At 62.9% G+C, this 112,725-nt stretch carries 105 protein-coding genes, 2 tRNA genes and 5 pseudogenes; 72 read left to right on the top strand and 40 right to left on the bottom strand.

From position 1 onward, the window contains the following. On the top strand, window positions 1-363 hold a 363-nt coding region (locus tag ABIC03_RS37715), incomplete at its 5' end, for a hypothetical protein (protein WP_354065803.1). Here ABIC03_RS37715 and ABIC03_RS37720 read toward each other — a convergent pair. From ABIC03_RS37720 to ABIC03_RS37730, 3 genes are all read right to left on the bottom strand, one after another. After that, the gene (locus ABIC03_RS37720) at window positions 290-1,939 is read right to left on the bottom strand and encodes a hypothetical protein (protein ID WP_354065805.1); all 1,650 of its coding nucleotides are present in this window, start codon (window positions 1,937-1,939) and stop codon (window positions 290-292) included. The genes ABIC03_RS37715 and ABIC03_RS37720 overlap by 74 nt on opposite strands. A 376-nt stretch (window positions 1,940-2,315) precedes the next feature. Continuing rightward, window positions 2,316-2,669, bottom strand: coding sequence for a MarR family winged helix-turn-helix transcriptional regulator (locus tag ABIC03_RS37725; RefSeq protein WP_354065807.1), 354 nt, complete (start codon window positions 2,667-2,669; stop codon window positions 2,316-2,318). A gap of 268 nt (window positions 2,670-2,937) precedes the next feature. After that, window positions 2,938-3,219 carry a LexA family protein gene (locus ABIC03_RS37730; protein WP_126262178.1) on the bottom strand — a complete coding sequence of 94 codons (282 nt, stop codon included), beginning with the start codon at window positions 3,217-3,219 and terminating at the stop codon, window positions 2,938-2,940. 38 nt (window positions 3,220-3,257) lie between these two features. Between ABIC03_RS37730 and ABIC03_RS37735 the strand changes: the two are divergent. The 3 genes and pseudogenes from ABIC03_RS37735 to ABIC03_RS37745 all read left to right on the top strand — a co-directional run. Continuing rightward, window positions 3,258-3,974 (top strand): annotated as a pseudogene (locus ABIC03_RS37735) (IS630 family transposase); the annotation flags it as partial. Next, window positions 3,961-5,271 (top strand): annotated as a pseudogene (locus tag ABIC03_RS37740) (FHIPEP family type III secretion protein); the annotation flags it as partial. The pseudogenes ABIC03_RS37735 and ABIC03_RS37740, both read left to right, overlap by 14 nt. Before the next feature lie 119 nt (window positions 5,272-5,390). Beyond that, complete coding sequence (locus ABIC03_RS37745; RefSeq protein WP_354065810.1) at window positions 5,391-5,906, top strand: tetratricopeptide repeat protein; 516 nt, start codon at window positions 5,391-5,393, stop codon at window positions 5,904-5,906. Between the two features lie 8 nt (window positions 5,907-5,914). Here the strand turns inward: ABIC03_RS37745 and ABIC03_RS37750 are convergent. Then, a pseudogene (locus ABIC03_RS37750) lies at window positions 5,915-6,151 on the bottom strand (LuxR C-terminal-related transcriptional regulator); the annotation flags it as partial. 294 nt (window positions 6,152-6,445) lie between these two features. Then, on the bottom strand, window positions 6,446-6,736 hold the full coding sequence (locus tag ABIC03_RS37755; RefSeq protein WP_354065812.1) for an autoinducer binding domain-containing protein: 291 nt from the start codon (window positions 6,734-6,736) through the stop codon (window positions 6,446-6,448). Between the two features lie 564 nt (window positions 6,737-7,300). On the opposite strand from ABIC03_RS37755, the gene ABIC03_RS37760 reads away from it, so the two are divergent. After that, on the top strand, window positions 7,301-8,155 hold the full coding sequence (locus tag ABIC03_RS37760; protein ID WP_354065814.1) for a host specificity protein: 855 nt from the start codon (window positions 7,301-7,303) through the stop codon (window positions 8,153-8,155). A 1,008-nt stretch (window positions 8,156-9,163) separates the two neighbouring features. On the opposite strand, the gene ABIC03_RS37765 is transcribed toward ABIC03_RS37760, so the two are convergent. From ABIC03_RS37765 to ABIC03_RS37790, 6 genes and pseudogenes are all read right to left on the bottom strand, one after another. Further along, entirely contained in the window at window positions 9,164-10,036 is an 873-nt protein-coding gene (locus ABIC03_RS37765; RefSeq protein ID WP_474423504.1) for a CHAT domain-containing protein, read from the bottom strand. After that, window positions 10,011-10,469, bottom strand: a complete 459-nt coding sequence (locus tag ABIC03_RS39365) for a hypothetical protein (RefSeq protein ID WP_474425453.1) — start codon at window positions 10,467-10,469, stop codon at window positions 10,011-10,013. The genes ABIC03_RS37765 and ABIC03_RS39365 overlap by 26 nt, the downstream gene beginning before the upstream one ends. A 139-nt stretch (window positions 10,470-10,608) precedes the next feature. Then, window positions 10,609-10,854, bottom strand: a pseudogene (tnpB, locus tag ABIC03_RS37775) (IS66 family insertion sequence element accessory protein TnpB); the annotation flags it as partial. Continuing rightward, window positions 10,851-11,273, bottom strand: coding sequence for an IS66-like element accessory protein TnpA (tnpA, locus tag ABIC03_RS37780; RefSeq protein WP_283017573.1), 423 nt, complete (start codon window positions 11,271-11,273; stop codon window positions 10,851-10,853). The gene tnpA and the pseudogene tnpB, both read right to left, overlap by 4 nt. Window positions 11,274-11,533: 260 nt before the next feature. After that, complete coding sequence (locus ABIC03_RS37785; RefSeq protein WP_354065819.1) at window positions 11,534-15,106, bottom strand: Ulp1 family isopeptidase; 3,573 nt, start codon at window positions 15,104-15,106, stop codon at window positions 11,534-11,536. 270 nt (window positions 15,107-15,376) lie between these two features. After that, window positions 15,377-17,650 carry a T3SS effector XopP-like protein gene (locus ABIC03_RS37790; RefSeq protein ID WP_354065821.1) on the bottom strand — a complete coding sequence of 758 codons (2,274 nt, stop codon included), beginning with the start codon at window positions 17,648-17,650 and terminating at the stop codon, window positions 15,377-15,379. Between the two features lie 430 nt (window positions 17,651-18,080). On the opposite strand from ABIC03_RS37790, the gene ABIC03_RS37795 reads away from it, so the two are divergent. Both ABIC03_RS37795 and ABIC03_RS39370 read left to right on the top strand, forming a co-directional pair. Then, complete coding sequence (locus ABIC03_RS37795; RefSeq protein ID WP_283017570.1) at window positions 18,081-18,521, top strand: hypothetical protein; 441 nt, start codon at window positions 18,081-18,083, stop codon at window positions 18,519-18,521. Between the two features lie 254 nt (window positions 18,522-18,775). Further along, window positions 18,776-19,087 (top strand): hypothetical protein, encoded by a 312-nt coding sequence (locus ABIC03_RS39370; RefSeq protein ID WP_502917361.1) that lies wholly within the window; start codon window positions 18,776-18,778, stop codon window positions 19,085-19,087. Here ABIC03_RS39370 and ABIC03_RS37800 read toward each other — a convergent pair. Together ABIC03_RS37800 and ABIC03_RS37805 are read right to left on the bottom strand one after the other, a co-directional pair. After that, on the bottom strand, window positions 19,025-19,486 hold the full coding sequence (locus ABIC03_RS37800) for a hypothetical protein (protein WP_354065824.1): 462 nt from the start codon (window positions 19,484-19,486) through the stop codon (window positions 19,025-19,027). The two genes, ABIC03_RS39370 and ABIC03_RS37800, sit on opposite strands and share 63 nt — an antisense overlap. 745 nt (window positions 19,487-20,231) lie before the next feature. Beyond that, window positions 20,232-20,305: transfer RNA gene (locus ABIC03_RS37805), tRNA-Arg, on the bottom strand. Window positions 20,306-20,826: 521 nt separating this feature from the next. Here ABIC03_RS37805 and ABIC03_RS37810 point away from each other — a divergent pair. Next, window positions 20,827-21,279: a YbgC/FadM family acyl-CoA thioesterase gene (locus tag ABIC03_RS37810; protein ID WP_354065826.1), complete on the top strand. Its 453-nt coding sequence runs from the start codon at window positions 20,827-20,829 to the stop codon at window positions 21,277-21,279. 108 nt (window positions 21,280-21,387) lie between these two features. Here ABIC03_RS37810 and ABIC03_RS37815 read toward each other — a convergent pair whose 3' ends face one another. The 4 genes from ABIC03_RS37815 to ABIC03_RS37830 are packed head-to-tail and all read right to left on the bottom strand — an operon-like array spanning window position 21,388 to window position 25,129. Next, window positions 21,388-22,020: a PIN domain-containing protein gene (locus tag ABIC03_RS37815; protein WP_354065828.1), complete on the bottom strand. Its 633-nt coding sequence runs from the start codon at window positions 22,018-22,020 to the stop codon at window positions 21,388-21,390. Continuing rightward, window positions 21,995-23,185: a helix-turn-helix domain-containing protein gene (locus ABIC03_RS37820; RefSeq protein ID WP_354065830.1), complete on the bottom strand. Its 1,191-nt coding sequence runs from the start codon at window positions 23,183-23,185 to the stop codon at window positions 21,995-21,997. The genes ABIC03_RS37815 and ABIC03_RS37820 overlap by 26 nt, the downstream gene beginning before the upstream one ends. After that, window positions 23,178-24,557 carry a 7-cyano-7-deazaguanine synthase gene (locus ABIC03_RS37825; RefSeq protein ID WP_354065832.1) on the bottom strand — a complete coding sequence of 460 codons (1,380 nt, stop codon included), beginning with the start codon at window positions 24,555-24,557 and terminating at the stop codon, window positions 23,178-23,180. The genes ABIC03_RS37820 and ABIC03_RS37825 overlap by 8 nt, the downstream gene beginning before the upstream one ends. Then, the gene (locus tag ABIC03_RS37830) at window positions 24,554-25,129 is read right to left on the bottom strand and encodes a hypothetical protein (protein WP_354065834.1); all 576 of its coding nucleotides are present in this window, start codon (window positions 25,127-25,129) and stop codon (window positions 24,554-24,556) included. The genes ABIC03_RS37825 and ABIC03_RS37830 overlap by 4 nt, the downstream gene beginning before the upstream one ends. 291 nt (window positions 25,130-25,420) lie before the next feature. Here ABIC03_RS37830 and ABIC03_RS37835 point away from each other — a divergent pair, with 291 nt between their 5' ends. The 6 genes from ABIC03_RS37835 (at window position 25,421) to ABIC03_RS37860 (ending at window position 30,509) form a co-directional block, all read left to right on the top strand. Next, a complete protein-coding gene (locus tag ABIC03_RS37835) occupies window positions 25,421-26,233 on the top strand; it encodes a type IV toxin-antitoxin system AbiEi family antitoxin domain-containing protein (RefSeq protein ID WP_354065836.1) in 813 nt (270 codons plus the stop codon). A 71-nt stretch (window positions 26,234-26,304) separates the two neighbouring features. Further along, a complete protein-coding gene (locus tag ABIC03_RS37840; RefSeq protein ID WP_354065838.1) occupies window positions 26,305-27,096 on the top strand; it encodes a nucleotidyl transferase AbiEii/AbiGii toxin family protein in 792 nt (263 codons plus the stop codon). Window positions 27,097-27,258: 162 nt separating this feature from the next. Beyond that, complete coding sequence (locus ABIC03_RS37845; RefSeq protein ID WP_354065840.1) at window positions 27,259-27,474, top strand: hypothetical protein; 216 nt, start codon at window positions 27,259-27,261, stop codon at window positions 27,472-27,474. Between the two features lie 94 nt (window positions 27,475-27,568). Continuing rightward, window positions 27,569-29,077: a caspase family protein gene (locus ABIC03_RS37850; RefSeq protein WP_354065842.1), complete on the top strand. Its 1,509-nt coding sequence runs from the start codon at window positions 27,569-27,571 to the stop codon at window positions 29,075-29,077. 110 nt (window positions 29,078-29,187) lie between these two features. Further along, complete coding sequence (locus tag ABIC03_RS37855; RefSeq protein ID WP_354065844.1) at window positions 29,188-30,057, top strand: hypothetical protein; 870 nt, start codon at window positions 29,188-29,190, stop codon at window positions 30,055-30,057. After that, entirely contained in the window at window positions 30,054-30,509 is a 456-nt protein-coding gene (locus ABIC03_RS37860) for a hypothetical protein (RefSeq protein WP_354065846.1), read from the top strand. The genes ABIC03_RS37855 and ABIC03_RS37860 overlap by 4 nt, the downstream gene beginning before the upstream one ends. 36 nt (window positions 30,510-30,545) lie before the next feature. Here ABIC03_RS37860 and ABIC03_RS37865 read toward each other — a convergent pair whose 3' ends face one another. The 6 genes from ABIC03_RS37865 to ABIC03_RS37890 form a co-directional block, all read right to left on the bottom strand. Further along, window positions 30,546-33,299: an ATP-binding protein gene (locus ABIC03_RS37865; RefSeq protein WP_354065848.1), complete on the bottom strand. Its 2,754-nt coding sequence runs from the start codon at window positions 33,297-33,299 to the stop codon at window positions 30,546-30,548. Between the two features lie 123 nt (window positions 33,300-33,422). Then, window positions 33,423-34,169 carry a hypothetical protein gene (locus tag ABIC03_RS37870; protein WP_354065850.1) on the bottom strand — a complete coding sequence of 249 codons (747 nt, stop codon included), beginning with the start codon at window positions 34,167-34,169 and terminating at the stop codon, window positions 33,423-33,425. 39 nt (window positions 34,170-34,208) lie between these two features. Then, window positions 34,209-35,234 carry an eCIS core domain-containing protein gene (locus ABIC03_RS37875; RefSeq protein WP_354065852.1) on the bottom strand — a complete coding sequence of 342 codons (1,026 nt, stop codon included), beginning with the start codon at window positions 35,232-35,234 and terminating at the stop codon, window positions 34,209-34,211. 77 nt (window positions 35,235-35,311) lie between these two features. Then, window positions 35,312-35,782, bottom strand: a complete 471-nt coding sequence (locus tag ABIC03_RS37880; protein ID WP_354065854.1) for a MobA/MobL family protein — start codon at window positions 35,780-35,782, stop codon at window positions 35,312-35,314. A gap of 361 nt (window positions 35,783-36,143) precedes the next feature. Beyond that, entirely contained in the window at window positions 36,144-36,449 is a 306-nt protein-coding gene (locus tag ABIC03_RS37885) for a hypothetical protein (RefSeq protein WP_354065856.1), read from the bottom strand. Window positions 36,450-36,491: 42 nt separating this feature from the next. Then, window positions 36,492-36,568: transfer RNA gene (locus ABIC03_RS37890), tRNA-Arg, on the bottom strand. On the opposite strand from ABIC03_RS37890, the gene ABIC03_RS37895 reads away from it, so the two are divergent. After that, window positions 36,559-37,011 (top strand): YbgC/FadM family acyl-CoA thioesterase, encoded by a 453-nt coding sequence (locus ABIC03_RS37895; RefSeq protein ID WP_354065965.1) that lies wholly within the window; start codon window positions 36,559-36,561, stop codon window positions 37,009-37,011. The two genes, ABIC03_RS37890 and ABIC03_RS37895, sit on opposite strands and share 10 nt — an antisense overlap. A 77-nt stretch (window positions 37,012-37,088) precedes the next feature. Beyond that, window positions 37,089-37,556, top strand: a complete 468-nt coding sequence (locus tag ABIC03_RS37900; RefSeq protein ID WP_354065858.1) for a nuclear transport factor 2 family protein — start codon at window positions 37,089-37,091, stop codon at window positions 37,554-37,556. A gap of 124 nt (window positions 37,557-37,680) precedes the next feature. Here the strand turns inward: ABIC03_RS37900 and ABIC03_RS37905 are convergent, their stop codons facing one another. Together ABIC03_RS37905 and ABIC03_RS37910 are read right to left on the bottom strand one after the other, a co-directional pair. Next, a complete protein-coding gene (locus ABIC03_RS37905) occupies window positions 37,681-38,400 on the bottom strand; it encodes a type 1 glutamine amidotransferase (protein ID WP_275169650.1) in 720 nt (239 codons plus the stop codon). A 17-nt stretch (window positions 38,401-38,417) separates the two neighbouring features. Continuing rightward, complete coding sequence (locus tag ABIC03_RS37910; RefSeq protein ID WP_275169649.1) at window positions 38,418-39,350, bottom strand: LysR family transcriptional regulator; 933 nt, start codon at window positions 39,348-39,350, stop codon at window positions 38,418-38,420. Window positions 39,351-39,501: 151 nt separating this feature from the next. Between ABIC03_RS37910 and ABIC03_RS37915 the strand changes: the two genes are divergently transcribed. The 9 genes from ABIC03_RS37915 to ABIC03_RS37955 are packed head-to-tail and all read left to right on the top strand — an operon-like array spanning window position 39,502 to window position 48,270. Continuing rightward, window positions 39,502-40,458, top strand: a complete 957-nt coding sequence (locus ABIC03_RS37915) for an N-carbamoyl-D-amino-acid hydrolase (RefSeq protein ID WP_007596405.1) — start codon at window positions 39,502-39,504, stop codon at window positions 40,456-40,458. Window positions 40,459-40,493: 35 nt separating this feature from the next. Beyond that, window positions 40,494-41,318 (top strand): ABC transporter substrate-binding protein, encoded by an 825-nt coding sequence (locus ABIC03_RS37920; protein WP_354065861.1) that lies wholly within the window; start codon window positions 40,494-40,496, stop codon window positions 41,316-41,318. Next, complete coding sequence (locus ABIC03_RS37925) at window positions 41,315-42,172, top strand: amino acid ABC transporter permease (protein WP_354065863.1); 858 nt, start codon at window positions 41,315-41,317, stop codon at window positions 42,170-42,172. Before ABIC03_RS37920 ends, ABIC03_RS37925 begins: the two co-directional genes overlap by 4 nt. Beyond that, the gene (locus ABIC03_RS37930; protein ID WP_354065865.1) at window positions 42,169-42,933 is read left to right on the top strand and encodes an amino acid ABC transporter ATP-binding protein; all 765 of its coding nucleotides are present in this window, start codon (window positions 42,169-42,171) and stop codon (window positions 42,931-42,933) included. The genes ABIC03_RS37925 and ABIC03_RS37930 overlap by 4 nt, the downstream gene beginning before the upstream one ends. Window positions 42,934-42,948: 15 nt before the next feature. Next, window positions 42,949-43,764 (top strand): ABC transporter substrate-binding protein, encoded by an 816-nt coding sequence (locus ABIC03_RS37935; protein WP_026232589.1) that lies wholly within the window; start codon window positions 42,949-42,951, stop codon window positions 43,762-43,764. After that, the gene (locus tag ABIC03_RS37940) at window positions 43,751-44,635 is read left to right on the top strand and encodes a polysaccharide deacetylase family protein (RefSeq protein ID WP_354065866.1); all 885 of its coding nucleotides are present in this window, start codon (window positions 43,751-43,753) and stop codon (window positions 44,633-44,635) included. The genes ABIC03_RS37935 and ABIC03_RS37940 overlap by 14 nt, the downstream gene beginning before the upstream one ends. 8 nt (window positions 44,636-44,643) lie before the next feature. Then, window positions 44,644-45,294 (top strand): aspartate/glutamate racemase family protein, encoded by a 651-nt coding sequence (locus tag ABIC03_RS37945; protein ID WP_354065868.1) that lies wholly within the window; start codon window positions 44,644-44,646, stop codon window positions 45,292-45,294. Window positions 45,295-45,316: 22 nt separating this feature from the next. Beyond that, window positions 45,317-46,900, top strand: coding sequence for an ABC transporter substrate-binding protein (locus tag ABIC03_RS37950; protein WP_354065870.1), 1,584 nt, complete (start codon window positions 45,317-45,319; stop codon window positions 46,898-46,900). Beyond that, a complete protein-coding gene (locus ABIC03_RS37955; protein WP_354065872.1) occupies window positions 46,897-48,270 on the top strand; it encodes an amidohydrolase family protein in 1,374 nt (457 codons plus the stop codon). Before ABIC03_RS37950 ends, ABIC03_RS37955 begins: the two co-directional genes overlap by 4 nt. On the opposite strand, the gene ABIC03_RS37960 is transcribed toward ABIC03_RS37955, so the two are convergent. After that, on the bottom strand, window positions 48,260-49,174 hold the full coding sequence (locus ABIC03_RS37960; RefSeq protein WP_275169640.1) for a LysR substrate-binding domain-containing protein: 915 nt from the start codon (window positions 49,172-49,174) through the stop codon (window positions 48,260-48,262). The two genes, ABIC03_RS37955 and ABIC03_RS37960, sit on opposite strands and share 11 nt — an antisense overlap. 272 nt (window positions 49,175-49,446) lie before the next feature. Between ABIC03_RS37960 and ABIC03_RS37965 the strand changes: the two genes are divergently transcribed. Genes ABIC03_RS37965 through ABIC03_RS38005 form a run of 9 tightly spaced genes read left to right on the top strand, consistent with a single transcriptional unit; the run spans window position 49,447 to window position 57,572 of the window. Further along, window positions 49,447-50,481, top strand: coding sequence for an ABC transporter substrate-binding protein (locus ABIC03_RS37965; protein WP_354065874.1), 1,035 nt, complete (start codon window positions 49,447-49,449; stop codon window positions 50,479-50,481). Between the two features lie 23 nt (window positions 50,482-50,504). Then, complete coding sequence (locus ABIC03_RS37970; protein WP_354065876.1) at window positions 50,505-51,539, top strand: ABC transporter ATP-binding protein; 1,035 nt, start codon at window positions 50,505-50,507, stop codon at window positions 51,537-51,539. Continuing rightward, the gene (locus tag ABIC03_RS37975; protein ID WP_354065878.1) at window positions 51,536-52,411 is read left to right on the top strand and encodes an ABC transporter permease; all 876 of its coding nucleotides are present in this window, start codon (window positions 51,536-51,538) and stop codon (window positions 52,409-52,411) included. The genes ABIC03_RS37970 and ABIC03_RS37975 overlap by 4 nt, the downstream gene beginning before the upstream one ends. Further along, window positions 52,408-53,214 (top strand): ABC transporter permease, encoded by an 807-nt coding sequence (locus tag ABIC03_RS37980; RefSeq protein ID WP_354065880.1) that lies wholly within the window; start codon window positions 52,408-52,410, stop codon window positions 53,212-53,214. The genes ABIC03_RS37975 and ABIC03_RS37980 overlap by 4 nt, the downstream gene beginning before the upstream one ends. Window positions 53,215-53,223: 9 nt before the next feature. Then, a complete protein-coding gene (locus ABIC03_RS37985) occupies window positions 53,224-54,360 on the top strand; it encodes an NAD(P)/FAD-dependent oxidoreductase (protein WP_354065882.1) in 1,137 nt (378 codons plus the stop codon). Between the two features lie 19 nt (window positions 54,361-54,379). Then, entirely contained in the window at window positions 54,380-54,676 is a 297-nt protein-coding gene (locus tag ABIC03_RS37990; RefSeq protein ID WP_354065884.1) for a (2Fe-2S)-binding protein, read from the top strand. Further along, entirely contained in the window at window positions 54,673-56,091 is a 1,419-nt protein-coding gene (locus tag ABIC03_RS37995; protein WP_354065886.1) for an FAD/NAD(P)-dependent oxidoreductase, read from the top strand. Before ABIC03_RS37990 ends, ABIC03_RS37995 begins: the two co-directional genes overlap by 4 nt. Further along, on the top strand, window positions 56,088-57,209 hold the full coding sequence (locus tag ABIC03_RS38000; protein WP_354065888.1) for an NAD(P)/FAD-dependent oxidoreductase: 1,122 nt from the start codon (window positions 56,088-56,090) through the stop codon (window positions 57,207-57,209). The genes ABIC03_RS37995 and ABIC03_RS38000 overlap by 4 nt, the downstream gene beginning before the upstream one ends. Window positions 57,210-57,224: 15 nt before the next feature. Next, window positions 57,225-57,572 (top strand): RidA family protein, encoded by a 348-nt coding sequence (locus ABIC03_RS38005; RefSeq protein ID WP_354065890.1) that lies wholly within the window; start codon window positions 57,225-57,227, stop codon window positions 57,570-57,572. 264 nt (window positions 57,573-57,836) lie between these two features. Here ABIC03_RS38005 and ABIC03_RS38010 read toward each other — a convergent pair whose 3' ends face one another. Further along, window positions 57,837-59,171, bottom strand: a complete 1,335-nt coding sequence (locus tag ABIC03_RS38010) for a dicarboxylate/amino acid:cation symporter (RefSeq protein WP_354065892.1) — start codon at window positions 59,169-59,171, stop codon at window positions 57,837-57,839. A 125-nt stretch (window positions 59,172-59,296) separates the two neighbouring features. Here ABIC03_RS38010 and ABIC03_RS38015 point away from each other — a divergent pair, with 125 nt between their 5' ends. The 11 genes from ABIC03_RS38015 (at window position 59,297) to ABIC03_RS38065 (ending at window position 72,596) form a co-directional block, all read left to right on the top strand. Continuing rightward, window positions 59,297-60,616, top strand: a complete 1,320-nt coding sequence (locus tag ABIC03_RS38015; protein ID WP_354065894.1) for a solute carrier family 23 protein — start codon at window positions 59,297-59,299, stop codon at window positions 60,614-60,616. Window positions 60,617-60,688: 72 nt separating this feature from the next. After that, a complete protein-coding gene (locus ABIC03_RS38020; protein WP_354065896.1) occupies window positions 60,689-61,525 on the top strand; it encodes an SDR family oxidoreductase in 837 nt (278 codons plus the stop codon). Window positions 61,526-61,577: 52 nt separating this feature from the next. After that, window positions 61,578-62,384, top strand: a complete 807-nt coding sequence (locus ABIC03_RS38025) for an NAD-dependent protein deacetylase (protein ID WP_354065898.1) — start codon at window positions 61,578-61,580, stop codon at window positions 62,382-62,384. 140 nt (window positions 62,385-62,524) lie between these two features. Next, window positions 62,525-64,609, top strand: coding sequence for a hydantoinase/oxoprolinase family protein (locus tag ABIC03_RS38030; RefSeq protein ID WP_354065900.1), 2,085 nt, complete (start codon window positions 62,525-62,527; stop codon window positions 64,607-64,609). Between the two features lie 2 nt (window positions 64,610-64,611). Continuing rightward, on the top strand, window positions 64,612-66,270 hold the full coding sequence (locus ABIC03_RS38035; RefSeq protein ID WP_354065902.1) for a hydantoinase B/oxoprolinase family protein: 1,659 nt from the start codon (window positions 64,612-64,614) through the stop codon (window positions 66,268-66,270). A gap of 39 nt (window positions 66,271-66,309) precedes the next feature. Further along, on the top strand, window positions 66,310-67,308 hold the full coding sequence (locus tag ABIC03_RS38040; RefSeq protein ID WP_354065904.1) for a TRAP transporter substrate-binding protein: 999 nt from the start codon (window positions 66,310-66,312) through the stop codon (window positions 67,306-67,308). A 9-nt stretch (window positions 67,309-67,317) separates the two neighbouring features. Continuing rightward, window positions 67,318-67,911 carry a TRAP transporter small permease subunit gene (locus ABIC03_RS38045; RefSeq protein WP_354065906.1) on the top strand — a complete coding sequence of 198 codons (594 nt, stop codon included), beginning with the start codon at window positions 67,318-67,320 and terminating at the stop codon, window positions 67,909-67,911. Between the two features lie 34 nt (window positions 67,912-67,945). After that, window positions 67,946-69,250: a TRAP transporter large permease gene (locus ABIC03_RS38050; protein WP_354065908.1), complete on the top strand. Its 1,305-nt coding sequence runs from the start codon at window positions 67,946-67,948 to the stop codon at window positions 69,248-69,250. Between the two features lie 356 nt (window positions 69,251-69,606). Next, the gene (locus tag ABIC03_RS38055) at window positions 69,607-71,325 is read left to right on the top strand and encodes a pyrroloquinoline quinone-dependent dehydrogenase (RefSeq protein WP_354065910.1); all 1,719 of its coding nucleotides are present in this window, start codon (window positions 69,607-69,609) and stop codon (window positions 71,323-71,325) included. Between the two features lie 118 nt (window positions 71,326-71,443). Next, window positions 71,444-71,794, top strand: a complete 351-nt coding sequence (locus ABIC03_RS38060) for a c-type cytochrome (protein ID WP_354065912.1) — start codon at window positions 71,444-71,446, stop codon at window positions 71,792-71,794. Between the two features lie 34 nt (window positions 71,795-71,828). Beyond that, window positions 71,829-72,596: a substrate-binding periplasmic protein gene (locus tag ABIC03_RS38065; RefSeq protein WP_354065914.1), complete on the top strand. Its 768-nt coding sequence runs from the start codon at window positions 71,829-71,831 to the stop codon at window positions 72,594-72,596. A gap of 85 nt (window positions 72,597-72,681) precedes the next feature. Here the strand turns inward: ABIC03_RS38065 and ABIC03_RS38070 are convergent, their stop codons facing one another. Further along, complete coding sequence (locus tag ABIC03_RS38070) at window positions 72,682-73,326, bottom strand: glutathione binding-like protein (protein WP_354065916.1); 645 nt, start codon at window positions 73,324-73,326, stop codon at window positions 72,682-72,684. A 116-nt stretch (window positions 73,327-73,442) separates the two neighbouring features. Here ABIC03_RS38070 and ABIC03_RS38075 point away from each other — a divergent pair, with 116 nt between their 5' ends. Next, window positions 73,443-74,087 carry a TetR/AcrR family transcriptional regulator gene (locus ABIC03_RS38075; RefSeq protein WP_354065918.1) on the top strand — a complete coding sequence of 215 codons (645 nt, stop codon included), beginning with the start codon at window positions 73,443-73,445 and terminating at the stop codon, window positions 74,085-74,087. 40 nt (window positions 74,088-74,127) lie between these two features. On the opposite strand, the gene ABIC03_RS38080 is transcribed toward ABIC03_RS38075, so the two are convergent. Beyond that, the gene (locus ABIC03_RS38080) at window positions 74,128-76,095 is read right to left on the bottom strand and encodes a methyl-accepting chemotaxis protein (protein ID WP_354065920.1); all 1,968 of its coding nucleotides are present in this window, start codon (window positions 76,093-76,095) and stop codon (window positions 74,128-74,130) included. Between the two features lie 118 nt (window positions 76,096-76,213). Continuing rightward, complete coding sequence (locus tag ABIC03_RS38085) at window positions 76,214-77,179, bottom strand: 2-hydroxyacid dehydrogenase (RefSeq protein ID WP_354065922.1); 966 nt, start codon at window positions 77,177-77,179, stop codon at window positions 76,214-76,216. A 143-nt stretch (window positions 77,180-77,322) separates the two neighbouring features. Between ABIC03_RS38085 and ABIC03_RS38090 the strand changes: the two genes are divergently transcribed. From ABIC03_RS38090 to ABIC03_RS38105, 4 genes are all read left to right on the top strand, one after another. After that, window positions 77,323-77,691, top strand: a complete 369-nt coding sequence (locus ABIC03_RS38090; RefSeq protein ID WP_275169615.1) for a YciI family protein — start codon at window positions 77,323-77,325, stop codon at window positions 77,689-77,691. Continuing rightward, window positions 77,688-78,998 (top strand): RNA polymerase sigma factor, encoded by a 1,311-nt coding sequence (locus tag ABIC03_RS38095; protein WP_354065924.1) that lies wholly within the window; start codon window positions 77,688-77,690, stop codon window positions 78,996-78,998. Before ABIC03_RS38090 ends, ABIC03_RS38095 begins: the two co-directional genes overlap by 4 nt. 99 nt (window positions 78,999-79,097) lie before the next feature. After that, the gene (locus tag ABIC03_RS38100; RefSeq protein ID WP_354065926.1) at window positions 79,098-79,634 is read left to right on the top strand and encodes an SRPBCC family protein; all 537 of its coding nucleotides are present in this window, start codon (window positions 79,098-79,100) and stop codon (window positions 79,632-79,634) included. Window positions 79,635-79,672: 38 nt separating this feature from the next. Continuing rightward, entirely contained in the window at window positions 79,673-80,086 is a 414-nt protein-coding gene (locus tag ABIC03_RS38105) for a VOC family protein (protein WP_354065928.1), read from the top strand. Window positions 80,087-80,193: 107 nt separating this feature from the next. On the opposite strand, the pseudogene ABIC03_RS38110 reads toward ABIC03_RS38105, so the two are convergent. The 4 genes and pseudogenes from ABIC03_RS38110 to ABIC03_RS38125 all read right to left on the bottom strand — a co-directional run bounded on the left by ABIC03_RS38110 (window position 80,194) and on the right by ABIC03_RS38125 (window position 84,167). After that, window positions 80,194-80,546, bottom strand: a pseudogene (locus ABIC03_RS38110) (hypothetical protein). Between the two features lie 529 nt (window positions 80,547-81,075). Then, window positions 81,076-81,513, bottom strand: a complete 438-nt coding sequence (locus tag ABIC03_RS38115) for a hypothetical protein (RefSeq protein ID WP_275169610.1) — start codon at window positions 81,511-81,513, stop codon at window positions 81,076-81,078. An 82-nt stretch (window positions 81,514-81,595) separates the two neighbouring features. Then, a complete protein-coding gene (locus ABIC03_RS38120) occupies window positions 81,596-82,384 on the bottom strand; it encodes an SDR family NAD(P)-dependent oxidoreductase (protein ID WP_275169609.1) in 789 nt (262 codons plus the stop codon). 118 nt (window positions 82,385-82,502) lie between these two features. Then, complete coding sequence (locus tag ABIC03_RS38125) at window positions 82,503-84,167, bottom strand: methyl-accepting chemotaxis protein (protein WP_275169608.1); 1,665 nt, start codon at window positions 84,165-84,167, stop codon at window positions 82,503-82,505. Window positions 84,168-84,481: 314 nt separating this feature from the next. Here ABIC03_RS38125 and ABIC03_RS38130 point away from each other — a divergent pair, with 314 nt between their 5' ends. The 5 genes from ABIC03_RS38130 (at window position 84,482) to ABIC03_RS38150 (ending at window position 87,267) form a co-directional block, all read left to right on the top strand. Then, window positions 84,482-84,844: a nuclear transport factor 2 family protein gene (locus ABIC03_RS38130; RefSeq protein ID WP_354065931.1), complete on the top strand. Its 363-nt coding sequence runs from the start codon at window positions 84,482-84,484 to the stop codon at window positions 84,842-84,844. A gap of 100 nt (window positions 84,845-84,944) precedes the next feature. Beyond that, window positions 84,945-85,352: a YciI family protein gene (locus tag ABIC03_RS38135; protein WP_354065933.1), complete on the top strand. Its 408-nt coding sequence runs from the start codon at window positions 84,945-84,947 to the stop codon at window positions 85,350-85,352. Between the two features lie 66 nt (window positions 85,353-85,418). Beyond that, window positions 85,419-85,784: a YciI family protein gene (locus tag ABIC03_RS38140; protein WP_354065935.1), complete on the top strand. Its 366-nt coding sequence runs from the start codon at window positions 85,419-85,421 to the stop codon at window positions 85,782-85,784. A 136-nt stretch (window positions 85,785-85,920) separates the two neighbouring features. Then, the gene (locus ABIC03_RS38145) at window positions 85,921-86,661 is read left to right on the top strand and encodes a TetR/AcrR family transcriptional regulator (RefSeq protein WP_063994768.1); all 741 of its coding nucleotides are present in this window, start codon (window positions 85,921-85,923) and stop codon (window positions 86,659-86,661) included. 120 nt (window positions 86,662-86,781) lie between these two features. Next, window positions 86,782-87,267, top strand: coding sequence for a DUF2852 domain-containing protein (locus tag ABIC03_RS38150; RefSeq protein ID WP_007596323.1), 486 nt, complete (start codon window positions 86,782-86,784; stop codon window positions 87,265-87,267). Between the two features lie 189 nt (window positions 87,268-87,456). Here ABIC03_RS38150 and ABIC03_RS38155 read toward each other — a convergent pair whose 3' ends face one another. Then, window positions 87,457-88,620 (bottom strand): acyl-CoA desaturase, encoded by a 1,164-nt coding sequence (locus ABIC03_RS38155; protein ID WP_354065938.1) that lies wholly within the window; start codon window positions 88,618-88,620, stop codon window positions 87,457-87,459. Window positions 88,621-88,933: 313 nt separating this feature from the next. Between ABIC03_RS38155 and ABIC03_RS38160 the strand changes: the two genes are divergently transcribed. After that, the gene (locus ABIC03_RS38160) at window positions 88,934-89,779 is read left to right on the top strand and encodes a serine acetyltransferase domain-containing protein (protein WP_354065940.1); all 846 of its coding nucleotides are present in this window, start codon (window positions 88,934-88,936) and stop codon (window positions 89,777-89,779) included. On the opposite strand, the gene ABIC03_RS38165 is transcribed toward ABIC03_RS38160, so the two are convergent. Then, complete coding sequence (locus ABIC03_RS38165) at window positions 89,736-90,254, bottom strand: DUF2231 domain-containing protein (protein ID WP_354065942.1); 519 nt, start codon at window positions 90,252-90,254, stop codon at window positions 89,736-89,738. The two genes, ABIC03_RS38160 and ABIC03_RS38165, sit on opposite strands and share 44 nt — an antisense overlap. Window positions 90,255-90,669: 415 nt before the next feature. Here ABIC03_RS38165 and tolQ point away from each other — a divergent pair, with 415 nt between their 5' ends. The 12 genes from tolQ (at window position 90,670) to ABIC03_RS38225 (ending at window position 105,272) form a co-directional block, all read left to right on the top strand. Continuing rightward, window positions 90,670-91,386, top strand: coding sequence for a protein TolQ (tolQ, locus tag ABIC03_RS38170; protein WP_007596319.1), 717 nt, complete (start codon window positions 90,670-90,672; stop codon window positions 91,384-91,386). Window positions 91,387-91,429: 43 nt separating this feature from the next. Next, window positions 91,430-91,879 (top strand): protein TolR, encoded by a 450-nt coding sequence (gene tolR, locus ABIC03_RS38175; RefSeq protein ID WP_018453789.1) that lies wholly within the window; start codon window positions 91,430-91,432, stop codon window positions 91,877-91,879. Window positions 91,880-91,882: 3 nt separating this feature from the next. Beyond that, window positions 91,883-92,842: a cell envelope integrity protein TolA gene (gene tolA / locus ABIC03_RS38180; protein WP_354065944.1), complete on the top strand. Its 960-nt coding sequence runs from the start codon at window positions 91,883-91,885 to the stop codon at window positions 92,840-92,842. A 41-nt stretch (window positions 92,843-92,883) separates the two neighbouring features. Continuing rightward, window positions 92,884-94,227 carry a Tol-Pal system beta propeller repeat protein TolB gene (gene tolB / locus ABIC03_RS38185; protein ID WP_275169703.1) on the top strand — a complete coding sequence of 448 codons (1,344 nt, stop codon included), beginning with the start codon at window positions 92,884-92,886 and terminating at the stop codon, window positions 94,225-94,227. Between the two features lie 243 nt (window positions 94,228-94,470). Next, window positions 94,471-96,801: a putative bifunctional diguanylate cyclase/phosphodiesterase gene (locus tag ABIC03_RS38190; RefSeq protein WP_354065946.1), complete on the top strand. Its 2,331-nt coding sequence runs from the start codon at window positions 94,471-94,473 to the stop codon at window positions 96,799-96,801. 161 nt (window positions 96,802-96,962) lie between these two features. Further along, on the top strand, window positions 96,963-97,727 hold the full coding sequence (locus ABIC03_RS38195) for an N-acyl amino acid synthase FeeM domain-containing protein (protein WP_275169598.1): 765 nt from the start codon (window positions 96,963-96,965) through the stop codon (window positions 97,725-97,727). A 271-nt stretch (window positions 97,728-97,998) separates the two neighbouring features. Beyond that, on the top strand, window positions 97,999-98,487 hold the full coding sequence (gene pal, locus ABIC03_RS38200; RefSeq protein WP_026232595.1) for a peptidoglycan-associated lipoprotein Pal: 489 nt from the start codon (window positions 97,999-98,001) through the stop codon (window positions 98,485-98,487). 187 nt (window positions 98,488-98,674) lie between these two features. Continuing rightward, a complete protein-coding gene (ybgF, locus tag ABIC03_RS38205; protein WP_354065948.1) occupies window positions 98,675-99,730 on the top strand; it encodes a tol-pal system protein YbgF in 1,056 nt (351 codons plus the stop codon). A 76-nt stretch (window positions 99,731-99,806) separates the two neighbouring features. Then, the gene (gene tilS / locus ABIC03_RS38210; protein WP_354065951.1) at window positions 99,807-100,859 is read left to right on the top strand and encodes a tRNA lysidine(34) synthetase TilS; all 1,053 of its coding nucleotides are present in this window, start codon (window positions 99,807-99,809) and stop codon (window positions 100,857-100,859) included. Between the two features lie 267 nt (window positions 100,860-101,126). Then, on the top strand, window positions 101,127-103,049 hold the full coding sequence (ftsH, locus tag ABIC03_RS38215) for an ATP-dependent zinc metalloprotease FtsH (protein WP_007596301.1): 1,923 nt from the start codon (window positions 101,127-101,129) through the stop codon (window positions 103,047-103,049). A gap of 203 nt (window positions 103,050-103,252) precedes the next feature. Beyond that, window positions 103,253-104,467 carry an ABC transporter substrate-binding protein gene (locus ABIC03_RS38220; RefSeq protein ID WP_354065953.1) on the top strand — a complete coding sequence of 405 codons (1,215 nt, stop codon included), beginning with the start codon at window positions 103,253-103,255 and terminating at the stop codon, window positions 104,465-104,467. Window positions 104,468-104,711: 244 nt separating this feature from the next. Next, a complete protein-coding gene (locus ABIC03_RS38225) occupies window positions 104,712-105,272 on the top strand; it encodes an Imm21 family immunity protein (RefSeq protein ID WP_354065955.1) in 561 nt (186 codons plus the stop codon). A gap of 85 nt (window positions 105,273-105,357) precedes the next feature. On the opposite strand, the gene ABIC03_RS38230 is transcribed toward ABIC03_RS38225, so the two are convergent. Beyond that, window positions 105,358-106,839, bottom strand: coding sequence for a hypothetical protein (locus ABIC03_RS38230; RefSeq protein ID WP_354065957.1), 1,482 nt, complete (start codon window positions 106,837-106,839; stop codon window positions 105,358-105,360). Between the two features lie 296 nt (window positions 106,840-107,135). Here ABIC03_RS38230 and ABIC03_RS38235 point away from each other — a divergent pair, with 296 nt between their 5' ends. Then, window positions 107,136-107,300: a Flp family type IVb pilin gene (locus ABIC03_RS38235; protein WP_106941974.1), complete on the top strand. Its 165-nt coding sequence runs from the start codon at window positions 107,136-107,138 to the stop codon at window positions 107,298-107,300. Between the two features lie 233 nt (window positions 107,301-107,533). Here the strand turns inward: ABIC03_RS38235 and ABIC03_RS38240 are convergent, their stop codons facing one another. After that, window positions 107,534-108,517 (bottom strand): phosphatase PAP2 family protein, encoded by a 984-nt coding sequence (locus ABIC03_RS38240; RefSeq protein WP_275169594.1) that lies wholly within the window; start codon window positions 108,515-108,517, stop codon window positions 107,534-107,536. A 270-nt stretch (window positions 108,518-108,787) separates the two neighbouring features. Here ABIC03_RS38240 and ABIC03_RS38245 point away from each other — a divergent pair, with 270 nt between their 5' ends. Next, window positions 108,788-109,468 (top strand): TetR/AcrR family transcriptional regulator, encoded by a 681-nt coding sequence (locus ABIC03_RS38245; protein WP_275169593.1) that lies wholly within the window; start codon window positions 108,788-108,790, stop codon window positions 109,466-109,468. A 151-nt stretch (window positions 109,469-109,619) separates the two neighbouring features. Here ABIC03_RS38245 and pyk read toward each other — a convergent pair whose 3' ends face one another. Beyond that, window positions 109,620-111,056 carry a pyruvate kinase gene (gene pyk / locus ABIC03_RS38250; protein ID WP_354065960.1) on the bottom strand — a complete coding sequence of 479 codons (1,437 nt, stop codon included), beginning with the start codon at window positions 111,054-111,056 and terminating at the stop codon, window positions 109,620-109,622. Further along, window positions 111,053-111,646 carry a DUF1036 domain-containing protein gene (locus ABIC03_RS38255; protein WP_354065962.1) on the bottom strand — a complete coding sequence of 198 codons (594 nt, stop codon included), beginning with the start codon at window positions 111,644-111,646 and terminating at the stop codon, window positions 111,053-111,055. Before ABIC03_RS38255 ends, pyk begins: the two co-directional genes overlap by 4 nt. Before the next feature lie 177 nt (window positions 111,647-111,823). On the opposite strand from ABIC03_RS38255, the gene ABIC03_RS38260 reads away from it, so the two are divergent. Beyond that, window positions 111,824-112,126, top strand: a complete 303-nt coding sequence (locus ABIC03_RS38260; protein WP_007596287.1) for a DUF1244 domain-containing protein — start codon at window positions 111,824-111,826, stop codon at window positions 112,124-112,126. Between the two features lie 206 nt (window positions 112,127-112,332). Further along, a complete protein-coding gene (locus tag ABIC03_RS38265) occupies window positions 112,333-112,605 on the top strand; it encodes a DUF2312 domain-containing protein (protein ID WP_007596286.1) in 273 nt (90 codons plus the stop codon). The last annotated feature ends 120 nt before the right edge of the window (window positions 112,606-112,725 follow it).

Raw genomic sequence — 112,725 nt, forward strand, 5'->3', positions numbered from 1 at the left:
AACGATAAGGGCGCGGTGCACGCGGCTATCACGCAACCATGGTCCAATGGCCAAGTGGAAGCTCAGATCACCAAGCTCAAGCTGGTCAAACGGCAAATGTACGGGCGCGCTAAGCTCGATCTCCTTCAGGCTAGGCTGATTGGCGCCATAAAAACAATCACGATCATCGAATATGCGTCAGAGCCCCGATTGGATGCCGATCACCCCGAAAACGGGGTCCTTATTCCATGCCGAAACACAATCGAGCGCCGCTTTCATACGTCCTTTTTGCCGTACGGCAATCCGGTGTTCATGCTGGACGCAGAAAAACCTGATCCTCGTGGCCTGCCGGCCCTAATGTGGCCGCGTAGTTCACGCCGTTGAGAGGAAACTTTGTCTCCGGCTGAGACGCACTCGGCAGCAGGTTATGCAAGCGCATTCCTTGCATGAAGTCTTCCGACGCCCATTGGGCGCCGTGCTGGAAGTCCAGGGGGAGGTACATTGATAGATTCGGCGGCGGACCCGGCTCGCAAGCCGACTGATCTGCCGGGCCTGAACTAGATGCCACTCCCAACGGCGCGGGTTCATCAGCATTCAGTAGCCGCCAAAGCTCCTTCGGAGAGAACTGCTCAAGATTTAGAGCGAAGTACTCTGGACCGGCGGGGACTGGCGACGGGATGGATCGATCATCCAGCATTCGCTGAAGCTCGCCTGGAGAGAACTGCTCTGGATTGAAAGTAAACTCTTCTGGATCGACGGAGAGCGACTGGGCAGCGTGATCGTCCTGTCGTCCGCGAAGCTCGTCATGCAAGTCCCGCTCCAGTCGCTCAAGCTCCGCTGAAGGGACGGAGACTGGGGACGGGATGGATTGATCATTCAGATGATCCAGCACTCGCCGAAGCTCCTCCGGAGCAATCTGCTGTGGATAGAACGCGACGTGCTCTTGGACGAAAGCCGACGGGGCGGATTGATTATCCCGCCGTCCCTGAAGCTCCTCTCGTCGAGTGTCAGCTTCCTGCGACCCGCTGTGCTGCGCAGCGGTGGCGCCGACGCGCCTCCGCTCCATCACTACCGCCTCTTCGGGATTGATGAGGGCCACGTTCAAGGCGTGAAGATTCAGCTTGGCGCGGCGTATGATCGGCGCGGCTCCTGACCGCAAGGTCCGGAGATGGCCTAATGCCCTAATGAGGAGCCTCGGATCACCTTTTCCGATGTACTCGTGCACGTCACTGCCATTCAGCGAATTACTGTCGAGCCGAGCAACAATGCTCGGTTTCTTTTTTGCGAAGAGCCAGCGGCTAAAGCCAACAAGAGAACTTACATACCGCTCGGCAGTGACTTTGGCGCTCCCGTCCTTGATGAGGGCCTCCCCAAGCCCGAAAATCGCGGTAGCATCCTCGGAATAAAGAGGCCGCCTGTCGTGCCCTATCACAACCCCCGTCGACTGAGCCGGCTGCAGCGCCGAGGCTGGCGGCATTGCTCCACCACCTTCTGAATTGGCGATCTCGCTCAGCTGCCGCTCAACGGCAACGCCTTGCGGATTGTTTGTGGTCCTCGGCTTCTTCGCTGCTCTCAACGCAGCTGTATCACGCTCATCGTTGATCAGGACCTCCTCGCTTGGCAGGATGTTGCTCCTGGCAATTTCACCCATCAGCCCGTTGGGGGACTGCTGGCGGTCGCTAGACACATTGGGACGGAGGCCACCGCGCGGCCCCCGATCGGGCATCGCGGCACCGGCTGGGCGCGCCTGGTGCAATTGCTGCTCAAAGGCCGCTTGGCCGACGTCGCTCGCTTCAGGCTCGTGCGAGACGGGAGGCTCTACCTGCGGCCAACCTCTAACATTGAATGAGTCAAAATTGTGCGGGTCCATCGCAGCCTCACGCTTACAAATCACCTGAGCAACCTTACTCGGGCAAGCTTTCGAAAACCTGACGATGCCGTCGCTCGTGAAGTACTGCATCGCCACATCCGCAAAAAACGAGACTGCCCCGCGGCTCTCAATCGTCAATCATGGTGTCGAAGGATAGCCACAGCTTGCACGACGTCGAGGCCATTCTCCTGTGCCGCCGCTATCCGGCTAAGTCCGTGAAAAGCTTGGCCGGCGCACCAGGGCTCGAACCTAGGACCCGCTGATTAAGAGTTATTGCCACTCCTTTTCAGCCCAGTCTTAGCCAAAGATTCCAGAACTCGCATTCAAGCAACTTAATGATCCAAAGTGCCTCCCTTCTAACGTCGGCCCCTCCCTCGGGCTGACACTGCGCCGGTGTCCAGTTCGGCTTTCAGGCGAGCTCTCTCCAGCCGCTTCCTGAGCGCTGCAAGCCGGCTCGACAGTCTCGTCAACCCCTCAATGCCAAGCTCACTACGAATTGATCCAGTTCCTCCTGTTGTGCAGCGATGTTCGCGAGACGCTTACGAGCTTTGTCCGTTAGCGACAGCTGGACGACCCGAGCATCTCTGACACTGGGCTTGCGCCGCACAAATCCGACTTTCTCCAGGACCTTCGAATTTAGCGTGATGAAGGATGGGTCGACCTTCATCAGTTTTGCGACCACGCCGGCCGGAGCACCCCCATCCTTGTCTAAGTCCGTCACCGCCATCAAGATCGCCAATTGTGTTCCACTAATGCCGAGTGACTCGGCTCGGACGTGAAGGAAATCCTCCAGACAGACGTTGAGGGATCTGATCTCCAACGTTAATCGCCGCACGAGCCCCTGACTCTCAGCAGAGCCATTTCCCCCTTGTGTTGCTTGCTTAGCCAAATGCGGTGCCGCCGAATGTTAGGACCCTACCCAAAGCTAGTCGGCGCTAACAAGGGCCACGAAGCAGACAATTTGTTGGGCGGATCCTGTTCAAGCGTTACGCGGTCAGACTATCGGAGAATGCCTAGAAGTGGTCCGAAGCATGTCACTCCCAACGAGATCCTCGGTCTACACGTCGGCGGCTACTGCTAGTGGTTCATCACAGTGATTTCGACGTTTTGATACCGAGCCATTCGAGGATCGGCAAGCTTTCCGGCGGCACGAGGATTTCGATGCTTCTAGGGACGCCAGGTTGACGTCGGATGAAGCCGTTTCGTTCGAGGGTGACGATCATCTGGTGAACCGAAGGCGGGCTGACGCGGAAGTGGCGCTGGATGTCGGCTTCGGCGGGTGGACGTCCGAACATGTGGGCGTAGGTATGAATGAAAGCCAGGTAATAACCCTGCTTCTCGGTGAAGCGCGCGCCTGATTTTTGACTCATCGTTGGATTCGTCCCGGCCTCCGACAAGGAGGCAAAGCATGAATGTACGTTATCGGGTCGAATTGAGCCAAGCCGAGCGCGACGAACTGACGGCGATGCTCGGCGGCGGCAAAGCACGCCGCCCGCAAGCTTAAGCGGGCGCAGATTTTGCTGGCGGCCAATGGAGGCTGCCGCGACGAGGAGATTGCCCGGACCGTGAGTGTCAGCCTCTCCACCGTCGGCCGGACCAAGCGCCGCTTCGTGGAAGGCAATCTGGAGCGGGCCTTGAGCGAGGAGCCGCGTCCGGGCGCTGAGCGCAAGCTGACCGGCAAGGAGGAAGCCCTGCTGGTGGCGACCGCATGCGCCAAGCCGCCCGCCGGCTGCAAACGCTGGACGCTGACGCTGTTGGCCGACGCGATGGTCAAGCTCACCGATCACAACAGCCTGTCGGGCGAGACCGTGCGTCGCCGGCTGACCGAGAATGACCTCAAGCCGTGGCGCAGGGACATGTGGTGCATTCCCATGTCGACGGCGAATACGTTGCCCGCATGGAGAACGTGCTCGACCTCTACGCCGAGACGCAGAATCCCGCCCGGCCGCTGGTCTGCTTCGACGAGACTCCCATCCAGCTGATCGGCGAGGTGCGCCAGCCGGTCCCGGCCCAACCGGGACAGCGCGAGCGCTACGATTACGAGTATCGCCGCAACGGCACCGCCAATCTCTTCGTCACCTTCGATCCACATCGGGGCTGGCGCAACGTCAAGGTCACCGTCCAAGCTCAAACTCGGTGCCGATATCGTCAACCAACTTACAGCGAGCACACAAGCACTATGGCTGGCCGCCTGCGTGTTGCTTGTGATGGGACTCGTGCCCGGTTTCCCCCTGCCTCCATTTGTTATCCTGGCCGCATTCTTTGCCGGCGCGAGCTATTTTAAGGTTGGTGCGCAAAGCGGGAAGATCGCCGCCAACACGGACGCCGGTGTCAACGCTTCGAGCCCTGATCCAACACAAGCCGACAAGCAAACCGTCCCTGCGGAGGCACTTCCGATCACGCTATTCCTCGCACCCAATCTGACACATGCAATCGACAAAGGGGAGCTCGAGCAATGCATCGGACGCGTTTCGGCGCTGGTCTCAGCCGATCTTGGCATCACCATTCCACGCATCCCCGCCCAACTCGATCAGCGCTTATCCGAGTCGCAATTTAGGGTGGATGTCGAGGGAGTCCCAGTTGAAGCGGATTTCGTTGACCCGGCGCAGCTCATGCTTAACGATGACGTGGCGAACATTGAATTGAGCGGTATCCCGTTTCGGCAGGAGCCGGACACAAACCGGATCTGGATCGAACAAGAGCATGCGCCGGCTCTCAAAGCCGCCGGAATAGGGTATCATAGTCTGAGCGAAGTCGTCGGCTTGCGCGTCCATTCGACATTGACACGGTACGCAAAGCGCTTGCTAGGCATTCAGGAGACGCGTCAATTGCTCAACCGGATGGAGCAGGAGTACGCTGATCTGGTGAAGGAGGTGCTGCGCACGACGCCGGTTCCCCGGATCGCCGACGTCCTGCGCCGCTTACTGGACGAGGGCATCCCCATTCGCAACACGCGCCTGGTGCTGGAGACGCTGGCCGAATGGAGCGAACGCGAGAAAAGTGTCGTGCTGCTCACCGAATATGTTCGCTCCGGTCTGAGGCGGCAGATCTGCCATCGCTATGCCAATGCCCACCGTGTGGTGGCCGCCTTTATCATCGAGCGTGAAACTGAGGAGATCGTGCGTGGTGCGCTGCGTGATACCGCTGTCGGCCCCTACCTCGTTTTAGAGGATTGGCAAACCGAGAGGCTGCTTTCGCAATTCCGTCAGATCCATTCAAGCATCGCATCGGATCAGAGCCGGCCGGTCATTCTGGGTTCGGATATCCGGCGTTTCGTCCGCGGTTTTCTCACCCGCAACGGTATTGATCTCCCCGTTCTGTCCTACCAGGATCTCGCCTCCGATTTCACGATCCAGCCGGTTGGATCCGTCAAGCTCACGGCAGCCAAGGAGAACGGTTTGTCAGCGGAGCCGCGTGGTTAGTCGCCGCATCGGGTTTATGAAGCACAGCAGTTGATCGTGTGATGGACGTTATGATGCAACAACAAATCGGGCGGCAGCTGTGTCCCTTTGGTCCAGGCTCATGCTCCAGGCTTCTCGCAGTGCTCGCCATTCTGCTGGTCGGCGGTTGCGCTAGCTGGGATCAGTCGGGTCTTCGAGTTGGGGAGGCGCCGCGACCAGAGTTGCTAGCTAACAAGGATGTCGATCCTGCCGTGCGCGAGCGCATTGCGCACACACTACTCCGGGATGCCGACGAGGACACCCTGCGCGCTGCTTTGACGCAACAGCCTGGCAACGTTGATGCGGCGATTCCTCTGGTGCGGGCCTTACTGACGCAAAAGCACCCGGATGAGGCGCTTCAGCTACTGGACAGCGTCTTGCTTGCAGCGCCTGGCGATCTGCGTGCACTGAACGCGAAAGGCGCAGTCCTCGACAGCGAGGGACGTCACCGTGAGGCACAAGCGCTATATCAACGAGCCCTTGCAACGGAGCCAGACAATGAGATGTTGCGCAAGAATCTGAACCTTTCGCTGGCACTTGATGGCAAGGCCGAGAGCGGAAACGCCAGCTTGCAAGCGCCGTCCGACGTGGCGCATGCGTTGATGCACTCGAAATAGCCTGGCTCTCACCGAGGCGCATGTTCGCGCGTCGCGCGCCCCCGGCCATAGGCGCTCGTCTGGCGATGCCTGTCGCCATGCAGCGCGTGGCAATGCTCGAGATGGCTCAGTTTCTCGGACCGGAGGCGGATCGGCTCGACAGCGCAGTGGATACTGCTGTTCGTCCCAAGCTTTCGCATTGCGTTCTTGGGGTGAAAGTTGACGGTATTCTCGCTTACTTTCAGTATGACTCCGATTTCCCAAGATGGTTTTCCGTCTTACCCGCCGGAGGCAGTCCTGCTTCGCTTGGATAGGGCAATTTGCACATCGCATCTGCGTCCGATGAAGGCGTGATCTCTGCAAACGCAAGATGAACCTGCCAAGCCAGTGCGTGGAAATGACCGAGACGATGCTGAGGGTCGGCATCGTCGAACCGGGACGCAAGCGATACGACAGATAGCCGCCCGAATGGCCGAACAATGGTACGCTTACGCCATGCTTCAGGCCGGCCTCTCTGGCTTCGTTCAACACGGCGGTTCGCCGGGTTGCAATTGATACTGCTAGGCGAGTTGATCCCACGGAAACGGTGCCGATAGCATCGTCGTCCGCCGAACCACGGGATCGATGGCATTGTACCCGAATTCAGAATAGCGCTCGCACCAATCGGAAGGAAAGTTCACGATCATCCACGCTGGCAGATACTCTGGCAGCCGAGTCGGCTCCGCGTAGGTCAGTGCCCCGTTAGCGACTTGACTGAAGCCCTGTTCGCTCGAACAGATCACAGGCAGATCGAACAACGCCTTCGGAGATCGCGTTTGCTTTGCACATTCGAAGAAGCTGTAGAAGTCCATTTCGCGCCTCGCGCCGCCGACTTAGGCAGGCCGGTGCTGAGTGGTTTGACTGAACCTATCGCGGAGAGAGTTCAGTGCCACTTTAGGCCTCCTCTCGCTTGCAAGGTCGTTGGCCGAACGCGACAATCATAGTGGCTTGTCACCGCTGCATGTTGATTTGCGTCGGATCGGATCCTTGCTTGATGGCCGCCGACTTTTCAGGCCGGCCGGATTAACTGACGTCAGCGACGTCTCGCCCGGTTCCGGAGATGAACGCCGCGCCGTACCGCTCGGCAATCGGCATCAGGATTTCGTCTGCGTGCTCTTCTCGAGCCATAGCAGCAGCGCAAGGGCTCGGTGCCCTCGCGTGACGTTGGTATCACGGGCATATCGTCCAGATCGAAGGCTGCGCTGGCCAGATAACCGCTCCATGTGCCCAGCCTGGATCAGATCGAGATCGGGGCTGCACTCTTGCACATTTCTCTACGTCAGCTTGTGGTCAGCTGACTCGCTTAAGCTGCCACCGAATCTTGAGGAGACCCATATTAGTTATGGCGCAGCTATGTCGATATGAGAGCGGATCGCATGTATAGCAGAATCACCGGATCATCCAACCAATCTACAACTGCCAGCGAAGCCTATGAATCGGGACAGCTAGCAGATGACCCGACGTTCGCGGGAGCGGTCGCAGAGACGGCTGCTTCGTCGTCGACGACACGACCCTATTCTCTTACCTCTAACCCTCCTATCGTTGAGATGGACAGGGGTACGTACGAGCAAGAACTGAGGAATTTCTACGGCGATGATGTCAAGCACATAGCCGAAAATCCCCAAGAGTACTCGGATTTCGTGTCCTCAAAAGCCGAGCGCAGCGCAATGCTCGCTAGAGGCGGCGCGAGCGAAGCAGACACGCCGGGTTCGCGGTACTTCAGCTACCGGTTGGGCGACAAGAGTGTCGGGCTCCTAAGAATGGATCCAGGATTCCGCATCAAAGGGAGAGACTGGCAGGAAGAACACTTTTCCGAGCGAAAAAACATCTCATCGGTTGTGGCTCTGCGAGTAACACATCCCCTCGTTGAGAATGCCGGCGATGTTCTGCTCGAACATCAACTTCGGCTCGACGGCAAGAAGCCGTTGATCATGTCGCGTCCTGCTAACGATGAGCTGAAGCCCCGTCTGGAGCAGATGGGCTTTGTTGACGTGGGTGGAAACGAGTTTGTGCTTGATCCCAAACGGCATCGCGATAAGTGGACGCTGAATGGCAACGGTGAATGGCAGCGGGCGGACAGGCCTCAACTGTATCTCCAAGCTGAGAGCGAGGATCCCCTTGAAGGAAGTAGCGACGAAAGCGAACAGTTTGTCGAGACAGATTCGTCCGGCGATGACCTTTCTTGGTACTTAGAGCGGGCGCTCACTTTTCCCGGAGGACGCGACGACTGAGAAGCTCAACCGGAAGGCCACGAAAGCAAAATCGTGTCTCGCCTCGCGCATGCCGGGCGCGAAGGGCATAGAGAAGTGGGAGCGCACTGAAAGCGCGCTCCTCGCCGAAGCGCCTTTTCGCATATGCCGGAAGGAAGCGCTTTGATGATCTGCTCCGATATTCGGAGATAAGTATCTGCATAGCGGCCGGATGAATGGCGCGTGCTGGTTGCGTCCCATTTGATCTCGTCCGCGACGGCCTCTGACAAAATAGAGCTTGATAGCGCTTCTGGGGGCAACAACCGGGCCGGCGGCGGCCGAGCTTAGTTTAGAACGCTGCCCATCCTTTCGTAGTCTGTGGGAGACAATCAGAAGTAGATCTGGCGTGCATCCGTCGGTGATGCTGGGAGAACCGGTCGTCGCGGCGGTCGCGCCCGCGACGCCCGCCGCTTCCGCTGCGACGCCGTCCTATGTGGGTGCCAGGTCTTCACTGACGCTTCGCTGAAGGGGTACTGGCTCCATCGGCGCGACGGACCGCGAGGCTGGACGCGATCGTCCATCACTTTGGTCTGGCGCTCGGCGGACGACCGGCGGCAGGCTCCCCAAAACGGCGGATGCTGCTGGTGAGTGAGGATACGCTCCCGCGCGTGTTCCGACACCGTAGCCGTCGGCCAGCTGACCTCTCAGGGTTATCGGCATTGATGACTGGGCTTGGCGGCGCAATCACCGACACCCAGCATCATCTGCAATCTGGAAAAGCGCAGGGTAGTCAGCCCGCGACCACCCCAGCCTGGCTCGCTGCTCATCCCACCATCGCAATACTCCTGTCTGAGGGGGATGGGCTCCAACACCCACATCCTCTCAGCCAGGAGGCGATCTACGCTACCTTGCCCCTCACGCCGCGGCAGCGGCTTCGTTCAATCCCTCCCGATTCAATCAATCGATGAACCGCTCTAGCGATTGCCGGCGCTACCGACGAACCCTTCAAACGCTCTCGAGCGAGCTGGACGCTCGATCGCTGGCGACGCTTTAATGTCCGACCGCGCCATTCATCGCCAGAGGAGCTCCATTTCCGATGAAGACAAAAGCGGCCCAATAGTAGGGATGCCGAGTAGCGGGATTTGCGATCATTGCTTCCTGCGCTTCTGCTCCGGCGAGAACCAGCGCGCGACGAAGCCCGTAAACCCCCTCGCCTTGCTGCACTTCGCCTAACCCGGTCTCGCAAGCCGAGAGTACTACCAGCTGCGTACCGCGCAAATCGAGCAGCGCGGCTTCCGCCGCGGTGAGGATCCCGTCATTGCTCGGGCCGGAGCGCCGAGCGTTCGCTCCGGCCAAAGCCAGTCCCGAACGCAGCAGCGGGCTTTCGCCAGTTGGCAACAACGTCGCCTCGCCGCCGACGATCGTGGCGGGCGGAAAAGCAGTGATCGCGCTCCGGTCGTTTAAGAAAAACCCGTGAGTGGCTACGTGCAGAATGCGCGGCGAGTGTAGCGACTTGAGCTTTTCTTCGGTAGCGTCAACTCCGGTTAGTATCGCGTTCGGATCAAGATCGAGAAGCTTTTGCAGCTCTCTGGCTTCGTCGGCCGTACCCGGAAGCGGCGTAAATACGAGACCGCTGCGGTCCAGATCGATCGAGCGGTACGAGCCAATATCAGACGGCTTGTCGCGCATAGATCCCAGCCTGACGGTAAAACGGCTATGGTCGCCGAACTTGGAGACGATCACGTGCGCAATGGCCGCTTCGGTCGGCAGCCCACCAGGCACGACATGCTCCGGCGCGTGTGCCTGCACGACAGCGCCCGAGCAGCGACGGCAGACGTATTTCGGGCGGCGCGTGACCAACACCCGCCATTGCGCCGGGATCACGTCGAGGCGTTTGCTAATGTCCTCGCCGGTCTTCGTCATGGCGCCGCAGCCGCACGGACAGAGCGTGCTCGCAGGCTCGATGATCCGCTTCACCCGAGGCAATGAGCAGGCAAGCAACCCCGATTGCGATGACGGTCTTGATCCGATCCGGCGCGCGATCGGCCCCTGATGATCGCCGCCGCCTTCTCCTGCGCCGCATCCAGGACGCCTTGCGCGATCTCCACGTCTTCGAGCGGCAAATGATATTGATCTGGCCGCAGCTTCTCGGACTTCGCGCGAACTTCTCCCGGCGTAGTTCGCCGAGAATGACCTCCAACCGACGCCGTGCTTCTTCCGACGTCGCCAACGCCGCCTGATGCTCGCTCAACGCCGCTTGGGTTTGCGCCAAAAGCGCCTTCAGGCGTTCGTTCTCGTCGCGCAGCGTCGCGGTGCTCATGCGCAATGTCGAGCGCATCTCCGCCGCCGGCACCATGCGTAACTCGGCTCCGAGTCATTCTGCCGCAATTATCCAGCAGCCTGTGGACGCCGCGCTTCCTCCGGGCGGACCAACCTCCAATCCAGGCCTTCGAACAACGCCGCGAACATCGCCGGCGATTCCGCATCACGCCGTCCGCAATCTTTGGCCATACGAACTTGCAGCCCTCGAGGCGTTTGTGCACCAGCACCAGGCCCGTTCCATCCCAGACCAGAATCTTGATCCGCTCCGCCCGTTTGGACCGGAACACGAAGGCCGCGCCGCTGAACGGGTCGAGACCAAGCATCTCCTGCACCTTCGCAGCAAGCCCATCGTGGCCACAGCGGAAGTCGACAGGCCGCGTTGCGATATAAATCTTCAGCTCGGCGCCGGGGGCGATCATCGTGACGCCCGCACCGCGCGGATCACCCGAGATAGCTGCTCCCCATCTATCGCCGCGTCCGTCCGTACCACGACGTCGCCGATCGTAATTTCCAGCTTGGCCGCCAGAACGTGAGGCTCCTCTGCCGGCTCCTCCACCACCAGCGGCGCGAAGCTCGCTCCCGGATATTCCCGCGGAGCCAATTCGCCGCGCTGTCGAAGGCGCCGCCGCCAATCGTAAACCTGCCAGCGCGTTGCCCCGTGCTTGCGCGCCACCTCCGACACCTGAGCGCCGGGCAGCAGACTCCCGGCGGCGATCCGCGCCCTTTCAGCCTCCGAACGCACACGACGCCGAGACGGTCCTTCAAGCACTTCAAGCCGGCTGACCGCCCCGACCGACGAGCCGTCCAAATGGACGTCTTTTTTGCCGTCCAATCCCATCCAAAACCTCCGTCCAAGCCGGAGGCCTTCTTCGCACATTTAATCTAACCTTGAAGCCAGGGTACCGGCTTCGCGCTTACCTCCAAACCGCTCGTCAGCTACCAGATCAATCGACAACTCTCTGGTGGAATCTTCCTCCACTGTTGATACGCGCCTTCGGGGCGCACCCCAGTTTCCCGCATAGCTCAGGTCACCGCACACAGTCCGACTGGTGTCGGGCGAGAGCCGCTCCAGCCAACTCTATCCGCACCAAGCCGACATCAGCCCCTGAGACGGTTTTGCAGTGCCTGCCGATCGACGACCAACCGGTCCAGGTGGACTGTCTGCCCTCCTTGCGCCAATCGCCTAACCAGCTCACGCGTACCGTCCACCACGAAGACGCCGCAATCATAACGGTTCTGCTGCTGGGCCATGCGGGCTGGCTCCAGGCGCAGGCGCAGCCTACCTGCGAGATGTTCTGCATGCTTTTTGTTGAGTCCCCCGTAGGAATCGTAGTGATAGGCGACCGGCCGGTCCCGGTCGCTGCGATCAACGAACAGCAGCGACCAATGGTTGCCGCGGCTCTTATGATTTTCAGGATCGGCATTAATCACGGGCAGGAACAGGAAGTCGGCTGTATCATTACCATTATCATCATAGATGATGCGCTGGAATTCGGTTAGCAGGACGCCATCGTGGCCAGAGCGCAGATAATTTAGGACTATGAGGGGATTCACGAACCGCGTCCGGGCGGCGAGATTTGGATGGTACCTCTGCAAGTCCTGCTCCTGGAGCCGGTAATCCCTGTCGATATGCTGGTCGCCCAGCCATTCCGTGTCATCGAGCACCAGCCCGCGGCCGTGAGACGACACTGTCGGATCTAAAGCCCTGATCTGAGCATTAGCGGAGGTGCTCGGAAACGGCCGTACAGAATTAGCATCGTCGCGTGATTCGGACGGCGTGGGCGCAGTCAGATCAACCAATGGAAAACCGCGGTAGGTGTCTGAGCCAGCCCTGGCAGCGGGCGCCGGCGCAAAGTGAGCATCGTCGCGCAATTCGGACGGCGTGGGCGCATCCAGATGCACCAATGACTCAAGACCGCCGTAGATGTCTGACGGAGCCCTGCCGGTTGATGGTGAGGCCGGTTCTTGCATCTGCCGCCGCGCCAGCTCCTCGCGCAACCGCGCCAAAGCTTCATCATCCGAGAAGGCTAGCGCCGGAGAAAGCCTTTGCGGCGAGCCGGGCTGTCGAGCGCCCTGGTGATGCCCCGATACTGGCCCGGCAAACAGCGGCGGAAAGTCAGGCGCCGGGGCCCAAGCATTGTTACGCAACTCGAATGGTGAGGGCGGATTCGGATTAACCGCTGCCTCAAGACCGGCGTAGGTGTCTGAGCGAGCCCTGGCAGGATGCGCCGGCGCAAAGTGAGCATCGTCGCGCAACTCGGACGGCGTCGGCGCATTCAGATCAACAAATGGCTCAAGACCAGCGTAGGTGTCTGAACGAGCCCTGGCAGGATGCGCCGGCGCAAAATGAGCATCGTCGCGCAACTCGGACGGCGTCGGCGCATTCAGATCAACAGATGGCTCAAGCCTGCCCTTAGTATGTGACGGGGGCCTGGATGGTGATGCTGGTTCTTGCAGCTGTTCACCCAACCAAACCCAAGCTCCCGCGCTTGGGCTTGCCGGCGTTGAGGGAAGATCCTGCGCCGAGCCGGGATGCCGATCGCCCTGCGCGGCCGGCGAGCTCGGCTGCTCAGGGCCTGGCAGCCCCAGCTCTCGGTTCGCCTCGATGAGTTTTAAGTAGCTGCGAAGATGCGACAAATCGGGACCGTGTATTCTGCCTGCAGTCCGTTGGAACGCTAGCACATCGTTGTCGAACGTTAACTGCTCCTGGCTAGAGCCGTTAAGTCGCCCGATGATGCTCCCTTTGCGATTCCCTTTAAGCCACGCACTCAGTGCGCGAAGACGTGTCGCCCGCTTTTGCGCAGACCCCTTATCCTTCGCAGTTTTAAGATTTTTCAGAGCTTGGCTCAGCGCGCCCTCGATGAGGGGCGCATCTTCTGGATGAGGAACCAGGCGACGTGGGGCCCCGAGGACGCGGGGTTCGGGAGCTTCGGCTTCTTCACCCCCACGCAAGAGCCGCCGGAGAACATTCAGAGCCGATGTAATGCGGTTCTGGGGGTCACGGCCCAAGCTCCGGTACGCCGCAATTTCCTCATCCAGCGGTGCGCCTTTTAGCAGCCGAGATGCTACAGGCCCCCTAATACTTGCGTTGACCCAGCGAACAAATGTCCCAAGTCCGGAAACACTGTTCTTGATGGCGCCTGGGGTGAGCTTGCGCCGCTCGGCGTCTAAACGAAACCTCGCCAAGAGCTCCGCGTCTTCGCCCGGGAGCTGCTCGCCGATCAGCTCGTCCGGCGACGGCATCAGAGCCTGCATCTGCGATGGTGACGCCGCCAGTTGATGGGATGGCGTCTGCATCAGCTGCCGCTCAACGGCGACGCCCTGCGGATTGCTTAGCGTCTTCTGCCTCTTCGCTGATCTCAACTCCCCTATATCATGCTCATCGTTGACGAGAACCTGCTCGCCTGGCCCGAGCGGGTTCCTGTGACGTTTATCCGTCAGTTCGTCGTCATGGTGGCGCCAGTTCAGGGACTCTGCAGGATGCAATGCCAGGCCATGCGGCGGTGGAACCCCATGGTCGTCGCGGGGCAAGTTCAAGTCACGAAAAGACCCTCCGGCATCCGCTGCTTGTTGATGGTGCGCGATTGTCTCGAGAGGCGGCGAGCAGCTGGGTCCGTCCATCGTCTCCAAAAGCAGATCCTGCTGGTTCGCAGGCAGAGTCTCCGGCCAGCTGATAGCTCTGTTCGACCCGCTGTGCTGCGCAGTCGCGGCCCGGGTCCGCCTCGGCTCGGCGCGAACCGCGTCTTCGAGATCAGGAACGGGGCGAATATGACGCCGGAGTTCGATCGCTCTATCACCCGCCGGCGACCTCAGGAGATGAGCCAGTGCGGCCCCGGCTTTTCTGCGGCCACGGGGGTCCGCCTCCTTATACTGGCTGACATCATCATCCAGCGAGCCGTCGCCAAGTCGAGCAGCAATGCCGGGCTTATCGCTTTCACGGAGGTAATCACTGAAATCGATAAGAAGAGTTGCATAGCCCCTGACGGTGTTGGCGGTGCCTGACGCTGCATCTTCCTTGTACCTCTTGATGAGATCCGCATCTTGGGGATGGGGATTCAGCTCAACCCGGCTTGCAATCGGCGCGATGCCGCCCGGCGATTGGGAGGCTCGAAGATGATCCAGTGGCGTAGCGATGGCCTGCCCCTCCTGCTTGCCGAACTCCTGGGCATCCTTGTCCAGCGACTCTTCGGAAAGCCGGGCAGCAATGCCCGGCTTTCCGTTCTTTACGAGCCAATGTCCCAATCCGAGAAGACAACGTACATTGCGCCTGACGGTGCGATCGGAGGCCCCAGCCTTGAGGAGTGCCGGCCCGAGCCCCTCAATAAGAGACGCATCTTCGGAATAAACAGGATCCATGCTGCTACCTGCGAAAACCAAATTTGCATGGCCGAGCGGCAGCGCCGACGCATTCAGCATCGTTCCACCACCTTCACCGTGCGGAGCCGGCGTATATGGTTGCCCGCTCGCCCGCATGATGGGCCGCGCCTCAGATCGCGATGCATCCGCTTGATGGGCGCGGGCCTGCATGAGCACGGGAGAGGACGGGACAGCGAGCTCGCTCAGCTGCCGCTGAAAGGCCGCCGCCTCTGCCGACGAGTCGGCCGGAGGGGTGTCTTGCGCGTCCACGCTATCCGTTTGTTGACGCACGCGATTCATTGAGACGAAGTTCATCTGTACTCACTTTCGAAGATGAAGGCCAGGAGCGCTGATCGCATGTGCCTGGACTTGAGCCGACACATCGCCGGCATTTGACGGTTCAGCTGCTTAAGCGAAAGGAAGTCGCGGTCACGACGCTCCCGATCGAATTTCAATCGGACCCGTTGTCGATCTGTTCGAGGGAGCCCGCGCCGGCTTCGAGCTCATCGAGGATTTCCTCTCGGTGATAACGGTCTGCTTGATGGTGTCACCACAGCGACGCTCTGGCGCGGGACACCCAGGTAACTACATCCCGAGGCGCGCGAACTGCATCGACGCGTGCTCCGCCTCGGGAAGGGGATACCACGGCTGGCCGCCAGCTGCGGCGCTCAACAAGGACCGACAGAACGCCGGCGTGAGCTTGCCGCGGTGGATCACGACGCTCTCGTGCCCCGCGGCGGCCCGAGCGCTCTGCCAGTGCTGATTGTAGCCGCGCTGTGCATTGGACTTCACATGGCAAGCTGTGAATTCGGCGTCGCTCAGCATTGCCAATTGCCAAGCATGTACCGGCCGCTTGGTATGGATGTGCACCCACATCGGGCTTGGCATCGCACCTCTGCGCAGCGCCGTCGGCTGCAGCGCCGTCGGCTGCAGCTTGATCTCGAACAGCGTCCCTGGCTCGCCCTTCAAGGCGCGCGGTGGGTCCACAGACGCCAGTTCCCCGGCCGCCCGCAACTGTTCAAGGTACTTCTGCGACGGAAACGCGTAGGTCTTCATGCAATCCATCGTGATCGCTGCCTTTCGCGCGTTCAAAGAATTTGCCTGTCCCTGCACCTCGGACAACATCGCCTTGAGCCGGATTATTTTTTTGTGCACTACGGGCACTTGCGCAGGCGTGAGTAGGCCACCTCGGCGAGGCTCCTCCAGCGCGGCTACACAGGCCTCAATCTCGGCGGCCCGCGTCTGCAGGCGTTTAACGACGAGGCCCACGACGTGGCCGGCGTCGTCGGGCTTCATCTGGCGCGCTTGCGAGACGGCGCTTTGCTGAGCCGGCAGATTGAACTGCAGCAGTTCGTCCAATCGATTGAGCAACCCTGTCAGTGCTTCCCTGGACGGCGGAGCCTGCCACATCTCAAGGTGCTCGGTCGCCGATGATGACGCCCTCGCGCGTGCCTCCTCCTCCGCGCTCGCGAGTTTCTTGGTACCAAGATCCGAGAGTACGATAACCTTACCTGTCGGGGCCGTGGCAGCGTCCGGTCTGGGGAGCTGCGACTCGGGCAGGCGGGCCGTCGAACTCCCCTCGCCTGCGACTGGTGCGCGCTTGCCTTTCCCCTCCCTGCGCGCAGCCCGGCCGTCAGCCACTACGCCGATATTTTCGGGTGTCCCAGCCCGGGCCGGCGGTTCAATCGTCGCTGGTATCTTTGGCTGCAATGCCAATAGTCGCGTGACTTCGTGCGCGGTGTCCCATGCACCTTCCGCGATCTGGCCCAACAGTTCCAATGGAAGGTCGGCATCCGTTCCGGCGTCCCTTAGCCTGGTAACGATGCCGTGCACCCCTGAGGCAAATTCCGAAAGCCGTTCCATGACTCCTTCCAGAACGGTGCAGTGGTCTGCGTCGAGCGCCGCTCCCTCCAGAACGGCGTCGGAAGTCGAGTTGAATGCCGGATAAAAATCCGCGACAAAGGTCCCAAGCAGTCGCACCCGCCCGTCCTCACCCATGAGGGCGTCGCTCACGGCTGGGCCGAACGTGGAAGCCTTCGACTCGATCAAGAGTCGCGCGAGAGCGATGCGCGATTCCAGGTACACGCACTTCGTATTAAGTGCCCAGCCGGTATGCTGGCGTAGCGCGGCCTCTTCCTCCTCCCGCATCTTGGACGCGGTGCTTGGCAAGTTGGCGGTGGCCGTATAGACGGACTGCATTCGCTCCGAGCGCAATACCTTCTTTCCCCACCAATCCAAGCAGGCTTCGTAATGCTTCGCCACGCTGGATACCGCCCGGCCCAGCTGGCCGGGCGGAGCGCCGGCATCTCGCATCCGGTCGAGCACGGCTGCTGCTTTGATCCTGTTCGCCTCCAGGTCGTTGACAATCCAGGTGGCCACGATGTTGCATTCGTCTCCCGCAGCGATCGTTTCGTCGCGGACTTGGCGAGCCCGACCGTCGGAAAGAAGCCTGCGCGCCATGTCCGGGGGGAGGCTCGCGTAATAGTCCAGAACTTCCGAGCCTGCCTTGACGACTTGATCGATCAGCTCTTGCGCCTCCGACCGGTTCCGGAGTTGTGTGGCTGCATTTCGAGAACTATCAAGATCCTCAAGCAGGCTGTGCATTTTTTGCTTCGCTGCTTTGATTCCGTCGCCACTTGAGGAAATCGGGACTGCTACCGCCGAAGCTGGTGGCAAGCTCACGAGCGGCGCCGTTCTATCTCGAGGCCCGGAGTGCATCCGCTCAACGACGGAGTCGAAAGATTGCCTGCCTTCCCCGGGGGCGGGGCCGGGCTCCGGGCCCGAACTGCTCAATCCCCATGGGCTGTCGGCTCCTGCAGGCCCAACGTGCGATTTGCCAGGTCGACCAATGCCCGTCATATTCCACCTCCAATCACGTCGAGAATGCGCATCCTGTCCGGATAGACAGGCTGGCTGACGAGTAGCTGACGAAGGATTTTCCCGGATGCATAGGAAAACCCGGATCACCGTGGGTTGCAATTCTGGTGGATTGTGGTGAGGCAAAAATGCCCGGCGAATATCGAGTGGCGGACCTTCGGCTGCCGCACGTCCTGCTCTCCGGGAAGGAGATGCGAATCCGAAGAGCTTATCCAGCGGTGATGCACCAATCCTGACCAGACGCAGAACGTGGGTCAAAGCAACATTTTCGTGCTCCCCGTCCGAATTCGAGCAGAACCGATGTTGCGCAGCTCCTTTCGAAAGTACGAGCCGAGGATCTCGCGCACAGCGCGGGTTACGTGACCCATTATTTTGCCTATCGAAAGCGGGCTGCTCAGCTGAGGAGGTGACGATGTTTTCACCTCACGGGAGATTGCTCTCGCCGCAGGTCTTTCGGCGAGGAATTACGGTTTCCTTGTCGACGAAAAGGTGGCACCGCCCGCGCTCGAACCGGCGGCCGATGGACGGTCCGGAAAGCAAACTCTACCACGCCGAGGCGTTGGCCCAGACGGCGCTGGTCGGCGCGCTGCACGCGGCCGGGTTCGAATTGCTGGTCTCCGCTCGGGTCAAGGATCGCACTAATCGTGAACTGAATCAGCGCGGAAAGTCAGAGTTGATATTGGCATGGATGCCTCTCCAAGGCGCCAGCTCGAGGTCTGCGGTTTTGGGACGCAGCAGTGTGAGTTGGCTCGCCTCGAACTTGATGCGCACGCGCACCGCTGGGCACAATTCGTCATTGAACATCGCCCATCGCAGCACAATGGGCGGCGCCTGTTCGTCCCTGCCGACGTAAGGCGGTCTCGAGAGATTGCGATTGCATCCCATACGACGTTGAAACGTTCGGTCGCGCAGATCACTGGGATGAATGGTGCCCCGATGTTCTGCATGCGCCTTCTGATCTCGATTGATCGCCCTTCCAGTTCTTGCCGTCGCCTTATCCCATTTCCCTATGAACTCTTGGGAAATACTCTCGAAATTGGCGAGTGAGATAGCTTATAGTCGTGTGATGCGGGTACGAAGGGGGCCTTTTCGGTGCACGATAGTTCGGTGGAAAGAGCCAGATGGCTCCGCGATTTGCTACGCTTTCTGCCTTTGCGTAGCCAATTCGTGCTCTCGGGCAATACCCGCGACCTTCAGATGCACGAGATCGTTCCGGGCGAGGTGACCGCAGCGCCCCTATCCAGGGTCTTGCCGGACGTTTTAAAGTCAGCTGGTTATGCGCAGATCGCATGGTTCGATCTTCTGAACGGATTTCGGGAGATCGAGCCGGCGGACGGAAGCTACCTCACGCGCGGGTTAGAGCTGTCGCCGCAGAAAGCTGATGGTATTCATGACGGTCAGCACCGAATATGGGAATAGCCGCAGCGTATAGTGTCCGCAGCCGAAGCGGATCCACGCGGGGGTCAGCCCGTGCGTCGACAGCCTGTCCACGTAGCGGCGGGTCGATTGCGGAATAAACACCGCGTCGCGCCGGCCCGATATGATCAATGCGTGATTGAGCCGTCGGCTGAGCCGTTGTGCGTAGGTCGCCGGGTTGATGACCGCCCACGCGGCCTGTACCTCCTCAAATGCAAAGCGTCGTTCGAGGCTCGACCTCACGTGGGCGGTGGCCGAGCCGGTCCAGACCACCTCGGCGAAATCATCAGCCATCAGAATTAGGACAGCGGCGGACACGCGGGAGTCCAGCGCTGCGACGATTGAGTTCGATGGCTGCGCCCGCGTGGCGCAACAAGGCGGAAAGATCGTCAGGTCGCCCATCGGCCTCGAGTAGATCGAAGCCGACCGAAGGGGCGGCCGAAAACTTGGTTGCGGCCACTTCAGCCGCGGCGGCGTGCTCGACTCCATCCACGTATCGTCGCCAGGAAATCACTCGCACCATTCCGGATGAGTCTCCGCGCCGCTTCGAACGGCGTAGCGAGTCGGCCGCGATTGTCGAGGGCTACTCATCAAGCGGGGTGCCGCGGAGCGAAATCCCAGATTTTCGCTCGCTCCACGCCGGGCTACGCCTGCGACCCATAGATCGCGGCGCGAGATCAGCGCTGTGCACCCCTCAAGTATACGCGCTCGGTTCGGCGCGTTACGCGTGCTTCCGGCAGGCGTGCTCCTGACGCTCCACGACGGGAGCATTCTCGTTCCGCCGCCCGATTTCGCTAATCCCGCCGAAACCCTGACGCCGGCGGTCCGGCCCCGGTCGGGAAGTTCGATCCGGCCGAGCGGGACGCGCGCTGTGTGGCCTTCGCCTTCGGAGGGCAACGATGCCAGTCGTGATCATTCCCTCGATCGGCCAGAAGTACGAGGCGAAGATCACGCTCGATCACCGCCTAAGTGTGCTCAACGATGAACGAGCGTGAGGACGGGCCGCGAGTGGGATTGTTGTGCACCAGGATTATTGAGCTGTGTAGCTTCCGATCTTTCATCCAATCGGTTACGTACTCGAATGACGCAGACCTGGAGTTTCAGTCCAGGCACGCTTATCCAGCTGCAAAACAAAATAAGAAAAAACTGGCGCGCCCGACACGATTCGAACGTGTGACCTTTGCCTTCGGAGGGCAACGGTCGTCCCACGCGGCCAGCCGCGAAATATTCTTTCGGCCAATCGCAGGTCCGCGAGTGAAGCACCTTTCCTGAGGCGGCCAGTCAAAAGTCGTTTGCGTGATAGTCGGCCAAAAGTCCGGCTCCGCCCCGCGAGTTAGGCTGCCCTTCAATAGGAAAACTGGACCCCTGCGATGGCGGTGCAGCCGACCTCCGCCAACTATGTCCAAGCGCTCACGCCACCATACTAAGGACAAACAGCGGTTCATCGTGTGTGGTTGCGTATGATTCCCTCCCTGGGCACCAACGCTGCCACCGATACTTTGCCCGGGTCGGACCGCGATCAGTGCGGCAGGGCGCACGCGAACCTCGAAGCGGATCGGATCGTCTGCCTTGGACACGCGGCGCGACGACGATGCTGCCGATGGGCTCAGGCAGCTTCACACGGAAAGGGCGCTGGAATTGTCGGCTGCAGGAATCGAGCCTAAGGCTTTTGGCACTTGCCCAGAAAAGCGACTCTGTGCAAGACAATTGGTTCTTGGAACCGCAATGACGGGAATCGCATTTTGACAGCCGCTCTCGACGGTGAAATTCGCGATGGGCGCCATCAGATGCAGGTCCGCGTCTATTTTGAAGATACGGACTCCGGCCAAATTGTTTATCACGCGAACTTTTTGCGTTTCATGGAACGCGGCAGAACGAATTACTTACGCCTTCTCGGGACCAATCAGCACGCGCTGCTCCAAGAAGCGCGGAACGATGCGCCCGGTTTCGCCTTCGTTGTACGTTCGATGACAATCGAATTTCTAAAGCCGGCGGTCTTGGACGACGTGCTTGACGTGGTTACGCTCCCGCAAGAGGTGAGAGGCGCGTCAGTTACCTTGCTGCAGGAATGCAGGCGCGCAGACGATCTCCTAGTCACGGCGCGTGTCCGCGTAGCGTTTATCTCAGGTGGAAAAGGGCAGCGCATCCCGAAGGCGCTGCGGCTTGCGATGGAAGGGCATAGAATCACACCTTAGCCGTCCAGCGACCCAATGAAAGCAACCCGCTAGGCTTCTGTTGCGACATCGTCAAACCAGTGTTCGCTGTTCACCTTAGATTTGGGACCTTCGCGCTGTCGGCAGAATTTACAGCGGCGGCCCGAGAGTGCTCGTCGAAAATCGCTCTCGATACCCAGGGAGGCAAGTGCAATCGCGTGAACGCTCCATCCCTATAAGCGCGATAACGCCTTCCACTCTTTCTAATGGAATTCGCATGCGCCCGTCGCGAAGAGCGAGATACATCGCTTCGATGACAGGTTGGTCGCCGAGGACCGCGATGGCCGTTGGATGACGTAAGATGTCTAACGACCAGCCTGGATTTCGCGTTTTCAATAGCGAGCTGGCGTGGTTTCGTCCGCGCCGTTCATCGATAACCGGCAGGAAAAATCGTGCTGCCGCGATGGCGATCGTTGCAGCTTCGCCGTCGTCAAGGGAGGGCGAGGTAGACGTGAGTTCATGAAAAATATCGTACTCGGCGTCGGTCATAGTGGCGAGCGTCACGATTCCACCCGTCACGAGGTCATGCAGAAAGCGGTGCTCGCCGTTCTGCCGGCTCGTCTCGTGCTCCAGCTCTCCAGCCACGATCTCGGACACGACGACATCGTTGGGAATGGACGCGAGGATGCGCTCGCCATATTTGCAAGCGTGAAGGTTGATCAGAACACTCGTGTCGAGAATCAGCGGATCCGCGATATCAATCAGGGAGCTTGAGCAACTCATCCGTGTCTCTTTCCTCAAGCTCGATCTGGTCGATAACGCCGCGAAGCTCCACTCGGCCCACCTTCAGCAGCTCCGCCAATTGTCCTTCCGACATGAGCTCGCGCTTCCAGGCGGCATGCGCCATCAGGCTCAGGCGGTGGGAGATGGGTCGGTCCGCGTCGCTCTTTACGGGATCGCGGTGATCGGCCATTTCGCCGAGGACCTCTCGGACATTGTCATCGGTGATGCCGCCGTTGTTTTCGAACCATGCCCAAGTGCCTTTCTTGGCAAGGCCCAATTCCTCGAGCCGCAGCCCGCAGGCTTGGCGCGAGATATTATATTGCTGGGCGAGGAGAATGATCAGGCGCCGGGTCGTTTTGCCGGTGATCTCCTTCAGTTGGCGGAAGCTTTCCGAGAAGCTCGCGGCGGGCGTCAGGAATGCACGGCCAAAGACGTTGGCATAGCGTTCATCGCGTGAGAGGAACTTCTCATCGTCTTCGAGCACTTCGGGAATCTGACGGGTACCATAGAAGTGGCCGACCTCATGCGCCGCGGACTGGATGCGCCGCGGCAATGGGTGGTTGGCGTTTAGAAGTATGCAGGCGCCGACGCTTTCATCGTAGGTGAAGAGGCCAGCAACCTTTGAACTGGATGAGAGACGACGCTGATACAATCGGATGCCAAGACCCAGTTCGATGACCGAGAAGATGTCGGCAATCGGACCCGGACCGAGACCCAGCCAGTCGCGCAATTCCTTGGCATGCTTTTCTGCGAGGGCCGCAACGTCACCCTCGTTTATACCGTGTTCCGGGGGGTAATTTCGACGTCGCTGGATGCCGAGGATATTCTCCATTTCAACGTCCGCTTTAATGAGGTCGTTGAATAGCTGAACGGCTTCAGTGGTGTGCGCGTCCTCCGTCTCCCGCAACTTGCGGAACCGAGGCATCAGATCGGTGTGCACTGCCTCGCGGCGGAGGAGGGCGTTGACCGATATGCCGTAGTGGCGCGCGAGCGTCTGGATTTCCTGGATGCGCACACGGCGCACGCCCTTCTCGATGGATACAAGGGTGGGGCGGGACATGCCGATGACCTGGGCCGCGTCATCCTGGCGGACGTCTGCGTTCTCCCGTGCTATCCGCAGGCGGCGTCCTATTTCCTGTGCGCTCAGCTCATTCAAATCAGCCATTGCGCCCTCCATCCATCCAGCTTTTCAAAAAGCTATGATCTCCTTGCGCGGACAAAAATGCCCGCCATTCCTCGGCATGAGTTACCAACATCGTCCTCAGTTTCTTCAGAGTGTCCTCGTAGTTTTCCGCTATCGCAGCTGAGATTTGCGAGGCGTGAACGCGAATGTTCTCGTCAGGCAAGCCGCTCATGTCCGCGAGATGCTGCAGGTGGCGCACACCGACGCTTCCGTATTCGACCATGATGTCCCGATCAGCCTTTTGGGGTATGACCGACAAAGCATCGGCCGCGTTAGAAGCGGCAAGGTCGGACACGATATACGTATCAGGCGCCTCGTTAACGCCAGCGGCATGCAGGCTGAGGCGTCTCAGCAAGCAAGCCGCGCACAGGCCACACTGCTTCCTACCGCCTACATTGACGACCCGGCGCGTTTGCCAACAGGAATGGGTACTCGTCAGATGCTGTTCGGACTTTCCGATCATGTCCAGAAACGCGCGCAACGTCTGACCTTTCGTCGACCAGAGGCGTGGCTGCTCAAACCGCACTCGGTAGCCCAGCACTGCCTTGATGAAGCGCTCCATCTTCCGAAAGAACGTCGGATGGTTGCGATAGTCGGCGTAGATGTTGTGCAGCGGGAGAAGTACCGGACCAAGCGCGCCCTGGCCGCTCTCCGGAACAATGACGCGCGTCACTTTTGAGAGCTGTGCAGCAATCGCCGTCACCGCCGCAAACTGAAATCCCCGCGAGCGGAAGCTGCTTTCGTTCCCGCGATATCCCTTCACCTTGAAGGGAATCTGCGTGAAATAACTATCCCCGTTTTTGCGCCGCTGGCGATTGCCCGCGACCCGGATACACAATGCCTCAGCTTCGCTCCCGCTCAGAGCGGAGACGGCACGCGAATCCAAGCCATCGCTGTAAGCGACGGCGAAGGTCTTGGCCTTGCCAAAGTCCAACGGCATCTGCCGCGTGCCGATCGGCGAGAGGTTCTTTGCCTGGACAAAGGTCAATCGCCATGCGTCGCCGGTCAGGTGGTTCAAGACGCCGTGCAGGGCCTTCAGAACCTCCGGCTTCTGCCAGGCCTTAAGGTCGATGACTGGGATCGCCACATCGAAGGTTCGGCGCCAGCCCAACGGACGCTTCCAACGCCGGTCAGCGAACTCGATGGCGGCGCAGAGAACAAGCATATCGTAGTGCAGCGGCTCGAAGCCCTTTACGTCAAAGCTATCCAGAACCGCCGGATTAAAGCAAATGTGACGGCCGACCTCCGCGATCACAGCACCCTTCGGGAGGGTGCAGCGGCCGCGCTTCTGTCCCTTCTCGATAACGATCAAGCGCTTGTCTTGCATCGGTGAGTATTTCGGATTGGCGCTCACTCTTCGGGCCCCTCATCTACGCCGGCTTTCTTCTCAGCCGCCTGCCTGAACGCGCGCTTGTTGCCGGTGGCCAAGGCGTCGCAGAGTTCGCTGGGCTTGATTGCAGCGAACGTCTCGCGGTTCCGCTCGATTCCCTTCTGGTAATCTTCGCGGCTCATGTCGCCGAGCTCGCGGGCACGAATGCATTCTTCGTCGAGCCGGTTTTTGGTGGTGCCGATCCATTCTTTTGTCGTGCTGTCGAGCGCCTGATCGAGCGCCTTCTCGGGAGGGAGTTGATCCCGGAGATTCGCAATCAGATGTCTTTGCAGGGTATCCGCCAGTGGCGACGTTGGATGAGTCTCGAAAATCGTTTCGACCGCCGTGACCGGGTCTAAGTCCATTTGGGGGCGGTCGGCATGAGCTTTGAGTTCATCGAAAAGGGGACTGAACGTCTTCATGTCCACGTCACCGATCATGCTGTGGCACGCCTGCGTCGTTCGCTCCTCACGGCTCGTGGCGTCGCTGACCAGGTCTTGGCCATAGCGCTTCCAGCTGCTTGGCAACTCCGCATTTCTGAATGGTCCATCGCTCATGGCCGCCTCCCCTGTCGGCAAAATAGTAAAAAAAACTGACAAAGTCAATATTTAGCATAAATTATCTGACATTGGAGATCCATCTAAGGAAACCGCTTAATTCGTCTGACGCGGTCCTTTCGCGGGGCGGTTTGTTCTAGAAGTGCGCCGAAAAGGGTAATTTTTAGCCCATACGGCGCGTTTTCGCGATCAAAGGGACGGCCCATCGGCCCTTTTGCTCAGGAATATTGTTGACAAATCTGCGTCAGATTGGCTATTTATTACCCACCTTGGCGCAGAATCGAAGACTTAATGCAACCCCGCCGGCACAAAACGGCCAGCTTCCTGTCGGCTCATCCGGTCTTCACCCGGGCTGAGTTCGCGGCGGCCTTCGGCCATCCGGCGAGCGCGGCCAATGTCACCAGCCTGCTTAGACATCACCTGCGCGCTGGCAACATCAAGCGGGTCAGTCGCGAGGTATTTGCCGCAGTGCCGGCCCACATGGCGGCGGAGCAGATGGTGATCGACCGCTTCGCCGCGGCGAGCAAGCTGCGTCCCGATGGGGTCCTGGGATTTCACTCAGCCCTTGAGCTGCACGGCATAGCCTATTCCGAGTTCAACGAGGTTCAGCTTATCAGCGCCGGACGGACCGAACGCGTGGACCTGCCATTTGGTGCTTGCCGCTTCGTCACGCCGGCGAAGGCGTTGGCGGCGACAGGCAAGGCCAACTACCTGACCGCGACTATGGACCGGCAGGGAGTGACGGTCCGTGTGACGGCGGTCGAACGCACGGTCGTCGATGTCCTGCATCGGCCAGAACTCGCGGGCGGCGGCGAGGAAGTTCTGAAGTCGCTGGATCTGGTGCGCTATCTCGATCCGGCGAAGGTCGCCGACTATGTCGAGCTGCTGGATAATAGGTCGCTCGCCTCGGTTTCCGGCTGGTGGCTCGAGAAGCGGCGCGCCGCGCTCGGCGTCTCCGACGATGTCCTGGCGCGCCTGCGAACACGGCTTCCACGATCAAAGCATTATGCGCTGGGTGCGGAACCCGGTCATGCGGTGCTCGTCGAGCCATGGCGCGTGCTTCTCCCAGCGCAGGCGGTCGACGCCGCCTTTGAAGGCGTTTGATGGTCGCGTCGCGAGAAACGCTTCAGGACATAGCGGCCGAGCGGCAGCTCCAGCCCGCGACGCTGGAGCGTGTGATCCGGCTGATCGACATTCTCGATGCCTTCGGCGCCGACACGCTGATCGGGCCGCGCGTCGCCTTGAAGGGCGGCACGGCACTCAACATCTTTCATTCCGATCTGGACCGCCTCTCTGTCGATATCGACGTCAACTATGTCGGCGCGGTCGACAAGGAACAGATGGATGCCGACCGCCCGGGATTGGAAGACCGGATCGAGCGCTTGATGGAATCGAAAGGGTACGTCGCGCGGCGTGAGCCGTCCGAGCACGCTGGCGGCAAATGGATTTATCGCTACGCCTCTGCGCTGGGCGGCGCGGGGACCATCGAGATCGATATCAATTATCTCTACCGCGGCCCGCTCTACGGCGTGGATCGCATGCCATCGGTGGCAATCGGATCCTACCAGGCCACGAATGTTCCGGTCCTCGATATCCACGAGATCGTCGCCGGCAAGATGGTCGCGCTGATCACGCGGCGCACCGCGCGCGATCTGTTCGACGCCCACCGGATCATCGCCATGCCGTCTCTCGACTGGGCGAAGATCAAGGCGGCCACCTTGATGATCGGTGCGAGCGCCAAGAGCTTCGACTGGCGCATAGCCTCGCCCGAGGCGATCGGATGCGAGGTCGGCGACATTACCGGCAAGCTGACCATGTGCCTGCAGGACCGGTATTTCGACAACTTTGGCGGCCCAGCAGCTTGGATCGAGAGCGTCACGACCGAATGCCGGGAGAAGCTCGCGCCGCTGTTTAAGTTCACAGCGGGGGAGGGCGCATTTTTGGATGCCGTGCTGGACCGGGGGTGAGATCGCCGCGTCTTCTCTAGAGGTGCCAGCAAACGTGCGCGCCTCGATAGAAGCCAGTCCGGCCCTGCGGTGGAAAGCGCAGAATGTCAAAGCTTGGAAATCCGGCGACAAGTTGCTGGCGCCACGTACAAGACGAGCAGCGCGGCCACGTGGAGAGACTAAGTGAATACTGAAGCGGATACCTGTCGAAAATTCGTTTTTCCGCGCCTGCAAACGGCGGGTTGGGAAGGCGCGCCCCACGTTATCAACGAACAACGGACCTTCACCGATGACCTCGATCGCGCGGCGACTGCTGTTCGTGCTTCTTCTTGGAGCGGGAAGGCCATGATTTGGACGCCGTCCGATCCGCCGCCCGTCGGCTCGAGTGTGATTTTTTAGAGGAGGATGCGTGATGGCGCGCAAACCGCGGCGCAAGCAGGGTGGAATTGTCGACGCCAACGATGGGACAGCGCCGCGGTTCTCGCGCGTCGTCGTGGTGATCGTCGCACTTGAGAACTATCGAAAGCCGTCGAATGGCGATGCGCTGCCGTCAGTCGCGTTTGCTCATGCCGACGCGGACGGAATCCGCGACGCGGTGCTGGAGATTTTCAAGCACTTGCCGGCAGGCGATGTCGAGATCGAGGTCATGAAGGACACCGACGCGAGCTTGATCGCGGTCAAGGACCATCTAGCCTACAAGATCCGCACTCTCGACGACGATGCGCTGTTCATTTTTTATTATGCGGGCCACGGCTTCCACGGCGCGGGCGGCAATCGATTGAGCACCTATGACAGCAATCGGGTCAACATCGGCGACACGACGCTGTCGATGCGCGATGCGTTGCTGGAACCGCTGCAAGACAGCGCGTGCAAGCAGGCGCTTATCTTCGTCGACGCCTGCGCAGAGGATTTCCGGAGCGTCGTGCAGTCGCGCGACATCATCGGCAACCTCGATGCGGGCGAAGTCCGGGAGTTCCTTGATAGTGGATGGTATCTCGGCACTTTCCTGTCTTGTTCGCCGGGCGAGAAATCCTATCCGTCGCGCAGGCTGGGTCACGGTATCTGGACGCATTTCCTGTTGGAAGCGCTGCACGGTCGAGCCAAGGACGCACTCACGCGCGATCGCTGGCTGACGGGCGAGGGGCTGCAGAACTATCTGCGCCAGGAAGTGCCTCGGTACATCACCCGCGAAATGTCCATTCCGGGCTCGCAGACGCCGCAGGCGATCCTTTCGTCGTCGAACAGCTTCCGCATCCATTATGTGCCGCGCCCGCCTGCCGTACAGGCCGACGCCGCGCTTGCTGGCATCCGGCTTCGCAATAATGGCGAGTTTCTCGAGGGAACGGAAACGGGCGCGATCCGGAGCCTCAACGGCTTCCAGCGCGGATATCACAAGGTGCCGGACCGGCTTTCCGACTCGGCGGGCGGATGGTGCAATCGCCTTCTGGCCGACACCGTGGCGGAAGAGCTGCAGACGCTCTATCAGCAGACGCGCGAAGTGCTCGGCCTGAAGCGCAAAGACCTCCGGAAGGAGGAGGACACACTCGACGCGCCAGCGTTCCGCTACATTGTCGAGACAGGACAGAATCCGGAGGAGCCGAGCGAATATTACATCACGCGGCGGCTTGAGCTGCGGCAGGGATGGCCGGCGCATCGCGAAGCGCTTGAGCAACTTTTCAACGACGAGTTCCAGCAACTCGTCGTGGAGTTCGAAAGCATGGAGGACTCGTTCGACGATCTCGTCGACCGGCTCGAGGAGATCCGCGACGAAGGGGGCGGCGAGGTCGACGATGACGATCGCCATCAACGGGTGTCCTACAGCCGTGATGGCGCCACCTTCACCTTCGATCTGGCAAAAAGACGCCTAGAAATTCGGTTTGGACGGGTGAGCGCATTGCAGCTCGTCGATGCCGCTCAGCGCTTCCAATTGGGAACGTGTCGCTCGAGTCCGATGCTTGCAACGCCGTCCGGCCGTCGTCCTGCGAATGTCGAGGAGGACTGAGTCTTACCGGCGGCAGATCAAGCGCGTCACGCTTGGTCCCTTACGTCGCCGAACGTCGGGCACTGGGTTGGGCCGTGTGGAGCCGAGCGTCACCGAGCATCGGGGAATTTATGGAAGTCTATTGCAACGGCACCGCGCGCATCCGGCACAAGGATACTGGCGTCGTCTACGACATCGAGAGCGATGAGCTCGAGTGGGATGCGGTCGGCGGTGGTGAACGGCAGATGGGGCCCGAAATCCACTATGAAGCTGTTTTGCAGCATCCGCGGCTAGGCCAGCTGACCTGGGGTCTCTGGGAATATCCAGTCGGCATCGAGAACTATAGCGATACTCAAGTGGGCGGACACGAGGTCGTCGAGGATTTCGATTACGGCCTCAAACATGAGCCGCCTGAACCCGACGAGTGGCTTGACTATGATGTTCCGGCAAATCCGTTCACGATCTTCATGGACTCCTATCGTCAGACCGGCGACCTCCTTGCGGACCACGGCAAGGAAGATGGCCGTCACCTCGTCAACCGTTTGATGTTCTCGCACCAAGTAACAGCGCTGGAGGCCTACCTCGGAGATACGCTTTTGAACGCGGTGGCTGGTGACGCGGAAGCGATGCAACGGCTGATCGATGGCGATGATGAGCTCGCCAAGGAGAAATTCACGCTCGCCGAAATTCGCAAGGAGTCGAACCTGGTTGAGCGCAAGGTTCGTGAGCGTCTGCGGGGGATTCTATACCACAACCTCGCCAAGGTGGACGTTCTCTACAATATCGCGCTTGGCGTCCGCATCCTGAACCTGACGCCGAACAAGGCGGAGCTGTTCACGGCGGTCAAGCTGCGCCATGACTGCGTCCACCGGAACGGATTCGACAAGGACGGAAATGAGCTGACCCTGTTCACGAAGGCGTTTGTCAGCGAGACGGCGGACTTGGTCCGTGGCTTCGTCGAGAGCATCGAAAATGCTTTGCGCGCACGGAGTTCGTCGTGACGCAGGACCTCACTCCGCAGGAGGCAATGAAGCGCCTTGAGCAGCACTTTGGTTCTCGCGAAGGAATGCTCACCCACACACTAACAATGCTGTCGACGTCAGGTCAGCCAACCGACGTTACATTCTACCGGCGGAAGCCCATTTTGGACGTTCGCGTCAGCACAAAGCTTGGAGCGGCTCGACTCTACGGGCTCGAAAGTCGGCTTCCGCGGCTGTTGAAGCGCATCGAATTCTCGAATGGCACTGTCGTTGGTCTCGACGAGATATGGACTGTAAATCCGATGCCAATGGAGGGCTTCTCGCCGGAAGAATTGGCCGCTGTCGATCTTACGCAAGGCGAGGAGCGCATGGGACCTGGCGGGGAGACTCTCCGGAAGATGATCCGCAAGACCTACCACTGCAAGAGCCGCAGGGAGGTCGATCACTTCTTGCGCCGATGGATCGCGTCCTAGCCGCGCCAGACCTGTGGCGTATCCCTGTAAGCATCCTCATTTTCGGCTTGTTGGCTCGCCGAGCTGAGGCGGCATCTGCCACTGTGGTGGCGGAGGATACAGCTTCAAATGAGCGATAAGTGCGCGTTGGTTCTGCAGCTCCGTTTGGCCACGCGGATCAAGGCCACTCTCATACGGCAGTAAGCGAGCCATCTCGGACTCGGCTTCGTCAAACGCCCCGCAGTAGGCAAGGACGACAGCATATTGGCTGCGCACCGGAATGACGCGACCCGCCAGTTTCAAAACCATTATTGTAGGCATTAGGTTTCGCTCGATGACGTCACGCGCGCCGATATAGTCGCTTCTACCGATGTAGTCGTCGACGAGCTCCTGTCCGACCCTGACGAATGAATCCAGGGATTGCGCCATTGAATAGAACTTTAATGCATGAATGTGGGCCAGTCCCGGATGGTTTCCGGTTGCCTTGATCGCCTTTGCTTGGAGATCAAGAGAGTCGGCGAGGTGCTTGAGGTCGTCCGTGTGTCTGTTTCCGCCTTTCAAAAGTGGGAAAATCTTGTCCGGGTTTTTTCCCATTACGTCGCCCAACGTAAGCCCCAGCAAGTCATAGTATTCGACGATCAGGTCGAGCGTGGCAGTTACGCACTCCTCCATCATTTCGAGCTCGAACAGCGCATGGGCGTAGTTATATTTTGCGACTCGAAGGTGCTGCGGCGTCTGCGGCAGCACGCTGCTCAACTCGCTCATCGTCTTCTTGACCGTGGCAACGTCCTTGGCGCGAGCGGCGAAGACCATCCGCTTCATACCCACCGCAAGACGTTCCGAGAGCCCCAGATCGTGCCCGCGCACAAGCTCATCCATTCGATCGAGTTTGCCTTGAATGTCGGCCTCGTCACCGTCCTTGAAGTGAGCGAAAATCAGACCGTCCAGCGCCCAGAATCGATCCTCTGCGGAGATTTCCTCCGACGTAGCGGCCCGGGTCAGATAGTCCGAAATCTCGTCCATGTAACCCAGCTCATGAAAGATCTCGTCAGTCGCCATCTCGACAAGCGGCTTCACGTTTCCAAGCGCCACGAACATCCGAAGCAACAAGAATACCCGCGGGCGGTCGTGGTCTTTGGGAAGCGCGACCATGAGAAGGTCGCGGATCGCTGCTTGCGCTTTCTTCAGCACTTCGGCGCCGCCTTCATCAAGGTGGGCGCGGCCGAGCGGCCGCATAGCGTCATGGACTTTGAAGCGGTCGACACCGAAAATTTGGATCGCCCCACTCAGGCGCAATCGTCGAAACGCCGCGGCAGCAGCGGGCGGTTCCAGTCCGAACGTTAGCTTCAACACACCGCTGGCTTCGGGTTGGGTGAGAGGAACATCGCTGAGACTCAGAGCGGCGACAGCACGCCGCTCATTGTCGCTAAAGCTTTCGAACACATCAGCCAGGATTAGCTCCTGAGCTGTCTCAACTACGTGCGTGCGTTCTTCGAGGGCGGCGCAGAGCCGGGCGACTTCACCATCGTAGTTCTCGGCCGCGATCTTCAACGCGTTTTGGGTATACAGTGGCAGGCCACCTGTGAGCTTCAATAGTCGCTCGTAACTCGAGTAGTCGCCTCGGCATCCGAGCGACGATCCTTCGGCTGCAGCAGTTTCGTTGGTCCAGCCGAGAAGTGGCTCGGCGTGCACAGCGAGCGCGGCCTCGAGGCGGGCGACCGAAGCGCTCGGTTGCGCCAACAGAACGAAATGAAGAAGCGGGGATGCTTTGATGAGCGACACTAGATCGGTGGCTGGTACACGGTGCGCGTTATCTAAAACGATCGTCGCCGTGAGATTACTTTCTGTAAGGTGACGGCCGATCGCGAAGAGGATCTCAGTTCCGGTCGCGCCCGGCAAAAGGATTTCTCCAAGTTTCCCGCTGCTGGAGCCGAAAAGGCGGGCGGCGAGCTGTCGGGCGATTGTGCTAGCCAATGCAGGTCCCGAAATGTCCGCGACGTCGTAGTATGCGAGCCTATCGCTGGTATGCAGAGCCGTTTGAGAGACCCATGAGGTTTTGCCGGCGCCGGAAAAGCCGATAACCAGCCGCACGTGCTGGACCGTTACCAGCGGCGGCTCCTTGTCCTGGGGCCGGTATCGAATCGGCGGCGCCGGGAAGTCCTGCAGCTGAATGACCAACTGCTCGAAGAGCGTTGGAAGGTCCTCGACCGCGAAGGTGTGATTGGCGTTTGGTTCGACGCCCGCTGCGGCCGTCATGATCCGGCCAGCGAGCTTCCAGACGAGCGTCTCCGGAGCCAAGATTGAAAAAGGCAAAGTGTCCGCCGTCGCTCGGCACGCATCAAAACCGTCGGAGACGCCGTTCCATGGCGCGGGCAGTGCTTTGTTCGTCGTGGTAGAACCAGGCCACATCAGTGCGACGTCCGAAGGGCAGGCCGAGCTCTTCAGCCGCTGAGACAGCTCCGGCCCGGGAGCGCTATTTGAAACGACTACGAACTCGCAGACGCCGCTTCGCCGTCCCTCGGCATGCTCGGTGCGTATTGCATCGAAACGCGTGAGGGCGCCTTCGATGTCGCTGAAAACGAGGTGCGATGCACGTGTCTTGACCTGGACGTAGATGCGCTTGTCAGGGAGCACCAGCTCAACATCCTCATCGCTTTCGACGACGATGTGAGTCAGACCAGCGGTGGCCGCTTGGAAGAGACACGCAACGGTATAGATGTGCTGATAGAGGAAGCCGCGATGAACAGCTTCGATTCTGGCGATCTGGCGACTGTCTATGTTGAACGTCTCGACGGCTGGCGTGTGTATCATCTGTTCGCCGCCTCAGCAATGTGATTGTAAATAAGTGTCCAAGATTGAACCCTCCATCGCTTGGTAGATCAATAGCTTGGCTCGCCGATCAGCGTCGTGACCCCGCGCCGATCAACAGTCCGGCTAAGGAGGGGGCGCTGCCTTGGGCGGTTGAGGCGGAGGCAGTTGTGGCGGAGTCTGCGGCTGCGGCAATGGCAAGACATTCGGAAGCGTTGGCTTGCCTGTGTATGCGCGCACGATCTTTGTTGCGGGGTCGAAGGAAAAGCGACCCCACAAGGTTCGAATGCCGCACTCCGGCTGGAACGGACTGAGTCCATACCCCGGCAAAGGGACAGGGTTCGCCTGCGCAAGCATCGTCATTGCATATTCGCGAAGCAACGGAATGTCCTTATCCGTAATCGCATCCGGTATTTGACCGCGCGAAATCGGATACAGGGCCATGATCTCCGGACGAGGAGGAGGCTTATTGGGATCCAACGCAAGCTTGAAATCGACTACGCGATTGAGAAAGGCAGCGCCGCTCTCCTGGAGCGGTAGAATTGGAAACCCTGAAAATTCAGGATAATACGAGTTCGGTTGTCTGAGCTGGTTTCTCATCTCCGCAACTGACGGTGCGGTCAAAATGATTTCCCGAATCCTGAGTTCACGCTGAAACAGTTCTCGTTGTATTCTGGTGTTACGCTCGATCTCATCCTCCGCGTCTTTCCGGCACTGCTGGTAGGAGGTCAGATATGAGCCTCCCGCGGTAACCACGCACAAGGTCAGGAACCAAAGGAAGAAGCCACTGTTGAGGATGGACACCAGCCTGCTTTTCTTCGGTTTGTCGAGCGCGGCGAGAACGCGCTTCTTGAAGATGACGTCGCTTATCATCGAGATCCTTTTCCGGGTACGCTTACTCAAATCAGACGCTCAGTTGCAGACATACCCATAGGCTTGACCTCCCGTTGGACAGAATGCGGGACATGCGGCAATTTGCACAGCTTGGCTTGCACACCTCGGCTCAGGCGCGGCCAACGGGGGAGTCGGGCCCCAACAACCACAAGCAGTCATTGCGAACCCCGGTGGGAACCCCACTGGCGCCGACGCGGCGATGTTCTGTGGAGGGGGGATCACAGAGCCGGTCACAGGACCGGCGGGCGTACCACACCAGCACGCGGTGCCGACGGGCGCTGATCCGGGCAGGCCACACATACCAAGAACCGTGCCGCAGGCGTTCGAGACACCTGCTCCGGCGAATGGAGCTACCGGGCGGTTGATCAGGTTTGCGTCGACGGGTCCGTTGGCGATCCCGACCTGGCTAGTATTGCGCGTTGCTACCCACGCGGCATAGCGGGTTTCGGCTTCATAGGCTGGCCGTTCGACATCGGAGTAGCTGCGGAGATACCGAACGGCGAAATCGTGAATGCCCCAGCTCTGATACTGGCCTACATGGGTCAGTTCATGCGCCCAGAGAGTTGGATTGTACAACGCATCGTTCTGTTCCTTGAACACCACAACATAGTCCAATGTAATAGCGGCGGCTTCCCCATAGCGTGTCGCGTTGACTTGCAGGGTTAGGTCGCCTCCGCCACCCACCCGATAGCGGACGGCATTAAGAACGTTATCAGGGATGAATCCCGTCAGGTTCGAGCGGATGTCTGGAGGAATGGGGCTAACACCATTGCGTAAGGCGTCGTCGCGCGAACGCGCAATGAGTTCGATGAGAGCTGGGGCTCCAGCTTGGACGAACGCCTCGTTGACCGTGTGGGTCGCGCCCTCTTCGATCGCCTTGTAGGGTGGAATGGCATTCTTGATTTGCCGGTGGGCGTCATCAAGTGCCGTCCCAACACCTGGCGCGACATTATTGATGAGGTCGCCGATGAGGCCGCCGGCATGAGAGGGGACGATGCTCGCAAGAACCAGGATGGCTGTTGTGCATTTTATCGGAAATCTCATGAAAAACTCTCCCGTCAAATTACTGACTGACGCAAAACTAGCGCTCACGCTCCCTGTCCGCTCGGGCGGTGCCTGATCTACGTTGGAACACCTCTGAAGAAAGATGCTCCGACCTGATCTTGAGCTGACGCTTTTTGGTGGCTCTGCGAACGTACGACCCAAGGAGCGATAGAAGTTGCCGGCGCCTTTCCGAAAGTCAGCGTGCCCCGCGCGAAGAGGTAGCCAAGCACCCAAAACGCCATAGCAAGGCTAAGCAAGAATTCTCGCGGCAGCGAGAATTCGATCTCCCTGGCGAGACGGGCGTCCTTCCGCTTCTCGGCCGCCTCGACCGCGTTCCAGAGTTTGGCCCGGTCGGACATCCAGGCCGGCGCATTCGGCGGCAGCCGGATTTCGCTGAACACCACGTCACGTTTTCCGGCGAAGGCACTGTCCTTTTCTTCAGCCTCGTTCGGCAGGGTTTCTCCGGCCCGATACGCCGCGGCTGCGGCGACGGCCGACCGGCCGTCCCGCCGGCTGTTGTTCTTGACGTGCAGGTGATAGATGGCCACGGACGGTTCACTCGGCACGGTTGAAGCGCGCCCCCTCTTGGGGCGCGCCGGGTTCAGGGGTTCCCCTGGCGCACTCGCCGGTATTCTCCGATGCGTCCTTGCGCGTCGGTAGAAAACCGAGCGACGCGTCGCCGCCACCTCCAAAAACCAATGCGTACATGTTGGCGGCGATGCGTAAGTGCGCTGTTATATTGAAATACTGGCACACTTCCTGGTTGTTTGGCCAGCCGGTTCCCGCCACGGATCTCGATGCGCGGCACCGGCGTGACCTTCCGACCATCATCGCGGGTGATTTCAATGAAGCCGCAAGCATTCGCTAGCTTACCGGACGGCAGTCGCTGAAAGGGCGCAGCGTGCTCTATCACCAGCTTGGGCCATTGCTGGCGAAGGGCCCGGATACACCTGGACGGTCAATAACCCGCACGCCTGCGCCGGCATGGAGCAGATTGTGCGGCAACCGCGTCATCGCGGCCGCTTCGATTATGTTTTCATCGGAAGCTGGGACGCTCATCCCAAGGCCCGCGCGCTGGTCGAAGCTGCGCACCTTGCCTTCGACAGGCCAGTCGAGGGTGTTTGGCTGAGCGATCACTTTGGCCTCATCGTGGACCTTCAGGTCAGCGCCGATCGCCCAAATTGACGCCGATGTCGATGCCGCAATCTGTGACATCTACACCGATGTGGCCGACCTTCGGAACGGACTCAAGTGAAGTGGCACACCCGACACGATTCGAACGTGTGGCCTTCGCCTTCGGAGGGCGACGTTCTATCCAGCTGAGCTGCGGGCGCAATGCTCAGCCGTCCAGCGACCCAATGAAAGCAACCCGCTAGGCGTCTGTTGCGACATCGTCAAACCAGTGTTTTCCGGCATCGTCTATCACGCCAACTATCTGCGCTTCATGGAGCGTGGACGGACCAATCATCTGCGACTGATGGGCGCCGAGCAGCAGGCATTGTTCGAGCAGGCCGAGGCGGAAGACGCAAGCTTCGCCTTCGTGGTGCGTTCGATGCATCTCGATTTCCTCAAGCCCGCGCGGATGGACGACGTGCTCGACGTCGTGACTTGGCCGGTCGCGGTGAAGGGCGCCTCCATCATGCTGGCGCAGGAGGTGCGGCGGGCCGAGAACGTGCTGGTGAAAGCCGAGGTGCGTGTCGCCTTCATCAGCGGTGGCCGCGCCCAGCCGATCCCGAAGTCGATCCGCGCCTTGATGAAGGCTGATCTGATTTCGTGATCGGGCGATAGCGGACGACCTCTCGACTCCCGCGCGCGCGGCGATAGATTGCACTTCCGCCAACAGATGAGGCCATCATGTCGCGCCCGCCGCTTCCGCCCTTCACCCGTGAGACCGCAGCGCAAAAGGCCCGCATGGCCGAGGATGCCTGGAATTCGCGCGACCCGGTGCGCGTCTCGCTGGCCTATACCGAGGACAGCCGCTGGCGCAATCGCTCCGAGGTTTTTCAGGGGCGCGAAGCCATCGTCGCGTTCCTCACCCGCAAATGGGAGAAGGAGCACGACTACCGCCTGATCAAGGACCTCTGGGCGTTCGACGAAAACCGCATCGCCGTGCGCTTCCAGTACGAATGGCACGATGCGAGCGGCCAGTGGTATCGCTCCTACGGCAACGAGCAGTGGGAGTTCGACGAGCACGGCCTGATGCGGCGGCGCGAGGCCTCGATCAACGACGTCGTGATTGCGGAGAAGGACCGGCGGTTTCACTGGCCAGCGCCCGGGCCGAGGCCTGCGGATGTGGTGGGGTTGGGGACGGATCCGTTCTGAGCCTTGCAAACAACTCTCTCCCCTCATGGTGAGGAGCCGCGAAGCGGCGTCTCGAACCATGCAGGCCCGGATTGCTGCAGCATCCGGGCCTCTATCCTTCGAGACGCGCGCGAGCGCGCGCTCCTCAGGATGAGGGGATGGATTTGTGCGCCAAAAATCTCGTAATCGCGCCACCAAGCTTGGCGTGATCCATCGGCTTCGCCAGTGACTCCCTCGCAGTGGCAACGACCGCGTCCGGCGCCTTGCCGACGCGCAGCTCGCAGCACACTTGCGCAAACTCAACGTCGAATTCCGGATGCGGCTGCAGGGTGAGCGTCGCGCCGTTGGCGTAGAGCAAGCCGGCATGCGGGGTGAAATCGGAGGAGAGGATCGTCAGCGCATCGTTCGGCGGCTCAATCACCTGGTCCTGATGCGAGCAGGCGATGGCGACCACTCCGCCGTCAACGACGCCGTTGTCCGGCAGCACCTGATAGACGTGCCGGCCGATGCCCCAGCCCTTCTCCGACTTGCGCACGGTGCCTCCGAGCGCCTGCGCGATCAATTGATGACCGAAGCAGACGCCGACCATCGGTGTCCTGTTGGCGTAGGCCTTGCGCACGAAATCTTCCAGCGGCGCGATCCAGTCGAGCCCGTCATAGACGCCGGCGGCCGCGCCGGTGATCAGCACGGCCTCCAAATTGCTCGGGTCGGGAAGCGCATCGCCGCTCGGAATGCTGACGATGTCGATCGTCGCTGTCGGATCCTCGGCGCGGACCATGCGCTCGAACATGTCCGGGAACGAACCGTGGCGCTCGCGATATTTTTGTGGGACCTGCCCGGTCTCGATGATGGTGATGCGTGCCATGTGCCCTCGGGTAAAGGTCAAGCCTGGTCGCTTCCTGCCCCATGTTGCTGGTGTGGCACTGCGCGCTCCAGCAGCGCACTCTCTTTCCGGACCTCGTCGAGAAACGCCTTGGCCAGGCGCGACAGCGGCTCGGCTTCCGACCATAGCATATAGGCGACCGCGTGCGTCGTCGGCGCGAACGGCCGCACGACGAGGCCGGTCCCGCCGTTCTGCCGCGGCGAGAAGGGATCGACCACCGCGGCGCCCACGCCGGCGGCGGCGAGCACGCAGGCCGTGTTGCAGTAGCGTACCTCGACAGTCGGCTGGAACGGCGCGCCGGCGCGGGCGAAACTGTCACGCACAGCTTCACCGAGTCGCGTGCCGCGCTCGAGCCCGATGAAGGGCAGGCCGGACAGATCCGCGGCCGAGATCACCGGCCGGTCGGCGAGCGGGTGCTGCGGCGGCAGCACGCACACCATCTCGCCGGTGTGCACCACCTCATGGGCGATGCCCGGATGATGTGTCAGCCCGAGCGCGAAGCCGAGCTCGGCGACGCGGTTGAGCACACCTTCGATGATGCCCTCATAGCGCCGCACGTCGAAGAACACCCGCGTTTCCGGGCGGCGGCGCAGAAAGCCTGACAGCGCCGAGGGGATGATGCTGTAGGCGAGCGGCGGCGTCGCGACCAGCGCGAGATGCCCGGAGCGGTTCTCGCGCAGATCGCGCACGCGGCTCTCGAGCTTTGCGTGCAACGCGAAGATAGCTTCGCTCTCCTTGTAGAGCGCCATCGCTTCCGTGGTCGGAAACAGCCGGTTGTTGACGCGTTCGAACAGCGCAAAACCCGCCTGCGCCTCCATCGTCTTCAGCGCATTGCTGACTGCAGGCTGCGACAGCGCCAGTTCGTCGGCGGCCGCAACCGTGGTGCGGTGGCGGATGACGGCGCGGAGAATCTCGAGCTGGCGCAGGTTCATATCACTGCCGATTATACTCTGGGCCAAAACATCATAGCAGAACGAATTGATTTTGCAGCCCCGCTTCCGCGTAATGGCAGCGGATTTGCACGTCGCATCAAAGGGTTCATCCGCCCATTGAGGCGCCACTGCGCACAGATTGGAGGCAATCTTGGTTCGTGTCCTTCGCGCCGCCGCCGCACAGATGGGGCCGACGCAAAAAGCCGATACGCGCGAGCATACGCTGTCGCGGATGCTTGCGCTGCTGGAGGAGGCCGCCGGCCGCGGCGCCAGCCTTGTGGTGTTTCCCGAGCTTGCCTTCACCACATTCTTTCCCCGCTGGCTGCTCGAAGGCGAGGCGCTCGACCATTATTTCGAACGCGGCATGCCGAACCCGAACGTCGCCGCCTTGTTCGACCGTGCGCGTGCGCTGCGCGTCGGCTTCTATGTCGGCTATGCCGAACTGACGCCGGATGGACGCCGCTACAATTGCGCCATCCTGGTCGATCGCGACGGCGAGCTGCTCGGCCGGTATCGTAAGGTGCATCTGCCGGGCTCGGTCGAGCCGCGACAAGGTGCGCGCTACCAACAGCTCGAGAAGCGCTACTTCGAATATGGCGACCTCGGTTTTCCGGCCTTCCGCTCCGGATCGGCCTGGGCCCACGCCATCATGGGCATGATGATCTGCAACGATCGCCGCTGGCCGGAATCCTGGCGCGTGCTTGGCCTGCAGGGCGTCGAGCTCGTCTGCATCGGTTACAATTCGGCGGCCTATGATCCCAATGGCGGCAGCACGGAAGATGCCTCCTTGCGCACCTTCCACTCCACGCTGGTGACGCAGGCCAACGCCTACATGAACGCGACCTGGGCGATCTCGGTGGCGAAGGCAGGCGAGGAGGACGGCTCCGGGCTGATCGGCGGCTCCTGCATCGTCGATCCCAATGGCCGCATTGTCGCGCAGGCCGCAACGCTGACTGACGAGGTGATCGTCGCCGACATCGATCTCGATCTCTGCCGCCAGGGCAAGGATAAGATGTTCAACTTCGCTGCGCACCGGCGGCCGGAGCAATACAGGGTGATCACCGAACGCGCCGGCGTGATCGAACCCGCGGTTCTCGACGCAGACTGACAGGACGTTCCAACAACGTTGGCAAAGGAGCCGATATGACACGCTTCTCGTATTTCTTCGGAATCGCAGCGTTGGCGGCCGTGACGTCCGCGCGGGCGGCGGAGCTTCCGGCGGAGATCAAGCAGGCGGGCGCGTTGAAGCTCACGGTCAACTCCACTTACGCGCCGATGGAATACCGCGATCCTGCGACGAATGAGCTGGTCGGGCTCGACGTCGATCTGGCGAACGAGCTCGCCAAGCGGCTCGGCGTGAAGATCGTCTGGAGCGAGACGCCGTTCGCCGAGTTGATCCCCTCGCTCCAGACCAAGCGCGCCGATTTCATCATCTCCGGTATCTCCGATCGCGCCTCGCGGCGCGAGACCGCGGATTTCGTCGATTACCTCGGGACCGGCCCGCAGTTCTTCGTGATGGCGGAGAACGAAGCCAAGGCTGCGACAGATCTCTGCGGCAGGAAGGTCGGGACCACCCGCAGCACCAGCTTTCCGGTCGAGATCGAGAAGTGGAGCAAGCAGAATTGCGAGCCGGCCGGGAAGCCGGCGATCCAGTACGTGCCGGGCGAGAACTCGATCGACGTTCGCAACCAGCTCAAGCAGGGCCGCATCGACGCCGCCGTGCAGGGCAGCGAGACGCTGCCTTATGCGCAGACGCAAGAATCCGGCAAATACCGCGTGATCGGCGAGCCCTTTGCCAAAGGATATCAGGGCATCATGTTCCGCAAGGACGATGCGGCGCTTCGTGAGGTGGTGACCGAGAAGCTCAGCGCGATGATCGCCGACGGTTCCTACAAGGCTGTCCTCGACAAATGGGGTCTCGGCGCCAACGCGGTCGCCCAGCCCATGCTGAACGCAGCGCCGCAATGAAGACGGCACCGGCACTCGCGGAGGGTTTTCCCGATCTGTCGGGAATGCGGATCGCGCGCAAGCCGCATTGGTTTCGCTGGATCAGCGCAGCGCTGATAGTTGCTGTGCTTGCATTGATCGTTCGCGCCTTTGCCAGCGGCCAGATCGAATGGTCCTATGTCAGCCGCTTCCTGACCGTAAAGGTGATCCTGGAAGGCATCGTCAACACCATGGTGATGGCGGTGCTGGCGATGGCGCTCGGCATCTTCCTCGGCGTGGTGGTCGCGATCATGCGGCTTTCGCCCAATCCGGTGCTGAAGACCGTCGCAGCTGGCTACACCTGGTTTTTCCGCGGCACACCGCTGATCCTGCAACTGCTGCTGTGGTTCAATCTCGCGCTGGTGTTTCCGACCATCGGCATTCCCGGCCTTTGGAGCGCGCGCGCCGTCGACGTCATGACGCCGTTCCTTGCCGCGCTGCTTGGGCTCGGCATCAACCAGGGCGCCTATACGTCGGAAGTGATGCGCGCCGGCATGCTGTCGGTCGATATCGGGCAATATGAGGCGGCGCAGGCGATCGGCATGGGACGCTTGCGAGCGCTGCGCCGCATCGTCTTGCCGCAGGCGATGCGGGTGGTGATCCCGCCGCTCGGCAACGAGTTCATCGGCATGGTGAAGGCGACCTCGCTCGCCAGCGTCATCCAGTATCCGGAACTGCTGCACAACGCCGAAAACATCTACTACGCCAATTCGCGCGTGATCGAACTCCTGATCGTGGCCGGGCTCTGGTACCTCCTCGTCGTCTCGGTCCTGACGCCGCTCCAGATGCTGCTCGAGCGCCGTTTTGCGCGTGGCACATTGCGGCTCGCACGATGACAAAACCCCTCGTCGCGATCCGCTCCGTCAGCAAGAGTTTTGGCGAGTTTCAGGCTCTCAAAAATGTCTCGCTCGACATCCGGCCCGGCGAGGTGATGTGTCTGATCGGAGCTTCCGGTTCCGGCAAGACCACACTGCTCCGCTGCATCAACCAGCTCGCCGCGATCGACAGTGGCGGCATCTGGCTCGATGGCGAGCTCTTGGGCGTGCGCGAGCAGGGCGGGCGGCTGCATCGCCTCACCGAGCGCGAAATCGGGCGGCAGCGGCTGAAAACCGGCATGGTGTTCCAGCGCTTCAACCTGTTTCCGCACAAGACCGCGCTCGAAAACATCACCGAAGGTCCGCTCCAGGTGCAGGGCCGAAAACCCGACGAGGTGCGTGCGGAGGCGATCGAGCTGCTGCGGCGCGTCGGATTGTCGGCCAAAGCGGACTCGTATCCCGCCCAGCTCTCCGGCGGCCAGCAGCAGCGGGTCGCGATTGCCCGCGCGCTTGCCATGAAGCCGATGCTGTTGCTGTTCGACGAGCCGACCAGCGCGCTCGATCCCGAGCTCGTCGGCGAGGTCTTGGCGGTCATGAAGGAGCTGGCGCGGAGCGGCATGACCATGATGGTCGTGACGCACGAACTCGGCTTCGCGCGCGAGGTCGCCGACCGCGTCGTCTACATGGACCAGGGCGCGATCGTCGAGCAGGGGCGTGCATCCGATGTCTTGGGCGCGCCGCGCGAGGAGCGTACCAAGGCATTTCTTTCGGCAGTGATCTAGCATGGGGGCGTATCGATGAAGAGACTTCTGGTTACGGCGGCACTCGTTGGCGCCATGAGCGCTCCGGTCATGGCAGTCGAGCTGCCGGCGGAGATCGCCAAGCGCGGCAGCATCAAGGTCGCGCTGGTGCCGAACTATCCACCGATGGAGTTCCGAGATCCCGCCACCAACGCGTTGTCCGGTTTTGACATCGATCTCGGCGAGGCCATCGGCCGCAAGCTCGGCGTCAAGATCGAATGGCAGGAGACCAGCTTTGCCGAGTTCATGCCGTCGATCTCGACCGGGCGGGTGGACGCCATCCTGTCCGGCTTCACGGACTATGCCAGCCGCCACGAGATCGCGTCTTTCGTCGATTATTTGCGCAGCGGTCCGCAGTTCTTCGTGCAGCAGTCGCGCAAGGCGGAGTTCAAGGACGCAGCCGCGCTCTGCGGCAAGAAGGTCGGCGCCAGCCGCCGTACCATGTTCCCGGCGCAGATCGCGGCCTGGAGCGAGAAGAATTGCGGCACCAATCCGATCCAGTTCGTCGGCACCGACGGCTCGGCCGACGCCCGCACCCAGCTCAGGCAGGGCCGCATCGATGCCGCCGCCCAGGGCAACGAGACGCTGCCCTACATCATGGACCTCGAGCCCGGCACCTATGCGACTGTGGGCGAGCCCATCGCGCAGCAATTCACCGGCATCGCTCTGCCGGTCAAGGAAAAGGCGCTGCAGCAAGCCATGTTGGAGGCGGTCGATGCGCTGATCGCGGACGGCACCTATCGTACGCTGCTTGCCAAGTGGAAACTGACCGACAACGCACTCGAAAAGGCGACCATCAATGCTGGACAGTAAGGCGCTCCAGAGCATTCCGCTCGTTCCGGCCAACACCGCGGATCCTGCGCCGGAATACCCCTGGCCGAAGCCGTACAACTCGGCGATGTTCCTGTCGTTCGACGTCGACGCGGAGAGCGCCTGGACCAGCAAGGACGCGTTGCACGCGCAGCGGCTCATCACCATGAGCTATGGCGGCTATGAGGCGCGCGTCGGCACGCCGAAACTCCTGGAGCTGCTCGACCAGCTTGATCTCAAGGCGACCTTCTTCGTCACGGGATGGTCGGTCGACGCGCATCCGGCGATGGCCGAGTCCATTCTCAAGGCCGGCCACGAGATCGGCCACCACGGCTATCACCATCTCCTTCCGGATCCCGGCGATCCCTGGATCGAGGAGGAGCTGGAGCGCGGCTTTGATGCGCTCAAGCGCCGGCTTGGCGTCAAGCCGACCGGCTATCGCGCGCCTTACGGCGAGTTCACCGAGGAGCTGCGAGTGGCGCTGGTGCGCCACGGCATCGTCTACACCTCCTCGTTTCGCGACGACGTGCGGCCCTATCGGCATCGTCTCGCCGACGGCAAGCCCGGCACGATCGAGCTGCCGGTGACCGCAAGCTATGACGACTGGATGCACGGCCTGTCCGCGCGCTTCAGTCCGCGCTCGATTTTCCCGAAGGAGCATGTGCTTTCGATCTGGAAGGACGAGCTCGACGAAGTCCGCGACTGGGGCGCGATGGTGACGACCGTGCTGCATCCGCAATGCAGCGGCCGACCGATGCGGCTGCGCCTGCTGCGTGAGTTCCTGACTTACGCAAAGTCGTGCCCGGATGTCTGGATCACGACCGGCGAGAAGATCGCGGCCAACTTCCTGCGCCACGAGGCCGGCAAAAATTGAGCTAGGTCATGACCCGCATCCTTGTCATCAACCCCAACTCCTCCGCGTCGGTGACTGCGGCGATCGATGACGCGGTCGCGCCGCTGCGCATCGCCGGCGGGCCTGAAATCGAGGTCGTCGGCCTTGCCGAGGGGCCGCCCGGCATCAGCTCGCAGCGCGATGCCGACAGCGTTGTGATGCCGCTGGTCAACCGCGTCACGCGCGACGATGCGGATGCTTTCGTGCTCGCCTGCTTCAGCGATCCCGGCCTGCATGCGGTGCGCGAGGCCGCTGGCGGGCGCCCGGTGATGGGCATCGCCGAGTGCGGCATCTTTCGCGCGCTGATGCTGGGTGAACGTTTTGGAATTATCGCGCTGTCGCCGTCGAGCATCCGCCGTCAGCAGCGGATGGTGCGATTGATGGGCGTCGATAGCCGCTATGCCGGCAGCTGGTCGGTCGGCGCGAGCGCGGCGGAGACGGCAGGCGCGGACATCCGGGGACGATTGATCGAAGCCGGCCGCGCGCTGGTCTCGCAATGCCGTGCCGATGTCGTGGTGATGGGATGCGCCGGCATGGCCTCGCATCGCGCGGCGATTGCGGATGCCATCGGCGTTCCCGTGGTCGAGCCGGCGCAGCAGGCGGTGGCCGCTGCGATCGGTGCCGTCTTGCTGAACACGTAAGATCCTTCAGGAGCCTCTTGTAATGCCCCTCTCTCGCCGTTCGCTCCTCAAGGCCGCAGCCGCTGTGCCGGCGCTGTCATTCCCGGGCATCCTGCGCGCCGAATCCCAGACCACGCTGCGCTTCATTCCCGTCATCGACCTCGCCTTCGTCGATCCCATCTATTCGACGGCACAGGTGTCGCGAAACCATGGCTTCATGGTCTACGACACGCTCTATGGCATCAGCTCTTCGCTCCAGGTCTCGCCGCAGATGCTGTCGGGCCATGTCGTCTCCGGTGATGGGCTGCAATGGGACCTCAGCTTGCGCGACGGCCTGTTCTGGCACGACGGCGAGCGCGTGCTTGCCCGCGACTGCGTCGCGAGCATCCGCCGCTGGGCCGCACGCGACGGCTTTGGCGGTGAGCTGATGGAGGCGACTGACGAACTGTCGGCCACTGACGACCGCACCATCCGCTTCCGCCTCAAGCGTCCGTTCCCGCTACTGCCGCAGGCGCTCGGCAAGGCCGCGATCAATGCGTGCTTCATGATGCCGGAGCGGTTGGCGAGCCAGGATCCGTTCAAGCCCCTGACCGAAGTGATCGGCAGCGGTCCGTTCCGCTATCTCGCCGACGAGCGCGTGCAGGGTGCGCGCAATGCCTATGCCAGGTTCGAGCGCTATCAGCCGCGCAGCGACGGCAAGCCGGATTGGACCGCGGGTCCGAAGATCGTGCATTACGATCGGGTGGTCTGGACCACCACGCCGGATGCCGGTACCGGCGTCGCCGCGCTGCAGACCGGCGAGCAGGACTGGCAGGAGACCACGCCGCACGACCTGCTGCCGATCATCAAGGCTGCCGGCGACATCGAGACGCGCATCCTCGATCCCCGGGGTTATGCCTGCATGCTGCGCCTCAATCATCTTCAGCCGCCGTTCGACAACCCTGCCGTTCGCCGCGCGCTCCTGGGGGCGATCGATCAATCCGCCTTCATGACCGCGGTGGCCGGTACCGATCCGAACTTCCAGGTCTCCCCGATCGGCTATTTCGCGCCGAATACGCCGATGGCGAGCGAGGTCGGCCTCGACGTGTTCCGCGGCCCGCGTGACTACGCCAAGGTGAAGGCCGATCTCAAGGCCGCGGGCTACAATGGTGAGAAGATCGTGGTGCTCGTGCCCACCAACTCGCTGGCGCAGAAGCCGCTTGGCGAGATCGCCGTCGACTCCTTGCGCAAGGCGGGCATGAACGTCGAATATGCCGGGCTCGATTTCGCCGTGGTGTTGCAGCGCCAGCTCAAGAAAGATCCGCTTCCGCAGGGCGGCTGGAGCGCCGCAGTGGGCAACTGGCAGGGCATCGACTGGCTCAATCCGGCCGGCAACACCAACATCCGGGGTGAGGGCAAGGTCGCCGGCTGGTATGCGAGCGAGAAGATGGGAGCCTTGCGCAGCCAATGGCTCGCGGCCTCCGAGCTCGCGGAGCAGCAGCGCATCTGCCGTGAGATCCAGGCGGTGGCCTTCCAGGAAATCCCCTATATTCCGATCGGCCTGTACAAGCAGCCGACCGCCTATCGCAAAGCCATCACCGGCATTCTCGACGGCACCGCCGTCTTCTGGAACGTACGCCCCGCATGAGCACCTCAGCAATTTTCGGCAGCTATGTGCTGTCACGCAAGGACGGCGCGCAGGACGTGTTGCGCGACCACTGGGTGCTGATCGAAGGCAAGACGATCGCCGCGGTCACGCGCGATAAGCCGCGCGCGGACGAGGTGCATGACCGCCCCGGCCGTTTCGTTCTGCCCGGCCTCCTCAACCTACACAATCACTGCTTCTCGGAAGCGGTGGCGCGCAGCCACACCGAGGACGGCAATGGCCGCAAGAACAACCAGAGCATCGTCTACACGGTGCTTTTGCCGCTGACCAAGCGCGGCGCTGATATCTTGTCGGCGGAAGAGCGCATGGCGGTCGCGCGGCTCGGCATTCTTCAACTCCTGAAGGGCGGCGCCACCACGGTGATGGAGCCGTTCCGCAATTCGATCCCGGAGATGTTCGGCGCGGCGGAAGAGATGGGCATCCGCTTCTACGGTGCGCCCTATCTGTTCTCGACGTCCGACGCCAAGGCCGGTCCCGACGGCGTGGTTCGCTACTCCGGCGATGACGGCACCGCCGACATGGCGACCTGGGATTCGCTCTACCAGCGCTGGAACAATCGCGGCGACGGCCGCATCGGCCTTGCGATGAGCCCACACGCCACCGACACCTGCGGCCCCGATTTGTTGAAGGCCTGTGCCGCGCGGGCGCGCGAGCTTGGCGTGCCCATCACGATGCATATGGCGCAGAGCCGCGCCGAGGTCGAAACCATCGGCAAGCGCTATGGCGGCCGCACGCCGGCGCAATATCTCGACTGGCTCGGCCTGCTGGCGCCCGATCTGATGGCGGCGCACTGCATGTTCAGCACCGACGACGATCTCAGGCTGATGGCCGCGCGCGGCATGACGGTTCTCAACTGCCCGCGCGTGTTCGCGCGCGCCGGCGTCACCGCCGCGTTCAGCCGGTTTGCGGAGCACGGCGTTCGCACCGTGGTCGGCACCGACGGCTACAACATGGACCTGCTCGGCGAGCTCAATGCCGCCTCGTTGATCTCCAAGATCACCTCAGCGCGCGCCGATGTCGCGAACTCGCCCGAGTTGATCGAGGCGAACACGGCGATCGCCGCCGATGTCATCAAGCGACCTGACCTCGGCCGCATCGAGCCCGGCGCGACCGCCGACCTCACCATCGTCGATCTCACCCATCCGCATCTTCAGCCGCTGTTCGACCCGCGCCGCGCGCTGATCGCGCTCGCCAATCGCGCCAATATCGATCAGGTCATGGTCGACGGCCGTATGCTGGTCGATGCCGGCCGCTATCTTGGCGCCGACGAAGCGGCGATCACGGCGGCGGGGACGGCTGCGATCGGCAAGATCTGGGACCTGCCGGAGGCGCAGGCGGCGTTCAACGGCTGAGAGCTGCCTCCTCGAATTCCGCGAGCGACTTGCGCATGGTCTCGACCAGATCCAGCGCCACCGGCGAGGGGCTGCGCTGCGCCGGAAAGACCGCCGAGAATTCGAAATCGATGCGCGGCAGAAAGCGGCGCACGACGACGCCGCGGGTGGAAAATTCCTGCGCGGTGAAGGGATCGCAGATCGCGACCCCGAGCCCCGACGACACCATGCCGCACATGATCTCGGACAGCGCGGTCTCCACCCGCAGCACGCGGCGGACATCGTGACGGTGGAATATCTGATCGACGAGATGACGGCTCGACGAGCCCGCTGATAACGAGATGAAGGTCTCGCCCTCGAAGTCGTGCGGCTCCAAAACTTCCTTTTCCGCGAGGCGATGACCTGTCGGCAGCACGGCAACGCGCGCCGGCGCCGGCAGCTTCTGGCTCGGAAGGCCGGAATGCGCGATCGGCACCTCGGCAAAGCCGATGTCGCATTGATTGTTCAGCACCCAGTCGACCACGATCGGCGAGATCACACCGAAGAAGGCGAGGTTGAGGTTGGGCCGCTCTTTCAGAAAATGCCCGGCCAGTCGGGGCAGATAGCCATTCGACAGCGCTGGAAGTGCTGCGATCCGCAGTGAGCCGGTGCGGCGGCCGCGTATTTCCTCGGCTGCCGCGGTGATGCGTTCGAGGCCGACGAAGGAGCGCTCGACTTCGGTGTAGAGTGCCATTGCCGCAGCGGTCGGCACCAGGCCGGTGCCGCGCCGTTCGAACAACTCCATCTTCAACAGCGCCTGGAGGTCGCGCAGCAACCGGCTGACCGCCGGCTGCGTCACGGTCATCAGCGCCGCCGCCTCGGTCACGCTGCCGGTCAGCATCGTCGCTCGGAAGGCCTCCACCTGCCGCGAATTGATCCGCGCCATCCCGATTTCCATTCATAACATTTCGGCATGCAGAGGCTGCCATTATTCATTGGACGATGGAAGCCAGAGTTTGCGATCTTTTTCATCAGAGCTGGAGACGGCCCGCTTTTTCGGCAGATTGGAGGGGTTCAAACCTCCGGATCGCGCCAAAACCCGTCCACCAGGGGCCGGAGCCCTGGTCGGAGAGGGATTTGCGCGGAAGGAAATGCGGAAGGTTCAGCCAACGAGACTCGTCGGCACGTCACCTCATCCCGGTATGGAGATCGGACCACATGAAGACTTTTCGCCTTCTGACAGCGGTCAGCATCGCGGCTCTCATCGCCGCCCCGTCGGTCGCCACGGCCCAGCAAAAGACGCTCTATGTCGCCGGCTATGGCGGCTCGTTCGAAAAGACCATCCGCGACGAGGTGATCCCGACCTTCGAGAAGGAGAACGGCGTCAAGGTCGAGTACGTCGCCGGCAACTCCACCGACACGCTGGCAAAGCTACAGGCGCAAAAGGGCAACCAGCAGATCGACGTCGCCATCGTCGACGACGGCCCGATGTACCAGGCGATCCAGCTCGGCTTCTGCGGCAAGCTCGACGGACTGCCGGCCGATCTCTACGACACCGCGCGCTTCAAGGACGATCACGCGGTCGCAATCGGCATCGTCGCGACCGGCCTGATGTACAACACCAAGGTGTTTGCAGAGAAGGGCTGGGCGCCGCCGAGCTCCTGGAACGATTTGAAGGACACGAAATACGCCAAGCAGCTCGTGATCCCGCCGATCAACAACACCTATGGCCTCGAAGCGCTGGTGATGCTGTCGAAGATGAACGGCGGCGGCGAGTCCAATGTCGATTCCGGCTTCAAGATCTTCAAGGAGCAGATCAATCCGAACGTGCTCGCCTATGAGCCGTCGCCGGGCAAGATGACCGAGCTGTTCCAGTCCGGCCAGGCCGTGATCGCGGTGTGGGGCACGGGCCGCGTGCAGAGCTTTGCCAATACCGGCTTCCCCGTCGACTTCGTCTATCCCAAGGAAGGCGCCGCGACATTGCTGACCACCGCCTGTCCCATCACCAAGCCGAATGTCTCGCCGCTCGCGGCGAGCTTCATCAAGAAGCTGCTCGACCCGAAAACCCAGCTGGTTTTGCTGAAGGACTATGGCTATGGCCCAGTGCTGAAATCGCTGGTGATCCCGCCCGAGCTCGGCAAGATGGCGCCGATCGGCGAGCGTGCCGCAAAGCTGTACAATCCGGACTGGACCGTCATCAACGAGAAGCGCGAGGAATGGACCAAGCGCTGGAATCGCGAGGTCGAGCGCTGATCGGTCATACCGGAGACAGTGCGATGGCCTATCTCGAGCTCGAAGGGGTCGCCAAGCAATTCGGAGCGCAGACTGTCGTCGATGACTTCAGTCTCGCGGTCGGGAAGGGGGAGTTCATCTCCTTCCTCGGCCCCTCCGGCTGCGGCAAGACCACGACGCTGCAGATGATCGCGGGCTTCCTCGACCCCACCCGCGGCGCAATCCGGCTGGAAGGCAAGGACCTGACCGCGATCCATCCGGCCAAACGCGGGCTCGGGATCGTATTCCAGAGCTACGCGCTGTTTCCGCACATGACCGCGGCCGAGAATGTCGCCTTCGGCCTCGAGATGCGCAATGTGCCGCGCGGTGAACGGACCGAGCGTGTCCGCGCCGCGCTTGCGATGGTCGGGCTTGCCGGCTACGAGGAGCGTCATCCGCGCCGCATGTCCGGCGGCCAGCAACAGCGCGTGGCGCTGGCGCGCGCGCTGGTGATCAAGCCGAGCGTGCTGCTGCTCGACGAGCCGCTATCCAATCTCGACGCCAAGCTGCGCGAGGAGATGCAGATCGAGCTGCGCCAGATCCAGCGCACCATCGGCACCACCACGATCCTCGTCACCCACGACCAGAACGAGGCGATGTCGCTGTCCGACCGCATCGTGGTGATGAGCCAGGGCCGGATCGAGCAGATCGGCACGCCGCAGGAGACCTATGAGAAGCCGGCCTCGGCCTTCGTCTCGCAGTTTTTGGGCAAGACCAACGACTTTGCCGCGACGATCGATCGAACGAGTGCGCCTGCGCGATTGATCGCGGGCTCGTGGAGCGCGCCCGCGCCTGCCGGGCGCAGCGGTGCCGTCACCATCAGCATTCGCCCCGAGCGGATCGACTTTGGCGACGCAGGCCTCAGCGCAAAGATCGTCACGCGCATCTTCCAGGGTAATCACTGGCTGTTCCAGTGCGAGAGCGAATGTGGCCCGGCGACCGTGATCCGCCAGAATGACGGCCAGTCGCAGCCGGTCGAAGGCGAGGCAGTTCACCTCACTTGGCGGCCGGAGGACATGGGCGTGAGGGGCGTCGCATGAGCGCTTCCGCCGAGGAACGAAACGCACGCACGCCCTGGGCGCTGACCGCGCCCGCTTTGATGCTGTTCGTCGGTGTGCTCCTGATCCCGCTGGCCATGACTGTGATGCTGTCGTTCCACGACTGGGGCCAGTACAAGGGCATCGAGTCGGTCTTCATCCTCAAGAACTGGCATGAGATCGTAACCGATCCCTATTACGCCGAGATGTTCTGGCGGACGTTTCGCATCGCGATCCTGACCACGCTGCTCACCGCCGTGCTTGGTGCGCCCGAAGCCTACATCCTCAACCGCATGAGCGGCCGCTGGAAGAGCGTTTTCCTGCTGGTCATCCTGGGGCCGCTGCTGATTTCCGTGGTGGCGCGGACGCTCGGCTGGGCGCTGCTGTTCGGCGGCAACAACGGGCTCGTCAACAAGCTGCTGATGTCGGCCGGGGTGATCCGCGCGCCTATCCCCTTCATGTTCACCGAAACCGGCATGGTGGTCGCGCTTGCGCATGTGATGATGCCGTTCATGGTGCTGTCGGTGTGGGCGGCGCTGCAGCGTCTCGATCCGCAGATCGAGAATGCCGCGATGTCGCTCGGCGCCGGCCCTGTGACCATCATCCGCCGCATCATCATGCCGCAGATCATGCCGGGTGTGCTGTCGGGGGCGATCATCGTGTTTTCGCTCTCGGCCAGTGCGTTTGCGACGCCCGCGATCATCGGCGGCCGCAGGCTCAAGGTCGCGGCGACGCTCGCCTATGACGAATTCCTCAACACGCTGAACTGGCCGCTGGGTGCGGCGGTCGCCACGCTGCTGCTGGCCGCGCTGGTCTTGATCGTCGTCGGCAGCAACGCACTGATCGAGCGTCGTTACGCGGAGGTGTTCCGATGAGCCGGAACGGGCCGCTCGCGCTGATCTTCCACACCATCTTTGTCATCGTCATGGTGGCGCCGATCCTCGTCGTCTGCCTCGTTGCGTTCACGCCTGAAGGCTTCCTGTCGCTGCCGACAAACGGCTTTTCGTTGCGCTGGTTCAGGGCGATCGCCAACTATCCCGAATTCGTCCATGCTTTCTGGGTCAGTCTTGGCCTTGGCGCACTGTCCTCCTTCGTGGCGCTGCTGTTCGCGGTGCCTGCCGCGCTGGCGATCGCGCGCTATCGGTTCCGCGGTCGTGACACATTGGCGGCATTGTTCCTGTCGCCACTGATGATCCCGCATGTCGTGCTCGGCATCGCCTTCCTGCGCTTCTTCACCTCGGCTGGCCTCGGCGGCAGCTTCGCCGCGCTGATCATCGCGCATGTCATCATCGTGTTTCCGTTCGCGCTGCGGCTGACGCTCGCCGCCGCAACCGGCATGGACCTCTCGGTCGAGATGGCGGCGGTCTCGCTCGGCGCCGGCGGCTGGACGCTGTTCCGTCGCGTGACTCTGCCGTTGATCCTGCCCGGTGTCATCAGCGGCTGGGCGCTCGCCTTCATCCAGTCCTTCGACGACCTCACCATGACCGTCTTCCTCGCGGCACCCGGTACCGAGACGCTGCCGGTGCGAATGTTTCTGTACATCCAGGACAACATCGATCCGCTGGTGACGTCGGTCTCGGCCTGCGTGATCGCGATCACCATGACCGCCCTCATTCTGCTCGACCGCTTCTACGGGCTCGACCGCGTGCTCGCCGGCAAGGGCGATACAGGGCGATAGGAGAAATCCATGCGAACAGATTACGACGTCGCCGTCGTCGGCGGCGGATTGCTCGGCTCCGCCATCGCTTGGGGCCTCGGCCGGCTCGGCAAGCGCGTCGCTGTGCTCGACGAAGGCGACATCACCAAGCGTGCCTCGCGTGCCAACTTTGCGCTGGTGTGGGTGCAGAGCAAGGGTCTCGGCATGCCGGCCTATACGGTGTGGACCGTGCAGGCGTCACAGGCATGGAGCCGGCTCGCGTCCGAGCTGAAGCAGCAGACCGGCCTGGATGTCTCTCTTCAGCAGAATGGCGGCTTTCATCTCACGCTCGGCGAAGACGAATTCGGCCAGCGCGCCGAGCTGGTCAAGCGCATGCACAACCAGACTGGCGCCGCCGACTACAAGATGGAGATGCTGTCGGCATCCGAGGTGAAGAAGGCGCTGCCGCTGATCGGGCCCGAGGTCTCGGGCGGCAGTTATTGTCCTCTCGACGGTCACGTCAATTCGCTGCGCACGTTCCGAGCGTTCCACACCGGCTTCAAGGCATTCGGCATCGATTATCTTCCGGAGCGTCCGGTCTCGGCGATCAGCAAGAGTGGCGACGAATTCCGCCTGACCACGCCGCAGGGCGAGCTCCGTGCCGCCAAGGTCGTGCTCGCCGCCGGCAATGCCAACCAGACGCTGGCGCCGATGGTCAGTCTCTACGCCCCGATGGGCCCGACCCGTGGCCAGATCGTGGTGACCGAACGCACCATGCCGTTCCTGCCGCATCCGCTGACCACGATCCGCCAGACCGACGAAGGTACGGTGATGATCGGCGACAGCAAGGAAGACGAGCTCGACGATCGCGCGATGAAGCATTCGATCAGCGCCGTGATGACCGATCGCGCCCAGCGGATGTTTCCGCATCTCGCGCGGCTCAACGTGGTCAGGAGCTGGGCCGGCATCCGCGTCATGCCGCAGGACGGCTTTCCGATCTACGACCAGTCGGAGACGCATCCCGGCGCCTTCGTCGCCTGCTGCCATTCCGGCGTGACGCTCGCCTCCAACCACGCTTTCGAGATCGCGCGGATGGTCGCGCAGGGCGCGCTCGAGCCGGAGCTGGTCGGCGCGTTCTCGGCTAGCCGTTTTGGCGCCGCCGGTGCTGCGAACAACAGCGGCTACTAAGGACATTGAAGGAACCCAGATGTTCAAACGATCCGCACAGGACAAGCGGCCGCCGGTGCAAATCTTCGTCGATGGCGTCGCCGTCGCGGCGCGGCAGGGCGACACCGTCTCCGCGGCACTGCTGGCCTCGAACTGCGATGCGCGCCGTTCGACCGCGGTGAGCGGCGCGCTGCGTCTGCCCTATTGCATGATGGGCGTGTGCTTCGATTGCCTCGTCACCATCGATGGCGTCGGCAACCGGCAGGGCTGCCTGGTGCCAGTCACTGAGGGCATGCAGATCGAGATTCAGAAGGGCAAGCGGGAGATCGGAAAATGACTGTGGCTCCCAAGCGCGAAGAATACGATGTCGTAGTGATCGGTGCCGGCCCCGCCGGCCTCGCCGCTGCTACGGCGTCCGCCGAAGCCGGCCTGTCGACGCTGCTGCTTGACGAGAATGTCGGGCCCGGCGGCCAGGTGTTCCGCGCCATCGCCTCGACGCCGGTGACCGAGCGCAATCAGCTGGGCGCAGGCTACTGGGTCGGCGCCGATCTCGTGCAGGCGCTGCGCGCGAGCGACGCCGAGGTCATCCACCGTGCCACCGTCTGGAGCCTCGACCGCAATCTTGATATCGCCGTCTCGGTCGGCGGCGCCTCTGCGTTCGTCAATGCGAAGCGGGTGATCCTCGCGACCGGTGCGCTGGAACGGCCGTTCCCGATTCCGGGCTGGACGCTGCCGGGCGTGATGACCGCGGGCGCGGCGCAGACGATGTTGAAATCATCGGCCCTGGTGCCGGACGGCCGCACGGTGATCGCGGGGCAGGGGCCGTTGCTCTGGCTGCTCGCCGCGCAGATTTTGCGTCTCGGCGGCCGCATCGATCGCATTCTCGACACCACCGAGCGCGGCAATTATTTTGCGGCTCTTCCCCACGCCTTCGCGTTTCTGACCTCGCCCTATTTCACCAAGGGCCTGTCAATGATGCGCGAGGTGAAGGCGAAGGTGCAGGTCGTCTCCGGCGTCACCGAACTTTCGGCATCCGGCGACGGCCAGATCGCGAGCGTGAGCTATGTCGCCGGCGGCAAGCGCGAGACCATACCTGCGGATCTCTTGCTGCTGCATCAGGGCGTCGTGCCCAACGTCAATCTGGCGATGGCGGCCGGAATCGAGCACCGCTGGGACGATTTGCAATTGTGCTGGTCTCCGGTGCTCGATGCCAGCGGAAATTCATCGGTCGCCGGCATTGCGATTGCTGGCGACGGCGCCGGCATCGGCGGTGCGAACGCAGCCGTGGTGCGCGGCCGCATCGCGGCACGCGCGGCCGTGGAGGCGTTGGCGCCTGCGGCTGCCGCAAAGCTCCCGGCAATGGCGGGCCTCCGCGCAGATCTCGCCAAGGCCGACCGTGGCCGCGTTTTCCTCGATAAGCTGTTCCGTCCGGCGCCGCAGTTTCGCATTCCCGCGGGCGACACCATCGTCTGTCGCTGCGAGGAGGTCACTGCCAAGGATATTCTCGACGCCGTCGCGATCGGCGCGACCGGGCCGAACCAGCTCAAGGCCTATCGCCGCACCGGCATGGGTCCGTGCCAGGGCCGGCTCTGCGGCCTCACCGTGACCGAGCTGATGGCGCAGGCGCGGGGCAAGAGCCCGCAGGAGATCGGCTATTACCGGCTGCGCGCGCCGGTCAAGCCGATCACGCTCGCCGAGCTTGCCGCGGTTCCGAAGAGCGAAGACGACATCAAGGCGGTGGTGCGCGGATGACGAAAAACGTGGATGCGATCGTCGTCGGCGGCGGCATCCACGGATGCTCGACTGCGCTGCATCTGTGTCTCGCCGGCCTGAAGCCGGTGCTGATCGAGAAGGATTATGCCGGCCGCCACGCCTCCGGCGTCAATGCCGGAGGCGTGCGCCAGCTTGCGCGGCACATCCCGGAAATCCCGCTTTCGATCCGCTCGATGGGAATCTGGGAGAAGATCACCGACCTCCTCGACGACGATTGCAGCTTTGAGAGCTATGGTCAGGTTCTCGTCGCAGAGAACGAGGAGGAACTCGCGGTCTGCCGTGCACGTGTGGCCGAGCTCAACGCGCTCGGCTTCACCCACGAGGAGCTGATCGATGCGGCCGAGCTGCGGCGCCTCGTGCCTGCGGTCGCCGAGACCTGTCCCGGCGGCGTGGTCTCGCGCCGCGACGGCGCGGCCAATCCGGCGCAGACGACGACGGCGTTCCGGCGCAAGGCCGGGCAGCTCGGTGCGACCGTGCGCGAGGGCATTGCCGCCACGAACATCAGGTACACCGATGGCCTCTGGCATGTCGATGTCGGCGCTGAGAGCTTTGCCGCGCCGGTGCTCGTGAACGCCGCCGGCGCCTGGGCCGGGACCATCGCAGCCGCGCTCGGTGAGCCCGTTCCGGTCGAGACCGTGGCGCCGATGCTGATGATCACCTCGCGCGTGCCGCACTTCATCGATCCCGTCGTGATCCTGCGGGGGCGCAAACTGTCCTTCAAGCAATTCAAGAACGGCACGGTGCTGATCGGCGGCGGCCATCTGGCCACGCCCTATCAGGATCGAAACGAGACGGTGCTGGACTGGAAGAGCCTCGCGACCAGCGCCCGCACAGTGTTCGAGCTGTTCCCGGTGATGCGCGACGCGACGATCATGCGGGCCTGGGCCGGTATCGAGGCGAAGATGAAGGACGACATCCCGGTGTTCGGACCGAGCAGCCGCCACAAGGGCCTCTATCACCAGTTCGGCTTCTCGCTGCACGGTTTCCAGCTCGGCCCCGGCGCGGGCGCCGTCATGGCGGAGCTGATCGTCAACGGCGGCACCCAAACCCGCATCGGCGATCTCGGCATCGACCGTTTCCATCCTTCCACGCTCTAGCATCAAGAGGACATCATGAGCATTAGCCGCAGCATCCGCACCCCCATCATGCACCGCGCCGTCGAAGCCAACGGGTTCGTCTTCATTGGCGGCACCATCGCCGACGACACTTCGGTGTCGATGGGCGAGCAGACCCGCAACATCCTCGGCAAGATCGCCGGCTATCTGAAGGAAGCGGGCACCGACAAGTCGCGCGTCGTGAGCACCTCGATCTTCGTCACGGATCTTTCGAAGAAGAAGGAGATGGACGCGGTCTGGACCGAGTTCTTCGGCGACAATCTGCCGACCCGTGCCACCGTCGGCGTTGCCGATCTCGGCGGCAGCGCGCAGATCGAGGTCGTGGTCACCGCGCTCAAAGGCTAACGGCGTCTGCCGATGTGGACTGAAGCCCGGCGTCCAGCCGCAGGAACGACGATGCCAATCCAGGCCGTCGACGGCGCGCCGGTCCCGGCGCGTCGCCCCTTGCAGTGATTTTCAAAAACCCGACGCCCTGCCCCCAGCGCGTCGGGTGGAAAACATGAGTATCAATCCGTGATCCCAACGCGATAGTTGTGACTCGCGGCGCGCCAATTGACCACTCCGGGAAACTACCGCGTTGGAACCGGGCTCCGCCAACCTGCGCGCGGCCTAGGAGGCGGCGCTGCCGCCCGGTTCAAGCGCCTCACCCATCTCCAGCGGATGGGCCATGGTCTCGTGCAGCGCATCGCGGTCGAGCTCGCCCTCGGAGATGCTGATGACGACGCAGGCGACGCCATTGCCGATCAGATTGGTCAGCGCGCGGCACTCGCTCATGAACTTGTCGATGCCGACCAGGATCGCGATCGATTGGATCGGGATGTCAGGCACGATCGAGAGCGTTGCTGCGAGCGTGATGAAGCCCGCCCCGGTCACGCCCGAGGCGCCCTTCGAGGTGATCATGGCGATGCCGAGAATGCCGAGCTCCTGCCAGATGGTCAGATGGGTATTGGTCGCCTGCGCCAGGAACAGCGTCGCCAGCGTCATGTAGATGTTGGTGCCGTCGAGGTTGAAGCTGTAACCGGTCGGAATGACGAGCCCGACCACCGAACGCGAGGCGCCGAGATGCTCCATCTTCTGGATCATCTGCGGCAGCACCGTCTCTGATGACGAGGTGCCGAGCACGATCAGCAGCTCGTCCTTGATGTAGGCGATGAAACGCAGGATCGAGAAGCCGGCGAGCCGCGCGATTGCGCCGAGCACGACCACAACGAACAGGATGCTGGTGAGATAGAACGTGCCGATCAGGGCCGCGAGGTTGAGCAGCGAACCGAGGCCGTAAGCCCCGACGGTGAAGGCCATTGCGCCGAACGCCCCGATCGGGGCGACGCGCACGATGATGCGGATGATGCCGAAGAACATCTTCGCGGCCTTGTCGATCGCCTCCGCAATGGGCTCGCCGGCCTTGCCGAGGAACGCGATGGCGAAGCCCGACAGGATCGAGATCAACAGCACCTGCAACAGATCGCCGCGCGCGATGGCGCCCAGATAGCTGTCGGGAATGATCGCCAACAGATGGGCGACGATGCCTTCTTCCTTGGCCTTGGTGACGTAGGTTGCCACCGATTTCGGGTCGATCGTGGCGGGATCGATGTTGAAGCCGTGGCCGGGCTGGAGCACCTCGCCGACCAGCAGGCCGACCGCGAGCGCGACGGTCGAGACTGTTTCGAAATAGATCAGTGACTTCAGCCCGACCCGGCCGACGCGCTTGAGGTCGCCCATCGAGGAGATGCCGTGCACCACCGTGCAGAAGATCACCGGCGCGATCATCATCTTGATCAGCGCGATGAAACCGTCGCCGAGCGGCTTCAGGGCCTTGCCGAGATCGGGATAGAAATAGCCGACGAGCACCCCGAGTGCGATCGCGATCAGCACCTGGATGTAGAGGATCTTGTACCAGGGCTGGTGCCGGCGGTGGATGGCTGGCTGGATCGCAATCTGTGTCATAGAATAGGCCCCGGAACGTATTGATCTTGTTTGATTTGCATCATGTGATGGCCGCCGCAGAAGCGACAATCACATTTTTGTCTGTTCGCACGAAGATCGGTCGCTGCACCGCAACTGGGGGGAACATGCCGATTGCAACGGGCTCAGATGAGCGAGCGCAAGGCTATTTCCCTCGTTGGACTCTGAAGTCCTCCGGCGTGATCATGCCCGAGGAGCGGCTGCCGCTTGGCCAGACCGTCGTCTCCGGTCTCCAGCATTGCGTCGCGATGTCGGGCTCCACGATCATCGCGCCGCTGCTGATGGGGTTCGATCCCAATGTTGCCGTGCTGTTTTCCGGCATCGGCACGCTGATCTTCTTCATCATCGTCGCGGGGCGCGTGCCGAGCTATCTCGGCTCGAGCTTCGCGTTCATCGCGGTCGTGATCGCCGCCACCGGCTACGTTGGGCACGGGCCGAACCCGAACCTGTCGGTTGCGCTTGGCGGCATCGTCGGAGCCGGCGTCCTCTACGGCGTGATCGCGCTGATCGTGATGTGGTCGGGGGTTGGCTGGATCGAGAGGCTGTTGCCGCCGGCCGTCACCGGCGCCGTGGTCGCCGCGATCGGCCTCAACCTCGCGCCCGTGGCGGTCAAGGCAGTGAGCGCCAATGCGTTCGACACAGCAATCGGGCTCGCGACCGTTCTGATCATCGGCGTGGTTGCCGTTGCCGCACCTGGTCTATGGCGCCGCCTGCCGATCATTCTCGGCGCGATCGGCGGATATGTTTTGTACCTGTTGTTCGCGAACGGCCTCGGATTCGGCAAGCCGATTGACTTCACCCAGCTTGCGGCCGCGCCGTGGATCGGACTGCCGAGTTTTACCACGCCGACCTTCCAGGCCGATGCGATCGTCCTGATCGCGCCGGTTGCGATCATCCTCGTCGCCGAGAACCTCGGTCACATCAAGGCCGTCGGCGCCATGACGGGCCGGAGCCTTGACGACTATCTCGGCCGCGCCTTGCTCGCCGACAGCCTCGCAACCATCGTGGCTGCTTTCGGCGGCGGCACCGGCGTTACCACCTATGCCGAAAACATCGGCGTCATGGCGGCGACGAAGGTCTATTCGACCTTGCTGTTTGCCTTTGCGGCCCTGGTGTCGATCGTGCTCGGCTTCTCGCCGAAATTCGGCGCGCTGATCCTCTCGATCCCGGGTCCCGTCATCGGTGGGCTCTCGATCGTGCTGTTCGGATTGATTGCCGCGATGGCCGGCCGGATCTGGGTCGAGAACAAGGTCGACTTCTCAAGTCCGGCAAACCTGATCACCGTCGCGGTCGCGCTCACCGCAGGCGCCGGCGATCTCACGCTCAAATTCGGCGCCTTCACGATCGGCGGGATCGGCACCGCAACCTTTGGCGCTATCATCCTGTATCAGATACTGACCTCGCCATTCTCGCGCCGCGCCGAATGAATCGCAGCGATGCGCTGAGGGATGGAACAAAAAGCCGGTTCCGTCGCTGATCAGGCATCTCGGAGAGAACCCATGCCACAAACCGATCGCTCGACCTCGTTTCACTCGCGTCTTGTCGGCCAGTACGCGCTGGTGACCGGCGCCTCCCAGGGCATCGGCCGTGCCGTCGCCATCCGGCTCGCTCAGGAGGGCGCCACCGTCGCCATCAACTATTTCGGTCACCCTGAAGGGGCCGAGGAGACACTCGCGCTCGCGCGGACGGCATCGGGTGACCGCGGCCATGGCAAGCTCGATCACATTATCGTCAAGGCCGACGTCAGCAGCGAGCAGGACGTCGCTGCAATATTCGAGACGATCCTGGCGCGCTGGAAGCGCCTCGACTGCCTCGTCAACAATGCCGGCTTCCAACAGGAATCGCCGAGCGAGTCGCTCGACATCGAAACCTATCGCCGCATCATCGACGTCAATCTCAACGGCGCCGTGTTCTGCGCCCAGAAGGCGCTCGCGCATTTCGTCGCGCGCGGCGGAGGTGGCAGCATCATCAACTGCTCCAGCGTGCACCAGATGATCCCGAAACCCGGCTACCTCGCTTATTCCATCAGCAAGGGGGGCGTGGCCAATCTGACGCGCACGCTGGCGCTGGAATTCGCCGGCCGCGGCATTCGCGTCAATGCGGTTGGCCCCGGTGCGATCGATACGCCGATCAACGCGGCCTGGACCGGCGATCCGGAAAAGCGCGGCGTGGTCTCCAGCCACATTCCGCTGGGTCGCGTCGGCACGCCGGAAGAGATCGCCGCGGTGTTCGCCTTCCTCGCCTCGGATGATGCCAGTTATATCACGGGGCAGACCATCTACGCCTGCGGAGGCCTGACGCTGTTTCCTGAGTTTCGGGAGAACTGGGCAAGCTAGCGGGCTTCCTCGCCATCTGGCGAAACCGGCCTGCGCAGACTACATCTGCGCCATGACAAACCATCCGCTCCGGGATTTCGTCGGCCAGCACGAACGTCTGTTCGTGCTGACCGGTGCTGGCTGCAGCACCAATTCGGGCATTCCCGATTATCGCGACAGTCACGGCAACTGGAAGCGGACCCAGCCGGTGAACTTCCAGGCGTTCATCTCTGAAGAGCATACGCGCCGGCGCTATTGGGCACGCAGCCTGATCGGCTGGCGGCGGTTCGGCCAGGCGAGGCCGAACGATGCGCATCACGCGCTCGCCCGGCTCGAAGCGAGCGGGCATTGCCAGATGCTGCTGACTCAGAACGTCGACCGGTTGCATCAATCCGCCGGCCATCGCCAGGTCATCGACCTGCACGGAAGGCTCGATCTGGTCCGCTGCATGGGCTGCGGCCGAAAGACGCCGCGGAGCGAATTCCAGGAGACGCTCGGCCACGCCAATGCGGAATGGTTGACGCTCGACGCCGCCGACGCACCCGATGGCGATGCCGACCTGAAGCATGCGGATTTTTCGTCGTTCAAGGTGCCTCCTTGCGAAGCCTGCGGCGGCATCCTCAAGCCCGATGTCGTGTTCTTCGGCGAGAACGTCCCGCGCGACGTGGTCGCTACCGCGCAGGATCATCTGGCGCAGTCCGACGCCATGCTCATCGTCGGCTCGTCACTGATGGTCTATTCCGGCTTCCGCTTCGTGCAGGCTGCTGCGCAACGGCCAATCCCGATCGCTGCGGTCAATCTCGGACGCACCCGGGCCGATGATCTCCTCACTCTGAAGGTCGAGGAGCGCTGTGAAGCGGCGCTTGCATTCCTGCTCTGATCGCGCGGGCTGCGAACACGCCTTGCCTATTGCATAGGTGCCAAGCAGAATAGCTGGACACAGCATGTTCCTGTCATCCATGGCATGGAAATTGCTGCGCTTTTGTCCTCAGTCTCGACGATCAGCACGGAGAATTTGGAATGCTTGAGGGAGCCGAGGTGCGGCTTGCCGTCGATATCGGTGGCACGTTCACCGACATCGTGCTGGACGTGGGTCAGGATCGCAAGACGCGCAAATTGCTGACGACGCCGCAGCGGCCCGAACAGGCGGTGCTCGATGGCATGCGGCTCATTCTCGCTGGTGCGCGTGCCCATATCAGCGACATCGACGTCTTCATTCACGGCACGACACTCGCGACCAACGCCATCATCGAGCGTCGCGGCGCCAAAACGGCGTTGATCGCGACGGAGGGCTTTCGCGACGTGCTCGATATCGGCACCGAGAGCCGCTACGACCAGTATGACCTCACCATCGACAAGCCGAAGCCGCTGGCGCCGCGATCTCTGCGCTTCACCGTGCCCGAGCGTATCGACGCCCACGGCGGCGTCCGCCTCCCGCTGGACGAAGCGGCGGTACGTGCGCTCGCGCCAAGATTGCGTGCGTTGAACGTCGAGAGCGTCGCGGTCGCCTTCCTGCACTCCTACGCCAATCCTGAGCACGAGCGCCGCACGGCTGCGATCATCAGTGAGGAGATGCCCGGCATTTCCGTGACCGTATCGTCCGCGGTGTGCCCGGAGATCCGCGAATATGAGCGCACATCGACTGCGGTGGCCAACGCCTATGTGCAACCGCTGATCGACGGCTATCTCGCCCGCATGTCCGACGCCTTGCAGGTCGAGCAGTACCGCGGTGCGATCTATCTCGTCACCTCCGGCGGCGGCGTCACCTCGATCGAGACGGCGCGGCGCTTTCCGGTGCGCCTCGTCGAATCCGGTCCTGCCGGCGGCGCCATTTTCGCGGCGCAGATCGCGGCGCGTCTCGGCGAGAGCAAGGTGCTGTCCTTCGACATGGGCGGCACCACGGCAAAGATCTGCCTGATCGAAAAATACCAGCCCGAGACCTCGCGCGTGTTCGAGGTCGATCGCGCTGCGCGCTTCCTGAAAGGTTCGGGTCTGCCGGTGCGGATTCCCGTGATCGAGATGGTCGAGATCGGCGCCGGCGGCGGCTCGATCGCCCATGTCGATGCGATGAAGCGCGTCACGGTCGGCCCCGAGAGTGCCTCGTCGGAGCCCGGGCCTGCCTGCTACGGCCGCGGCGGCCTGCGCCCGGCCGTGACGGATGCCGACGTTGCGCTCGGCATGATCGATCCCGACGACTTCGCGGGTGGAACGATCAAGCTCGACCCTGAGCTCTCGAAGCAGGCCCTGCTGCGCGCCGTGGGCGAGCCGCTCGGTCTGTCGGCGGAGACTGCGGCCTATGCCGTGCACGAGGTTGTCTGCGAGAACATGGCGAGTGCGGCGCGCGTGCATGCGGTCGAGCGCGGTGAGATTGTCGGTCAGCACACTCTGATCGCCTTCGGCGGCGCGGCACCGCTGCATGCGGCGCGTGTCGCCGAGAAGATCGGTGTCTCTCGCGTGATCGTCCCTTCCAATGCCGGTGTCGGTTCGGCCGTTGGCTTCCTTGCGGCTCCGATCGCCTATGAGCTGGTGCGCAGCCGTCATGTCCGGATCGACGATTTCGACACCGATGGTGTTTCCGACCTGCTCCAGGAGATGGTGACCGAGGCGCGTGCGCTGGTCGAAACGGGGGCAGCAGGTGCGCCGGTGCGCGAGCGCCGCGCCGCCTTCATGCGCTATGTCGGCCAGGGCCATGAGATCTCGATCGAGTTGCCGAACCGGCGGTTGGCGCCGACCGATCTGGCCGGCCTGCGCCAGAAGTTCGAAGCGGATTATGCGGCGATGTTCGAGCGATCGATCCCGGGTGCGGCGATCGAGGTGTTGAGCTGGTCCGTGCTTGCGACGACCGAGGCGCGCAATCCGGCTACGGTCGCGGCCGTCACGCGCAGGCCCGCCGGGAAGGCGACCGGCAGCCGCAAGTTCTTCGATGGCCGGGCGGGGGAGGTGATCGAGATCCCGCTCTACCGCCGCGAGGATATGGCGCCAGGCGCGACGATTGCAGGTCCCGCCGTGATTGCGGAGGACGAAACGTCCACCTTCGTCTCCAACAGTTTTGACGCGCATATCGACGGTGCCGGCAGCATCGTCATGGAACGGAAGGCGGCCTGATCATGAGCAAGGCAAGCGGCGCGAGCCTGATCGACCTTCAGATCATGTGGCACCGGCTGATCGCCGTGGTCGAGGAGCAGGCGCAGGTGCTGCTCCGCACCGCCTTCAGCCCGATCGTGCGCGAATGCGGCGACCTCTCGGCCGGCGTGTTCGACCTCAAGGGGCGGATGCTGGCGCAGGCGGTGACCGGCACGCCCGGCCACGTCAACTCGATGGCGGAATCGGTCAAGCACTTCATCGCCCACTTTCCGATCGAGACGATGAAGGAGGGCGACGCCTACATCACCAACGATCCCTGGATGGGCACCGGCCATCTCAACGATTTCGTCGTCACCACGCCCTGCTTCAAGGACGGCAAGCCGGTCGCGCTGTTTTCCTGCACCAGCCATCTCATGGACATCGGCGGCATCGGCTTCGGACCCGACGCCACCGACGTGTTCATGGAGGGGCTCTACATCCCTATGCTGAAGCTGATCGACCAGGGCGTCGTCAACGAGACGCTGATGGCGATGATCCGCACCAACACGCGGCTGCCGATCGACACCGAGGGCGACACCTACTCGCTCGCCGGCTGCAACGACGTCGGTTGCGAGCGCCTGGTCGAGATGATGACCGAGTTCGGAATCGACTCGCTCGATGCGCTCGGCGACTACATTTGCGACCGCTCGCGCGAGGCCGTGCTGGCCGAGATCGCCAAACTGCCGAAGGGCACCTGGCGCAACACCATGGTGGTCGACGGCTATGACGCGCCGGTCTCGCTTGAGGCGACGCTGACGATCTCGGACGAAGGCATCCACGTCGATTTCGACGGCACCTCGGCCGCGTCCACGTTCGGCATCAACGTGCCTCTGTCCTACACCATCGCCTACACCGTGTTCGGTCTCGGCTGCGTCGTCGCTTCGCAGATCCCGAACAATGCCGGCTCGCTCTCGCCGCTGACGGTGTCGGCTCCCCCAGGCGCGATCCTCAATGCGCCGAAGCCGGCGCCGGTCGCCTCGCGTCACATCATCGGCCAGATGCTGCCCGACGTCGTGTTCGGCTGCCTGCGCCAGATCATTCCCGAGCGCGTGCCCGCGGAAGGCACTTCGTGCCTGTGGAATCTCAATGTGCGTGGCCAGACCCGCTCGGGCGCCGGCGGAAATTACGGATTCTCGATGGCGGTGACCTCCAATGGCGGCACCGGCGCGCGCTTCGCGAAGGACGGGCTGTCGGCGACCGCCTATCCTAGCGGCGTGCGCGGCACGCCGGTCGAGATCGCCGAGACGCAGACGCCGCTGATCTTCTGGCGCAAGGAACTGCGTCCGGATTCCGGGGGAGCAGGGCGCACCCGCGGTGGCCTCGGCCAGATCATCGAGGTCGGCAGCGGCGTCGATGCGCCGTTCGACATCCTGGCGGCGTTCGACCGCATCGATCATCCGCCGCGGGGCCGCGATGGCGGCAAGAACGGCGAGGCCGGCTATGTCGGCCTGAAGTCCGGCAAGAAGCTGCGTGGGAAAGGCTTTCAGCAGGTGCCGCCGGACGACCGGCTGGTGGTGCTGACACCAGGCGGCGCCGGCATCGGCGATCCCCGGGAGCGGGCGCCGACAGCCGTCAACGGCGACATCGAAAGCGGCCTCGTGTCTGCCGACAACGCGGTTGCAGTTTATGGGCATACGCGATGACGCCTCAGGCGTCATGCGCGTAGCAAACGGAGGGGCTCAATGATCACGCGACGGAATTTTACAGCGGGCGCAGCGACGCTGCTCGCAGCCGGCCACATCTCAACTCGTGCGCGGGCGGCGACGGTGAGCTGGGACATGTCGACGGTATGGCCCGACGGCAATTTCCACACTCAGAACGCGTTTGCCTTCGCGGAAGAGGTGAAGAAGCAGAGCGGCGGCTCGGTCGCGATCACCGTGAAGGCCGGTGGCCAGCTTGGCTTCAAGGGCCCCGAGCATCTGCGCGCCGTGCGCGATGGCCTGGTGCCGCTTGCCGATGTCCTCAACATCCAGCAGGTCGGCGACGAGCCCTTCATGGGCGTCGAAAGCATTCCCTTTCTCTGCGGCTCGATGGACGAATTGAAGGTGCTGCACAAATATGTGCGGCCCGAATACGAGAAGGTCGCCGCGCGCAACAACCAGAAGATCCTCTACATCGTGCCGTGGCCGACGCAATATCTGCATCTCAAGGTCAAGGTCGCGGATGTCGACGGGTTGAAGAACATCAAGATCCGCGTGCCCGACAAGAACGCCGTCGATATGCTGGCCGTGGTCGGCATGGCGCCGGTGATGATTCCGTGGGGCGAGACCATCCCGGCGCTGGCCTCGGGCGCGGTCTCCGGCGTATCCACCTCCGCGGTGTCGGGCGTCGACGGCAAATTCTGGGAATTCCTGAAATACATCTACCCGACCAACCACGTCTGGTCATCGCAAATGCTCACCGTCAACCTCGATTCGTGGAAGGCGCTGAGTGCCGATCAGCAGCAGCTCGTCGCGGGCATCGCCGCGAAGATGGAGCCGGGCTTCTGGGCGAACTCGCTCAAGGCGGACGTCGACAGCCTCAATCGCCTCAAAGAGGGCGGCATGGAGGTGGTGCCGGTCTCGGAGGCCATGATCACGGACATTCGCGCCAAGACCGCGCCGCAGCTTGACGCTTTCGTCAAGCGCGTGCCGACGGCCGAAAAGCCGGTGCGGGCCTATCTCGCCGAAATGAAGCGCTGAGGCCGGGCCGTGGTCAGCGTTTCGCCGGCAGCTCCGCAGAGTCTCAACGCAGCGGCGCCGGCGCCGCTGCGCATCCTGCTCGACGGCATTGACCGTCTTGGCCGGCTGGACGGCTGGATCGGTGGCGGATGCCTGCTGATGCTGACGTTGCTGATGCTGTGCGAGGTCGCAACGCGCTTCCTCTCGAACTTCCTGCCGTTCTTTCCGCCCACGATCTCGATTGCGTGGGAATATTCCTCCTATCTGATGGCGGCGTCCTTCACCTTCGGCGCTGCCATGACATTGCGCGTCGGCGGCCATATCCGTGTCGTGTTGCTGCTGAAGAACGTCCCGGCCCCGTTTCAGCGCGCGCTCGAAATCCTGTCGGCCGCCGCCGGCTTCGCCTTCATGGCCTTCCTGACATCGTCGATGGCGAAGTTCGCCTTCGGCGCCTATGTGCGCGGCCAGGTTTCGACCTCGAGCGACACTCCGCTGTGGTTTCCGCAGGCCGTCGTCACCTTCGGCATGCTGCTGCTGACGCTCCAGTTCCTGGCGCGCGCGATCCAGGCCGTGCTCGGCCTGCCGCTGGAGGATCATCGCATGAAGGCCTCGCCCGTCGAATGATCGCCCTCGCGCCAGCCAGCGGACACCGGATTCCATGACCATTGAAGTCGTCGCTCTCTTCGCGATGCTGTTTGCGCTTCTGGCGTGCGGCGTCTGGATCGGCCTGACGCTTGCGCTCACTGCGACGCTGCTGCTGGCGATGTTCCGCTCGATCCCGCTCGACAAGCTGCTGCCGCAATACGCCTGGAACATTTTGACGACGCAGGAACTGCTGGCGTTGCCGCTGTTCATCCTGATGGGCGAGTTGCTGTTTCGCACCCGTCTGTCACGTTCGCTGTTCCAGGGGCTCGCGCCCTGGGCGGGGCTTCTGCCAGGTCGTCTTTTGCATGTGAACGTGATCGGCTGCACCATCTTCGCGGCGATCTCCGGCTCGTCGGCGGCGACGACGCAGGTGATTGGCCGCATGTCGCTGAACGAACTCACACGCCGCGGCTATTCCCGCGACATCGCGATCGGCTCGCTCGCCGGCGCCGGCACGCTCGGCTTCCTGATCCCGCCGTCCAACATCATGATCATCTATGGCGTGCTGGGCGACGTCTCGATCCTGAAACTGTTCACGGCCGGCGTGCTGCCCGGCCTGCTGCTGGCCGCCACCTTCATGGGGTGGGTGATGCTGCACACGACCCTCAACCCCGGCATGGTGCCGGAGACGGAAGCCAAACTCTCGCAGGTGCCGTGGCGCGAACGCTTTGCAGCGCTGAAGGACCTCGCGCCGGCGCTGTTCCTGATCGCTTGCGTGCTCGGCTCGATGTATGGCGGACTGGCGACGCCGTCGGAGGCCGCAGCTGTCGGCGTGTTCGGCGCGGCGCTGGTCGCCTGGGCGCAAGGCTCGATGTCGCAGCAGGTGATGCGTGACGTGCTGATCGGCTCGGTCGTGACCTGCTCGATGATCGCGCTGATCGTGCTCGGCGCCTCGATCCTCGGCAACGCTGCGGCCTTCCTCGGCATCCCGCAAACAGTCGCCGCCTTCGTGAAGGGGCTCGGGCTGTCGCCCTTCATGCTGATCGTGGTGCTGATTTTATTCTATCTGATCCTCGGCTGCTTCCTCGACGGCTTCTCGATGATCGTGATGACGCGGCCGATCGTGCTGCCGATCGTGAAGGGCGCGGGTTTCGACGAGATCTGGTTCGGCATCTTCCTGGTGCTCGCGGTCGAGATGGCTCAGATCACGCCGCCGGTCGGCTTCAACCTGTTCGTGATCCAGGGCCTGACCGACGACGGCCTCGGCTACATCGCGCGTGTCACGATGCCCTATCTCCTCATCATGGTCGGCTTCGTGCTGCTGCTGACGCTCTGGCCCGGCATCGTCACGATCCTCCCGAGGGTGCTATACGGATAAATCCGTCTTGGAGCCCTGGCGTTACCGCCCCCGCGCGCAGCAGTCTGAGATCTGCGACGCGAAACGAACCGGTCAGCGCACCTGACGTTTCCAATCTGCGCCGCGCGTCAAATTCGCTCCGTGCACGTATTGTATCTTTGCGCTCCTCGTCATCGGGCGTACGCTGCCGGAGCGAGGATAAGCGCAACTGCAACCAGTCCAGAGAACGTAGCACCTTTTGGCGATGTCCGCCGAGAGAGATCGAGAGCCGTTGGTGGCTCGTATGCGATGGAGAAGAACCGACAGCGGACTGCAGCATCCCTCGCGGCGGCATCTGTGAGACGCACGTTAAACAAACATAAAAGCGGGAGGAACGGATGAAGAAGCGTTGGTGTAAGTCTGGTCTACCTCTTGTTGCCGGCGCGACGCTGATGGTGTCGTCAGCCTTTGCCCAATCCGTGGATACTGCGCGGATCGAGAACGGCGGTCAGAACGATTGGCTGACCTATCACGGTTCATACAAATCCTATCACTACAGCCCGCTGGCGCAGATCAATGCAAACAACGTCGGCAATCTGAACGTTGCCTGGACCCATATTCCAGGACGCTCGACCCGCGGCCTGCAATCGATGCCGCTCGCGGCGGATGGCGTGCTCTATTACTCGGGTTCTTACAGCCGGGTCTTTGCGCTCAACGGCGCGACAGGCGAGGTGATCTGGTCCCATTTTCCGGAGCTCGACGAGGCCCTGATCTCCCGTCAGACCCATTCCCCCTATAATCGCGGCGTAGCGCTCGGCGAGGGCAAGGTTTTCGTCGGCACCATGGATGGCAGGGTTCTTGGCCTGGATATGAAGTCGGGGAAGGTCCTCTGGGAAACCAGGCTGATCGACTCGCAGAAGCTCACGGTCGGTTTCACCGGTGCGCCGCTTTACGCGAAGGGCACGGTGGTCATCGGAGCGCAAGGCGGTGAATGGCCGGGCCGCGGCCCGATCTTCGGCCTGGATGCCACCACCGGGAAGAAGAAGTGGGAGTTCTTGACCGTCGCCGGCACCGACGAGGCCATGAAGACGTGGGGAAAGGATTCCTGGCGCACGGGCGGGGGCGGTGGCTGGATGCCGGGCACTTACGATTCCGAGACCAACACAATTCTGTGGGGCACCGCAAACCCGGCGCCGCTCTACGATTGGTCGGGCGCCGATTACAAGACGCAAGGCGCGCGTCCCGGCGACAATCTCTACACGAGTTCGGTGATCGGTCTCGACGTCGATACCGGCAGGCTGAAATTCCATCATCAGGAGTTGCCGCACGACGCCTGGGATTTCGACAGCGCGGTCGGCGAGTTTGTGATGCTCGAACGCGACGGTCAGAAGTTTGTAGTTCACCCGAACAAGGGCGGTTTCGTCTTCGTCTATGACCGCAACCTCGCCGTGAAGAATGTCTGGCGGCTCGTTGAGAACATCAATTTCGTCAAGGATATCGATCCCAAGACGGGTGCCTTGATCGGCCGTCGCGACTTCACGGCCGGGAAGGTTACCGAACCGCCGCTGTGCCCCTTCATTGGCGGCGGCGTCAGCTGGAATGCCGGCTCCTACAACCCGAAGACCGGCCTGTACTACAAGATCGGCCAGGAATGGTGCATGACGCTCGACGTCCAGAAGACGACGCCGGTCACAGCGCCCCAGGTCCAGCTTAACATCGGCGCCGATTTCAAGATGGTACCCCCTCCGGGCGGAGAGATTTATGGACATCTCGACGCGCGCGACCCCATCACCGGCGCCAAGAAGTGGGAGGTTCGCTATCCCGAGCCTCCGCTCGGAAGCGTGCTGTCGACTGCGGGCAATCTCGTATTCGTGCCCGACTCCCGCGGCATCCTTCATGCTTACGATGCCGAAACCGGGGCCGAGCTGTGGAGCCACAACAACGGCACGGGCCACCAGGGCGGCATCGTCAGCTATTCCGTCAATGGCAAGCAGTACATTGCCGTGGCCGCTGGCTTTGGCGGCATGCTGGCGGACGAATACGCGCCAAACTTCGGCGGCGTTTACAAGAGCATGCCGCGTGATGACGGGGCGCTCGTCGTCTTCAGCTTGAAATAGATCATCGCAGATTGCCGGGGAGCAGGCGCAAGCTTGCTTCCCGTGCATTGGAATTTCCGAGTGTGCTTCAGGACTCGTGCTTCGGGGCGTGGCGCTTCAGGATATGGAGCTGGATACCTTGAACTTGCATGTGAAGAAGATCACCGCGCTGCTATCGGCGGTGCTGGGCGCCTCGTCGCTGTATGCCGCACCGGTTCAGGCGCAGTCTGCCCCTCCCGTACCCGACAACGGGACGTTCGACGTCGAGCAGTTATTCGCAGGGACTTGCGGCTTTTGTCACTCTGCTGGCGGCCGGGCCGCCGGCAAGGGACCGCAGCTGATGGATTCCCCGCGTGACGACGACTATCTGCACAGCCGCATCAAGAACGGCAAGTCCGGTGCGATGCCGGCATTCGGCGGGGCCTTCACCGACGCGCAGATCGACCAGATCGTCAAATATATCCGCGCCCTGAAGCCGCGCGAGGGCTGAATCGACCAGGCCGATGTCGATACGAGGACGCGGAATGAAGACAGTTCTCCCGCTTGTGGTCGGCGCCGTGATCGCACTGCTGAATCCTGCGCAGGGGCGAACCCTGGACGCGATCCGCGCGTCCGGCGTGCTCGGATTGTGCGCCCATCCGAACTCGCTTCCGTTCGCAAGCAAGGCCGCCGATCCTCCCGGCTTTCAGATCGAATTGGGCCAGGCGCTGGCACACGCGCTCGGCGTCTCCCTGCGACTCGATTGGATCATCACCCAGTACCAGATGCGGAGCGCCGGTTGCGATATCGTTCTGGATGTCATCGCCGACCGCGAAGCGCAGGGTGAAACCCGCTTGAGAATCTCAAAACCGTATTATCGCACGGGCGTCGCACTCGCCGTCCCCTCATCCAGCGCGCTCGCCTCGTTCCAGAGCCTCAACGAGCATACCAAGGTCGGGGTGCAGGTCGGCTCCGTCGCTGCCATGATCATCAGTCAACGGCACGTCCCGACGTCGACTTTCGGCTTCGAGAGCGACAGCCTCGATGCCCTGTCAAACCATGAGATCGATGCCGCTGCGGTCACTCCCGCCGCGGCGAGTTATTTCAACCTGACGCATCCGGACAAGGCATTCCGCATCCTGGATCGCGACGAGTCCATAGCCGATCTCAACTGGAACGTCGCGGTCGGCATGGTTCGTCCGGATGATGCATTGCGCGACACCATCGATGGAGTGGTTGAACGGCTGCGAAACGACGGCACGATCGATCGGATATACCGACGCTACGGGGTCGTACTCCACGCGCCGAAATAGCCAATTGTTCCGGGGCGCGGTCTGTCGCGCTGTTTAACCCGTCGTCCCGGCGCATGGGCCGGAACGACGGTCGTTTCGAATGCCGCTACGCCGCCGCCTTCTTCCGCACCTGCTCGGCCTTGTACAGCTCGAACTCTTCCGCGATCGCCTTGGCGATCGACGGCCGCTGACGCAGGCGTTCGTAATAGGCCTTCACGTTCGGCCATTTGGCGAGCTCGATCGGCGGCGTCGCCATGGTCCAGTTGATGACCGTGACGAGATAGGCGTCGGCGACGCTGAAATGGTCGAGCAGGAAGTCGCGCCCCTTCAGGTAATTGTCGAGATAGTCCAGCCGCGACAGGTTCTTCTCCAGCGCATAGGCTTTCGTCTCCTGCGGCGCCTTGCGGTCGAGCACCGGGATGAACAGGCCCTTGTGCAGCTCGGTGCCGATGAAGCAGAGCCATTGATGCAGCCGCGTGCGATCGATGCCCGCTGCGGCGCCGAGGCCCGATTGCGGGAAGCGGTCGGCGATATATTGCAGGATCGCGGCGTTCTCGGTTAGCACCACGCCCTCATCGGTCCGCAGTGTCGGCACCAGGCCGATCGGGTTCACGGTTCGAAAGTCAGTGCCGTCGTTCAGTACTGTCTTGGTCGGCGGATCGACTTCGAGATAATTCGCTTCGGCGCCGGCTTCATAGAGCGCGACGCGGCTCGCCATCGAACAGGCGAGCGGCGAGAAATAAAGATCCATCTTGAGCCTCCTTGGGCAATTCCTCGATGTGACTTCTGGAGTGTCGCTCAACCCGGCCGGATTGATTTTTGTACTGTCTTGCATATTATAGGCGTAGTCAAGGATTAAATTGCGAAATGGTACAAAAATCGAAGCCGCCAGCTGCTGCCAGCGAACCCAAACGCCGCGGCCGTCCGCGCGCCTATGAGCCCGACGTCGCGCTTGGCAAGGCGCTCGACCTGTTCCGCACGCAGGGTTTCGCCGCGACCTCGCTCGACGATCTCAGCCAAGCCACCGGCATGAATCGCCCGAGCCTCTATGGTGCCTTCGGCGACAAGCGCGAGCTCTACATCAAGAGCTATCAGCGCTACCGCGAGGAAGCGCGCGCATCGATGGTGGAGATCTTTCGCCAGGAGATGCCCGTACGCCAGCGGCTGGAGCGCATCTTCGCCTCCGCGCTCAACATCTATCTCTCCGGCGAGACCGGCCCGCGCGGCTGCTTCACCGTGGTCACGGCGGCCTCCGAGGCGGTCGGCGATCCCGAGATCCGGGCCATGGTGCTCGATGGCCTCAACGAGCTCGACAAGGCGTTTGCGAGTTGCTTCCGCCGCGCCAAGGAGAAAGGCGAGTTGCCCGAGAGCGCCGATCCCGCCGTGCTGGCGCATCTCGCTTCAGCGACCGTGCACTCAATCGCTATCCGCTCCCGCGCGCGTGTGTCGCGGAAGGAGCTCGAGGCGATCGTAAAGGGGACGATCGACGTGATAGTGGGAGGAAAGAGCTAGGCGCTGCGTGGCGCAAGCTATCTCCCAAACGTCGTCCCCGCTACGCTGCGCGAATATGCGCGAGGAAGCGGTCCACCTCGTCGCGCAGCCGCTGCGATTGTTTTGACAGCTCGATCGCCGAGCCCAGGACTTCCTCCGCCGCTGTTCCCGTCGCGGCGATGCCGGCGGTGACACCCGCGATGTTTTGCGAGACCTCGCCGGTGCGGGCGGCTGCCTGCTGGACGTTCTGCGCGATCTCCTGCGTCGCGGTGCCCTGCTGGCCGACGGCGGCGGCAATCGCGGCAGAGATCTCGTCGACCTCCTGGATCGTTGCGCAGATCGACTGGATGCCGTCGACTGCGCCGGTGGTCTCCCCCTGGACCGCCGTCACCTGCGCCCCGATCTCCTCGGTCGCCTTGGCGGTCTGGGTTGCCAGCGCCTTCACCTCTGAAGCGACCACCGCAAAGCCACGACCGGCTTCGCCCGCGCGCGCCGCCTCGATCGTCGCGTTGAGTGCCAGCAGATTGGTTTGCTCGGCAATGCCGCTGATGAAGGAGACGACGTCGCCGATTTTTTGCGCGGCGTCGGCCAGACTCTGCACGCGCTCATTCGACCGTCGCCCATCGCTCGCAGCTTTGCCGACCACCGCCGTCGCGTGCGCAAGGCGCCGGCTGATCTCTGTCATCGACGACGACAGCTCTTCCGCGGCGGCAGCAACCGTCTGCACATTCTCCGAGGCGAGCGCCGAGGCCGACGACACCGTGCCGGTCTGCTGCCGTGACCGCTCGACGATATCAGACATCGAGCGCGCCGTGTTCTCCATCTCGACCGCGGCCGAGGAGACCGTGGTGACGACGTCGCGGATGCTGGCTTCGAAATTGTCGGCGAGAGCGGCGAACGCGCGCCGTTTCTCCGCTTCGGACTGCGCCTTGGTGTCGGCCTGTTCGGCCTGGAGCCGGCTGAAGTTGACGGCGTTGTCGCGGAACACCGCGACAGCCTTGACCATCGCGCCGACCTCGTCATTCGCTTTGCTGAGGGGGACGGTGACATCAAGGTGTCCGTCGGCCAGCTCGCGCATCACGGTGGTGATGGAGATGATCGGCCGCGAGATGCTGCGGGCGATGAGATAGCCGACGATTGCGGCGAGCACGAGCCCGAGCGCGGCGATGCCGAATGCCAGCAGCCAGGCACGGTCGGCAGAGGCCACATAGTCGGCATTATCCATCACCAGTTCGACCGCGCCGAGGGGCTTGCCGGAAAAATCCCTGATCGGTCCGAGCAGCGCGGCCACCGGCGTTGTGTCGAGCTTGGCCTGCCGCATCGTGAAGTCACCGCCGGCGGCTCGGCCGTAATCGGTCGCGTCGAAGAAGCTCTTGCCCTTCAGCGTGCCGCCGAACAGCTTGAAGCCGCCGCCGTCCGCGAGATGGAAGGCAATGTCGACATGGCGGTTGGTCTTGAAGTCGTCCAGGAAAGATTGGCCGAAGGTCAGGCCAAATTCCACTGAGCCGAGATGCTTGCCGCCTTGCGCGATCGGCACAACGCCGCGGATGCCGAGCCCGGCCAGGCCGCCCTCGAGGCCGACCACGACCTTGTGCTCCTGGTTGGCCATGATCACGGTCTTGCGGAAGCCCGAGAGGTCGTCGCCAAATTTAGCAGGCTGGTGCACGCGCAGGAACGAGGTTGCGGGCGCCACGTGGAACTGGAACTGTTCGACGCCGTACTCCGATTTGGTCGCGGCAAACACCGGCCCGAACAGGCTGACCAGGGCATTGCGATCCTGCTTGGCCATCGCGTCCTGCGTCGCCGGCATCGCGGCCACGACGGCGCTCATGGCGGCGGCGCGGCGGGACTCCTCGGTGATGCGCGATTGCAGGGCATCGTAATGGCTGCGCAGCTCGCGCTGGTCGGCGCGGTCGATGATCCCCGCGATGATCCACATTGCACCGAGCACCGCAAACAGCGCGGTCGCGGCAGCCGTCACCGCCAGCGCAACCGTGATCCGCATCCTGAGGCCGAGCGTAAAGCGCATGTCCGACTCGTTCGTTGAGCGTTGATTAACAACGCGTATCAACTTCTCGCTAAGAGAGGATGAACGGGATACCGGCCGGCGATCAGTGATTTTACGGGCTCGGGTGGCACATGAGGTCTCAGTATCCCCGCGCTCGGTCCACCACGTTCTCCAGCACGCCACCCGCCTCGAACCGCGCGATCTGCTCGGCGACATAGGCCGAGATCGCATCGGCGTCGGTGTCGGCGGCGTTGTGCGGGGTCAGCAGCACCTTGGGATGGGTCCAGAACCGGCTGTCGTTCGGCTGCGGCTCCTGCACGAAGACGTCGAGCGAGGCGGCGCCCAGCGTGCCGTCGTCGAGGCAGGCCAGGATGTCGGCTTCGTTCTGAAGGCCGCCGCGGCCGGCGTTGATCAGCACGGGCGCACCGAGTGGGCTTTTGCGGTTGAGCTTGGTGAAGACGTCGCGGTTGAGGATGCCGTGTGTATCGGGCGTCAGCGGCAACAGGCTGACGAGAATATCGGTCGTGCGCAGGAACGCGTCGATCTGCCCGGCGCCATGGAAGCATTCGACGCCCGCGATGGTGCGCGGGCTGCGGCTCCAGCCGGCGACACGGAAACCAAGCCGCCGCAGCACTTCGGCCGCATCAGCGCCGAGCGTGCCCAGTCCCATGACACCGACCGTGACGGCGCTCGCCGGCCATTGATAGGTCGGCTCCCAGCGCTTTTCGCGCTGCGACTGGCGCAGATAAAGCTCCTGGCGGTGGTGCATCAGCACGTGCTGCACGACGTATTCGGTCATGCGGCCGGTCAGATCAGGCACGGCCACGCGCACCAGCGGCACGTTCGGAAGGCTCTTGTCCGCCATCAGCGCATCGACGCCGGCGCCCAGATTGAAGATCGCACGCAGATTGGGGAAGCAGCCGAGATCGCCCGGCACCGGCTTCCACACCGCGGCATAGTGCACCTCGGCCGGATCGAGCCCGGCATCGGGCAGCAGCACCACGCGGCGGCCGCCGCCGACCGCGTCGAACCGGGCCTTCCAGCGCTCCGGCAGCCAGTTTTGCTGCGTGCTGTTGATCAGGACGGCCAGTGTGCCCACGGTCATTCGAAGTGCCTCTTGAGGTTCCGCTTTGATGGCCCTCCTTGGCACGATCTGTCGGATTTTTCTTGCAATTTTTTTCCGCAGCCGTGTCGGGGCGAGGCATAGTGGATCGTCTTCAAAACAAGCGTTCAGAGAAGGTACTGCCCATGCTTTATGCGATCCTTTGCTATCACGACGAGGACTTCGTCGGCTCCTGGAGCAAGGACCAGGATGAAGCCGTGATGAAGAAGCTCGCCGTGGTGCAGGAGAAGCTGACACAGCAGGGCCGGCTCGGCCCGGTGGCGCGGCTGCTGCCGACCACTGCGGCAGCGACGCTGCGCAAGGAGGATCCGCCACTGGTGCTCGACGGCCCCTATGCGGAGACCAAGGAGCAGTTGCTCGGCTTCTATATCGTCGATTGCAAGAACCTCGACGAGGCGCTCGACGTTGCGCGTGACCTCGGATCGGCCAATCCCGGTGGCGCCTATGAGGTACGCCCGGTAGGCGTGTTCAGGCCCGGAGGGAATCTGACGTGAGCGAGGCCGATACCGCCTGGATCGAGACCGCGCTGACCTCGGCGCGCCCCCAGGCGGTCGGCGCACTGCTGCGCTATTTCCGCGATCTCGACACCGCCGAGGAAGCGTTTCAGAACGCCTGCCTGCGCGCGCTGAAGACCTGGCCGCAGAACGGACCGCCGCGCGATCCCGCGGCCTGGCTGATCATGGTCGGCCGCAACGTTGCGATCGACGAGGTGCGCCGCACCCGCAAGCAGCAGCCGATGCCGGAAGACGACCAGGCGATCTCCGATCTCGACGACGCCGAGGGCGCACTCGCGGAGCGGCTCGACGGCTCGCACTACCGCGACGACATTTTGCGGCTGATGTTCATCTGCTGCCATCCAGGGCTGCCGGCGACGCAGCAGATCGCACTGGCGCTCCGTATCGTCTGCGGCCTGACGGTGAAGCAGATCGCGCGCGCCTTCCTGGTGTCGGATGCGGCGATGGAGCAGCGCATCACGCGTGCCAAGGCCAAGGTCGCGGAGGCCGGGACACCGTTTGAAACGCCGGGCGCGGTCGAGCGTTCGGAGCGGCTCGCCGGTGTGGCCGCGATGATCTATTTGATCTTCAACGAGGGCTATTCGGCGAGCGGCGACACCGCCGAAATCAGAAAACCGCTGTGCGAGGAAGCGATCCGGCTGGCGCGGCTGCTGCTGCGGCTGTTCCAGAGCGAGCCGGAGATCATGGGGCTCACGGCGCTCATCTTGTTGCAGCATGCGCGCAGTGCCTCGCGCTTTGCCGCGGATGGCTCGCTGATCCTGCTGGACGACCAGGATCGTTCGCTGTGGAACGGCACCATGATCGCGGAAGGCCTTGCGCTGATCGACAAGGCGATACGCCATCGCCGCAGCGGGCCCTACCAGATCCAGGCCGCGATCGCCGCGCTGCATGCCCGCGCGTCCACGCCCGAGGAGACCGACTGGGCCCAGATCGACCTGCTCTATGGTGCGCTGGAGGTGGTGCAGCCGTCGCCGGTGGTGACGCTCAACCGCGCGGTCGCGGTGTCCAAGGTGCGCGGACCGCAAGCCGCGCTCGACCTGATCGAGCCGCTGGCGCCAAAGCTTGCCAACTACTTCCATTTCTACGGCGTGCGCGGCGCTTTCCTGATGCAGCTCGGCCGCAACGACGAAGCCCGCATCGCCTTCGACCGCGCCATCGCTCTCGCCAACACGTCCGCAGAAGCGGCTCACATCCGCATGCATCTCGATCGCCTGATCCGGGACAGCCAGCCCACGGTCGCAAATGGCGGCGCAAGGCAAGACGCCAAAGTCAAGGCGCCAAGGTGACGTAGGGAGCGCCTGCTTCGGGCGTAGCAAAATTTCCGCCTCGCCTTGTCGGGCCCGGCGCCCTCCCTTCGTCCCAGGACCGTATCCAGGGAGCCATTCATGCTGAAAGCTATTGCCGTCATCGCCGTCCTGTTCGTAGTCGGAATCGTGGGCGTGCTCGTCTTCGCCCTGACGAAGCCCGACACATTCCGCGTCGAACGCAGCCTCGCCGTGAAAGCGCCAGCCAATGCGATCTATCCGCAGGTCGCCGATTTCCATCGCTGGACCGCCTGGTCACCCTACGAGAACCGCGATCCTGCGATGAAGCGGACGTTTGGCGGCACCGCGCAAGGCAAGGGCGCGACCTATGCCTGGGACGGCAACAACAATGTCGGCGCCGGCCATATGGAGATACTCGAGGCGAGTGCGGCGTCAAAACTCCGCATCAAGCTCGATTTCGAGCGGCCTTTCGAAGGCCACAACACCGCCGAGTTCACCTTTGTGCCGCAAGGCGATGCCACACTGGTCACGTGGGCGATGTCCGGTCCGGCCCCGTTCCTGTCTAAGGTCATGCAGGTGTTCATCAACATGGACAACATGATCGGCAAGGATTTCGAGGCCGGCTTGGCGAGCCTGAAGAAGCTCACCGAGAAGTAGCGCCGTCACCCCGAACGAAAGCCAAAAGGAGAGAAACGATGCTCAATGCATATCTGTTCTACCAGGACACCTGCGAGGTGGCGTTCAATTATTACGCCAAGGTTCTCGGCGGCAAGATCGATGCCATGATGCGTTCGTCGGACGCACCGCCGGACATGGCGGCTGCGCCCGGCCGCGAGAAGACGATCATGCATGCGCGGATGTCGCTGCCCGACGGCGGCGTGCTGATGGGGTCGGATGCGCCGCCCGAGCATTTTCACAAGCCGCAGGGCTTTTCGATCTCGCTCACGGTCGCGGACCCCGCGGAGGGCGAGCGCAAGTTCAACGCACTCGCCGATGGCGGTAAGGTCACCATGCCCTTCAGCAAGACCTTCTGGGCCAAGGGTTTTGGCATGTGCGTCGACAAGTTCGGCATTCCCTGGATGGTGAACTGCCCGGCCGAGGGAATGTGACAGGCGCGATCGCCTGACGCGCCAAGCGGCGATCCCCTCTCCCTGACGACGCGGGAGAGGGGCGCGCATGAGGCCGTTGCGTCATGCGCCGATCGACAGCATGTCCATCAGCGGATTGATCCTGTCACGTCATTGCTCGGTGATTGGGACGACGGAACGCAGCGCGGGCAGATCACGAGCTTGGTCCCGAGCTGCCTGTCGTTCTCCGCTTCGATTTCGTCATGGATTGCCCACCACGCCGCGGAGTACGGGCGCAAGGTGCCGAGTACTTTTCCCGCTCCTGATTCGGATCACTCGCCGCGGGAGCTTGGGTCGCCACACGACGCTTCATGACAGAGGGACGGTTCGGATCCTGACCGAGGCCGTCCCATGCGATCGGACGGCGTTCCTGCGCAGGCGCGACCGCGCATCCCATGAGTGTTGCGCAAAAAGTGAGCAAGACAAAGCCGTGTCGCATCATGCCGGACCCTTGGGTGTTGTATGCGACGCGCCAACTCCGCTTGCCGAAGCTTGCGTCGCACCGCTCAAATGGAACCTAAGGGAAACGCGTGGCCGACATGGCCGAATATGGATTCTCCTGTCGCACCACATTGCGAGAGCAGTGAGGCCGCTTCGTGAAATGATGCGGACCGCATCGCACAACAACTGGCGCAATATTAGGCTGTGAACTCCGGGACAGAATCGTTATTTATTTCGTCATAAATCTAAAAACTGGGGCGGGCGGACTTGGAAGGGGAGCGACCGATGGCGGCGGCGCTGCAGATCAACTTTGCACTTTGGGGTATGCTCATCTGCGCGAGCATGGAATTGAGCCAGCTGATCCAGAGTTATTATTAGGGCTCACGAAGCGCGTGACCGGCCCAATTTTGCCGGCGCGCTTGTTTGCTGGCTCACGAAGCAACGCGATGAGCGTGAAGCTGACGCTCGCGATCATCGAAACGATGTGGTTGCGCGGCGCTGCGGTGCGGGCGCTTGGGTCCGCCTGATCATCACCGGCAGCGCGGATAGATCGCGGCGAGGTCGCGCCCCTTCAGCAGAAGCAACCGCGACGACAGGCCGCCGCGGCGGCTGATCCAGTCGCGCACCGGGCCGGGATAGGCCGCAAGCACCGCATCTGATGCTTCCGGCTCGGCGTAGAAGCGCCCGCGTCGATCGACCGAGCGCGCCGCATGGAAGCCGAGCACGGCACGCTTGGTGACGCAAATCCGCTCGCCCGGCACGATGCTCAGCAACAGCGTGCAGGCGGACAGGCAGGGACCGTCGATCACGACGCGCTCGCCGCTCTCGCGCACCTTCTCGAACAAATCGAGGAACGGCCCGACCTGTCCCCCGGGCGACTGGATGATGCGGATTTCGGCCAAGGCAGGCGTGGCGGCGAGCAGCGCGGATGCGAGCATCAAGGCCTTGATGAGGGTGACGCGTCGCATGAAGCCTCCGCGAATTCGAGTCCATAGGATAGGTCAACGAGAAGAGGTGGGTGACGCTTCGCTAAGCCAACCTACGCCGTGTCTATCCGTTCCGCCGTTCGCCGCGCAGCGTCGGCAGGCCGATGCCCGCCGCATCGAAGCCGCCATCGACGGCCAAAATTTGGCCGGTGATGTAGCTCGATCGTTCCGAGCAAAGGAAGTAGATCGCTTCGGCAAGTTCCTCTTCCAGGCCGTAGCGGTTGAGCGGGATGGCGTCGTGATAGTCGGCGCGGATCTCCCTGGTGTGCACCTGCTTTGCCATCGCGGTGTCGACCGGCCCCGGCGCGACCGCGTTGACGCGGATGTTGAGGGACGCAAGCTCGACCGCGAGCTGCTTGGTGAGGTGCGCGAGGCCCGCCTTGCTGGTGCCGTAGGCCGAGCGCAGCGTCGAGGCGCGCACCGCCGAGATCGAGGTGATGTTGACGATGGCACCGCCATTGCCGTCGCGCATCAGCGGCACCGCCGCCTTGGTGCAGAGGAACGGACCGGTGAGGTTGACCTCGAGCACGCGCCGCCAGTCGGTCTCCGACGTCTCCATCAGCGGCGCGAACACGGCAATGCCGGCATTATTGACGAGCGCGTCGAGCCGGCCAAACCGCCGTTCGAGCATCGCCATCGCGGCGGCAACCGCGGCTGCGTCCGAGACGTCGCAGGTCAACGCCAGCGTGGTCTCGTCCCGGCCGATCTCGGCGACCGCGCGGCCGAGCAGCTCACCCTCGATGTCGAGCAGCGCCACCCGCCAGCCCTCGGTCAAAAACTTCTTCGCGGTCGCAAGCCCGATGCCACGCGCGGCTCCGGTGACGAGGGCGATTTTCTGCGGGGAGGCGGTCATAGCTTATCCGTGGTTCGGGAGTTGAGGCGGTCTCCCTACCATGAAAGCCGTGAGGAGACGCGACAAACTATCGCGCCTTTGCTCTTCGAGGCTCTCCTTTTGCGGCCGCGCAGGGCGCCTAAGCAAGCTCCGCCGTGGCGCGCTGCATGTTGGCCGACATGTCGGCCGTCACGATGCTCTGTTCCTCGACCGCGGCGGCGGTGGAGGCGATGAACTCGTTGACGCCGGCGATCGCGACCTTGATCGCGGTCAGTGAGCTTGCAACGTCGCCGGAGATGGTGTTCAGCGCGTCGATTTCGGAGGTGATGGTGTCGGTCGCCTGCTTGGCCTGGTTGGCGAGGCTCTTCACCTCGGAGGCGACCACGGCGAAGCCGCGGCCGGCTTCGCCCGCGCGCGCCGATTCGATCGTGGCGTTGAGCGCGAGCAGGTTGATCTGGCCGGTGATGCCCGAGATCATCTCGACGATGCCGCTCATCGCCTGCGCCGCCGCGTTCAGCCGCTGCGCTTGGCCGTCGGCGGCCTCGACGCGGGTGGTCGCGACCTTCGAATTCTCGCGTGACTTTGCCATGGTCGCGGAGATCTCGCGAATCGAGGCACTCATCTCTTCGCTGCCGGCCGCGACCGCCTCGATCAGACCGCGCGCGTTGTCGGCCTTCTTGCGGCCGATCGCCTGCGCGGTGATGTCGGTGGCATATTTCACCACCTTGTAGGGTTTGCCGTTGAGGTCGAGGATCGGGTTGTAGGACGCCTGGATCCAGATTTCGCGGCCGCCCTTGGCGATCCGCTTGTATTCGGCGGCCTGGTATTCACCGCGGTTGAGCGTCTCCCAGAACTGGCGATAGGCCGCCGAATTCTTTTCGTTCGGCTCGATGAACATGGAGTGGTGCTGTCCCTTGATCTCCGCCAGCGAATACCCCATCGCCTTCAAGAAATTCTCGTTGGCGGTGCGGATGGTGCCATCCATGTTGAACTCGATCACCGCTTGCGATTTCTGGATCGCGGCGAGCTGTCCGTCATTGTCGGCCGCCTTCATCTTCTGCGCGGTGACGTCGGTCGCGAATTTCACCACCTTGAACGGCTTGCCGGTCTCGTCGAGGATAGGGTTATAGGTCGCCAGAATCCAGATTTCGCGTCCGCCCTTGCCGATCCGCTTGTATTCGGCGGCTTCGAACTGGCCGCGGTTCAGCCGCGCCCAGAAGTCGGCGTAGGCCGAGCTCGCGCGATCTTCCGGCGTGACGAACATGCTGTGGTGCTTGCCCCGGATTTCGTCGAGCGAGTAGCCCATTGCGCCCAGGAAATTCTCGTTGGCGGCGACGATGGTGCCGTCCATGTTGAATTCGATCACGGCCTGGGCACGGCTGATCGCGGCGATCTTGCCCGCGTCCTCCATGGTCTTGACCTTGTATGCCGTGATGTCGGTGGCGAACTTGATGAAGCTCACCACCTTGCCGTTCTCGTCGCGCAGCGGCGCGTAGGAGGCGTGGACCCAGACTTCCTTGCCGTTCTTGCCGAACCGCTTGTATTGCGTGGTCTGGAACTCGCCGCGGTTCAGGCTGGCCCAGAAGTCGCGGTAACGGGCGCTCTCCCGTTCAGTCGGGCTGACGAAGATACTGTGATGCTTGCCCTTGATCTCCGAGAGCGAATAGCCGCTCATCTTGAGGAGATTTTCATTGGCATCGAGAATGGTGCCGTCGAGGCCGAATTCGATCACGGCCTGGGACCGGTCGAGCGCCTCGACCTCCGCGACTGCGTGCCTGACTTTCTTGCTCTGGAAATTGAACACGTAAGCTCCGCGTCATGCTGAGGGGCGAATCAGCCGGATTGTCATACCGTTCGCTCAAGCCAAAAAGTTGCATGCTGTTCTTGAGCAACTGTAAATTCCTGCACGAGGCGGCACCCGTTCAGTCATTTCACGTGCGCGCGCCATGTTGCTCAGGTCGCAAGCATTCTCGATTCATATGCACGGCGGAGTTCATAGGAGGCCCGTATTTGTACGGCCGCCGCGTTGCATTATTTTTCGCATGGTTGAAGCCGTGCTCGATGTCGGCGCGGCCGTGCGTCGACCGTCTTCAAGACGATTGTCCATGGAACCGCTCGATGACCGACCCCGAACACCTGATTCGAGACCTCTTCGCCGCCTATCTCGGCAACGACCGGCAACGGGTCGCCGACGCGTTGGCGGACGACTTTCGCTTCACCAGCCCGTTCGACGACGACCTCGAGAAGGCGGCCTATTTCGAGCATTGCTGGAGGGACACCGGCTGGATTGCGCGGCACGACATCGAGCGGATTTTCGTCCAGGGCGACGAGGCCTTCGTCACCTATCTCTGCTTGGCGACAGATGGCAGGAGCTTTCGCAACACCGAGTTCTTCACCTTCGCCGGCGGCAAGGTTCGTCGTATCGAGGTCTATTTCGGCGCTGCCCGGCAGGACGGTCGTTTCCTGCCGCAGGCGCGCTAGCGGCCAGCGCAATCATCTCCAGAATAATTTTCGTCACCTGTCGGTTTCGTCAAGGTTCGCTCGTCTTGGGTAAGGGCGACTAAGCAAGCAAGGAACCTCCATGCGATTCATGATGCTGATGATCCCGCTCGGCTACGAGACCGCGCCGCCGGATGTCCAACTCGATCCCGAGCGTGTCGCCGCGATGATGCGCTACAACGAGGCGCTGAAGGACGCCGGCGTGCTGATCACGCTCGACGGCCTGCATCCGCCGTCGATGGGTGCGCGCGTCTCCTTTGCGACCGGTGAGCCTGTTGTGACCGACGGCCCCTTCACTGAGGCCAAGGAAGTCTTGGGCGGCTACTGGATGATCGAGGTCGATTCGCGTGGCGAGGCGATCGCCTGGGCCAAGAGATGCCCGGCCTCAGCGAACGAAATTATCGAGATCCGGCAGGTGCAGGAGATGGTCGATTTTTCACCCGAGGTGCAGGAGGCTGCCGCCGGGTTTGCCGACCTGAGGAGCAAATAACCAAGGCGACCGCCGCGGCCGAAGTCCCGAATTTTTCTCCAACCCACCAAACCTGAGGACACCCCCATGAGCACCGAACACACGTTTCTCGCCGTCTATCTCGGCAGCATGACCGGCACGAAAATGGCAGCCTGGCACGCGATGCCTGAGGCTGAACGGAAGGCGAAGGAGCAGGAAGGCATGGCTGCCTGGCACGGCTGGGTCGAAAAGCACAAATCCGTCATCGTCGAGATGGGAGGCCCACTCGGCAAGACCCGCAGGATCGACGCCGGCGGTGTCACTGAGGTCAGCAATGCGCTGACCGGCTTTACGGTGGTGCGCGCGGCCTCGCAGGAGGCCGCTGCAGAACTGTTCAAGAACCACCCGCATTTTGCGATCTTCCCGGGCGAATCCATCGAGGTCATGCCGGTGCTGCCGATCCCGGGGCGTTAGTCCCCGGGGCGCCAGGCCTGGCATCATTCCGGGGTCCGATGGTTCGGATCGGCCCGGAATGACTGCGGGAAATACGGGCTGATCAAACCGTTGCCGCTAGTGACCTTCATGCCCGGCTCATGTAAAGCTCGTTCACATGAGCTGGCGCAAGGAGACGCGCCGCGCCGAGCGCGGCTATCACCACGGCAATCTGAAGGAAGCCCTGTTGCAGGCCGCCCTTGGGCTGATCGCCGAGAAGGGCGCGGCCGGCTTCACCTTTGCCGATGCCGCGCGCATGGCCGGCGTCAGTGCGGCGGCGCCGTACCGGCATTTTCGCGACCGCGAAGAACTGCTGTCCTCCATCGCGCAACGCGGCTTCGAGCAGTTCGAATCGCGCCTGACCGCGGCCTGGGACGACGGACGGCCCGACACCGTCACGGCGTTCGAGCGTGTCGGCAGGGCCTATCTCGCCTTCGCCCGCGAGGAGCCCGCGTTCTATAACGCGATGTTCGAATCGGGCGTGCCGGTGGATTCCAATCCGGCGCTGCAGGCCGCCAGCGAGCGTGCTTTCAACATTATTCGTGCCGCGGCGGAGCGGCTTGCCGCGCTGGCGCCACCGGGCACGCCGCGGCCGCCGGCGATGATGATGGCGTTGCACATCTGGTCGATGGCGCATGGTGTGGCCTCGCTGTTCTCGCGCGGCGATGCCGCGCGTCGAAAGCTGCCGATGTCGCCGGACGAGCTGCTCGAAGCTGAGGTGCTGATCTATCTGCGCGGTCTCGGCTTCCCGACCGATCGCCGTCCTCCGGCGAAAAGCGCCGAGCCGCCGCCGGTGCCACCGGAGGCATCCTCCGGTTCAGGCGTGCCGCCCGGTGGCCCCTGGGGCAAGCCGAAATAAAGTTACCCAAATAATTCCCGCGCCCTGTCAGGCGGTCGGCTTGACAAAATCGCGGGATGATCTACCTATGTAAATGTTATTTACATTCACAACGGCGCTGATGCCGTCATGGAGAGGGAAATGGCCTACACCGCTGATGTCAATCGATGGCGCGGCCCTTCGGACCAACACTACGAGCGCCCCCACATGCTCAATACGCCCTGGCATCCCGGCTGGATCGCCGTGACCATCCTCGGCTTCATCATCTGGTGGCCGATCGGACTTGCCCTTCTCTTTTTCACACTCGGGAGCAGAAGAATGTCGTGCTGGAGCAACCAGGATCGCTGGCAGAACAAGATGGAGCGGATGCAGTACAAGATGGACCGTATGCGCGGCCGAATGGAGCGCCACGGTTTCGGCTTTGGCTTCGGCCCGCCCTCGAGCGGCAACCGCGCCTTTGACGAGTACCGCACCGAGACGCTGCAGCGGCTCGAGGAGGAGCAGGTCGAGTTCAAGAACTTCCTCGACCGTCTGCGTCACGCCAAGGACAAGGAAGAGTTCGACCAGTTCATGGCGCAACACAAGACACGCCCGACCCCGCCGCCGACCGACCAGCAGCAGGGTTGATCTCAAGGTTGATCTCGGGACTGACGCCTCTCAAAGCCGTCAGGCGCATGCCCCCAAAGTCCTGATGGCCCCGAGCCGCCCGCCTGCGCAACCCGCAGGCGGGCGGTTTGGTTTTGGGAATGCGCGGCAGGCCGCCGCGACCGTCTGGAAAGTCCTGGCCCGGACAGCCCCGGTCCGGAGAGACCTTGGTCAGCGCGCCGTGGCGAGCTGCGCGCGAACCGACTCCAGGAAGTGTTCGTAAGCGTAGTCCACGATCTCATTGAGTGATCGCGTTCGCGCGAACATCGCCTTGGCCTCGGCGAGAAACTCCTCGCGGGTCGGAATCTTCGGCAAATGCAGATGCGTCAGTGCATCGACGCCTTCGTGCGCGCGACTCAGGATCTCGTGCAGCGTCGGCAGTTGCAACTGGGCCAAATCGGCCCGGCGTAGTGCTGACGAGATCGCGTGCGCCAGTGTCTGCGCATCGAACCGTCCGGCCAGCTCGCGGGCCGCCCGGTTGATGACGCGTGCGCCGAGCGGCTGCTCGTTGCGCAGCACCTGCTCCGGCGGCGACTTCATGTTCCAGACAACGCCGAACCAGGACAGCACCTTCAGGATGTAATAGGTGACGTCGATTTCCCACCAGCGAAAGCCTTGCCGCACGCTGCTCTGATAGGCGTGGTGATTGTTGTGCCAGCCCTCACCGAGGGTGAACAAGGCCAGCAGCCAATTGTTGCGGGAATCATCGCCGGTCACGTACCGCTTGCGTCCATGCACATGGGCGAGGGAGTTGATGCAGAACGTCGCGTGATAGACCACCACGGTGCTCCACAGGAAGCCGACGACGAGACCGGACCATCCAGCAACCAGGAAGCAGAGCGCAGCCAGCGTAACGGCGGGCAGCAGCTCCAGGCGATGCAGCCACATCAGCTCCGGATAGGCGGCGAAATCGCCGACCTTCACGAGGTCGGTGCCATCGTGCTGCCGGTAAAAAATCCAGCCGAGATGGCTGTAGAGGAAGCCTCGGTGACGCGGCGAATGCACGTCGTCTTCGGTATCGGAATGGAGATGATGATGTCGATGCTTGGCCGCCCACCACAAAACGCTTTTCTGGGCGGTGCTTTGCGCGAGCCAGGCCAGGATGAACTGAAACACCCGGCCGGTTGCAAAAGCCCGATGGGAGAAATAGCGGTGATAGCCTGCTCCGATGGCGAACATGCGCACGACATACAGCGAGGCGCAGATCGCGAGGGCTTGCCAGGTGACGCCGGTCCAGATGGCGGCAACGCAGCCGAGATGGACCAGCAGGAACGGCAGGGCGGAGGGATACATGATGTCGTCGTGTTGGTCGTCGGCGGAGGTGTTGGGCGACATGTATTGGCGTGACCTTGGATGACGAGGATTCGGGATTCGCTTCGGCAGCACTGAGGGCCGCTGTGTACGACAAACCCGGGGATGCGGACCACTGCGGGGTCTTGAACGAGATACTTTGCCTGAACACCCGGGCCAGCGCGGTAGCACGAACCTCAGACCATAGCTTCGGCCGGGAACTCGACTGGCTCCATATATATGATCGCGGCCGCCTGGCATGCAAGCTCGTAGCCTCACGGGGAGCGTGGCGTGCGGGCTGCCGACCGCCTATATCCGACAGTGAAAAGGAAGCGTCAAAACACCGCAGGCGGCAACAATGACGGAAGGTGCGATCATGCCGAGCGAGAGTCTCTGGCAGAAAATTCGCGACGAGGCGCAGCGCGCAGCGGCAGCCGACCCCATCTTCGGCAAGGCTCTTGTCGGTCTCATTCTCGCCCATGACGATTTTACCGCCGCACTTTCCGATCTGATCGGACGCCGGCTTGGCGGCAGCGCGGCCGAACGCGAGCGCTTCACAACATTTTCCCGCGACGCCTTTGATAGCCAGCCGGATCTGATCGAGGTGGCCGGCCGCGACCTGCAGGCCATCGTGCACCGCGATCCCGCCATCGCCGGACTGTTGGCGCCGCTGCTGCACTTGAAGGGCTACGTCGCCTTGCAGGCCTGGCGCGTCTCGAACTGGCTCTGGCATCATAACCATCGCGATGCGGCGCTGCTGTTTCAGAACGAGGCATCGAACGTCCTGCAGGTCAGCATTCATCCGGCGGCGAGCATGGGATCGTCGGTGTATCTCGACCACGCCACCGGCATAGTGATCGGTGCCAACGTGATCATCGGCGACGAGGCCACCATCCTTCAGAACGTCAGCATCGGCCGCAGCACGGAACTCCCGGCGCGCTCGCCGCGCATTGGTCGCGGCGTGTTCATCGGCTCCGGCGCGACAATTCTCGGCGACGTCAGGATCGGCGATTTTGCAAAGATCGGCGCCGGCACGGTCGTGACGAGCGACGTGCCCCGGGGCTGCACCGCAATCGGCAATCCCGCGCGGCTGACCACTTGCCCGAGCCCGCCGCAGCCGTCTGACTCGCCCCCACGTCATCAAGCGACGTGCTCCTCGTTCAGGCGGCGCGGCGGTGGCGCTCGCCGCCATGATGCGGGGTGACCGGCTCCGAACTGGTCTGGCCCGGCGCGTCCAGCACCGCGACATGATGCCGGTAGACCATTTCCCAGCCCTTCCATCCCGTGAACAGCAGGATGCCGACCACGATCAGCGAGAGCGCCACGCCCCACGGCTTGACCGCAGCCTCCGCGCCTTGCGCGTAGCGAAGGTAGAAATTGATCGCGGCGAGCACGACGGCCACGAGATTGCCGATCATGTGATACCAGGCATCGTTGAGACCGCGGATACGCGGCTCGCTGAGGAAGTCGACAAAGCCCGCCACGGCGGCAACGAGCGCCATGACGATGCCGGCGCCGAGCAGCCAGATCGCGGCTCTGGCCCAGAATCCGTCACCGGTTCCGATGAAGGCGAGATCGGCGATGGGCGCGCCGACCAGGAAGGCGATGGGGAACGGGATGATCACGGGGTGGAGCGGATGATCGCCGATAGCGGCGGTCGTCTTGGGGTTGATGCTCATGGCAAAACCTCGCCGAAGGTTGATTTTCCGGACAATCGCCAAGGCAAGGGCTGGTTCCTCCGCCCTGATGTCCGCAACCGCCGGGGCCGGCAGCTTGCCAACCGCCTGCAACGCCTGGCTTTCCTGCAGCCAAATTCGGTTCCGGTAACCCCGCATTAACCATCGCCGGGCTCTGGTAAGGGCGGACAATCGCGCCCAAAGCCCGAAGTCAAGCCGCTGGGGTCGAGGCCCATAGTTTTGACATCTTGGCAGGGAATGCAGGCGGCCGGCTTTGGACGAGCCCCCCTGCACCCCAAAAAGATTAAGGCTTTGAGCGGGCTTGCCGGTCGCGCCGGTGCTAGCGCGGCAGTTGGGAACCGGCGGTGATTTGCCGGCCGGGACATTAGGTAACGATCGCCTTGAGAGGATACCGCTTATGAATCCGGCCGACGTGGCTCAGTCAGCCCTTCCGGTTGCCGCTTCCGCGGACGTGTCGCTGATCGCGCTGTTCTGGCAGGCTCACTGGATCGTGAAAGCGGTGATGCTGGGGCTTCTCGCCTGCTCTGTCTGGGTCTGGGCGATCGCCATCGACAAGATTTTCCTGTTTGCCCGCACCCGCCGCTCGATGGACCGTTTCGAGCAGGCTTTCTGGTCCGGCGAGTCGATCGAAGACCTCTATCGCACGCTCTCGGCCAAGCCGACGCATTCCATGGCGGCCTGCTTCGTCGCGGCGATGCGCGAGTGGAAGCGTTCGTTCGAGAGTCAGGCCCGCTCGGTCGCAGGCCTTCAGATGCGCATCGACAAGGTCATGAATGTCTCGATCGCCCGCGAGGTCGAGCGGCTGGAACGCCGGCTGCTGGTGCTCGCCACCGTCGGCTCCGCTGGCCCCTTCGTCGGCCTGTTCGGCACCGTCTGGGGCATCATGTCGAGCTTCCAGTCGATCGCGGCGTCGAAAAATACCTCTCTGGCGGTGGTGGCCCCCGGCATCGCGGAGGCGCTGTTTGCGACCGCCGTCGGCCTTATCGCCGCCATTCCTGCCACTATTTTCTACAATAAGTTCACCTCCGAGGTGAACCGGCAGGCCCAGCGGCTCGAAGGCTTCGCCGATGAATTTTCAGCCATCCTGTCGCGCCAGATCGACGAGCGGGGCTGACGGACGGCATGTATAGTGTGAAGGGCAATTTGGGCACCAGACCATGGGCATGAACGTTGCGAGTTCGTCCGGAGGCGGTGGGCGCCGTGGCCGGCGCAAGCCGGTCGTGGCCGAAATCAACGTCACGCCGATGGTGGACGTGATGCTGGTGCTGCTCATCATCTTCATGGTGTCGGCGCCGATGCTGACGGTCGGCGTGCCGCTCGACCTGCCGCAGACCCAGGCCAAGAGCCTCGAAAACAACGACCAGAAGCCGATCCAGATGTCGGTCGACATCAAGGGCAAGGTGTTCATCAACGACGCCGAGATCGCGATCAACGAACTGATCCCGAAGCTGAAGGCGATCACGGACGCGCGCGGCGGGCTCGAGGAACGCATCTATCTGCGGGCCGACAAGAAGGCCGATTACGGGACGGTGGCCAAGGTCATGGGCCAGTTGTCCGGCGCAGGATTCAAGAAGCTGGCGCTCGTCACGGAAGCGGATCAGGGGTAAACCGTGAAGGTGAAGGTCGACAAGACACTCGTTGCGTCGATTGCCCTCCACGTCCTCGTGCTGGGATGGGGGCTCGTCACCTTTAGCAGCAGGGCTTTTGTCGCGCCGGAAGAGTCGCTGCCGATCGACATCATCTCCACCGACCAACTCGCGCAGATGATGTCGGGGCAGAAGACCGGCGACAAGAAAGAGCCGAAGCCGAAGGTCGAGAAGATCGCGGAAGCCAAGCCCGAGGAAGACGCCGTCGGCAAGGTCACCGAGAAGAAAGAGCTGATCAAGACCAACTCGACACCCGAGCCGCCGCCCAAGCCCGTCGAGAAGCCGGTTGAGAAAAAGCCAGAGCCGCCCAAGCCCGTGGCTGAAGCCAAGCCCAAGGAAGAGCCGAAGCCGCCGGAAAAAAAGCCTGACCCGGCCAAGGAAGATCCGATCGCCGAACTGCAGAAAAAGCTCGAAACCAAGAAGCCGCCGCCCAAGCCGCCCGAGCAAAAGGTCGCGGCGGTGCAGCCGCCGCAGCAGCCGAAGCCCAAGGAGCGCAGCTTCGATCCAGCGCAGATCCAGCGCGATCTCGACAAGCGCGCCGCGACCCGGCACGAACTCGCCGGCTCGACGCTGAATGCGTCGGCCTCGCTGGGATCGACGACCGGAACGGCCGCCAACAACATTGCGACCTGGCGGGGAGCCTTCCAGGGGGCGGTGAAGCGCTGCTTCACGCCGACCTATAACGGGCAGGATGCAGATCAATACGAAGCCGACATCGACATTCCCATGAAGATCGACGGATCGCTCGCCTCCGAGCCGATCGTCGTTGCGGTGAGGGGACCGTCGCGGTCGATCGCACAGGCGGTGGCGGAGAGTGCCAGACGCGCCATCGTGCAGTGTCAGGTCTATTCGTTCATGCCGAAGCAGCAATACGAGAGCTGGAAGCTCATTCCGATGACTTTCGGCCTGAAAGACATGTTGTGACATCCGAACAAAAGAATTTTGCGATGAATGACGTTCGATCGATGAACCGCCGCCGCTTCATGACCCTGACCGGATCGACGCTCGCGATGCTGGGGGGCGGCCACGCCTTCGCCCAGGGCCAGCCGCGGCTTCGCATCGACCCCACCGAGTTTCGGCCGATCCCGATTGCGATCACCAATTTCGTGCCGGGCTCGCCGGCCGACGGCGACGTCGGCAACGGCGTCACCCAGGTCATCACCAACAATCTGAAGCGCTCGGGCCTGTTCGCGCCGGTCGACCAGGCCGCTTTCATCGAGCGCATCAGCAACATCGACGTCGCGCCGCAATTCGAGAACTGGAAAACCCTCAACGCGCAAGCCCTCGTCACCGGCCGCATGACGCGGCAGCCGGACGGCCGCCTCAAGGCCGAATTCCGCTTGTGGGACGTGGTCACCGGCCAGCAGCTCGCCGGCCAGCAATATTTCACCTCGCCGGAATATTGGCGCCGCATCGCCCACATCATCTCCGACCAGATCTATGAGAAGCTGACCGGCGAGAAGGGCTATTTCGACAGCCGCGTGGTGTTCGTCGACGAGACCGGGCCGAAGGAGCGTCGCGTCAAGCGGCTCGCGATGATGGACCAGGACGGCGCCAATGTGCGCTATCTGACCCGCGGCTCCGACCTCGTGCTGACGCCGCGCTTCTCGCCGAACTCGCAAGAGATCACCTATATGGAGTTCGGCCAGGGCGATCCGAAGGTCTATCTCTTCAACATCGAGACCGGCCAGCGCGAGATCGTCGGCAACTTCCCGGGCATGACCTTTGCGCCGAGGTTCTCGCCGGACGGCCAGCGCGTCATCATGAGCCTGCAGCAGGGCGGCAATTCCAATTTGTTCGTGATGGATCTGCGCTCGCGCTCCACCACGCGCCTCACCGACACGCCCGCGATCGACACCTCTCCGTCCTACTCCCCGGACGGCACCCGCATCTGCTTCGAGTCCGATCGTGGCGGCAGATCGCAGATCTATGTCATGGCCGCAGGCGGCGGAGCGGCGCAGCGCATCTCCTTCTCCAAGGACGACAACAACGCCACCTATTCGACGCCGGTGTGGTCGCCGCGCGGCGATTACATCGCCTTCACCAGGCAAGGCGGCGGGCAGTTTTCGATCGGCGTGATGAAGCCGGACGGCTCCGGCGAACGGCTTCTCACCTCCGGCTACCACAACGAAGGTCCGACCTTCTCGCCGAACGGCCGCGTGCTGATGTTCTTCCGCGATCCCGGCGGCAGCGGCGGGCCGTCGCTGTTCTCGGTCGACATCTCGGGACGAAACGAGTTGAAGGTGCCGACGCCGGGCTTCGCCTCCGACCCGGCATGGTCGCCGCTATTGTCCTCGACATCGGGCTAGCCGCCCGTCCTCGGTGCGCGATGACTTGACCGCGCGCCTTTTCCGAAAACTTTGCCAGATGTTTCCCCGCGATAATTGTTCTTTAAGGTTGCACTCGGCAAACTTTTCCCATGGGTTTGTTTCTATTGATGTATTTCGACAATTGGTCGCTCAAAACAACTCGACTTTAACGATGTTCCCTCAGAAAGACTTCATACCGGATCGGTAAAACTGCGCTCCAGACAGGACGCGCGTAAACACCAGATGCAGTTTGCAAGTCAGAGCGGAGAGCCGGAACAGCGGCCGCCGAAAACTTCGGCGGCGCAAATCGATTCGCTGTTCGAAGCGCCTGGTCCGCTGCTGGCAGGACTCATTTTCGTGTCGATCGGTGCGGCCCTCACCGCCTTGAGGACGGGCGAGCCGCTGATCTGGGCGTGCGTCGCACTTCTTGTCCTGGCCGGGACCGCGCGGGCGATCGACCTGCGCCTCTATCAGGCACGTCATGCGGTCATGACCGTCGAGGCGGCCGCACGCTGGCAGAAGCGCTATCAGATCGGGGCCAAGATCCAGGCGGCTGCGATCGGCATCTGGTGCGCCACCGCCCTGCTGGCCACGGACGACGCCGTGGCCCACATGATCGCCTTGTCGGTCACCACCGGAATCGCGGCGGGCGGCGCGGGCAGGGCATATGGCCGGCCTGCGATCTTCCACCTCCAGGCCGTGCTGATTTTCGGTCCGGCCGTGCTTGCCTTGGCACTGCGTGGAACGCCCTACTACATCGCGATGGCGCTGGTCAGCGCCGCGTTCCTGATGGCGATCATGCAGCTCTCGGTGAATCTGCACCGAATCTTCATGGGAGCGGTCGTGGCACGGGAGCGTGAAGCCGCGCTCGCCGGCCAGTTCGATACGGCGCTGAACAACATGCCGCACGGCCTCTGCATGTTCCGCGTCGACGGACAGCTGGCGGTCATGAACCACCGCTTCGGCGCAATGATGAATCTGCCGGAAGGTCTTGCGCAACGCGGCGTCAACGCGCGTGACATCGTCGCGGCATGCGTCAGCGCCGGATCCATCTCGGCTGGGAGCGGCGAGCGGATCGTCACGGACATCGAGAGTTCGCAAGCCACGGAGATCATCACCGCCGATCCCGATACGCAGCGAAACCGGTCGTTGTCCTGGACTGTCCAGCCGATGGCTGACGGTGGCGCAGTGGTGCTGCTCGAGGACATTACCGACCGTCGCAGCGCCGAAGCCAAGATTACGCATCTGGCGCGCTACGACGACCTCACCGCGCTCCCCAACCGCGTTCATTTCCGCGATGAGATCGAAAGGCTGCTGGCGATCTCGCACGACGCCGAGCGCCTGTCCGCGCTCTTGTTCGTCGACCTCGACCAGTTCAAGCAGGTCAACGACACGCTCGGCCATCCCTGCGGCGACCAGCTCCTGTGCGCGGTCGCCAACCGTCTGCGCGAGATGCTGCGCCCGGAGGATTTCGTCGCCCGCTTCGGCGGTGACGAATTCGTCGTGTTCCAGGAGAACATCTCCTCGCCCGAGGACGCCGCTGCGCTGGCGCGCCGGATCGTCGAACGGCTGAGCGAGCGCTACCGCATCGACAATCATCTGGTCGAGATCGGCGCCAGCGTCGGCATCGCGTTGACCGCGCCGGAGGGCGTCAGCGCGGACACGCTGCTCAAGAACGCCGACATGGCGCTGTATCGGGCCAAGGCCGACGGCCGCGGCACCTTCTGCTTCTTCCGCGACGAGATGGCGGCGACCGTCGAGGCGCGCCGCATCCTCGAGCTCGATCTGCGCAAGGCGCTCGCTAACGAGGAGTTTGAGCTGTTCTACCAGCCGCTGGTCAATCTGAAGTCCGGCAAGATCACGACGTGCGAGGCGCTGCTGCGCTGGAATCACCCGGTGCGCGGCACGGTCTCGCCGGTCGACATCATCCCGGTCGCCGAGGACATGGGGTTGATCGTCGACCTCGGCCGCTGGATCCTGCGCCGCGCCTGCATGGAATGCATGAAATGGCCGGAGGGCGTCAGCGTCGCCGTCAACTTCTCGCCGCAGCAATTCCACCAGCGCGACGTCTTGAGCGAAATCCGCTACGCACTCGAGGTTTCGGGGCTCCCGGCGCATCGGCTGGAGATCGAGATCACCGAATCCTCGCTGTTGCGCAACACCCAGCTCACGCACGACATCCTGTCGCAATTGCATGCGATCGGCGTGCGCATTTCGCTGGACGATTTCGGCACCGGCTATTCGAGCCTCAGCTACCTGCATAATTTCCCGATGCAGAAGGTGAAGATCGACCGCTCCTTCCTCGAAGGCATCGATGCCGACCGGCCGCTGACGCTGCTGCGCGGTGTGGCGCGGCTGTCGGCCGATCTCGGCATGGCCGTCGTGGTCGAGGGCATTGAGACCAATGATCAGCTCGAGCTGATCAGCGCCGACGGCACCGTGACCGAAGGGCAGGGCTATCTGTTCAGCCGGCCGGTGCCGGCGGTCAGGATTCGCCAATTGCTCAATGCCTCGCATGGCCGTCGCGGGGCTGAGGACCAGATCGTCATGGTGTCCTCGCGATCGATCGCCTGATCTTTCACTGCCTGCTCCCTCAACGCCCTTGGCTCTTGTTCGCCCGTGTTTTTGCGGGCTGCAAAGGTTAACCCTAACGTTTCTAAGCCTTTGCAATTCCGTTAATGAACCATTAATCTCGTCACACTCGCAGAAGTTGCTTTGGAGTGTAGGGGTACTGGATGACGTCTGGAGCTGAACCGCAAACGGTGCTCCTTCCGCGGGGAGCCGCTCTGTTTGACCGCATCGATTACCGCCTGATCGAAACTCCCGAGGACCGAGACAACCTCTATCTGATGCGGTACCGGGCCTATCTGCACGCCGGACTGATCGAGCCGTCGGAGTCGCGGCGCGTGACCGATCGCTTCGATGATGCGCCCAACACCTGGAATTTCGGGGTCTATGTCGATGGAGAGCTCTGCAGCTCCGTTCGCATTCACGTCCTGACGTCGGACTGGCGGATGTCCTACACGACCGAAGTGTTTGGCGACGTCCTGCATCCCCGCCTCGACCGCGGCGAAGTTCTCATCGATCCATGCCGGTTTGTTGCTGATCCCGAAAAGCACCAGCGTTTTCCGGAGCTGCCCTATCTGACGGTGCGGCTGGCTTTCGTGGCTTGCGATCATTTCAACGCCGACACCGGGCTGGCCATGATCCGGACCGATCATCAGGCGTTTTATCGTCGCATCTTCCTGCACGAGACCATTTCACCGGAGCCCCGCGGGTTTCCGGGCTGGCCCACCAAGAAGGCCGTGTTGATGGCGTCCGATTTCCGCAACCAGCGGGAAAAGGTCCTGACGCGCTTTCCGATCATGCGCTCCAGCGCTTTTGAGCGGCGCATGTTGTTTCAACGCAGCAGCCCGCGCCAGGCGGCCCCGCGCCCGGTGTCGCTGGCCACGCAGCGGACCCCTGACGTCGCCGCCTCGGCAACCGGTTCTGCCCGGTAGGCCCCAGGGTCTGGCCTCAGGGTCTGGGCCGAGGGTCTCCACGCGACGAGCCTAAAATTCCAGCAAAGGCCGCGGTTTTTGCCGGTCGGTGCGGCTTGCCTTCACCATCGCGCCACATTTACAACCCATTAACCACGACGTTTGCTTTTCGCTGGTTGGGGGCATTTGACCGGCTGTGGCAAGGTTCCATCAAGGTTGACGGAACGTTCGCTTAACCAACCCCCTGTAGACCGGACAGCAGTGGACGAAACGTGAGCGTGGAGGCTCCGGAATGAAACATCCTATGCGCATCCTCCAGGGATTGAAGCTGGCCGCGGTGCTTGCCGTCGCGTTGTCGATGGGTGCCTGCGCCAACAAGAACTCTGCCACGGATGCGATGGCCAACGCGGCGACGCCGGGCAGCCAGCAAGACTTCGTTGTCAATGTCGGCGACCGCGTGTTCTTCGAAAGCGACCAGACCGATCTGACCCCGCAGGCGATCGTGACCCTGGAGAAGCAGGCGCAGTGGCTCCAGAGCTATCCGCGCTACAGCTTCACCGTCGAAGGTCATGCCGACGAACGCGGCACCCGCGAATACAACATCGCGCTCGGCGCCCGCCGCGCCCAATCGGTGCGTTCGTTCCTCGCCTCGCGCGGCATCGATCCGAACCGCATGCGCACGATCTCCTACGGCAAGGAGCGGCCGGTGGCCGTTTGCAACGACATCTCCTGCTGGTCGCAGAATCGCCGCGCCGTCACCGTGCTGAACGCGAGCTCCTGACGATCGGTCAGGCGCCGTTCATCTTCAGAAACCGATTATGCCGGCGCCCTTTCGGGCGCCGGTTTCGTTTCAGCGATCTGTGACAGAAACCCGTTTGTTACAGTCACAGTTTTGGCGTACTCCCCTTCAATGTGTGGCGCGTCAAATGTTCGGTCGCAGGCCATTTCGCTTTCGTCGTCAGGGCAAGATGTCATCCAGATTTAAGCTCTTCACCGGCACCGTGGCGATCGCCGCGCTGCTCTCTTTGTGCTCGCCCGTCCTCGCACAGTCGGACGATGCAGATCCCGAGATGCGGATCGAGCGGCTGGAGAACCAGTTGCGCCAGCTCACCGGCCAGAACGAAGATCTGCAATATCGCAACCGCCAGCTCGAAGAGCGGCTGCGAGCGCTCGAGGGCGGCGCGCAAGGTGCGCCCGGCCAGGCGGCGGTCCAGCCCAACGTCGCGGCCATGCCGCCCGCGCAAGCCGCGCCGGCCTATCGCCAGCAGCCGCCGCACCAGCAAGCGGCCCAGCCGAATTACGAGCAGCCGCAGATCGCCTCTCCCGCGCCGATCGTTCAGGAGCAGCCAGCGCCCGGCGCGCCGGGCATGCGCCGCCGCGGTGATGCCTTTGACCCGAACCAGAGCCCGAATGCGCCGGGTGCGCCGCGCGCGCTCGGCGGCGGGCAGCAACCGATGCCTGCAGGTGCCCCAAGCGGCGCGCCCGGCGGCCGTGGCGCCGGCGAGCCACTTGATCTCGCCAACAGCGGCGCTCGATATCCGCAAGCGGCCGCGCCCCAAGCTGCGCAGCCCGGCTATCCGGCCCCATCCGGCGCTCCCGCGCCATCAGGCGGCACGGGCCTTGCGACCCTGCCGCCCTCGGCAACGCCGCGCGACGAATTCGACCTCGGCATCGGCTACATGCAGCGCAAGGACTATGCGCTGGCCGAGCAGACCATGAAGAATTTCTCGCAGAAATATCCCAGCGACCCGCTGCTCGGCGACGCGCAATACTGGCTCGGCGAGAGCTATTTCCAGCGCCAGCAATATCGCGACTCCGCGGAAGCCTTCCTCGCCGTCACCACCAAATACGACAAATCCGCCAAGGCGCCGGATGCGCTGCTGCGGCTCGGCCAGTCGCTAGCCGCGCTGAAGGAAAAGGAGGCCGCGTGCGCCGCCTTCGGCGAAGTCGGCCGCAAATATCCGCGCGCTTCCGCCGGCGTCAAAGCCGCGGTCGACCGCGAGCAGAAGCGGGTGAAGTGCTGAGGCGCGGCGATTGATCCTGACAAGGCGGATGGCGCTGCGCTAAACAGTCGGTCCATCCGCGGACGATTGCAGCGTCATGTCAGAGGACAGTTCACCGATCTCGGCGCGTGAGGCCAAGCGCCTCTTCGCAGGCCTGAAAGGCGCGCAGGGACTATTGCTCGCGGTCTCCGGCGGGCCCGACTCGGTCGCGCTGATGTGGCTTGCGGCGCGCTGGCACCGCAGCCTCGCGCGCGGCCCGCGTCTCAGTGTCGTCACCATCGACCACGGCTTGCGGCCGGAGGCGGCGCGCGAGGCGCGCGAGGTCAAGCGTCTGGCGACCGGGCTTGGCTTGCCGCACCGGACCGTGCGCTGGCGCGGGGCGAAGCCGAAAACGGGACTGCCGGCCGCCGCGCGCGAAGCCCGCTACCGTCTACTTGTGCAGGCCGCGCGTGTCGCCGGTGCGAGCCACGTGCTGACCGCCCACACCCGCGACGACCAGGCCGAGACCCTGTTGATGCGTCTTGTCCGCGGCAGCGGATTGGTCGGGCTGTCGGCGATGGCCCGTCTCACCGAGCGCGACGGCGTCGTCCTTGCGCGTCCGCTGCTCGATGTTCCGAAGTCGCAGCTGATCGCGACCTTGAAGCGGGCGAAGATCAGCTTTGCCGACGATCCCACCAACCATGACGCGGCCTTTACCCGGCCGCGGCTGCGTGCGCTGCTGCCGCAGCTCGCGGCGGAGGGCGGTGATGCCCGCAGCCTGGCTCGGCTCGCGGCAAGGCTGGCGCGCGCCAATGCGTCCGTCGAGGTGCTGACCGATGGAGCCGAGCGCTTCCTCCGTTTGCGGGATCGCGGCGATGCGCCGCAGGCCGGCCTTCGAAGCCTCGAAGCCTCCGCGTTTGCCGCCCTGCCGGAGGAGGTCCGGCTGCGGATCCTGCTGCGGGCCATCAACGCGTTCGGGCACGAGGGACCGGCGGAACTCGGCAAGGTCGAATCCCTCCTGGCCGCGCTCGATCAGGCCATTGCCTCACGTCCCCGCGCACCCGCAAATGGCCGGCCGGCCCTGAAGCAGACGCTTGCAGGAGCCCTGATCAGCCTTGCCGGGGGGCGTATCCGCATCGGCCCGGCGCCCGCCCGGCGCAAGGCGGGATAAGGGCGGATCATGGCACCGGCTCGTTTCGCGACCGCGCCGTGAGGACACCTTAACCAGGCCGGAAAAACCGGGATCAGGGCGCCATTATTTCAGCGGGAATCGGACTAAGATGGGCTAAATAGTCCCATCTCGTTCCCTTGGCAGCGACCGGAGCGACACCTAGATTGTATCCGTCTAACCGAGAGGATTCCTTGGGGATTTCCTCGCGCTGCCCAAATAACTGCCCAAGGCTCAGGCCGCGATCCGCGCGACCACGAAGGAAGATCGATGAACGCCAATCTGCGCAATTTCGCCCTCTGGGTCATCATTGTCCTGCTGCTGTTGGCGTTGTTCACGCTCTTCCAGAATCCGGGTCAGCGCGCCTCCTCGCAGGACATCGCCTTCTCCCAGCTCCTGAGCGAGGTTGACCGCGGCAATGTGCGCGACGTCGTGATTCAGGGGCCGGACATCCACGGCACCTTCACCAACGGCTCGAGCTTCCAGACCTACGCGCCGAGCGATCCGACGCTCGTGAAGCGCCTCTATGACAGCAAGGTGCAGATCACGGCGAAGCCGCCCGGCGACAACGTGCCGTGGTTTGTCTCGCTGCTGGTCTCCTGGCTGCCCTTCATCGCGCTGATCGGCGTGTGGATCTTCCTGTCGCGGCAGATGCAGGGCGGCGCCGGCAAGGCGATGGGCTTCGGCAAGTCGCGCGCAAAAATGCTGACTGAAGCGCATGGCCGCGTCACCTTCGAGGACGTCGCGGGCGTCGACGAAGCCAAGCAGGACCTGCAGGAGATCGTCGAATTCCTGCGCGACCCCGGCAAATTCCAGCGCCTCGGCGGCCGCATTCCGCGCGGCGTGCTGCTGGTCGGCCCTCCCGGCACCGGCAAGACCCTGATCGCGCGTGCGGTCGCGGGCGAAGCCAACGTGCCGTTCTTCACCATTTCCGGTTCTGACTTCGTCGAGATGTTCGTCGGCGTCGGCGCCAGCCGCGTCCGCGACATGTTCGAGCAGGCCAAGAAGAATGCGCCCTGCATCATCTTCATCGACGAAATCGACGCCGTCGGTCGTCACCGTGGCGCTGGCCTCGGCGGCGGCAATGACGAGCGCGAGCAGACGCTGAACCAGTTGCTGGTCGAGATGGACGGCTTCGAGGCCAACGAGGGCGTGATCCTGATCGCCGCGACCAACCGTCCCGACGTGCTCGATCCCGCGCTGCTGCGTCCCGGCCGCTTCGACCGTCAGGTCGTGGTGCCCAACCCGGACGTCGTCGGCCGCGAGCAGATCCTCAAGGTCCACGTCCGCAAGGTGCCGTTGGCGCCGGATATCAACCTCAAGACCATCGCGCGCGGCACCCCGGGCTTCTCCGGCGCCGACCTGATGAACCTCGTCAACGAAGCCGCGCTCACCGCCGCCCGCCGCAACAAGCGGATGGTGACCCAGGCCGAGTTCGAGGAAGCCAAGGACAAGGTGATGATGGGCGCCGAGCGCAAGTCGCTCGTCATGACCGAGGAAGAGAAGCTGCTGACGGCCTATCACGAGGGCGGCCACGCCATCGTCGGCCTCAACGTCGTCGCGACCGATCCGATCCACAAGGCGACCATCATTCCGCGCGGTCGTGCGCTGGGCATGGTCATGCAGCTGCCCGAGCGCGACAAGCTGTCGATGTCGCTGGAGCAGATGACCTCCCGCCTGGCCATCATGATGGGCGGCCGCGTCGCCGAAGAGCTGATCTTCGGCCGCGAGAAGGTGACTTCGGGTGCGTCGTCCGACATCGAGCAGGCGACGCGTCTGGCGCGCATGATGGTGACGCGCTGGGGCCTGTCCGAGGCGCTCGGCACCGTGTCCTACGGCGAGAACCAGGATGAGGTTTTCCTGGGCATGTCGGTGTCGCGCACCCAGAACGCATCGGAGGCGACGGTTCAGAAGATCGACACCGAGATCCGGCGCTTCGTCGAAGAAGGCTACAACGAGGCGACGCGTATTCTCACCGAGAAGCGCGCCGATCTCGAAGCTCTCGCCAAGGGCCTGCTCGAATTCGAGACGCTCTCCGGCGACGAGATCATCGACCTGCTCAAGGGCAAGAAGCCGAACCGCGAATCCGTGCTTGAGCCGACCACCCCGCGCGCCTCCGCCGTGCCGCCGGCCGGCAAGTCGCGCCCGCGGCCCGATCCGGATCCCGGCCTGGAGCCGCAGCCGCAGGCGTAATCGCGAACGACAGATTGAATTGAAAAACGCGGCGGAAACGCCGCGTTTTTTGTTGGGTGGTGCTTTTCGAACGTGGGCAACTGAGCATCTCGCAACGAACAGGCCCCGCGACTCATAGCGATTGGAGTCTGCGGTGATGTCGTGGCATGCTCTCCTCAATTAACGCGCGGCTCGACCGCGCAGACAAAGGGGAGGGCAAGCCGATGCGTTTTGCGAGGGCATTGGGCGCGCTTGGCGCCGTATCGTTCCTGATAGTCTCGTTCCTGTCCGCCCCATCCGCCGCCGCCGAAATGCGCGGCGTCAGCGCGACCGAGATCAAAATCGGCCAGACCATGCCCTACAGCGGGCCGGTGTCGGCCTTCGGGGCGCTCGGCAAGGGCGAGGTCGGCTATTTCAAGATGCTGAACGAGAAGGGCGGCATCAACGGGCGCAAGGTCAATCTGATCTCGCTCGACGACAGCTATGCGCCGCCGAAATCGGTCGAGCAGACCCGCAGGCTGGTGGAGAGCGACGAAGTCGCGCTGATCTTCTCCTCGATCGGTACCGCCCACAACACGGCGATCGCGAAATACCTCCAGTCCAAGAACGTGCCGCAGCTCTTCATCGGCTCCGGCGCCTCGAAATTCGCCGACGTCGCGCAATATCCGCAGGCGACGATGGGCGTGCAGGCGCCGTTCCGCTATGAAGCGCGGCTCTATGCGCGTTACGCGCTGGCAAAGAATCCGAACGCGAAGTTCGCCGTGATCTCGCAGAACGACGATTACGGCCGCGATTATCTCGCCGGGCTGAAGGACGTGCTCGGCGAGAAATACGACACCGTGGTCACCAATGCGACCTACGAGATCCAGGACCCGACCATCGATTCCCAGATCGTGAAGCTCAAGGCCTCGGGCGCCGACGTATTCGTGATCGCGGCGACGCCGAAATTCGCGGCGCAAGCGATCCGCAAATCCTTCGAGATCGGCTGGCGGCCCATGACGTTCCTGTCCAACGTTGCGGTGTGGGTTTCGACGGTGATGGAGCCTGCGGGACTGGAAGCCGGCACCGGCATCCTCTCCACCGCTTACGTGAAGGACCCGGACGATCCCGCCTGGAAGGACGATTCCGGCGTCAGGGGCTGGCGCGAGTTCATGACCAGATATTTGCCGGAGGCCGACCAGCACGACACCAATTACGTCAACGCCTACAACAGCGCGATGGCGCTCGAGGCTGTGCTGAAAACCTGCGGCAATGATCTGTCGACCGAGAACATCCTCAAGCAGGCGTTTGCGATCCGCGATCTCGAATTGCCGATGTTGTTGCCCGGCATCAAGGTCAACACCGGCACCACCGACCATGTCCCGGTCGACCAGATGCAGTTCATGCGCTTCAATGGCAAAAGCTGGGAGCGCTTCGGCGAACTGCAGACGGGCAATTGATGATTGATGAGGGATCGGCTTTTTGGTCGATCCACTGGGAGTCCGGAACTCGATCATCTCTCCCGATTGGGGAAGGTTTGACTTCCTGGACGCCCAATTCAAAGCGCTGAGACGGGTACTGAAAACCCGATCAGCCCGCGAACACTTGCTATGTCCGCTACGCCCTCGGAAGCGAAGAGCGGCAACTTGCCTTGGCGCGTCGACTACGGGGCCAACAGCAGAAATACCTGCTATCGTTCGACGTATGTTGCGAACACACAATTGGATAACGACAACCGGCGGTCCTCACCTGCTGATTGCTGACGAACAACTCCCGCATTGGCGGGGTATCGAAGGATGGCGCGGTCATGAAGATCCGGCCGACCAAAGCGACTATGCCCGTGCATGCAGAGTGAGAACTTGGCTGGGATCAATTGCCTGCTACCAAGGCAGCGCTGTTGTGCTATCTGGCGATGCCGGCGACATCGCGTGGTGCTCCAGTGGTCACCGTGACAGGGGCTTTCTCGTTCAATGGCTTGGGGTTGATGACGAAAGACTCATCGAACCTGCGTTGCAAAGTCCACAACTGCGGAACCTTCTGAAACGTTCAAATGCTGAACGCCTGGAATTCGGCACAGGTGCGTCCGGTGCAATGTGGTTGCTAGATGCATCGGATAGAGGAGACGATTTGCGCAGTAAACATCAGGTTCTGGCGTTACGACCAGGAAGCTATCTCGCGAGAGCCGCTTGCTACCGATCTGCCGGGCTTGCGATCGTCGTTCGCGAAATTTGCTGGATCGGTCCACTTTCCGACGAAGTCGGCTAAGGAGCAGACGGCGAAGTGGCCCGAGCGCCTGTTCAGGTCTGCTTCACGCTTTGAAGCGGACGTCCCATTCACCGGAGCTACGTTTTCACTTCGGCGGCGTCGCAGCCGCATCGTCCCGAACATGGATCACTGCGATGTCGTCCGTGTAGATCCGCTTCCAACCCTTGAGCATGTCCAGGATCTGCGGTCCGGGCGCATCGGCGGTCAATAGCGTTGCGTCGACCTTGTATTCGTCGAGCAGGCGCGGAAGCAGCTCGGGCTTCCTGCCCTCGGTCGCCTTGAAGAAGTCCATGACGAATTTCTCGCCATAGAGCTCGGCGCGGCCGTCGACGTAAACAGGGACGTCGCGCGAGATCAGATAACCGCCGAACTGGTAGGCGTTGAAGACGCGCTGGACCTTGCGTTGTTCGAGCAAGTCGACTGCCGCGACCGGGGTCTGCGTCATGGTGAAGGTGAAGTGGTGATGCCGCATGTAAAGCGAGGTCGAGGTCCAGCTCGCGGCCACGATCATCAGCGCGCCAAGCGCGGTGACATAGCGGGCCGGCCAGCGGTCGGCACCGGTTGCGTCCGGCTGCGGGCGCGAGGCCAGCTGGCCCAGCGGCTTCGCCAGCACCAGCGGCACCAGGAACGCGAACGCCTCGATGCTCCTGACGTGGGTCAGCGCGCTCCAGGTCAGGAACAGGATCAGGAATATCCTGGGCGCCGAGAGCACGAGGCCGCGATAATAGCCGAATGCGATCAGACCGAGCAGGGCGCCCTCGAACGAGGAGAAGGTGGCAAAGTTGGCCGGCATCCATTCGTAGATCAGCGAGAGCAACTCGCCCAGGCTCAGGATGTTGGTCGCGCCCAGCAGCGTTCTCCAGCCGTACGGCGTACAGCAACTCGCGACCAGTGCACCGATCCCGAACAGCACCCAGCGCAGGAACAGCTGCAGCCGCCGTCCTTTCTCGGCGTGCTCGATGGCCTCGAGTGAGATCGGACCGATCAGCGCCAAGCCGAGTACGAAGCCGCCATGCAAGTTCGCCCACAGCGCCATCAGCGGCAGCCAGTACCAGGACGGTGCGCTCCTGCGGTCGGCAGCCGCCATCAATAGGCCGACCCACGCCACCATGACAGGCAGCGCCAGGATGTGGGGACGCGCCAGGACGTGATGCAGCGACAGCAGCAGGGCCAGCATCGCAAACAGCACTGCGCGGGGCGCCTCGATCTGCGCCTCGAGCAGATGGACGAAGATCGCGGCCGTGAGCGCGACTCCCATCGCGGTGATGATGACGGGACCTGCCCAGCCCCCTTGCGCATGAGCGAAAGCGAACAGCACCTGCGACAGCCACGACGTTGAAATCCACGGCGCGCCCGTCCGCGTGAAGGAAAAGATGTCCGTGTACGGCATGGCGCCGTGATCCAGGATCCATTGTCCGATCTTGATCTGCCAGAACGAGTCAGAGTCCTGAAGCAGCGTGTCGCCGACATACACGAAGAAGAGATAGGCACCCGCACCGACGCACAGCGGCACCAGGGTTCGCGCACGACCCTGCACCGTGATGCTGTTGGCAAAGGAAAGGGACATGCCGCCTCGTCGTCCTGTTGTTTCTGTCGGGGTGCCGAGCGGTCGACATTGGACCACGGTGGTCATAATTCCGGGTAAACCAGTCCTACCGGGCGGCTTGATATCTCAACATTTAACGGATCGTTTTAGATTTCGGTTTACCATCGGCGAATACACGCAAACCGCTCTGTGTTTCCGCAGTCGAATTAACTGCGGCGCAATTCTTTGCCACTACGTTCGGTTCCATGGTCAAGCGGCGCTGGGAAGCCAAAAAGACCAGATCAGTTGTAGCCTCGTGTACTCATTTGGAGCTCTTTATGAAGAACCTCGTTGCGCGTTTCGCGAAGGATGAATCCGGCGCCACCGCCATTGAATACGGTCTGATCGCCGCCGGCATCGCGCTGGCGATCATCACTGTCGTCAATAACCTGGGCACCACGTTGAACGCCAAGTTCACCTCGATCTCGACCAGCCTCAAGTAAGGCCGGACAGATCGCGAATTTAGAGAGCCCCGTCCTTGACGGGGCTCTCTGCTTTTGGCCGACGATTTCCGGATCTGGGAGGTCGTGAAGCTGTAGCAAGCTTGTGAGGCGGCAAAGCGTCTGCCGCAGCTCCAAGAGCGCAGACGGAAGTGCTCGCACCGTTGAGAACATTGAAGGTTGAAAGTTGCTGGTGGGACAGCGCTACGCGCGGACCCTAGGCAACTTGCCGCCCGTCATTCCGCGAGGCCGGTCTGCCAGACCGCCGACGGTGCAGGCGCGGCAGACGTTTGCTGCGCGCGGCGGTGCCATTCGAGATAAAATTTCGCCGCCCAGATCGACGCTGCGGCGACTGCGATGCCGCCGGCGACGTCGATGACGTAATGCGCGCCGATCACCGGAGTCGCCGCGATCATCAACAGATTGAGCGCGGCCGCGATGCCGCCGAGGCCGCGCACCGGCCACAGCGCCCACATGTAGAGCACGGCGGACGCGGCGTGGAAGCTCGGAAACGAGACAATGCCGGCGAGGAAGAACAACCGGAGCTCGTGCAGGCTACCGTCGCGAAGCGCGAGAATGTCGCGCAACTGCCCGGCATAGATCGCGGTGTTGATTTCGGGAAAATGCGCGGCGGACAGCTGCAGCCCCCAATAGGTACCGATCGCGGGCACGACGGCGGAGATCGCGATGGTGACCGCGAGCGCGAGGCTCATCGCGAGCATGAACAATTGCAGCCGCATATAGTGCGCCGTCAGTGCCAGCACGACGGGGATGCCCAGCAGCGGCAATTTGATCAGCCCGTATCCGCGAGCCAGACAGTCCGCGAGCCAGGGATGGTCGTTGACGTATCGCGCGATCGGTTCGGGATCGAGGCCGAGAGCACGGTCGATCGCAAGCAGCGCCTGGTCCTGCAGTGGCCAGTTCAGCTTGGCCGCCACATAGCTGAGCGGTCCGACGATTGCGCAGGTGAGAATGATCTGTCCGATCGTGCCGAGCGAAAACAGCAGCTTCGGGTCGGCAAGCTCGCCTTTGACGATGCGGTGGCCATAGGCCACCGCGAGCAGGAGTGCAGCGACTGCCAGCGTCACGCCGTAGGCGACCGGTTCGAGGCTCAGGCCGGTGAAGGAGAGACCGAGCGCCAGCGGGGTGCCCATGGCTGCGATGGGAAGCCAGTTCAGGTGGAAGAGCTGCCAGGCGGTCCGGGCGTCCGTGTCGACCATGCTGCACCGAGGTGGGATCGCAATACCGCAGCACAGTCGCGGGGCAGGTTTAAGATGGCGGTAACGATCGTGGTTACCCCTTCACCAAAGCCATTCGCGAGGTTTTCAGCTGTTTGAGCTCGCACTTATTTTTGGCGTGACGCTTCATGCATTTGCACCTTGTCATCCACTCTGAATAGTTGTTCAGTCCTTGCGGGGCGATTTGCGACATCAGTGACGAAGCGTTCGGCCGCAGGGCGTGCGGCTGGCGTGTGGGACAGGAAGCGCGCCATGGTTTATCGGCGGACGCATCAAGTGGTGAAGCGCCTTGCGGCTCGGCGCAGTGCGATACTGGCGGCGGCGCGGGAGGCAGCGGCGGAAGGCGGGATGGCGGCGGTGCAGATTGCGCCGGTCGCGGTTCGCGCCAGCGTCGCGGCGGGTACGGTCTACCGCTACTTCCCCTCCAAGGCCGATTTGATTTCCGAATTGATCGCCGAAGTCTCCCGCGACGAGCTCACGGCGATCCGGCGAGCCGCCGATGCCGCACCGGGGCCGTCGTCGGCGCTGGCGGCGGCCGTGACCACCGTGGCGGTCCATACCCTGTCGCAGCGCAGGCTCGCCTGGGGCATCCTGGCCGAGCCGGTCGATGTCGATGTCAGCGCTTCACGCCTCGCCAGCCGGCGCGAGATCGCGGGCGAGATGGCCTCGCGGATCGACGCCGCAGTGCGCGCCGGCCACCTGCCGGCGCAGGACACCGCGCTCGCCGCAACCGCGCTGCTCGGCGCCCTGCACGAGGCCTTGGTCGGACCGCTCGCGCCGGACAATCTCGACGATCCCGCCAGGATGCGCGATGCGGTGCAGACCGTGACGCTGCTGGCGCTCCGCGCGGTCGGCGTCATGGACGCCCGCGCCAGGGGTCTCGTCGTGCAGCAGACGCTGCTGCCGACGGCGAAAGCGCTGGTTGGGGTCTAAAACGTCCGCCTGATCGACCGGGGGACCTGATCGCGCCCAGGCCATTGCCCCAGCTCGCCTTTGCGACAAACCCGAGCACATGCGCCGAACCCGCCGGCTACTGTGCATGGGGTTGTTTTCGACGTTTTTTGTTTGCCGCGTGCTGGCGGACCTAGATATTTGCTTCGCCCTCGGGGCCGACCGAGGCGATGCGCACCATGTTGGTGGTGCCGGGGATGCCGAGCGGCACGCCGGCGACGATGATCACTCTCTGGCCGGCCCGGACGAAGCCGTCGCGGAACGCGATCTGGCCCGCGCGGCTCACCATGTCGTCCTGGTCGCGCGCGTCTTCCGCCACCACGCAATGCACGCCCCAGACGACCGACAGCCGGCGTCCCGCCGCGACGTTCGGCGTGATCGCCACGATCGGCGGCTTCGGCCGCTCGCGCGCCACGCGCACGGCGGTCGATCCCGAGCTGGTCCAGCAGATCAGGGCCGGCAGGTCGAGCGTCTCGGCGATCTGCCGCGCGGCGTCCGCGATGGCGTCGCCGGCGGTGGCTTCCGGGGCGGGCCGCTGTGCGGTGATGACGGAGCGATAGATCGGGTCGCGCTCAACCTCCTCGCCGATGCGATTCATGGTCGAGACGGCCTCCACGGGGAATTTGCCGGCCGCCGATTCCGCCGACAGCATGATGGCGTCGGCGCCTTCGTAGACGGCGGTGGCGACGTCGGAGACCTCGGCGCGGGTCGGCACCGGCGATTGGATCATCGATTCCAGCATCTGGGTCGCGATCACGACCGGCTTGCCGGCGCGCCGCGCCATGCGCGTCATCTGCTTCTGCAGGCTCGGCACGCGTTCCAGCGGCAGCTCGACGCCGAGGTCGCCGCGCGCCACCATCAGGGCGTCGGAGGCGTCGATGATGTCGGCCAGGCGATCGATCGCCTGCGGCTTCTCGATCTTCGCCATCACCGCGGCACGGCCGCGGATCATCTTCTTGGCCTCAAGCACGTCGTCCGCGCGCTGCACGAAGGACAGCGCGATCCAGTCGACGCCAGTGACCAGCGCCGCCTCGAGGTCGGCGCGGTCCTTCGGCGTCATTGCCGAGACCGGCAGGTCGGTGTCGGGCAGGCTAACGCCCTTGCGATCGGACATCCGGCCGCCGACCACGACGCGCGTCACCGCGTGCTCCTTCGAGGTCTCCTCGGCAATCAGCCGCACCTTGCCGTCGTCGAGCAACAGCGAATGGCCCGGCCGCAGCGCGGCCAGGATCTCCGGATGCGGGAGCTGGACGCGGGTGGTGTCACCCGGCGCCTTGTCGGAATCCAGCGTGAAGGTCTGGCCATTCTGGAGCTGGACCGCGCCTTCGGCGAACGCGCCGAGCCTGAGCTTTGGTCCCTGGAGATCGACCAGAATGCCGATCGGCCTTCCATAGCTGCTCTCGACGTTGCGGATCGTGGCCACCAGCTCCCGCATCTTGTCGTGCGGGGTGTGGCTCATGTTGATGCGGAACAGGTCGGCGCCGGCCTCGAACAGGCGGCGGATCATCGCGAGGTCCGAAGAGGCGGGTCCAAGGGTCGCGAGAATCTTGATACGGCGAAGACGCCTCATGGCTTACTTCCAGACGGGGGCGAGGGAGCTGGCGGGAGGCCAGGCGCGGCGGGGGGCGTACCACCGGGCGGGCCATTGGGCAAACCTGGAACCCCGGGACCAACCGGGCCGGGTAGACCGGGCACGCGCTGCTGTTTAGACGGCTGCTCGTTGGCATCGGTGAGCTGCACCGTCCAGGCCCGCTGCTCGCCGGTGTCGACCTCGAAATAGCCGGTCCGGTCATAGCCGCGCGCGAGGCAGTCCTCGGTGCCGCGGATGGTGAACTCCTTGTCGCGCGAGCACATGAAGGCTTGGCCCGACCATTCGCCGCCGCGGTCATAGTCGATGGCGTAGATGTAATAGAAGCGGGCCACCAACGTTCCGCGCAGCAGGGTCTCGCAGGAACGGGACGAGATGTTCCACCAGCCCTCGGTGGTCCAGCCCTCGGCATCCTTGTAGCCGAGCGCGATGCCGACCCGGCTCGATGTGTTGTTGCAAAGCCGGAAATCGGCGGAGGCCGGGCTGGCCCAGAGGCACAGCAGGCCAATCACCAGCACCGGGACCAACCGGGCGAGCAGGCGAAGGGGGGAGCGGGGAGATTCGGCGATCATTGTCGCGGAAGCTATATCAGATCATTGACGATTTGGCGTAGGGCCCGGGAACTGCCCCGAAGTCGGCTTGGCGCCCGTTTGCGCCGCGATATGGCAAAATCTGTGACAGGCCCCACCTGATCTCGTAAGGGTGACCCATCCAGGTCACAGCCAATTCGTAAGCCGAGGGATCCTGCCATGGCAATCGACGACAAAACCAGAACGGAACTCGAGGCTGCCGCTTTCCGGCGCCTGGTCGATCATTTGAAGACGCGGACAGACGTCCAGAACATCGACCTGATGAATCTCGCGGGCTTCTGCCGCAACTGCCTGTCCAACTGGCTCAAGGACGCCGCCGACGCCCAAGGCGTCGCCTTGAGCAAGGACGAGAGCCGGGAAGCCGTCTATGGCATGCCCTACGAGGCCTGGAAGTCGAAATACCAGGGCGCGGCCACGCCTGAGCAGCTCGATGCCATGAAGAAGGTTCATCCCGGGCACTGAACGGCCTCGCTGGCAGCCTGATGCGGTGCCTTGAGTCGCATCACACAACAGCTTTCTTCGACACGCCGCAGGAAGGTGTGGGCGCGCTGTGGACGAGCGCGATGCTGCCTTGAACGCGAGAGGTCCGAACCCTAAGGGTCTAACCAGCACGCGCGGTGAGGATGCCGGCGTCACCTCGTTTTGCCAGTTCCATTGGGAGTACCAAGATGGCCACCTCCGCCGCCGTCCGCGACGACGAGCCCGCGACGAAATTTGCCAAGGACCAGCTCAAGTCCATCATCGAGCGCATTGAGCGGCTGGAGGAAGAGAAGAAGGCGATCTCCGACGACATCCGCGACGTCTTCGCCGAGGCCAAGGGCAACGGCTACGACGTCAAGGCGCTGCGCACCATCGTGCGTATGCGCAAGCAGGACCCGAACGAGCGCGCGGAGGCCGAGACGATTCTCGAGACCTACATGCAAGCACTGGGGATGATCTGAGCTATCGCGGTCGTCCTGGCGAAAGCCAGGACGACCCCGCCGGGGTTTTAGGCCCCCCCCCCCACACACCCCAACCCTCCCCCAGTCAAACACAGGGGTCACGAGCCTTTCGGGGACCCG

Source organism: Bradyrhizobium sp. RT6a, assembly GCF_040547675.1.
Lineage (GTDB): Bacteria > Pseudomonadota > Alphaproteobacteria > Rhizobiales > Xanthobacteraceae > Bradyrhizobium.

What these genes read in the sequence shown, in the direction of transcription:
- ABIC03_RS38000 (WP_354065888.1), top strand. Translation starts at nt 56,088, where the DNA reads ATGACGAAAAACGTGGATGCGATCGTCGTCGGCGGCGGCATCCACGGA.
- ABIC03_RS37795 (WP_283017570.1), top strand. Translation starts at nt 18,081, where the DNA reads ATGTTTTCACCTCACGGGAGATTGCTCTCGCCGCAGGTCTTTCGGCGA.
- ABIC03_RS38230 (WP_354065957.1), bottom strand. Translation starts at nt 106,839, where the DNA reads ATGTCCCTTTCCTTTGCCAACAGCATCACGGTGCAGGGTCGTGCGCGA.
- ABIC03_RS38075 (WP_354065918.1), top strand. Translation starts at nt 73,443, where the DNA reads ATGGTACAAAAATCGAAGCCGCCAGCTGCTGCCAGCGAACCCAAACGC.
- ABIC03_RS38085 (WP_354065922.1), bottom strand. Translation starts at nt 77,179, where the DNA reads ATGACCGTGGGCACACTGGCCGTCCTGATCAACAGCACGCAGCAAAAC.
- tnpA (WP_283017573.1), bottom strand. Translation starts at nt 11,273, where the DNA reads ATGGGATTGGACGGCAAAAAAGACGTCCATTTGGACGGCTCGTCGGTC.
- ABIC03_RS37950 (WP_354065870.1), top strand. Translation starts at nt 45,317, where the DNA reads ATGCCCCTCTCTCGCCGTTCGCTCCTCAAGGCCGCAGCCGCTGTGCCG.
- ABIC03_RS38120 (WP_275169609.1), bottom strand. Translation starts at nt 82,384, where the DNA reads ATGACCGCCTCCCCGCAGAAAATCGCCCTCGTCACCGGAGCCGCGCGT.
- ABIC03_RS38140 (WP_354065935.1), top strand. Translation starts at nt 85,419, where the DNA reads ATGAGCACCGAACACACGTTTCTCGCCGTCTATCTCGGCAGCATGACC.
- ABIC03_RS37965 (WP_354065874.1), top strand. Translation starts at nt 49,447, where the DNA reads ATGAAGACTTTTCGCCTTCTGACAGCGGTCAGCATCGCGGCTCTCATC.
- ABIC03_RS37820 (WP_354065830.1), bottom strand. Translation starts at nt 23,185, where the DNA reads ATGGCTGATTTGAATGAGCTGAGCGCACAGGAAATAGGACGCCGCCTG.
- ABIC03_RS37945 (WP_354065868.1), top strand. Translation starts at nt 44,644, where the DNA reads ATGACCCGCATCCTTGTCATCAACCCCAACTCCTCCGCGTCGGTGACT.
- ABIC03_RS38265 (WP_007596286.1), top strand. Translation starts at nt 112,333, where the DNA reads ATGGCCACCTCCGCCGCCGTCCGCGACGACGAGCCCGCGACGAAATTT.
- ABIC03_RS37760 (WP_354065814.1), top strand. Translation starts at nt 7,301, where the DNA reads ATGTATAGCAGAATCACCGGATCATCCAACCAATCTACAACTGCCAGC.
- ABIC03_RS37990 (WP_354065884.1), top strand. Translation starts at nt 54,380, where the DNA reads ATGTTCAAACGATCCGCACAGGACAAGCGGCCGCCGGTGCAAATCTTC.
- ABIC03_RS37730 (WP_126262178.1), bottom strand. Translation starts at nt 3,219, where the DNA reads ATGAGTCAAAAATCAGGCGCGCGCTTCACCGAGAAGCAGGGTTATTAC.
- ABIC03_RS38115 (WP_275169610.1), bottom strand. Translation starts at nt 81,513, where the DNA reads ATGCGACGCGTCACCCTCATCAAGGCCTTGATGCTCGCATCCGCGCTG.
- ABIC03_RS37835 (WP_354065836.1), top strand. Translation starts at nt 25,421, where the DNA reads ATGCAACCCCGCCGGCACAAAACGGCCAGCTTCCTGTCGGCTCATCCG.
- ABIC03_RS37815 (WP_354065828.1), bottom strand. Translation starts at nt 22,020, where the DNA reads ATGAGTTGCTCAAGCTCCCTGATTGATATCGCGGATCCGCTGATTCTC.
- ABIC03_RS37800 (WP_354065824.1), bottom strand. Translation starts at nt 19,486, where the DNA reads ATGGGCGACCTGACGATCTTTCCGCCTTGTTGCGCCACGCGGGCGCAG.
- ABIC03_RS37830 (WP_354065834.1), bottom strand. Translation starts at nt 25,129, where the DNA reads ATGAGCGATGGACCATTCAGAAATGCGGAGTTGCCAAGCAGCTGGAAG.
- ABIC03_RS38020 (WP_354065896.1), top strand. Translation starts at nt 60,689, where the DNA reads ATGCCACAAACCGATCGCTCGACCTCGTTTCACTCGCGTCTTGTCGGC.
- ABIC03_RS38065 (WP_354065914.1), top strand. Translation starts at nt 71,829, where the DNA reads ATGAAGACAGTTCTCCCGCTTGTGGTCGGCGCCGTGATCGCACTGCTG.
- ABIC03_RS38150 (WP_007596323.1), top strand. Translation starts at nt 86,782, where the DNA reads ATGGCCTACACCGCTGATGTCAATCGATGGCGCGGCCCTTCGGACCAA.
- pal (WP_026232595.1), top strand. Translation starts at nt 97,999, where the DNA reads ATGAAACATCCTATGCGCATCCTCCAGGGATTGAAGCTGGCCGCGGTG.
- tolR (WP_018453789.1), top strand. Translation starts at nt 91,430, where the DNA reads ATGGGCATGAACGTTGCGAGTTCGTCCGGAGGCGGTGGGCGCCGTGGC.
- ABIC03_RS37870 (WP_354065850.1), bottom strand. Translation starts at nt 34,169, where the DNA reads ATGATAAGCGACGTCATCTTCAAGAAGCGCGTTCTCGCCGCGCTCGAC.
- ABIC03_RS37900 (WP_354065858.1), top strand. Translation starts at nt 37,089, where the DNA reads ATGTCGCGCCCGCCGCTTCCGCCCTTCACCCGTGAGACCGCAGCGCAA.
- ABIC03_RS38155 (WP_354065938.1), bottom strand. Translation starts at nt 88,620, where the DNA reads ATGTCGCCCAACACCTCCGCCGACGACCAACACGACGACATCATGTAT.
- tolB (WP_275169703.1), top strand. Translation starts at nt 92,884, where the DNA reads ATGAACCGCCGCCGCTTCATGACCCTGACCGGATCGACGCTCGCGATG.
- ABIC03_RS38195 (WP_275169598.1), top strand. Translation starts at nt 96,963, where the DNA reads ATGACGTCTGGAGCTGAACCGCAAACGGTGCTCCTTCCGCGGGGAGCC.
- ABIC03_RS38025 (WP_354065898.1), top strand. Translation starts at nt 61,578, where the DNA reads ATGACAAACCATCCGCTCCGGGATTTCGTCGGCCAGCACGAACGTCTG.
- ABIC03_RS38105 (WP_354065928.1), top strand. Translation starts at nt 79,673, where the DNA reads ATGCTCAATGCATATCTGTTCTACCAGGACACCTGCGAGGTGGCGTTC.
- ABIC03_RS38055 (WP_354065910.1), top strand. Translation starts at nt 69,607, where the DNA reads ATGAAGAAGCGTTGGTGTAAGTCTGGTCTACCTCTTGTTGCCGGCGCG.
- ABIC03_RS38220 (WP_354065953.1), top strand. Translation starts at nt 103,253, where the DNA reads ATGCGTTTTGCGAGGGCATTGGGCGCGCTTGGCGCCGTATCGTTCCTG.
- ABIC03_RS37785 (WP_354065819.1), bottom strand. Translation starts at nt 15,106, where the DNA reads ATGAACTTCGTCTCAATGAATCGCGTGCGTCAACAAACGGATAGCGTG.
- ABIC03_RS37975 (WP_354065878.1), top strand. Translation starts at nt 51,536, where the DNA reads ATGAGCGCTTCCGCCGAGGAACGAAACGCACGCACGCCCTGGGCGCTG.
- ABIC03_RS37720 (WP_354065805.1), bottom strand. Translation starts at nt 1,939, where the DNA reads ATGCAGTACTTCACGAGCGACGGCATCGTCAGGTTTTCGAAAGCTTGC.
- tolQ (WP_007596319.1), top strand. Translation starts at nt 90,670, where the DNA reads ATGAATCCGGCCGACGTGGCTCAGTCAGCCCTTCCGGTTGCCGCTTCC.
- ABIC03_RS38255 (WP_354065962.1), bottom strand. Translation starts at nt 111,646, where the DNA reads ATGATCGCCGAATCTCCCCGCTCCCCCCTTCGCCTGCTCGCCCGGTTG.
- ABIC03_RS37885 (WP_354065856.1), bottom strand. Translation starts at nt 36,449, where the DNA reads ATGTCACAGATTGCGGCATCGACATCGGCGTCAATTTGGGCGATCGGC.
- ABIC03_RS38260 (WP_007596287.1), top strand. Translation starts at nt 111,824, where the DNA reads ATGGCAATCGACGACAAAACCAGAACGGAACTCGAGGCTGCCGCTTTC.
- ABIC03_RS38245 (WP_275169593.1), top strand. Translation starts at nt 108,788, where the DNA reads ATGGTTTATCGGCGGACGCATCAAGTGGTGAAGCGCCTTGCGGCTCGG.
- ABIC03_RS37920 (WP_354065861.1), top strand. Translation starts at nt 40,494, where the DNA reads ATGACACGCTTCTCGTATTTCTTCGGAATCGCAGCGTTGGCGGCCGTG.
- ABIC03_RS38005 (WP_354065890.1), top strand. Translation starts at nt 57,225, where the DNA reads ATGAGCATTAGCCGCAGCATCCGCACCCCCATCATGCACCGCGCCGTC.
- ABIC03_RS37790 (WP_354065821.1), bottom strand. Translation starts at nt 17,650, where the DNA reads ATGACGGGCATTGGTCGACCTGGCAAATCGCACGTTGGGCCTGCAGGA.
- ABIC03_RS38240 (WP_275169594.1), bottom strand. Translation starts at nt 108,517, where the DNA reads ATGGTCGACACGGACGCCCGGACCGCCTGGCAGCTCTTCCACCTGAAC.
- ABIC03_RS38130 (WP_354065931.1), top strand. Translation starts at nt 84,482, where the DNA reads ATGACCGACCCCGAACACCTGATTCGAGACCTCTTCGCCGCCTATCTC.
- ABIC03_RS37960 (WP_275169640.1), bottom strand. Translation starts at nt 49,174, where the DNA reads ATGGCGCGGATCAATTCGCGGCAGGTGGAGGCCTTCCGAGCGACGATG.
- ABIC03_RS37930 (WP_354065865.1), top strand. Translation starts at nt 42,169, where the DNA reads ATGACAAAACCCCTCGTCGCGATCCGCTCCGTCAGCAAGAGTTTTGGC.
- tilS (WP_354065951.1), top strand. Translation starts at nt 99,807, where the DNA reads ATGTCAGAGGACAGTTCACCGATCTCGGCGCGTGAGGCCAAGCGCCTC.
- ABIC03_RS39365 (WP_474425453.1), bottom strand. Translation starts at nt 10,469, where the DNA reads ATGGTGCCGGCGGCGGAGATGCGCTCGACATTGCGCATGAGCACCGCG.
- ABIC03_RS37905 (WP_275169650.1), bottom strand. Translation starts at nt 38,400, where the DNA reads ATGGCACGCATCACCATCATCGAGACCGGGCAGGTCCCACAAAAATAT.
- ABIC03_RS38165 (WP_354065942.1), bottom strand. Translation starts at nt 90,254, where the DNA reads ATGAGCATCAACCCCAAGACGACCGCCGCTATCGGCGATCATCCGCTC.
- ABIC03_RS37865 (WP_354065848.1), bottom strand. Translation starts at nt 33,299, where the DNA reads ATGATACACACGCCAGCCGTCGAGACGTTCAACATAGACAGTCGCCAG.
- ABIC03_RS37985 (WP_354065882.1), top strand. Translation starts at nt 53,224, where the DNA reads ATGCGAACAGATTACGACGTCGCCGTCGTCGGCGGCGGATTGCTCGGC.
- ABIC03_RS38030 (WP_354065900.1), top strand. Translation starts at nt 62,525, where the DNA reads ATGCTTGAGGGAGCCGAGGTGCGGCTTGCCGTCGATATCGGTGGCACG.
- ABIC03_RS38190 (WP_354065946.1), top strand. Translation starts at nt 94,471, where the DNA reads ATGCAGTTTGCAAGTCAGAGCGGAGAGCCGGAACAGCGGCCGCCGAAA.
- ABIC03_RS37765 (WP_474423504.1), bottom strand. Translation starts at nt 10,036, where the DNA reads ATGACGAAGACCGGCGAGGACATTAGCAAACGCCTCGACGTGATCCCG.
- ABIC03_RS38050 (WP_354065908.1), top strand. Translation starts at nt 67,946, where the DNA reads ATGACCATTGAAGTCGTCGCTCTCTTCGCGATGCTGTTTGCGCTTCTG.
- ABIC03_RS38235 (WP_106941974.1), top strand. Translation starts at nt 107,136, where the DNA reads ATGAAGAACCTCGTTGCGCGTTTCGCGAAGGATGAATCCGGCGCCACC.
- ABIC03_RS37935 (WP_026232589.1), top strand. Translation starts at nt 42,949, where the DNA reads ATGAAGAGACTTCTGGTTACGGCGGCACTCGTTGGCGCCATGAGCGCT.
- pyk (WP_354065960.1), bottom strand. Translation starts at nt 111,056, where the DNA reads ATGAGGCGTCTTCGCCGTATCAAGATTCTCGCGACCCTTGGACCCGCC.
- ABIC03_RS38070 (WP_354065916.1), bottom strand. Translation starts at nt 73,326, where the DNA reads ATGGATCTTTATTTCTCGCCGCTCGCCTGTTCGATGGCGAGCCGCGTC.
- ABIC03_RS37980 (WP_354065880.1), top strand. Translation starts at nt 52,408, where the DNA reads ATGAGCCGGAACGGGCCGCTCGCGCTGATCTTCCACACCATCTTTGTC.
- ABIC03_RS37995 (WP_354065886.1), top strand. Translation starts at nt 54,673, where the DNA reads ATGACTGTGGCTCCCAAGCGCGAAGAATACGATGTCGTAGTGATCGGT.
- ABIC03_RS38135 (WP_354065933.1), top strand. Translation starts at nt 84,945, where the DNA reads ATGCGATTCATGATGCTGATGATCCCGCTCGGCTACGAGACCGCGCCG.
- ABIC03_RS37910 (WP_275169649.1), bottom strand. Translation starts at nt 39,350, where the DNA reads ATGAACCTGCGCCAGCTCGAGATTCTCCGCGCCGTCATCCGCCACCGC.
- ABIC03_RS38015 (WP_354065894.1), top strand. Translation starts at nt 59,297, where the DNA reads ATGCCGATTGCAACGGGCTCAGATGAGCGAGCGCAAGGCTATTTCCCT.
- ABIC03_RS37940 (WP_354065866.1), top strand. Translation starts at nt 43,751, where the DNA reads ATGCTGGACAGTAAGGCGCTCCAGAGCATTCCGCTCGTTCCGGCCAAC.
- ftsH (WP_007596301.1), top strand. Translation starts at nt 101,127, where the DNA reads ATGAACGCCAATCTGCGCAATTTCGCCCTCTGGGTCATCATTGTCCTG.
- ABIC03_RS38100 (WP_354065926.1), top strand. Translation starts at nt 79,098, where the DNA reads ATGCTGAAAGCTATTGCCGTCATCGCCGTCCTGTTCGTAGTCGGAATC.
- ABIC03_RS37970 (WP_354065876.1), top strand. Translation starts at nt 50,505, where the DNA reads ATGGCCTATCTCGAGCTCGAAGGGGTCGCCAAGCAATTCGGAGCGCAG.
- ABIC03_RS38090 (WP_275169615.1), top strand. Translation starts at nt 77,323, where the DNA reads ATGCTTTATGCGATCCTTTGCTATCACGACGAGGACTTCGTCGGCTCC.
- ABIC03_RS38035 (WP_354065902.1), top strand. Translation starts at nt 64,612, where the DNA reads ATGAGCAAGGCAAGCGGCGCGAGCCTGATCGACCTTCAGATCATGTGG.
- ybgF (WP_354065948.1), top strand. Translation starts at nt 98,675, where the DNA reads ATGTCATCCAGATTTAAGCTCTTCACCGGCACCGTGGCGATCGCCGCG.
- ABIC03_RS37955 (WP_354065872.1), top strand. Translation starts at nt 46,897, where the DNA reads ATGAGCACCTCAGCAATTTTCGGCAGCTATGTGCTGTCACGCAAGGAC.
- ABIC03_RS37755 (WP_354065812.1), bottom strand. Translation starts at nt 6,736, where the DNA reads ATGGACTTCTACAGCTTCTTCGAATGTGCAAAGCAAACGCGATCTCCG.
- ABIC03_RS38145 (WP_063994768.1), top strand. Translation starts at nt 85,921, where the DNA reads ATGAGCTGGCGCAAGGAGACGCGCCGCGCCGAGCGCGGCTATCACCAC.
- ABIC03_RS37925 (WP_354065863.1), top strand. Translation starts at nt 41,315, where the DNA reads ATGAAGACGGCACCGGCACTCGCGGAGGGTTTTCCCGATCTGTCGGGA.
- ABIC03_RS38080 (WP_354065920.1), bottom strand. Translation starts at nt 76,095, where the DNA reads ATGCGCTTTACGCTCGGCCTCAGGATGCGGATCACGGTTGCGCTGGCG.
- ABIC03_RS37875 (WP_354065852.1), bottom strand. Translation starts at nt 35,234, where the DNA reads ATGAGATTTCCGATAAAATGCACAACAGCCATCCTGGTTCTTGCGAGC.
- ABIC03_RS38225 (WP_354065955.1), top strand. Translation starts at nt 104,712, where the DNA reads ATGTTGCGAACACACAATTGGATAACGACAACCGGCGGTCCTCACCTG.
- ABIC03_RS38160 (WP_354065940.1), top strand. Translation starts at nt 88,934, where the DNA reads ATGACGGAAGGTGCGATCATGCCGAGCGAGAGTCTCTGGCAGAAAATT.
- ABIC03_RS37855 (WP_354065844.1), top strand. Translation starts at nt 29,188, where the DNA reads ATGGAAGTCTATTGCAACGGCACCGCGCGCATCCGGCACAAGGATACT.
- ABIC03_RS38010 (WP_354065892.1), bottom strand. Translation starts at nt 59,171, where the DNA reads ATGACACAGATTGCGATCCAGCCAGCCATCCACCGCCGGCACCAGCCC.
- ABIC03_RS38040 (WP_354065904.1), top strand. Translation starts at nt 66,310, where the DNA reads ATGATCACGCGACGGAATTTTACAGCGGGCGCAGCGACGCTGCTCGCA.